We start from the raw sequence: 115343 nt of genomic DNA on the forward strand, positions 1-115343 counted from the left end.
TCGCCGCAGATCCGCACCGCCTTCGGCTCGTCGGCGGCGTGCTCCAGGCAGACGGTCTCCCCGAGCCTGGTGCCGTCGGCCAGCGGCAGCGCGGTGGCGGTGTGGTGCTGGCCGGCCGCCTGGTAGCTGACGGTGCTGTAGGAGCCGCCGCCCTTCGGCAGCTGGGTCACCACGCCGTCCACCCGCACCGGGTGGGCCCCGATCCGGTCGGCCTGCTCGGCCTGACGCCACCCCAGCAGGCACATCCCGACGGCCAGCACGGCGCTGAGCACGGCGGTGAGGTACCAGCCACGGCCCAACCGCGGGGAGCGCTGCGGGGGGACGGTCGCGGATCGCATGGTTCCTGTCCTGGCTTGCGTTCAGGGCCTGGGACGGGGCCCCGCCACCCGTGGGCACGGGCGGGTGTGTGGTGAGGGTACGGACTGAGCTGAGCCGGATGCTATCCGCTGGCGGGCCCTCAGGTCACGGCGAAAGGACAATCAGGCCACGCGGACGAAGGCGCAGTTCAGTGGCGCACGAAGCAAGTCCCGTTCATCACACGGGAGTACGGGCGATGACGGCCGAACCGTCCGACTACCGGCGGGTAGGGTACGACCGGGCAACCCGGGACCGCGCTCAGCGCCGCCGGAACACCAGCCGGCCGGCCAGCACCGTGGCCCGGCAGCCCCCGGCCCGCGGCCCGTCCGGCCCGCCGGCACCGGCAGCACCACTCGCACCGGCCGCACCACCCGCATCCGCCGCTCCGGGCGCGAACACCGCGAAGTCCGCCCGGCCCCCGACCGCCACCCGGCCGTACCCGGCCTCGGCGAGCGGCAGCACCGCCAGCGGGTCCAGCGGCCCGGCCCCCGCGTCCTCCCCGGCCCCCGGCAGCACGACCAGCCCCGACCGGGCCACCGCCGTCCGCACCGAGGCACGCTCGAACGGCCCGGCCACCGCCGTCACACCGGCGCCGAGCATCCGCTGCAGCCCGCGCCGGGCGCTCGCCCCGCAGCGCGTCTCGTCCCGCTCCCCCGTCAGCCCCTCGGGCACCGGCTCGTCCCCGACCCCTTCGCGCGGGTCCGGATGGTACGCCCGCTCCAGCAGCCAGTGCCCGTACGGGTTGCGCAGCCCGGGCGTGAGCAGCGCGTCGCCCCAGTCCCGGACCCGGGCCGCCGGGTGCGCCGCCGCCAGCCCGGCGTACGGGCCGACCGCCCCGACCAGCTCACCGCGCACGAGCACCGCCCCGTCGGCGTGGGACGGGGCGGTGGGATCGGCCGGGTCGGGCAGCACGAGGGCGGCCCGGTGCAGGGTCAGCACGGCGGGGCGGGACCTCAGTCGTTGTCGAGGATCTTCAGCTCGGGGTGCGCGGTGCCGCCCTCGATCGCGGTGGAGGCGATGTGCGAGGCGACCCGCGGGTCGACCGGGTCGTTGGCCGGGTCGTCCAGCACCCGCAGGTGCTCGTACGTGGTCGAGCGCTGCGCGGGGACGCGGTCGGCGGCCCGGATCAGGTGGATCAGCTCGGTGAGGTTGGAGCGGTGCTTGGCGCCGGCCGCCGAGACCACGTTCTCCTCCAGCATGACCGAGCCGAGGTCGTCCGCGCCGTAGTGCAGCGACAGCTGGCCGGCCTCCTTGCCGGTGGTCAGCCAGGAGCCCTGGATGTGGGCGACGTTGTCGAGGAACAGGCGGGCGATGGCGATCATCCGCAGGTACTCGAAGACGGTCGCCTGGGTCGACCCCTTCAGGTGGTTGTTCTGCGGCTGGTAGGTGTACGGGATGAAGGCGCGGAAGCCGCCGGTGCGGTCCTGCACGTCGCGGATCATCCGCAGGTGCTCGATCCGCTCCGCGTTGGTCTCACCGGTGCCCATCAGCATGGTGGAGGTGGACTCCACGCCCAGGCAGTGGGCGGCCTCCATGATCTCCAGCCAGCGCTCGCCGGACTCCTTGAGCGGCGCGATCGCCTTGCGCGGGCGCTCCGGCAGCAGTTCGGCGCCGGCGCCGGCGAAGGAGTCCAGGCCCGCCCGGTGGATCCGGGTGATCGCCTCCTCGATCGGGACGCCGGAGATCCGCGCCATGTGATCGACCTCGGACGCGCCCAGCGAGTGGATCACCAGCTGCGGGAACTCCGCCTTGATCGCCGAGAAGGCGCGCTCGTAGTACTCGACGCCGTAGTCCGGGTGGTGGCCGCCCTGGAACATGATCTGGGTGCCGCCCAGCTCGACGGTCTCGGCGCAGCGGCGCAGGATCTCGTCGAGCTCGCGGGACCAGCCCTTGTCGCTCTTCGGAGGCACGTAGAAGGCGCAGAACTTGCACGCCGTCACACAGACGTTGGTGTAGTTGATGTTGCGCTCGATGATGTACGTCGCGATGTGCTCGGTACCCGCGTAGCGGCGGCGGCGCACCGCGTCGGCCGCCGAGCCGAGCGCGTGCAGCGGGGCGGAGCGGTAGAGCTCCAGCGCCTCCTCCGGGCTGATCCGGCCGCCGCCGGCCGCCCGGTCGAGCACGGCCTGCAGGTCGGTGCTGGGCGCATCGAGGGTGGTCGCTGCGAGCTCGGACACCTGGCGGCCTTCTCTCTCTCGGTACTTCACGTGCTACTTGTGCGACGAGTGCGACGCCGTGCCGGGGCACCGGGGCGCATCCGGTTCAGCCTACGCCAGCGCTTTCCGGCCCCCGCGTCAGCCCGCCCGGCGCAGTGTCCCGGACGGGTTCCCGGCGCTGGGGTCGGCGGAGGTGAAGCGGATCGTGCCGTCCTTCTGCAGCGCGAGCGTCTCGGCGTAGGAGCCGCCGGTGCACGCGCCGGGCAGCGAGGAGCGGACCAGCCGGGAGGTGAAGACCAGCTTCTCCGGCTCGGCCGAGGTGAGTGTCCAGGCGCCCTCGCAGGTGATCGAGAGCAGTCCGGTCAGCTCGTTGCGGCTGGCCGTGGCGGCCTGCCCGATCGCCGCGCGGCCGACGACCAGTGTCGTGGTGCCGGCGGGCACCCCCTTCTGCGTGGTCATCTCCCCGCTCCAGGTGCCGAGGAACGCCTCCGGTACGGCGTTCGGCCCCGTCGCCGCACCCGCCGCCGCACCCGCTGGCGTGGTCGCCGCGGGCACCGGGGACGGCGGCGGCGACACCGTGCCCGACCCCGACGGCAGTGGCGGTGCCGGCGAAGGGCTCCCCGCCGCCGGGGCGGTGGACCCCGGCCCCGGCGCGTCCTCCCCCCACACCCGGTACGCCCCGTACCCGCCGCCCGCGAGCGCCAGCAGCACCGCCCCGGCGGCCAGCCCGGCCGTGCCCCGCCGCCGGGAGCCGCCCGTTCCCGCCACCGCGCCCCCGCCCGGCACGTAGGTCGGCGTCCGCTCCCCCTCCGCCGGATCTCCGGACACCGCCCCGGTCCCGGCCTCCGCCTCCAGGTCCAGCAGTTGCACCGCGCTGCGCCCGACGGCCGCCGCCAGCTCCGGCGGCAGCCAGTCGCCCCGCCCCGGCCGCCCGACGGCCGCGCCGTCCGGGTCCAGCCACTGCCCCAGCTGCCGCGGCGTCGGCCGGGCCGCCGGGTCCTTGGCCAGGCAGTCGAGCACGATCGCGCGCAGCGGCCCGCCGTCCAGCCCGGTGAGGTCCGGCTCCTCGTGCACCACGCGGTACAGCAGGACGGCCGCGCTCACCCCCTCCCCGAAGGGGTGCACCCCGGTGGCCGCGTACGCGAGCACCGCGCCGAGCGAGAAGACGTCACTGGGCGGCCCGGCCGGCCGGCCGTTCGCCTGTTCGGGCGACATGAAGCCGGGCGAGCCCACCACGAACCCCGACCGGGTGAGCCCGGTGGTCGCGTCGAGGGCCCGGGCGATGCCGAAGTCGATCAGCCGGGGCCCGTCCAGGGTGAGCAGCACATTGGACGGCTTGACGTCACGGTGCACCAGCCCGAGCCCGTGCACGTGTTCCAGCGCCTGCGCCAGGCCCGCGCCGAGGGTGCGCACGGCCGGCCCGGGCAGCGGCCCGTACTGCCGGACGGCGCCGCCCAGCGCGGGGCCGGCGACGTAGCCGGTGGCCACCCAGGGGTGCTCGCCCTCGGTGTCGGCGTCCAGGACGGGCGGCGTCCAGGCGCCGCCGACCCGGCGGGCGGCGGCCACCTCCTGCCGGAACCGGGCGCGGAACTCGGCGTCCTCGGCGAGCTCGCCGCGCACCACCTTGACCGCCACCGTGCGGCCGCCGGCCGTCCGGCCGAGGTAGACCCGCCCCATGCCGCCCGCGCCGAGCCGCCGCAGCAGCCGGTAGGCGCCCACCTGGCGCGGGTCGTCCGTTCCCAGTGCCTGCATCCCGCGCACCCTCCCGTCACCCGCCCGGCCCCGCCGCCGGGGCCGTCTCGCGTGCAGACGCTATCGGGCGGCGGGAGCGCGCGGTGTCACCGGCGGGCGGGACCGCTCAGGCCACCGGCTCCGGCGCCGGCTCCAGCAGCCGGACGGCCACGTCGGGGGCGAACCCGCTGTCGTGCGCGACCCGTCGGGCGAACTCGGCGACGCCGGCCAGCTGCCGCTCGCCGAGCGAGAAGTCCAGCGCCTCGCTGAAGTACCGCTCCAGCACGCCCGCGTCGAAGGCCTCCCAGCGGGCCGCCTGCTCGGCCACCTCGCGGGCCTCGACCAGCGAGAGGTCCCGGGACTCCAGGAAGGCCCGGTGGACGGCCGCGGTCAGCTCGGGGCTGCGCTCGGCGAAGTCGCGGCGGGCGGCCCAGACGGCGAAGACGAACGGCAGCCCGGTCCACTCCTTCCACATCGCGCCCAGGTCGTGCACGGCCAGGCCCTGGTCGGCCGCCTGCCCGAGGTAGGCGCGCAGCGCCGGGTCGCCGATCAGCACGGCCGCGTCGGCCTCGGCGAGCATCGCGTCCAGGTCGGGCGGGCAGCTGAAGTACTCCGGCCGCACCCCTTCGCGCTCCTCCAGCAGCAGCCGGGCGAGCCGGACGGAGGTGCGGCTGGTGGAGCCGAGCGCGACCCGTCGGCCGTCCAGCTCGGACAGCGGCAGCTTGCTGACGATCACGCAGGACATCACCGGGCCGTCGCTGCCCACCGCGATGTCCGGGAGCACCAGCAGGTCGTCCGCGTGCCGCAGGTACTCCACACAGGTGATCGGACCGATGTCGAGGGAACCGCCGACCAACTGGTCGCTCAGCTTCTCCGGAGTGTCCTTGGTGAGATCCAGATCGAGCAGGTTGCCGGTCCTGGCCAGCCCCCAGTAGAGGGGGACGCAGTTGAGGAACTGGATATGCCCGACCCGGGGCCGGACCGGGGTGTTCTCCTGGGGCTCCTGCGTTTCCGCATCCGGTACTGCCACTGCGCCGCTCCCTTGCTGTTCGTGCGCCTCCCCGCAGCGTATGCCCGCCGTCCCGCGAGCCCCGCACCGCCCTTCCGGGACACCCCGCCGAGCCTCGCACCGAGCGTCACAACGGCCTTACGACACGCGCCGTCCAGCCCGCAAGTCACCCCTGGTCGTCACAGCAACCGCATGCTAGCGTTGCCCTCAGTTGCAGTTTGATTCCCCTTGCAGTACTTGAAGCCTGCGGAGCATGTAACCGCGGGCTTTTTGTAGTTTTTCAGCAATATCGAAAAACTCCGGGCCCGTCCGGAGGCAGGGCGATCAGCGCAGCGGACCGGGTGCCACACGGTGTGGCCCCGATACGTCCCTCGCAAGGAGAACGGCATGGCTCAGGGAACCGTCAAGTGGTTCAACGCTGAGAAGGGCTTCGGCTTCATCGCCCAGGATGGCGGCGGCCCCGACGTCTTCGTCCACTACTCCGCCATCAACGCGAGCGGTTTCCGCTCGCTGGAGGAGAACCAGGCGGTCAGCTTCGACGTCACCCAGGGCCCGAAGGGCCCGCAGGCGGAGAACGTCACCCTTATCTGACCATCCTCAAAGATGATCTGATCGCTCGGGACCCCGCCGGGTCCGCCGACGGCCTCCGGCCGTCACCGTGAGCACAAGAGCTGCAGTACCCAAGGGGGCCCGCCATTCGGTGGGCCCCCTGCCTTGTGCCCCGCGCCCCGGGGCACCGGCTCCGCACGGCAGAACGAGAACGCCGAAGGGCCCTCCTCCCGTCCCGGGGAGCAGGGCCCTTCGTGGTACCCGTTCGAAGGGGCGTCAGGCCGTCGCGGGGGCCTGGTTCGGGCCCTTGCCCTGGGCCGGGATCACGGCCGGGGCCTCGTCGTAGAGGTCACCGGTGGGGTTGTTGTAGGCGACCAGGTCGAGGGTCTTCTCCCGGGCCGCGACCACGATCGGCACCAGGGCCTGGCCGGCGACGTTGGTCGCGGTGCGCATCATGTCGAGGATCGGGTCGATGGCCAGCAGCAGGCCGACGCCCTCCAGCGGCAGACCCAGGGTGGAGAGGGTCAGCGTCAGCATGACGATCGCACCGGTGAGACCGGCGGTGGCCGCCGAGCCGATCACCGAGACGAAGGCGATCAGCAGGTAGTCCTTGATGCCGAGGTCGATGCCGTACACCTGGGCCACGAAGATCGCGGCCAGCGACGGGTAGATCGCGGCGCAGCCGTCCATTTTGGTGGTGGCGCCGAACGGAACGGCGAACGAGGCATACTCGCCCGGGACGCCGAGGCGCTCGGTGACCCGGCGGGTGACCGGCAGGGTGCCGACCGAGGAGCGCGAGACGAAGGCCAGCTGGATGGCGGGCCAGGCGCCCTTGAAGAAGTTGACCGGGTTGAGGCCGGCGGCGAACTTCAGCAGCAGCGAGTAGACGACGAACATCACCAGCGCGCAACCGACGTAGACGTCGACGGTCAGCGTCGCGAACGGCTCCAGCAGGTCCCAGCCGTACTTGGCGACCGACTTGCCGATGAGGCCGAGGGTGCCGAGCGGCGAGAGCCGGATGACCCACCAGAGGGCGGTCTGGACCAGTTCCAGGACCGACTCGCTGAGCTTGAGGATCGGCTCGGCCTTCGCGCCGAGCTTGATCACGGCGGCGCCGGCCACGATCGCCAGGAAGACGATCTGCAGGACCTCGACCTCGGTGAACGCGGTGACGATGTTGGTCGGGAAGATCCCGGTCAGGAAGTCGATCCAGCTGCCGGTGGACTTCGGCGCCTTGAGGCCCTCGGTCTTGAGGTCGGTGCCCGAGCCCGGGTTGGTCAGCAGGCCGAGGCCGAGGCCGATGGCCACCGCGATCAGCGAGGTGATCGCGAACCAGAGCAGGGTGCGGACGGCCAGCCGGGCCGCGTTGGTGACGTTCCGCAGGTTCGCCACGCTCACCAGGATCGCGGTGAACACCAGCGGCGGGACGGCGAGCTTCAGCAGCTGGACGAAGATCCGGCCGATCGTCTCCAGGGTGGTGGCCAGCCAGGAGATGTCGGCCGCGCGGGCCAGGTAGCCGAGTCCGACGCCGAGCACGAGGCCGGCGACGATCTGGACCCAGAAGGGGGTCTTACGGATTCTGGCGAGCACGGACGGCGACGAAGTCGCCTCGGGCGCTGTGGACATGACGGTGCGGCTCCGGGGGAGGCGTTGCTGGGGGTGAGGCAGGGGGGAGGAGGACGGCGGCACGGCACGCGGGCCGGACGGGAAGGGGACCGGCCCCGGTCAGGGGCGTGCCGCCCGAATACAGCTCATGGCGCGACAACGGCGCGGGCTGTCCACAGCACCGGCCAGACGACACGCGCGGGCGGCGCCGGGCAGCGGGCCCGGGCCGAGCGGCGAACGTGCGTCTGAGGTGGTCACGGCCGACACATTAGCAGTAAAGCTTTGAGATGTTCAAAGTAGTTGTTTGAGTTCCGGACGCGTGCCGATTGACCGACCGACAGTTATACGTATAACTTGAGTCGCATCCCCCGTCCGTCGCCCTGCCCAGACCGGAGACCCCCGCCCATGGGCTACCTCGCCCTGCTCCGCGCCCCGCACGTCGGCCGCCTCCTGTTCGGCACCCTGCTCGGCCGCCTCCCGGCCGGCATGACCGCCCTGGTGATCGCCCTGGCGCTGCGCGAGGTCGACGCCCCGTTCAGCAGGATCGGGCTGGCCACCGCCGCGTACGCGATCGCGGCGGCCGTCGGCGGACCGGTGCTCGGCCGGATCGTGGACCGCACCGGGCAGCCGCGCGTGCTGCTGGTCTCGGCGGTGGTCGCCGGCGGCGGGTACGCCCTGCTGGCCCTGGCCCCCGGCTCGGCGATCGCCGCCCCGCTCGGCGCCGCGATCGCCGGACTGGCGATGCCCCCGCTCGAACCCTGCCTGCGCTCGCTCTGGCCGGACGTCGTCGAGGAGGAGCAGCTCGACACCGCCTACGCCTTCGACTCCGCCTCCCAGCAGATCCTCTACGTGGCCGGCCCGCTCGCGGTGGCCGGCATCGCGGGCGCGGTGAGCGCGGTCGCCGCGCTCTGGGTGGCGGCCGGGCTCGGCCTGGCCGGGGCGCTCGTCGTCGCCACCGCCGCACCGGCCCGGACCTGGCAGGCTCCGCCGCGCGCGCACTCGTCCGGCCTGCTCGGCCCGCTCCGCTCCCCCGGCCTGGTCCTGCTGCTGATCGGTCTGGCCGGGGCCGGCTGGGCGGTCGGCGCGCAGAACGTGCTGTTCATCGCCTACGCCGAGGCCGACGCCGCGAACGGCCTGCCCGGCGGCGCGGGCACCCTGCTGGCGCTGGCGGCGCTCGGCGGACTGCTCGGCGCGCTCGCCTACGGCGCGGTGCCGTGGCGCAGCTCGACCGCCACCCGCACCTGGCTGATGGCACTCGCCATGGCCGTCAGCTATCTGCCGCTGGTGCTGCTCCCCGGTCCGGCCGCGATGGCCGGGCTCGCCTTCCTGTCCGGGATCGCGCTGGCCCCGCTGCTGGCGGCGGCGTTCGTCCTGGTCGCCGAGCTGGCCCCGACCGGCACCGTGACCGAGGCCTTCGCCTGGCTGGTCACCCTGTTCGCGACCGGCAACTCGCTCGGCTACGCCGTCTCGGGCCACCTCGCGGAGGGCTCGCTGCGCCCGGTGGCGCTGTGCGCGGTGGGCGGGATCGGCCTGGGCGGGGTACTGCTGTTCGGCGCCCGCCGCTGGTTCCGGCCGGTCGCCGCACCGGCCGGGGCGCAGCCGCTGCCCGCCGAACCGGTGCCGGTGGGCTGACGCCCGCCGCATCCCCTGGACGTGGCTGCGCCCGTCGGACCGGGTGGTCTGGCCGACGGGCGCAGTCACTTCTTCATCCCTTCACTCAGCTGTGGCGGCCGCGGCCTCCCCAGGCGACCAGGGCGAGCAGCAGGCCGGCTCCGAGCGTCGCGGCGCCGATGACCCCGACCAGCGTGCCCAGCCCGGCACCGGTCCCCGGCAGTTCACCGCCGTGGCTCGGCGAGTGGGTCGGCTCGGGGTGGTGCGTCGGCGGGTGCGAGTGACTCGGCGTCGGGGTCGGGGTCGGGCTCACCGTCGGAGTAGGCGTCGGGGTCACCGTCGGCGACGGGGTGGGGGTCGGCGTCACCGTCGGCGAGGGCGAGGCCGTGGGCGACGGGGACGGCGAGGGGGACGGCGACGGCGACGGGCTCACCGTCGGCAGCACCAGCCCCAGGTCCAGCCCCAGGTCCTCCACCCCGCCGGCGAGCGTGACCGTCTGCGTCACGCCGGTCGCCGGATCGGCGTCCGAGTCCAGCGACCGGTCCGGCCCGGCCGCCCGCACGGTCACGGTGGCGCCCTCGGGCAGCGTGGTGAGGTCGAACCGCACCGCGTACACCCCGTCCGGCAGCCGCTCGAACCGGTAGTGCCCGCTCGCGTCGGTCACCGTCGCGACCGGGTTGCCGTCCTTGTCCCGGACCACCCGGCCCTCGCCGTCCAGCAGTTCGACCCGGACGCCGGGCACCCCGGGCTCACCGGGCTGCTGGATGCCGTCCTTGTTGAGGTCGTTCCAGACGAAGTCGCCGAGCACGTTGGCCGGCGGAACGCTCTGCTCGATGCCCACGCCGACCTTGGCCGGCTCGGCGGGCAGCAGCCGGTTGCCGGCGGCGTCGGTCGCGGTGTAGCTGAAGCTGTTCCAGGCGAACTCGTCCGGGCCCGCGTCGAACGAGGCGACCATCGGCCAGGTGAGCGTGAACGACTCGCCGGGGGCGAGCGTGCCGGGGCGGTGCACCCGGAACCAGGTCGCGGTGCCCGGGCCGGGGAAGGCGGTGCTCCACAGCGCGCCCGCGTCGCACGGGCCGGGCACGGCGAACTCGCCGGGCAGGCAGGGGTCGGGCGAGGTGGTGTACTCGATCACCACGGTCGGGTCGCTGGAGGTCAGCGGCTCAACCAGCGAGGGCGTCCAGGCCGAGTTGCGGGGGACGTCCGGCCGCAGCACGTAGGAGTCGCCCGGGGTGGGCAGCTTGTCGTACGCGAGGAACTCGGTGACCGGGTCGGCGGAGTCGTTGCGCACCGTCATCCGGTAGGAGATCCCGCCGCCGGGGCGGGTGGTGCCGGTGGTGGTGTAGTCGGGGTCGAGGTCGCCCTTGACCTCCTTGTACGACCGCAGCACGGCCGGCACCTGCACCTCCACCAGCGAGGAGGCGTGGCACATGGTCTCGGTGGTGTCGCCGTCCTTGTCGAGGTCCTGGGCGTCCGGCACCCCGCTGTCGCTGCCGAAGAAGAAGCAGGAGACCGGGGGCCCGGCCCCCTCGGCGGTGACGAACACGTCATTGGTGAGCGTGCCGGGCCGGGCGCTGCCGGCCACCTGGACGTCGATCAGGGTGCGGTAGGCCAGGTGGTCGTTCAGGTACATCATGTCCGGGGAGCCGGCCGGCCAGGTCATCCTGAGCAGCTGGCGGCCGTCGGGTCCGGGGAGCACGGTGACCGACTGCGGGGCCATCGCCTCGGCGTAGGCCGGGTCCTTGCGGGCGCTGCCGTCGACGTAGACCATGCCGGGCGGCAGCAGGTCGTAGAGGACGAGCGGCCGGTCGAGGGTGCGGCCGGTGCGGTTGTACGGGGTGACCTGGAAGGTGGCCGTGCCGCCCGGGGAGAGCACGGCGCCGGAGACGGTCTGCTTGGCCGCGCCCAGGTTGGTGGCGGCGGTGACGGTGCTGTCGGCGCAGGCGCTCGCGGCCGCGGTGTCGCCGGCGGCGGCGGTGCCGACCGCGTCGAGGCAGTTGTGCAGCGGTACCGGCGCCGTGCGCCCGTCGTGGCCGGGGGTGACCACCTGGGCGAGCAGCTGAACGGCGTTGCCGGGGCTCCAGCCGCCGGGGATCGGGCCGGTCCAGCTGAACCGCAGGCCGTCCAGGTAGCGGCCGGCCGGGATGCCGAGCACGTCGTTGGCCGGGTCCCCGGCGCCCTCGGCGAAGGTGATCCGGCGGGTGCTCGAACCGTTCAGCGGCTGGCCGGGGGTGAAGGCCCGCCAGGTGGGGTCACCGTCCAGCCGGTACTCCAGCGCGAGGGTGATCGAGGTGGGGTTCCACGCCTCCAGCTGGATGGACTGCGGGACCAGCCAGTTGTACAGGTTGGGGGTGGTGTCGGCGCCCGGGTCGGTCATCACCAGGCTGGTGACCGGGTCGGCGTTGTTGGAGACGCGCAGGCTCAACGTGGTCAGGTCACCGGAGACGGTGTCCTCCTGCCACACCTTGGAGGCGCCGATCTGCACGCCGGTGACCGGCGGCTGGAAGGTCGGGGTCTGGACGGTGTCGGTGGACAGGTCGCGCTGCGGCTCGGGGCCGAGCGGGTCGCCCTGGAGGATCACGGTGTTGGTGGCGCTGGTGCCGCTCGGGAAGGCCGGGTCGGGGTAGTCGACCACCAGGACGCCGGGGATCCGGCAGCCGGCCTGGCCGTTGCCGGCCACGAAGGCGCCGATGTCGTAGACCCAGGTGGTGGAGCCGGCCGGGTCGTTGACCCAGCCGGGCGAGCGGCTGGTGTCGACCACGGCGCCGGGCGGCAGGGTGTCCACCAGCCGGCTGCTGTCCAGGTCGACGTTGGGCACATCGGCGGTGGAACAGGCGCTGAACTGGTAGGTGACCGAGCGGCCGTCCAGGCTGCTGTTCTGCACGCCCTTGGTGGTGGTGTAGCTGGGCTGGACCACGGCGGTGGTGGTGGCACTGCCGGTCTGCGGCGGCTCACCGTCGGAGGTGAGGGTGGCCGCGTTGGTGCTCTGGGTGCCGTTGGGGGTGGAGAAGTTGGGGTACCGCATCACCACGTTGATGGTGGCGGTGGTGCCCGGGGAGAGGGTCAGCAGCTTGGCGGTGAGGGTACCGCCCATGGAACCGGCCGGCGGGACGGTGGAGTTGGGGACGTCGACCGTGGAGGCGTCCGGGGTCCAGCCGATGAACTCCATGTCGGCCGGGAGCACGTCGGTGATCTGCCCGTTGACGCAGTCGGTCACCGAGCAGGTGTACCGCAGGGTGAAGGTGACGTTCTGGCCGGGCCCCACCGTGGGCTTGTCCACCGTCTTGGTGAAGATGACGGCGGCCTCGGCGGGCGGGGCGGCCAGGGTGCCGGTGAGCAGGGTGCCGCCGATCAGGCCGAGCGCGGCCACCAGGCGCGGCAGGCGGGACGGCCGGGAGAGGCGTGGGGGCCGTGGGGGTCTTGGTCTTGACGTCCGCATGGCGGAATCTCATCGTCCGTTAATCCTCCGACGAGCGCGCCGCGAGGCGGTATGACGATCTTTCACCTGTTCGGCGCAGCTCGAACGGCGGAACGGGCTCACCCGGACGTACGATCAGGAGGCCTGCGCCGTGGAGGAGCGCCGCACCAGCGAGGTGGCGAGCGGCGGCACCGGTGCGACCGCCTCTCCCCGGAGCAACCCGGCGAGCGCCGCCACCCCGGCCCGGCCCAGCTCCTCGCCGGGCAGGTCGACGGTGGTCAGCGGCGGAGCGAGCAGCGCGGCCACCGGAACGTTGTCGATGCCGATCACCGAGAGGTCGGCGGGCACCCGCAGACCGCGCTCGGCCGCGGCCTGGTAGACACCGGAGGCGACCACGTCGTCGTCGCAGATCACCGCGTTCGGCCGGTCCGGACGGGCGAGCAGCCGGTGGGCGACCTCGCGCGCGGCCGGCTGGCCCTCGTTCAGGCTGACGCCGAGCTCGACCACGTCCAGGCCGAGCGCCCGGACCGTCTCCTCGAAGGCGGCCTGGCGGACCCGGAAGGTGTACGCGGCGTGGCTGGAGCGCAGCCGGCCGATCCGGCGGTGGCCGAGCGCGGCGAGGTGGTCGACGGCGACCCGCATGCCGCCGGCCACGTCCAGCTCGATGGTCGGCCGGGCCCGGTCGGTGCCCGGGTCGGCGTCCAGGAAGACGACGGGGGTGTCGGCGGGCAGCTCGCCGAGCTGGCTGTCGTCCGGGGAGCAGATCAGCAGGCCGTCGAAGCGGCTGGTGGTGGCGGCCTCGGCGAGCGTGGCGCTCCCCCAGCCCGAGCTGACCACGACGGCCAGGCCGTGCTTGCCAGCCTCCTCGTGGACACCCTCCAGGACCCGGCCGAAGAACGGGCCGAGGATGTTCGGCACGGCGAGCAGGATCATGCCGCTGCGCCCGAGCCGCAACTGCCGGCCGGCCGCCTGCGGGCGGTAGCCGAGACTGCGGGCGGCCTCCCGGACCCGCTCGCGGGTGGCGTCGGAGACCCGGCGGCCGGCCTCGGAGCCGGAGAACACCAGCGAGACGGTGGCCTGCGAGACCCCGGCGAGCCGGGCGACGTCCCGGCCGGTGGGACGGCGGACCGGGGCCGGCCAGGTCCCGGCGGCGGGCCGCTCCTGCGGGGCGGCCGGCTCCGCCCCCTCGGGACCGGCGCTGCCCGGTGCGGCGTTCTCCGGCACGGCGGCGCGGGTCAGTTCTGCGGGGCCGAGGCGGCGGGCCCGGGGGCCGCGGCCTCGGCGGCGCGGGCGGCCTCGTCCGCGGCGTCCTCCTCGGCGTTCTGCGCGGCGATCTTGGAGGCGGTCCTGGTCCGGATGCCGTCCACCCGGCCGGAGATCTCGGCCGACATCTCGTCGCGCTGCCGGCTGAGCAGCACGTAGCTGAGCGGGGCCGAGGCGACCGCGGCCAGCAGGAAGAGGAAGACCACGCCCGCCTCGCCGGAGACCGGGATGACCTGGAAGTGGCCGAGGAGCAGCGCGACCAGCAGGCAGCCGAGGAAGACGGAGACCCGCATCGAGGTGTAGCGGAGCGTCGCGTGCGACTTCTTGCTCACATTGCTGCTCACCGGGGGGACACATCCTTCACTGCGCTGGGGACCGGGCCGGTCTCCCAGTGAAGCATGCCCGACGCGCCCGGCGGGGAACGGGTCCCGCCGGGCACCGCCCCGGCACCCGCCCGATCAGCGCAGGTCGAGCCACATGATGACGTCGTCGCGGTCGTCGCCGGGCGCGACCCGGATGGTGGCGGGCACCCGGCCGACCTCGACGTAGCCGCTGCGGGCGTAGAAGGACTCCAGGCCGAGCCCGCCCCGCACCTGGAGCTTCAGCCCCTCCAGGCCCCACCCGCGGGCGGTCCGCTCGGCCTCGGCCATCAGCGCGGCGCCGTGACCGCGCCCCTGGAGTTCGGGGTGGACCATGACCTTCGCCACCAGCCGCCAGTGGTCCATCGGTCCGAACCGCATCGACTCGAAGACCAGCAGCGCGGCCAGCCGGTCCGTCGCGGCCTCCCGGGCGATCAGCAGCCGGTCCGGCCCCGCCGGCGCCACCCCGGCGAACTGCCGCTCCCCGGCGGCCCGGACCTCCTCCTCGGTCACCCGGTGGACGAAGCCGACGGCCCCGCCGGCGTTGCTGGCGGCCGTCCACAGGCTGGTGATCTCTGCGCGCAGCGCGGGGTCGAGTTCCGGGTCGAGGGTGAACCTGAGCGTCATGGCTCCGGAGCCTAGCCATCCCTTACGACAGGACGGGCCCGGTCCGCTCCGGGGCGCCCGTCCGCAGCGCCAGGCAGAGCAGCACCGCGACCGCGCAGAGCCCGCCGGCCGCGTACCAGGCGAGGTCGTAGTCGCCGAGCGCGTCCCGGGCGAACCCGGCCAGGCCGGCCACCGCGGCGGCGCCGATCTGGTGGCAGGCCAGCACCCAGCCGAAGACGATCGGCGCGTCCTGCCCGAAGTGCCGGCGGCAGAGCGCGACGGTCGGCGGCACGGTGGCCACCCAGTCCAGCCCGTAGAAGACGACGAACGCCAGGATCGGCGGCTCCAGCGACCCCGCGAACAGCTGCGGCAGCACCAGCAGCGACAGCCCGCGCAGCGCGTAGTAGACGATCAGCAGCCACCCGGCGTCGAAGCGGTCGGTGAACCAGCCGCTCGCCACGGTGCCGATCACGTCGAACACACCGATCAGCGCGAGCAGGCCCGCCGCCGTGGTGACCGGCAGGCCGTGGTCGTGGGCGGCCGGGATGAAGTGGGTGCCGACCAGCCCGGCGGTGGTCGCCCCGCAGATCGCGAAGGAGCCGGCCAGCAGCCAGAACGCCCGGGTGCGGGCGGCCTCCCGGAGCACCTTCAGCGAGCGGGCCAGCGCCCGGCCGCCGCCGGCGGGGGCGGGCGGCGGCTCGCTCGCGCCGTACGGGAGCAGCCCCAGGTCGGCGGGCCGTTCGCGCATCAGCAGCAGCACCGGGACGGCCACCGCGGTGGCCGCCAGCGAGACCACCACGACCGCCGAGCGCCAGCCGTGCTCCTCGACCAGCCAGGCGCCGACCGGCAGGAAGACCAGGTTGCCCGCCGCGCCGGCGGCCGTCAGCACGCCGGTGACCAGCCCCTGCCGGGCCCGGAACCAGCGCCCGGTGATGGTGGTGGCGAACGCGCCGGCCATCGAGCCGCTGCCGAGGCCGACCAGGACGCCCCAGCAGAGCACCAGTTGCCAGGGCTCGCGCATCAGCATGGTGAGGCCGGCGCCGACCGAGATCGTCAGCAGCGCGCAGACCACCACCAGCCGCACGCCGAACCGGTCCATCAGGGCGGCGGCGAACGGCGCGGTGAGGCCGTAGAGGGTGAGGTTGACCGAAGTGGCGCCGGATATCGTGCCCATCGACCAGCCGAACTCGGTGTGCAGCGCGTCCATCATCAGACTGGGCGTGGACCGGAACCCGGCCGAGCCGAGCAGCACCAGCAGGGAGACGCCGGCCACCACCCAGGCGTAGTGCACCCCGGGCGCGCGGGCGGGTGCGGGGGGCGCGGCGGCGGGGAGCGCGGCGGCGGGGGCCGGAGGTCCGGTGGGGGCGTCGGTCTCGTTCACCCGCCGAGTCTCCCGACGGCGCGGGCGGGCGACGAGGGGCGGGGCTGCCGACTTCCGCCGGAATCGGGCCAACCGGCGGCGGGAACCGGCCGACCGGAGGTCCGCGGTTCGGCGGGCGGGCCGGGTGGCCGAAAAGGATCGCCCGTGGCGGGCGGATCGGATGGCGGCGGGCCGCACACACCCCGAGCACGGCACGGCCGGCCGCCATCCAACCTCGACACACGGGCCCTGACCCGTGTCGCGCCCTCCGCACTCGCCAAGGAGCCAGCGCACGACCGGTCCACGGCCCCCCTGCTGACGTGGTCCCCCTGGACAGCAGCACCGCAGCGGCGTTCGGGTGTTCCCTCGGCGTCCCCTCGCGACGGAGCGCTGCACCCAAGCGTGATCAGTCGGATACGTCACGTCAATGGGTTGTCTGAAATTCGGAATGGTTGCGTCAGCTTTCGGCCCGCCGGTCACCCGGGCCGTCAGGCCCTCAAGGCTGCGCCAGGGCCGCCCAGTCGACGGCGGCGAGCGGGTCGGCGGGGCGGGCGTCCGGGCTGATCTCGCACCAGACCCGCTTGCCCGTGCCGTCGGGGTACCAGCCCCAGCGGTCGCACAGCAGTTCCACCAGCTCCAGGCCGCGCCCGTTGGTGGCGTCGACGTCCGCGCCGGCGTGCCGGGGGGCGGGGGCGACCTGGCTGGCGTCGGCGACCTCGACCCGCAGCGGGCCGACCGTCGCCGCCTCCCGCACCGCGCCCTGCCCGACGCCGCCCGCGGAGGCGTCCGCCACGGTGCCCGGGAGGTCGCCCAGGGGGAAGCAGAGCCGCAGCACGGCCGGACAGCCGGTGTGCACCACGGCGTTGGTGACCAGTTCGGAGACCACCAGGACCACCGTCTCGGCGATCGGCGCGTCCGGGTCCACCCCGTGGTTGAGCAGCCGCGAGCGGGCCCACCGACGGGCCCGGCCGACCTCGGCGGGGTCCGCCTGCACCGCAAGCTGTACCTGTAGAACCTGCACCGCTCCACCACCCGCACTCGCAGTTCGGCCACCGTCTCGGCCGGGCCCTGGTCGCCCGGCCGGCCCGGGCACGCACCGGGCCCGCCGTCCGTCGGGCCGCCGCCCAGCGGGTGACCGCACGTCGCACCCGCCGCGGCTCACCCGCGCCACCTCGTCCGTCGCGCATCGGCCGCGACACGAATACGCCTCAGGATGGTTCGGCGGCCGGACCGCAGCAAGCGCTTCGGGCATATTCCAGCGATCGGGGGACGGGGCAGGGCATACTGTCCCGTTCACTCTGGCGAGCCTCGGACCGGCGATCGCCCGGCCCGGGCCGACCGGCCCACGACGCAGAGGCGAACCTACCGCCGTCCGTCCCCCGCGCCGCACCCGCCACTCGCGAACCACCCGTGCGACATATGTCCAGCCCACTTCGAACAGCGCAACCGCCGAATGGGCGGCAGATCCCACGATCTGACGATCCGAAGCCCCGGCGTCCGTTCTTCCCCGAATCCGCTCCACCGCCCGAACCGCGCGGGTTACCGTGGAACGCGTCAGCGGTCGGTCCGGCAGAGGGGTGGTGACCGGTGGCCACCACCGACGGCGCCCCGCACCGGGACGAGCAGCTGCAGCGGCGCCTGGCCCGCGGCGAGGAGACCGCGCTCGGCGAGCTGTACGACCAACTCGCCCCGATGGTGCACGGATTGGCGGGCCGGATACTGGCCGACCAGAGCGCCGCGGCACAACTCACCCGGGAGATATTCGCCCACGTCTGGGAGCATCCCGAGGCCTTCGACCCGGCCCGCGGCTCGCTCCGCTCCTGGCTCGGCGCGCTGACCCACCGCCGCGCGGTGGAACGGCTGCGGGCCCGCCGCGCGGCCGAGGCGGGCTTCGCCGACGACGCGGAGGACGAGATCCGCGCGGTGGCCACCGCCGCCCGGGTCCAGTACGTGGTCGCCGCCCTGCCGCAACCGCTGCGTGAGACCATCGCGGAGTCCTACTACGACGGCCGCACCTACCAGGAGACGGCCCGTCGGCTGGGGATCAGCGAACAGGCCGCCAAGCAGCGGATGCGGCGCGGCCTGGAGCTGCTCGCCGGCGAACTGGAGCAGGAGCGCGCCCGGCACCGGGGCCCCGCCCCGGCGGACGCGGAACGGGCGGACGCGAAACGGGCGGACCCGGACCCGTCCGACGGGCAACGGGTGGGCGAGAGCGGGAGCCGGAAGGAGGGCGGAGGGACGTGACGACCACCGACGAGCAGCACGAGGCCCTGCGCTCGCTGCTCGGTGCCTGGGCGCTCGGCGCCGTCCCGCCCCGCGAGGCCGCCGGGCTCGAATCCCATCTGGCCGACTGCCCGGAGTGCGCCGAGGAGGCCGAGCGGCTGCGCGAGGCGGCCGGCTGGCTCTCCGTCGAGGAGCCGCTGGACCAGCCCGCCGCACTGCGCCAGCAGGTGCTCGACTGGTGCCTGACCCGCCGCCCGGCCGACCTGCCGGTCCCCGCCTGGGGCCTGCCGTACACCGCCGAGACCGCCAAGCTCGACGCCCTGCTGCGCGACCTCGGCCCGGAGGAGTGGCAGGAGGTCGCCGAACTGCCCTGGCACGGCGGCACCGAGTACCTGCGCCCGGCCGAGGTGCTCTGCCACCTCGCCGCAGTGGACGGCTACCTGGCCGTCGCCCTCGGCCTGCCCGACCCCGTCCCGGGCGGCACCGGCCCCGGGACGGCCGCGAACGGCACCGGGCCGGCGGCCGGGCGCCGGGTCCCGCCGCAGGAGGCCGTCCTCCCGGCCCTCCCCCGGGTACCGCAGCAGGGCGGCCCGCGCTGGGAGCGGATCACCGAGCGCACCGCCCGGCTCACCGCCGAGCAGGCCGGCCAGCCGCCGCAGCGGATCCGCGCCCGGTGGCGTCGGCACTGCCACCAGCTGGTCCGCTCGGCCGCGCTCGCCCCGCAGGGCAACACCCCGGTGGACTTCGGCTTCGCGACCGTCCCGCTCCGGGACGCCTTCGTCGACCGGGCCTTCGAGTGCTACATGCACGGCGAGGACGTCGCCCGCGCGGTCGCCTACCCGTACGACCCGCCGGCCCCGCAGCACCTGCGGCGGATGATCGACCTGGCGGTCCGGATGCTGCCGCTGGCCCTCGCCGGGCGGCGCGCGGCGTACCCCGAGCTCACCGGGGCGGCGGTCGGCACCCCCGACGGCGCACGCGACGGTGCACCCGGGCGCGCGGACGGGCGCCGGAGCGGCCGCCGGATCCGGCTGGTGATCGACGGCCCGGCGTCCGGCGAGTGGCTGATACCGCTGGACGGCCCGGACGCGGCGGCGCCCGTCGGCGAGCCGGTGGCCGTGATGGTGCTGGACGGGCTGGAGTTCTGCCAGCTGGCCGCCGCGCACCGCGACCCGGACCGGCTGCCGGTCGGCGAGCACGGTGACCGGGCCGCGATCCGCGAGGTGCTGCGCGCGACGCCGCTGCTCTCCCGGCCGTAGGGCGCTTCCGACGCCGGTCGGGCTCAGGCGAAGACGACGGTCCGGGTGCCGTTCAGCAGCACCCGGTGCTCGCTGTGCCACTTCACCGCGCGGGCCAGCGCCTGGCACTCGACGTCCCGGCCGAGCGCGACCAGCTGGTCCGGGGTGATGTCGTGGGTCACCCGGGCCACCTCCTGCTCGATGATCGGGCCCTCGTCGAGGTCGGCGGTGACGTAGTGCGCGGTGGCGCCGATCAGCTTCACGCCCCGGGCGTGCGCCTGGTGGTACGGCTTGGCGCCCTTGAAGCTCGGCAGGAAGGAGTGGTGGATGTTGATCACCTTGCCGGAGAGCGCGCTGCACAGCCGGTCCGACAGCACCTGCATGTAGCGGGCCAGCACGACCAGTTCGACGTTCTCCTTGGCGACCAGGTCCAGCAGCTGCTGCTCGGCCTCGGCCTTGGTCTCCCGGGTCACCGGGATGTGGTGGAACGGGATGCCGTAGCCCTCGGTGAGGTCGCGGAAGTCGGTGTGGTTGGAGACCACCGCGGCGATCTCCACCGGCAGCGCGCCGATCCGGGTGCGGAACAGCAGGTCGTTCAGGCAGTGCCCGAACCCGCTCACCATCAGGACGATCCGCAGCTTCTCCTCGCTCGGGTGGATCTGCCAGTCCATCCCGAAGGAGGCGCCGATCGCGGCGAAGCTCGCCCGCAGCTTGTCGACGGTCACCGGCTCGGCGGCGGAGAAGTGCACCCGCATGAAGAACAGACCGCTGTCCCCGTCACCGAACTGCTGGCTGTCGATGATGTTGCACCCGGTCATGAAGAGATAGCTGGAGACCGCGTGGACGATGCCCTGCTTGTCAGGGCAGGACAGCGTGAGGACGTACTGGGCGCTGGCCGGCTGCTGTTCCACGGTGGAGGTGTCCCGTCCTGAGCTCGTGCTGGTGTGAATGCTCCAGCGTGTCACACTCCGGAAGGACCCCCGCCGGGCTGCCCGCACTGCGGGACGGGCCGCCCCCGACCTGGGCCGCCGTCCCCCCGGACCTCGGCCGCGCCCCCTCAGACCCGGGTCAGGATCCGCAGCACGTCCAGCGAGCGCGGCGGGACGTCCGGGTCCTCGCCGTCGTTGACCGCCAGCCTGACGTGCGCCTCGCGGGCCGCCCGGACCGCCTCCGGCCAGCCGTGGTGCTCCAGGTAGGCGGCGGCCGGGGCGTCCGCGCCGACCTCGTGCAGGATCCGCACCGCGCGCAGCACCGCGACGTCCACCAGCGTGGCCTCGGCGGAGTCCCGGAAGATCGTGCCGACGTACTTCTCCGCCGACCAGCGGTCCAGCCAGGTGTCCTCCACCAGGCGGTAGACGGCATCGGTGACGTCGCCGTACCCCTCGCGGCCGGCCAGCCAGGCCTCCCGCTGGAACCCGGGGTCGGAGAGCATGTGCAGCGCCGAGCGGAGTCGGGCCCGCCAGCGCCACCAGGGAAGGTCGTTGAGCGGCATGCCGCCCATCGTGCTGGAGCGGTGGCCCGGACGAGAAGGGTTTCGGGCAGACCGATACGAAGATTCTGTGCTGGCGGACATGGAAATCGATCGTACGTTCCCCGACCGTTCGTGCTCCACTCCCGATCTACACGCGTCCCCCCTCGGAGTTCCACCCCCGTTTGCCGGCTGTTGGCTGGACGGCCCTCTCGGCTTGCGCCACCAGGGATTGGCTGGAACCAGTGCGCAGCAACAGCGCACCAGGGAGGGAAAGACCGATGACCAGCCGCAGGGGCTCGTCCCAGGCCATGCACCCGATCGCGGGACGGCGCCGCCGGCGCCCGATCGCTGCCGTCGCGACCGCCGCGGCGGTGCTCCCAACCCTCTTCTCGGCCTCCGCGTGCGGCGGACCGGCCGATGCCGCCACCGGCAGCGGCGACCTCACCGTGATGACCTGGGCACCGGCCGGCACCGGAGCGGCCGACCGCCCCGGGATGACCTCCCTGGCCGAGGCCATCGGGCGGGACATCAACGTCAAGGGCGGCCTGCACGGCCGCCGGCTGCGGGTGATCACCTGCAACGAGCACAACACCTCCGACGGCGCCAAGGCCTGCGCGCAGCAGGCGGTGGACGCCAAGGCGGTCGCGGTACTCGGCTCCTACAGCCAGTACGGCGACGACTTCATGCCCGTCCTGGAGCGGGCCGGCATCCCGCTGATCGGCGGCTACGGCCTCTCCCAGCCGGAGTTCGGCAGCCCGCTGTCCTACCCGGTGGGCGGCGGCATGCCCGCCCTGATCGCCGGCAGCGGCCGGCAGCTGGTGGAGGCCGGCTGCAAGTCGGTCGCGGTGATCCGCCCGGACACCCCGTCCGGCGACAACCTGCTCGGCGCCCTGGGCAACGCGCTCAAGCCGGCCGGGATCAAGCCGCTGGACGTCAAGGCGCCGGAGAAGTCCAACGACTACTCCCCGGAGGTCCGCAAGGCGATCGGCGGCGACCAGCCGGGCAACTGCGTCACCAGCGCGCTGGGCGCCGAGCCGACCGGCAACCTGCTCGACGCCTTCCGGCGGACCGGCGCGAAGAACACCCGGATCGCCTCGGTGATCGGCAGCGTGCAGCAGTCGGTGGTCGACTCCACCGGCGGCGACAACGGCCCGCTCGCCGGCGCCTTCGTGACCGGCTGGTACCCGCCGGAGTCGGCCAAGATCTGGGACGGCCTGCGCGCGGTGATCCGCGCCGACACCGCCGGCCGGACCATCGACGCCGCCGACCCCGGGGTGCAGACCACCTGGGTGGCCTTCGAGGTGTTCCGCCAGGTCTCCGACCGGCTGGCCGCGGCCGGGCGCCAGGTCACCAGCAAGACGATCACGGCCCTGCTGGACGGCGGCGAGCAGATCGACGTCGGGCTCACCCCGCCGCTGAACTGGGCGACCACCAACATGCTGCCGAGCACCGAGTCGCCCCGGCTGGTGAACACCTGGGTCACCTACCAGGTGGTCAAGGGCGGACAGCTGACCCTGCAGCGGCCCGGCTTCGTGGACGTGCGCTGGGTGCTCACCGGGGGCAAGCCGCCGGCCTGATCCACCGCTCCGCCCCGGTCCCAGGAGGCCCGGCCGTCCACCGGTCGGGCCTTCGCCGTGTCCGGCACCGCCGCCCCGGGCCGCACAGGCCGACCGGACCGCACCGCCGGACGGACCGGACCGGACCGCCGGACGGTCAGAGGTCGCCGTCGGTACGGGTCGGCAGACCGGTCTGGCCGGCGACGGTGTTCCAGAGCCCGGCCGCCTGCTTCTTGGCGGTGGTGGCGGTGCCACTCGCCGCGACGGCGTTCTTGTAGTGCTGGTTGTCGTTCTTCTTCGGGTCGCAGCCGCCCTGCGCGTCCCCGGCCCAGGCCGCGTACTCGTCGTCGGCGGTCGCCGAGGCCGTCCACGCCGCGTTCAGCTGCTCGACCAACTGCGGCCCGCCGGGCAGCTTGTCGGTCTTCAGCCCGGCCAGCTTGGTCTGCAGCTCCCGGCGCTGCCCGGCCGCGGCGGTCAGCGCCTGCTGCGACTCCGGCAGCTTGTCGCACTTCTGCACCGAGGCGACCGCGCCGATCACCGCCTGCCGGCTGTCGTTGGCGGTGCCGAGCAGATCTGAGAGCGACTGGGCCTGCGCCTTGACCTCCGGGCTGACGGAGGCGGTCGTCGGGCCGGCGCTCTGGGCGGTCGCGGCGGCCGGGCCGCTGGCGCTGACCGGGGGGACGGCCTTCGTCTTCGTGCCGGAGGTGTCGTCGCCGCCGTTCACCAGCACCGCGACCAGGACGGCCGCCGCCAGGCAGCCCGCCACCACGCCGCCGATGAGCAGCTTGGACGACGAGGAACGGCCACCGCGGTCGCCGTCCCGCCCGGCCGGGGCCTCACCCGGATAGCCGGGCGCGGGCCGCTCGGCGTACGCCGGCTGCGCGGGCGGGTAGCCGGCCGCCTGCGGGTCCGCGCCCGGGTACGGCGGCAGGTACTGGGTCGCCTGGGCCGGGTCGGCCGGGTAGCCCGGCTGCGGGGCGCCGGCCCAGCCCGGCTGGGCCGGGATGGCCTGCGTCGGCAGCGCGCTGTCCCCGAGGTACTCCGGCTGCCCGGACGGCTGCCCCGGGTACGGCCCGACCGGCGGCTGACCGACCGGCGGTTGACCGGCGGGCGGCTGACCGACCGGCTGCCCCTGCGGCGGCCCGTACGGCTGTCCCTGCGGCGGCGGACCGGGGTGCTGCCCCGGCTGCTGCGCCTGCGGCGGGCCCGGCTGCTGACCGGGCTCCGGGCGGAACAGGTCGTCCAGGTTGAAATCACCCGAGTTGGGGTACGAGCGGCGCTGACTCAACGCGATTCCTCACCTGTGCACGACCGCGCGCTGACGGCGGACCACATCTCGTCGGTTCTTGGGAGCATCACAGTTCCATGGACGTCGCGCCCACGCTACCGGTTCACCGAACCGGCCGACCACGTGGGCGGACCATCCCTCACCGACCCTGCACGCTCCCCGCCGTCCTCCTCGACGGCCCCCTGCTCAGGCGGCCTCCGCCTCGGCCCGGGCCTGGAACTCGCGGACCACCCGCTGCTCCCGGTAGGGCTCCAGCCGGCGCCGGAACTCGTCCAGGTACTCCACGCCCCGGTTGGACCGCAGCCCGCTCAGCAGCCGGACCGCCTGGGCCCCGGTCTCGCAGGCCCGCTCGACGTCCCGCTGCTGGAGCTGCGCCGTCGCCAGCAGCACGAGGTCCACCGCGCGGCGCCGCACCCGGGTCGGCGGGTGCAGGTCGAGCGCCCGGCGGGCGTAGTGCTCGGCCGGGCCGGCCTGTTCGAGGTCCCGGTGGCAGTGGGCCAGCTCGTCGGCGAGGTAGGCGTCGTCGAAGTGGACGATCCAGTCCGGGTCGTCCTCCGGGCGGCGCTTCTCCATCATCTCCAGTGCCTTGGCGGCCACCGCCTCGCAGGCCTTGGCGTCGCCCAGCAGGGCGTGCCCGCGCGCCTCGGCCGCGTAGAACATCGCCATCGCCGTCGGGGTGGCCACCGTCCGGGCGCCCTCCTGGGCGGCCCGGGCCAGCTGGGCGATCTCCCTCGGGTTGCCCAGGGTCGCCGCCAGGTGGCTCATCGAGGCCGCCAGCACGTACCCGCCGTAGCCCCGGTCGTCGGCCGCCTGGGCGAGGCGCAGCGCCTGGATGTAGTACCGCTGGGCCAGGCCCGGCTGGCCGGTGTCCACCGCCATGTAGCCCGCCAGCTCGGTCAGCCGCGCGACGGCGGCGAAGAGCTGACGGCCGGTCTCGTCCCGGTAGGAGCCGCCGAGCAGTCCGGAGACCACGCTGTTGAGGTAGTGCACCACCACCGGGCGGACGTGCCCGCTGCCGAACCGGTGGTCCAGGTCGACCAGCATCGCGGTGGTCGCCTTGACGGCCGCGACGTCGGTCGGGCCGACCCGGGTGCCGCCGGTACGGGCCACCACCGGGTCGGGCGGGGTGATCAGCCAGTCCCGGCTGGGCTCGACCAGGGCGGAGGCCGCCACCGTCGCCCCGGTCAGGAAGTCCCGGCGCCCGACGTCGCTGCGCCACAGCTCGCAGACCTGTTCCAGCGCGGCGCCCAGCGTCGGCGCGAACTGCAGGCCGATGCCGGAGCTGAGGTTCTTGCCGTCGGCCATGCCGATCTCCTCGACCGACACGCTGCGCCCCAGCTTGCGGCCGAGCGCCTCGGCGATCACCGCCGGGGCCTGCCCGCGCGGCTGCTGGCCACGGAGCCAACGCGCGACGGAGGTCTTGTCGTACCGCAGGTCCAGACCGTGCTCGGCTCCGCAGAGGTTGACTCTCCGGGCCAGACCGGCGTTGGAGCAGCTGGCCTCCTGGATCAGCTGCTGGAGACGTTCGTTGGGCTGTCGTGCGACAAGTGGTCTCGCGGCCATTGGGCTTCGCCTCCCCACACCCTCCGGTCCCGGCCGGTGGGCGACGCTTTCTGCTGATCTCTGTTGCCGAGTTGCCGACTGTCCGACCGTTCAAGGAAACTGACACCAGGTTAGCGATCAGCAACGCCAGCGGGATACCCACGGTGACGATCCCGACCCCCCACGCGCCCGGGAATATGCTCCTGTGCGCCCCCACTGCGCCCACCCTGCCTCCCCCCGGCGCGCTCCCGCACGGTCCGCCTCACCGGTTCGGGTGAATCGGCGCCACGCGGCGCAGCGGCCCGGAAGCGGCCGTAACCCGTCTCACGCACGGTAGTTGAGCACCCCGTGGAAGAGATCCCCGATCCCCCCGGCCAGGGCCCCGGCGCCGGCCTGCCCCCGCTGCTCACCGGGGCCGTCGGCTATGCCGAGACCCGTCACTGGGAGGTCACCCCGGGTACCTGGCTGGTCGACGGCGACGGCCCCGTGCGCTGCTCCTGCGGCGAGCCGCGCTGCGCTCTTCCCGGCGCCCACCCGATCGACACCGACTGGACGCGCCGGGCGAGCGCGGGTCCGGACGCGGTGCGGCGGTGGTGGACGGAGCACCCGGAGGCGTCGATCCTGCTGCCGACCGGCCGGTCCTTCGACGTGCTGGACGTCCCGGAGGTGGCCGGGTGCCTGGCGCTGGCGCGGATGGAGCGGATGGGGCTGCAGCTCGGGCCGGTGGCGGCGGTCCCGACCGCGCCGGGCCGGTCCGGCCGGCGGCTGCACTTCCTGGTGCTGCCCGGCGTGGCGGCCAGGGTGCCGGGGATGCTCCGCAAGCTGGGCTCGCCGCCCGGGCGCCTGGACCTGGTGGCCCGCGGCGAGGGCGACTGGACGGTGGCCCCGCCGTCCCGGGTCGGCCCGAGCGGCTTCGCCCAGTGGGCCCGCTCGCCCACCGCGCTCAACCGCTGGCTGCCGGACGCCGCCGAGCTGATCAGCCCACTGGCCTACGCCTGCGGACGCGACGCGCCGTCCTCCGCCACCCGGTCGGCCCGCCCCGCGGCGGTGCGCTGACCGCTCCCCCCGACTGCCGCCCTGCGCCGATCGGGTGAGGGCGTGCGCCGCGCGACACCCCGCGCACCCGTGACGGGCCTTGTCTCCCACCGGAGACGGGGTCCGTCATACGCATGTGCGGATAAGGCTTCGGTGTACCCGCTGGTCAACGGCGAAAGCCCCTCGTACGAGTGACAGCGCTCAAGGATTGCCTTGATCGTCCGAGTGGGAGAACTCCCAGCGTGAGGGGCCGCCGGACGGGGCGCTCGGTCGGGGAAGCCGGGCGAGGCGGACGGGAGGGACGGAGGGGAGCCGGAGGGGAACGGAGGGGACGGGAGGGACAGGGCGGGGCCGTGGTACCGGCCGGGTTCGGGGAGGCCGGTGCCACGGAAAGCGGGAGGGAACGGGGAGGGCCGGACGGGGCCGGGTGCGCGGGGAGCGCCCGGCCACGTCCGGCGTTGCTCAGGCCTGCGCGACGAAGACGTGCGCGGCGATCTCCTTGCCCAGCTCTGCGGCGTTGTCGCCGGTCCCCACCAGCACCCCGCCGACCCCGGCGCTCACCCGCACCGTCGACCCCGGCCGGACCCCGGCCCGGCGCAGCGTGCGCATGAGGTCGCCGTCGGTCTGGATCGGCTCGCCGATCCGGCGGACCACCACGTCGGAGCCGTCCACGCCCGGCGTCACCGAGTCCAGCGGGACGAGCCCGGCGTCGAAGCCCTCGCCCTCCGCCTTGGCGTCGCCCAGCTCGTCCAGCCCCGGGATCGGGTTGCCGTACGGGGACTGGGTGGGGTGGCCGAGCATGGCGAGCACCTTGCGCTCGACCGTCTCGCTCATCACGTGCTCCCAGCGGCAGGCCTCCTCGTGCACCTGCTCCCACTCCAGGCCGATCACGTCGACCAGCAGGCACTCGGCGATGCGGTGCTTGCGCATCACCCGCACCGCGAGCCGGCGTCCCTCCTCGGTCAGTTCCAGGTGCCGGTCACCCGCGACCCGCAGCAGTCCGTCGCGTTCCATCCGGCCGACCGTCTGGCTGACCGTGGGACCGCTCTGCTCCAGGCGCTCGGCGATCCGGGCGCGCATCGGGGTGATGCCCTCCTCCTCCAGCTCCAGGATGGTGCGAAGGTACATCTCAGTGGTGTCGATCAGCCCAGACATCGCCGCTGGCTCCGTTCCTCGGTGTCCTCATCGCCAATTCTGACCTACCGCACCGACTACCGGGCCCGCCGCAGGGCGCGGGGCGGCATTTCGTGCCTGTTGACAGCGGCGCCGATCAGGCAGCACGGTGCTCGCCATAGCTTTCACCACCAGTGGTCCGGACCACCGCGACCGCTTCCCCCACCCGGCCGGCCCCCACCGGCAGAGAGCGAAGGCAGCAGATGAGCGAGCTGGTCGGCCGGTACTTCGACGCCGCGATCGCCCACCTCCAGCGGGTCCGCACCGAGGAGGCCGAGAACATCGAGGCGGCCGCCGCCCTGCTCGCCGAGGCGATCACCGAGGGGCGCCGGATCTTCACCTTCGGCGCCGGCCACTCCTCGCTGGCCGCCCAGGACGTGGTCTACCGGGCCGGCGGGCTGGTCCCGATCAACCTGCTGGAAGTCCCCGGCATGGCCGGGGTCACGGTGAGGCCGGCGCCGCTGTCCAGCGCCCTGGAGCGGGTCTCCGGCCTGGCCACCGCCACCCTGGACCTCACCCCCGCCACCAGCGGTGACCTGCTGTTCCTCATCTCGCTCTCCGGCCGCCAGGTGATGCCGGTCGAGCTGGCCCAGCACGCCCGCGGCCGGGGCATGAAGGTGGTCGGGCTGACCTCGCTCGCCTACCCCGGCGAGGTCGCCTCCGGCCACCCCTCCGGCACCTACCTCAAGGACCACTGCGACGTCGTCCTGGACAACAAGATCGCGGTCGGTGACGGCGAGCTGACCCACCCCGGCGCCGAGACCACCTTCGGCCCGGTCTCCACCATCGTCACCAGCGCGCTGATGCAGGCCGTGGTCGCCACCGCGGTGGAACGGCTCGCGGACGCCGCACTCGCCGGCACCGGCGCCACCCCGCCGCTGTTCCGCTCCGGCAACGTGCCCGGCGGCACCGAGTGGAACGCCAAGCAGATGGCCGACAACGCGGACCGGGTCTTCTACACCTTCTGATCGCGCCGGGCAGTTCGCCGTACGGGGGCGGGGCCGTCGGCACCAGGCGGCCTACGCCGGCCGGCCGACCGGCGTGGACGCCCGCCCTGTCGGCCGGCCGTCGGCGAGCTGGAGTGCGCCCGGGACGGCGCGCCCCGGCACCGGCCCGCGCGCCTCCGTCGCCCCGCGCCACCGCGGCACCGCCCCGCAGCCCCGTCCCGCAGCCCCGTCCGAACCACCCCACCCGAGCGGCCCGAGGCGTACCGGGCCTCCGGGCCGGGCAAGTACCGCCGGGGCGGTGGAGCTGCGAGTGGGGGGAACGGAATGACGTCGGGTGCGGGCGGGATGGACCGGGTGCGGGAGCGCGAGCTGCTGCCGGAGCTCTTCTGGGCGGCCGACTCGGCCTCCCAGCAGGGGCAGCGGCGGACGGTGCGGCTCTCCGCCACCGAGCTGGTGCTGCTGGTCGCGGCCGCCACGGCCGGCTCCGCCGACGGCACGCCGTGGGCCTGGCTCGCCGCCGTCGCCTACCTCGGCGCGATCGGCCTCTCGGCCGTGACCAGCCGGCAGAACCCGCAGGGCCTCTGGTACGAGGGCCGGGCCGCCGCCGAGTCGGTGAAGACCCTCGCCTGGAAGTTCGCCGTCCGCGCCGACGCCGTCCAGCCGCCCCCGCGTCCGCTGCCGGACGCCGAGGGCCTGTACGGCCTCCAGCTGGGCCGGGTGTTGCACGCCTTCCGGGGCAGCCGCGCGGTCGGCCCCGGCCTGGCCGGCCGGCCCGCGGAGAGCCGGATCACCGCCGCGATGCGCGGCCTGCGCGACCAGCCGTTGGCCGTCCGCCGGGACGTCTACCTGCGCGAACGCATCCAGGTGCAGCACGACTGGTACCGCTCCAAGGCCCGCTCCTGCGCCCGCGCCGGGTTCTGGACCGGGGTGGCGGGCGTCGGGCTGCCGCTGCTCGGCCTGGTGCTCGCGGTGCTGCGGGCGATGGGCGAGTTCACCTTCGACGCGCTCGGCGCCGTCTCCGCGGTGGCCGCCTCGGTCACCGCCTGGGCCCAGCTGCGCCAGTACCGCCCGCTCGCCGCCGCCTACGGCCTGGCCGCCGACGAACTGGCCCAGATACGCGCCCAGCTGGCCCACCTCGACGTCGGCTCCCCCGACGCCGAGGAACTCTGGGCCCGCTTCTCCCGCGACGCCGAGGACGCCGTCTCCCGCGAGCACACCACCTGGCAGGCCCGCCGCGAGGTCAACGGGCCCGCCGACCGCGACTCCTGAACCGGCTCTTCCGTGCGGATGCCTCGTACGGGCCGCCGACGGCAGGTGAGGATGAGCCCGTGGACGACCTTCTGCGCTTCCTCCGCACGCGCAACGCGGAGGACGACCACGCCTATGCCTACGTGGCTCACGTCTTCGGAGGCGAGGCGCTCCTCGACAGCCACCTGCCCATGCTCGACCTGATCGACACGCTGGCGCGGGACCACGCGGCCATGGATCCCTCGGACCCCCGTTCCACCGGGCTCGCCCACGCTCTGCGCGTCCTCGCACAGTCCTACGCCGAACACCCGGACTACCGCGAGGAATGGCGTCCCTGGCCTGCTTTCGCACGGGCGGCAGGTGTCAGCGGCCCACCGGGGTGACCGGGTCCTTGCCCGCGAGGACGGCGAGGACGTTGTCGACGGCGAGGTCGCCCATCGCCTGGCGGGTGCGGACGGTGGCGCTGCCCAGGTGGGGGGCGAGGACGGCGCGGTCCTGCGCGAGCAGGGCGGAGGGGACGGCGGGCTCGTGCTCGAAGTTGTCCACGGCCGCGGCGAACAGCGCGCCGGATTCCAGGGCGGCGGCGAGCGCCTCCTCGTCGACGACCCCGGCGGTCATCGAGACCACCACCGCGCCGGGCGGCAGCAGGGCGAGCCGGCGGGCGTCCAGCAGGTGGCGGGTGGCCGCGCTCAGCGGGCAGGTGACGACCAGCACGGGGGAGGTGGAGAGCAGCTGCTCCAGCGGCAGCCACTCGGCGCCGTCGGCCTGCTCGGGCGGGAGCGGGGTGCGGTTGTGGTAGCGGACCGGCATGTCGAAGCCGCGTGCCCGGCGGGCCACCGCCTGACCGATCCGGCCCATGCCGAGCACGCCGAGCGGGGTGCCGGTCAGTTCCAGGCCGAGCAGGAAGTTGGGCGCCCAGGCCCAGGTCCCGCCGGAGCGGAGCAGCCGCTCGCCCTCGCCGAGGCGTCGGGCGGCGGCCAGCAGCAGGGCCCAGGCCATGTCGGCGGTGGCGGCGGTCAGCACGCCGGGGGTGTTGGTGACCGGGATGCCGCGCTCGGCACAGGCGGCCAGGTCGATGTTGTGGTGGCCCACGGCGTGGTTGGCGACGATGTCGAGGCCGGGGCCGGCCGCGTCGAGGAGTTCCGCGTCCACCCGGTCGTCCAGGGTGGTGATCAGCGCCCGGCGCCCGCGAACGGCGGCCAGCAGGTCGGCGCGCGCCATCGGCAGGTCGGAGTCGTGCACGGTGGCCGGGAGGTTCGCGGTGAGCCGTTCGACGACACCGGGCGCGAGACGGCGGGTGACCAGGACCGGGGGCAGCTCGTTCATGGGCCGAATCTACGCTCCGCCCCCTCGCCGGGGCCGAGCGAGGGGGCGGGTGCCATCAATGGCACCTACGACGGGGACCCGCGCGCCCCGGATCTGTTGGCCCGGGCCTGCGACGGCACGGGCCGTTGTCAGATCACCGGCGGCCGGCCCAGCCGCGTCATCCGCCACACCGTGGACCACCGCATCGGCCGCCGCGGCGGGCATGGCACCCGGACGCCCTCGAAGAACCCGGACCACCACGCCTTGAGCCCGGTGAGCGGCGGCCGGCGGGCCAGCGTGTACAGCGCCCAGGAGGTGAGGTAGACCGGCACCAGGGGAGCGGGCAGGTGGCGCTTCGCCAGCCACACCCGGTTGCGGGCCGTCATCCGGAAGTAGGCGGCGTGACGGGCCGGGTCGGTGCGGGGGTGCTGCAGCACCAGGTCGGCGCGGTAGTCGATCCGCCGGCCCGCATCCAGCGCACGCCAGGCGAAGTCGGTCTCCTCGTGCGCGTAGAAGAACTCGGCGGGGAACAGGCCGACCCGGTCGATCACGCCCATGCGGATCGCGTGCCCGCCGCCCAGGAACGTCGTGACCGGACCGGACCGCAGCGGATCGCTCGCGCCGAAGCGGGGCACGTGGCGGCGCTGGGTGAACCCGGTCTCATCCGCGATCCGGAACGAGACGATGCCCAGCTCGGAGTCCTGCTCGAAGGCCTCCCGGATCAGCCGGAAGGTGTCGGTGCGGGGCAGCAGCCCGTCGTCGTCCAGGACGACCAGCACGTCCGTGCCACCCAGCTCGCGCAGCCGCTCGACGCCGGCGTTGCGGCCGCCGGGGATGCCGAGGTTCTCCGGCAGCTCCACCGCGTCCACCCACTCCGGCAGCTCCGGCAACTTCACGCCCTGCCCGAGCACGACGGTCCGAACACCGCTGTCGCCGCCCTCCTGGGCCCGCACCGATGCCAGCAGCGCCGTCAGCTCCGCGGGCCGGTTCCCCATCGTCAGCACAACCACGCCCAGCGTGACGCCCATCGCACCCGACCTTCCGAGGAACCTTCATGCTCTCGCCGACGCCCGCCACCGGGCCGCCGGTGCGGGTGTCCGGCCAGAGTGGCACACCGGCCGCTTCCGCCGGTGCCGAACGCCTCGTGGTCCGCCCACCCGCAGACGACCACCTCAACACCTGGCCATCGGCTGCCCGCCGTCACCAGGTCCACCACCGCGCCCGGAGTCTCACACCGTGGCCTTGAGCCAGGGGTCGACCGAGTCGCGGGCCCCGGTGGCGAAGCGGTGGCCGAGTGGGGTCAGGGCGCCGCTGGTGGCCAGCAGGTCCACGGCCTCGTCGGTCAGGGCGCGCCAGTGGGTGAAGCGGGCCTGCGCGGACTCGTCCGCAAGGGCGCGGGTGCCCCAGAAGGCGGTCACCGCGAGGTGGGCGTAGACCGCCTGGAAGAGGGAGCCGATCGGGCGCGGGGAGAGGTCGAACGCCTCGAACAGCCGGGTGTCGCCGCGGTCGTACAGCTCCCAGCGGTCGAGCACCGCGCCCAGTTTCACGTGCTGGAACTCGTGTGCCAGCAGCAGCGCGAGGCCCGGCGCGGTGCGGGGCCGGGCGATGCCGACGGCGCCGAAGGCCTGCCGTGCCGCCGAGCTGACGTCCCTCCCGTCGGGCCCCGGCCGCAGCGGGGTGACGGTGGTCAGGCCGGCCCACAGGCCGGCCGCGTACTCGGGCAGGTCGCGGTCGAGCAGGTCGGCGGCCTCCGCCAGGTCCCGTGCCCAGCGGGCGTACTCGGCGGCGCCCAGCCGGTCCGCGACCGGCCAGCGGTGGGCGGCGCGCTGGGGGTCCACGTCCTCCAGCGCGAGCACGCGCCCTCCCGCCAGTCCGATCCGCCGCACCGGCTGCCAGCGCGGGTCACCCGGTCCGGTGAGCGCGCCGTCGTCGGTGCGCGCCGTCCAGCCGGTCCGCCCGCCGGTGACCAGCGCCTCCCGCGCGCCCCCGCCGAGCACCAGCCGGCCGAGGGTCGGCAGGTGCAGCACGCCCTCGCGGACCGGCACCGCCACCGTGTCCCCGCGCCCCGCCAGGACGGCCGCCGCGGCGGCCAGTTCGGCCAGCGTGCCGAGCCCCGCGCCCGGGTCGCCGCTCAGCCGCCGCGCGGCCCAGGACCGGACGTACGGATGGGCCAACACCGCGTCCAAGGCGCCGGGTTCGGCCGCATCGAGGTCGGCGAGCAGATCCCACGCGGCCGAGCCGGTCAGCCCCGAGGAGCCGTGCACGGCGGCCAGCATCGCCCGGGTGAGGGCGAGTTGCGAGCGGGCCAGCGCACGGACCGTCTGCGGCCCGCCCAACCCCATTGCCAGTTCGCCCAGTTGTGAATCGCTGAGCTCCGGCCCGGCGACGTCCACCGGCGGAGCTGGGCGCCGTACGGCCCCGGCGCGGGCGGCCAGGCCGTCGATCAGCGCCCGCAGGTCCGCGCAGTACACCGACGGATGATCGAACGAGCCGTCCCGGTAGCGGTGCGCGTACAGGCCCCCGCCGCAGGAGCGCACCACCGGGCAGGCCCGGCAGGTGGCGTTCAGCCCGGCCAGGCCCGTCTGGCGGGCGGCCGTCCCCGGGTGCCGGGCGACGTCGTCGAGGCTGTGCCGGAAGACGTCCATCCCGGTGGCGGGGGCGCCGTCGTACGCCGTCCGCAGGCTGTCGGCCTGCTCGTACGTCCCGTCCGTCTCCAGCACCACCAGGTCCACCGGTTCCAGCCCGAGCGCCTCGCCCAGGCCGGGCAGCCCCGACAGGGTGCGGTGCACCGAGTCGAAGGTGCGGACGGCGAACGGGCGGCCGTCCGCCTCCCACCGCCGGTGGACGGCCAGCAGCCAGTGGGCGTACGGCGTCGCGCCCGCCCCGGCGGGCCGCTGCGGCGGCCGCTCCCAGGTGGCGTGCGGGAGCAGGAAGTCGACGGCGGGCGGCTCCAGTTCGGCGAGCGCCCGGTACACGGCCACCGGGTCGTTCGCCACGTCGACGGTGCAGAGCAGCCCCGCGTACAGGTGCCGGAACCGGGGCTCGCGCAGCAGTCCGACGGCGCGCAGCACCTGCGGGTGGCTGGAGCGGCCGTCCGCGAAGCGGCGGTGGCGGTCGTTGGCGGCCCGGCCGCCGTCCAGCGAGAGGCCGACCCGGATGCCGAGTTCGTCGAACAGCTCGCAGTACGCCGGGCTCAGTCGGACCCCGTTGGTGTGCACCCGCAGGTCGAGTTCGCAGACCTCGGGCAGCGCGGCCCGCAGCGCCCGCGCCACCCGCCGGATCACCGCCGGCCCGGCCATCAGCGGCTCACCCCCGTGCAGGACGACGCGCACGGCGGTCAGCCCGTGCGCGGCGGCGTGCTCCCCGATCCGCTCGGCGGCCCTGGCCACCGCGGCGTCCCCGATGACCCGCGGCCGGGAGCGCCAGCCGGTGTCGGCGTGCTCGTAGACGTAGCAGTGGTCGCAGGCGAGGTCGCACCGGCTGTGGACCTTCAGGACGACCTGCGTGAGCGGCGGCAAAGGAGGCGTCATAACGGCACATTTCCAGGATGGGCCGTCTGCCAACCGTATTGTCAGATGCCAGAATTGAAAAACGCGACCGGTCTGGCCCCCGCGCCCGGCAAGGCCAGTTCGAGCCGCCTGGCCAGCTCACCCGCGTCGGCCTTCGCCAGGTCCGCCAGAGCGGGCCGCTCGGCGGCGCCGCGCGGCTCGTCCCGATCCACCACGATGTCCGGTTCCATGTCGTCCGTTCCCTCCCGGCCGATGTCCGTCGTACTGCGTCACACCAGGGGCGGCTCCGTCTCGATGTCCAACCACTCCCCCATCCGGATCGCCTCGGTGAGCGGGTGTCCGTCCCCCAGGTGCGGGAGCATCCGTGCCCGCATCAGCGTCCGCACCCGGAGCTCCGCCGCCCGCGCGGGCTCGTCGGCCGCGACGAGCGCCAGGGCGAGGTTCGCGGTCGCCGCCAGGACGTCCGGGTGATCGGCGTCGAACCGCTCGGTGAGCAGCTCGACGGCCGCCTCCGCGAGCGACAGGGCCTCGGCGGACCGGCCGGCGCGCGCCAGGTCGTTGGCCCGGTTGAGCCGAGCGATCCCGACATACGGATGGTGCTCGCCCAGCAGCCCGGTCAGGTCGTCCAGCACCTTGCCGGAGAGTGCCCGCGGTTCCTCGAGCCGACCGGCCCGACGGAGCGCCACGGCGAAGTTGCCCGCCGCGACGCGCTCCATGGGATGACCGGCACCGAGGTGGTCGCGACAGTAGAGGTACGACTCCTCGGCGAGTTCCACCGCCTGGGCGGTGTCCCCGAGCGCGCTGAGCGTGGCGGACAGGCTCCCGGCGGCGGCGGCCGTCCCCGGGTGGTCCGCACCGTAGCGCTCCGTCAGTCGCCGGTGGACGTCCTCGATGTCGCCCAGGGCTTCCGGCAGCCGGCCGAGCCGGCGCAGAACGGCACAGCGGTAGCGACGGGCGCGCAGGGTCTCGTCGTGGTCCTCGCCGAGCGCCTGCCGACTGCGGCGCACAGCCTTGTCCAACCGGGACAGCGCTTCCTCCAGCCGTCCCGTCTCGCACAGCGCCAGGCCGAAGACGACGCCCCCGAGGATCGTGTACGGGCTGCGCTTGCCGAACACCTCCAACTTCCGGTGGTAGAGCGCCTCGTGGATTGCCAGCGACCCGGCGAAGTCTCCCGCCAGCATGATCGAGACGGCCAGGTTGTTCTCCGCCATGAGACTGCGCCGACTGTCCGGTCCCAGCACCCGGCGCGCGACGGCCAGCGTCCCCTCGTCCAGCTCCCGGGCCTCGCGGTAGCGGCCCAGGTGGCGCAGGTCCCCGCCGAGGCTCATCGCGGCCGGGACGGTCTCCTGGTGATCCCGCCCCAGCAGCGCGGTCAGCCGCTCGAACGCGTCCCGGTCGGTCGCGTACGCCTCCCGGACCAGGCCCTGGGTGCGCTGGATGTTGCCGAGCTGGACCCGCAGCAGCTGCACCTTGACGTCGGGCGCGGTGCCCAGCGATCCGGCCTCCCGCCAGCGGGCGAGGACGCGTTCGGCCAGCTCGCGGCCCGCGTCGTGCAGGCTGCGCTGCCACAGGTAGCGGACCGAGTTGACGATCCACTGCCGGACCGCCGGGTCGGTGGACTCGTCCGCGCCGGACGGACGCAGGTGGGGCAGCAGTTCGGCGTACCTGGGCCAATCGTGCGGGGCGTCGGGGTCACCGGGGTCGGCGAGGGCCAGGGCCCGGTGGGCCACGCCGCGGACCCGTTCCCGGTCGGCCTCGCCGACCTGTTCGCGCAGCAGCGCCTGGACGATCCGGTGGACCACCAGGGTCCCGGCGGCCTGGTCGTAGCGGGCGAGGTTGAACTGGTTGACGGTCCGCAGGATGTCGCCGATGGCGAGCCGGTGGTCGGAGGTGCCCGACGGCAGCCCGATCGCGTCGATCACCGGGGGGCTGTACAACAGCCCGATCGGGATGGCGTCCGGACCGAGGAAGCCGCAGATCTCCAGCAACCGGGCGGCCGGGGCGTTGATCCGGCGCAGGTCGGAGCCGGCGATCCGCCAGGTGGCGGCCGTGGCGGTGGCGTTGGGACCCTCCTCGGCGGCCCGACTGCGGCCGGAGCCGTCGCCGGAGCCATCGCCGGAACCGGAACCCGAGCCGGAACCCGAGCCGTCGCCGGAACGGACCGAGCGGTCGAGGATGTCGGTGAGCGTCTCGTCGAGCAGGTCGGCGTAGGTGGCCGCCGGCATCGGCGTCTCCTGCAGCCACGCGGCGGCCTGGCCGACGGCGAGCGGCAGGTCGCCGAGGAGTTCGGCGATCCGTTCCGCGTCGGCCCGCTCGACACCGGTGTTGAAGTGCCGGACGAGTTCGACGCTCTCCGCCCGGTCGAACACCTCGACCTCGGTGCGGCCGGGCCGCCGGGCCCAGCGCCGGTCGCGCGAGGTGACCAGGACGTGGCCCTCCGGCCCGGCGGCGGGCAGCCAGGGATCCAGCAGCTCCGGGTCCTCGGCGTTGTCGAAGAGCAGCAGCCAGCGGCGGTAGGGCCGGCCGCTGCCGAGCGCGTCCAGCACCGCGCGCGCGGTGCGGGTGACGTCGCCGTCGGTCTCCAGGCCGAGGCCGGGGGCGAGTTCGGCGAGCTTCTGCGGGATCACCGCGGGCTGCTGGGCAGGCACCCACCAGAGCACGTCGTAGCCGGCCGCGAAACGGTGCGCGTACTCGATCGCGGCCTGCGACTTGCCGACCCCGCCGATGCCGTAGAGCACCTGGACCGGCGCCCCGTCGGCGCCCGCGGTGAAACCGTCGCGGACGGCCTCCAGCAGCCGCATCCGGCCGGTGAAGGTGGGCAGCCGGGGCGGCAGTTCCTGGACGGTGGGGCGGCCGTCGGGGAAGCGCGGCAGCCGCGCGAGGGTGAACTCGCCGGAGTCCATCCAGCGCCCGGCGCCGGGCGGCGGGCCGATCAGCTCGAACAGCTGCGCCTCGGCCTGCTCGGCGGAGCCGGTCGACAGGTCCAGCGCCCGGTGCCCGGCGAACTGGGACGGCTCCGGCTGCTCCGGCGCGCCGATCCGCACCGCGAGCAGGCCGCCGGAGTCGCCCACCGGGTCCTGGGTGGTCAGCCGGCGCCAGATCTCCCGGGCGCGCGGCAGCGCGGCGTAGTCGGCGGTGAGCAGGGCGAGCAGCCGGCCGTCGCCGTCCAGCGGCCCGGCGGCCTCGGGCAGCGCGCCGGACTGCGGCGGGCCGGGGTCGAGCGGGACGGCGGCGCTGTGCAGGGTGGCGAGGTAGCCGAAGCCGCGCAGGGTCCCGGCGATCCACTCGGCCCAGACCCGGTCCCTGGGCGCGTAGCTGACGTACACCTGGCGGGAGCGGGTGCGGCCCTTGCGCAGGTAGGCCGCGTACAACTGGCGGCGGGCCTGGTCGGGGACGGCGCGCAGCTCGCGGACCCGGCCCTCGGTGAGCCAGTCGGCCAGCCGTTCGAAGGCGGCGAGCAGGGTGCGGCCCTGCTGCGGCCGGTCGACGATGGTGGCCGGCACCTCCTCGTAGGCGTAGAACGGCTTGTACGGCACCTCGACGTCGCGCCAGTACGCCGCGCGGCGCTCGGGGCCGAGCCAGCGGCCCAGGTAGGGGTCGAAGGCGTCGTGGGCGAGGTCCCGGCCGGCCGCCAGACCGGCGCGTTCGGCGTCCTCGACCCGCATCGGGACGGGCAGCACCCGGATCTCGCGCTCGTCGGCGTCGACGATGGCGCGGGCCGCGTCGACGCCGCCGCGGATGCTCTGGGCGCCGAGGGTGAAGCAGTCCACGACGGTGTCGGGCATCAGCACGGTGCAGATGCCGGAGGTGTCACTGACGCCGGTGCGGCTGTCGATCAGCACGTAGTCGTAGCTGCTGGTCCACTGCTCGCGCAGCGCGTAGAGGAACTCCGCGCCGCGGATGTCGGCGCGGGTGTAGAAGCTGCGCCAGTTGAAGCTGGTGACGGCGGCCGAGTAGGCGGCGTTCTGCCGGCCGGCCGGCATCAGGTCGAGCCGGCCGCCCTCCGGGAGGTCGAGCGCCAGGCCGCACAGGTACTGCTCCAGCCGGCCGGGGGCGGCCAGCCAGTCCCGGGGGGCCGGGCCGGGGCCGGGGCGGTCGGGGCCGGGCAGCGCCTCGTCGACGTAGGCCCGGAGCATGTCGATCAGGCCGTCGGTGGCGTGGAGCTCGGGGTCCACCAGCAGCGGGTGGTAGTAGCGGTGCAGGCCCGGGGCCTCCAGGTCCCAGTCCACCACCAGGACGCGCAGGCCCTGGCTGGCCAGGATCCAGCCCAGGTTGGCGAGCGCCATGGTGCGGCCGGTGCCGCCCTTGAACGAGTAGAAGGTGACGACGGTGCCGGTGTCGGGGGGCGCCAGGGCGGCGGACCCGTGGTCCGCGAGGGCGGCGTGCTCGGGGCTCATCGGTCCGCTTCTCCTTCTCTGGGCGCCCGGGTGGCCGGGGGCACGGTCTCCTCGCGCAGGACCGCCCGTGCCCCCGGGGCGGCTCCGTTGCCCGGGGTGTTCCCCGGGCGCGGCAGGGGTGGTCCCGCCTGGGCCGGTGGCTCCGGCGGCTCCGGCGGGCGCGACGCGGCGGGCGGCGGCCAGGCCGGGATGGTGAGCCCGGGCATCGGCCGCGGGTCGGGGCCGAGCCCGAACTGGGCGCGGGCCGTCACCGGGTCGTCGTCGATCTGGTCCAGCAGTCTGTTCTGGGCCACGGTGACCGTCGACATGAGCTCGCGCTCGAAGCGTTCCCGCCGGACGTGGATGCGAAAGAGCGGCTCGGGCCCGGACCGGTGCAACCAGGTGCGCGCGAACACCTCGCGCACCCCCTCCCAGAGCCGGGCGCGCGCCGGACCGGGCGGCGGGTCGTCGGAGCCGTCGGGCAGCAGGACGGCGGTGACCGGGTGGTTCTGCCGGTCGAAGTCGCGCAGCGCCTGCCGGTAGGGCTCCCGGCCGGCCGCCCACGGGTCCACCAGCAGGACGCTGACCTCGTTGTTCTCCCGGGCCCGGTCGAGCGCGTCGGCGAGGTCGGCGCCGACCGTCTCCAGACTGGTGCTGTGCCCGGCCCGGGTGATCACCTGCTGGGCCTGGACCGCCAGCGAGGGCAGCCGCGGCGGGTGGTAGGGCGCCCAGTCCCGGGGGTGCGGCCCGTACCAGCCGCCGCGGTACCGCTCGTCGGAACCACCCGCGCCGTCCGTCCCCGCGGCCGGGGTCCCGGAGCGCTGCGCCGGGACGCGGTCGCCGTTCGCCGCGGCCGCGGCGGCCGCCCGGTCCCCGGCCCAGCGGGCGGCCACGAAGAGCCGGACCAGGCTGCTGCGCCCGGCGGGGACGGCGATCTCCGGTACCGGGAAGCAGCCGTCCACCCGCCCGAGGTCGAGGTCCCGCTGCTCGGCGACCCGCCAGGCGGCGGCCTCCCGCACCCGCTCGGCGATCACCCGCACCACCAGCCGGTAGGCCGTGCCGTGCGGGTCGGTGCGCAGCAGGTGGCGCAGCCCGCCGGTGGCGTACTCCGCGCCGAAGTCGTCCTGGACGTACTGGATCCGCCGCACCTCGACGGGCAGGTCCTCGGGCGGCGGCTCCCACAGGACGGGGATGAGGGCCGGGACGCTCTCGCCGGTCCGCTCCTCGTGGTGCCGCGTCCGGAGGTCGAAGGCGGTCCACTCCTTGCCGCAGTAGTCGCTGGCGAAGTAGGCGGGCGAGTAGAGCGCGACCATGGTGCGGCTGGCCCCGACCATCAGGGACAGCTGCCGCTCCCAGTCGTCGCCGACCCGCAGCCGCTCGGTGTCGCGGTAGGCCAGCTCGCCCGGTCCGGCCTCGGGCTCGATCCGCGCGAGTTCGTCCCGCAGGTCGGTGAAGAACTGGTCGACGAAGGCGCCGCCGTCCAGATGGTCCCGCCGCGCGTAGCTGAAGAAGAAGTACGGCCGCACCCAACAACCCCCCACCGACCCGGTGAACGTCTTCACCTTACTGGCGTGGTGACGGCGGGTCAGCCGACGAGCGGAGGAAGTTGTCGCGACGTCGTCACAAGTGCGGCCCGGCGGCTCGACAGCCCTGGTCGGGGGCGTGCGGGCGGGGAGCGCGGGCAGTGCCCCGGGCGCCCCGGCGGGCGGCCCCGCGTCCTGCCCGGGGCGGCGCCGCGTCCTTCCCGGGGCGGTCCCGGGCAGCACGGCGCCGGCCCCGCGGGCAGAACCCCGCCCGCCTCACGGGCAGCGCCGCCCCCGCCTCACGGGCAGAGCCGCTCCACCCGCCAGCCCGTCGGGGCGGCCGGCTCGGCGACGTACCGCAGCCGGTCGTGCAGCCGGTTCTCCCGCCCCTGCCAGAACTCCACACTCTCCGGCACCACCCGGTACCCGCCCCAGAACGGCGGCACCGGCACCCCCTCGCCCTCCGGGTAGCGCCGCTCCAGCGCCGCGTAGCGCTGCTCCAGCACCTCGCGCGAGGCGACCGGGCTGGACTGCTCGCTGGCCCAGGCGCCCAGCTGGGAGCCGTGCGGGCGGGTGCGGAAGTAGGCGGCGGTCTCGTCCCGGCCGACCTTCTCCACCCGGCCCTGGACGATCACCTGGCGGGCCAGCGCGATCCACGGGAAGAGCAGCGCCGCGTGCGGGTTGGCGGCCAGCTCGGTGCCCTTGCGGGAGCCGTAGTTGGTGAAGAAGACGAGGCCGCGGGCGTCGAACGCCTTGAGCAGCACGGTGCGCGCGCTCGGCCGTCCCCCGGCGTCGGCGGTGGAGAGCACCATCGCGTTGGGCTCCACCACCCCCGCCTCGTCCGCCTCGTGGAACCACCGGGTGAACTGGCCGATCGGATCGGCGGCGAGCTGCCCCTCGGCCAGGCCCTCGTGCGCGTAGTGCTTGCGCATCACGGTGAGGTCCGGTCCGGGGCGGGCCTCGTCGGCCAGGATCCGGGTGGCGGGGGTCAGGGGCGTCGACTGGGCGCGGTCCGGGGTCTGCACGTCAACATCATCCCGTACGACAAGCAACCGGCACCGCTACCTCCGGACAAACCCCGGTGGGAGATAAGGTGACTCGCCACCGTACGGCCGTCCGTCGTACGGTGATTTGTCCGCAACCGCACCCTTGGTTCCGGAGATCCGCCGGGGACGGCCGGTCGTCGAGCGAAAAGTCAAGCGGGCGCCGGGAAAACATCACCACCGTGGTGTATGGCGCAATGCACCCCGTGCCTGTCACCCTGGCACCGAGTGCCAACCACCATTCGGTCAGAGGCGAGCCTCCCCACCACGGCGGCGCGCCGATCGCAGAACTGAAGGAGCCGTGCATGTCCGACTTCGTACCCGGGCTCGAAGGTGTCGTCGCGTTCGAGAGCGAGATCGCCGAACCCGACCGTGAAGGCGGCGCTCTGCGGTACCGGGGCGTCGACATCGACGACCTGGTCGGCAATGTCTCCTTCGGCCACGTCTGGGGCCTGCTGGTCGACGGCAAGTTCAACCCCGGCCTGCCCGCCGCCGAACCCTTCCCGATCCCGGTCCACTCCGGCGACATCCGGGTCGACGTGCAGTCGGCCCTCGCCATGCTCGCCCCGGTCTGGGGCCTCAAGCCGCTGCTGGACATCGACGCCGAGCAGGCCCGCGACGACCTCGCCCGGGCCGCCGTCATGGCACTCTCCTACGTCGCCCAGTCCGCCCGCGGCCAGGGCCTGCCGATGGTCCCGCAGAGCGAGATCGACAAGGCCGAGACCGTCGTCGAGCGGTTCATGATCCGCTGGCGCGGCGAGCCGGACCCCAAGCACGTCAAGGCCATCGACGCCTACTGGACCTCCGCCGCCGAGCACGGCATGAACGCCTCGACGTTCACCGCCCGGGTCATCGCCTCCACCGGCGCCGACGTCGCGGCCGCCCTCTCCGGCGCGGTCGGCGCGATGTCCGGCCCGCTGCACGGCGGCGCGCCGTCCCGCGTGCTCGGCATGATCGAGGAGATCGAGCGCACCGGCGACGCCACCACCTGGGTCAAGAACGCGCTGGACAAGGGCGAGCGCCTGATGGGCTTCGGCCACCGCGTCTACCGCGCCGAGGACCCGCGCGCCCGGGTGCTGCGCCGCACCGCCAAGGAGCTCGGCGCGCCGCGCTTCGAGGTCGCCGAGGCGCTGGAGAAGGCCGCGCTGGAGGAGCTGCACAACCGCCGCCCCGACCGCGTGCTCGCCACCAACGTCGAGTTCTGGGCCGCCATCATGCTGGACTTCGCCGAGGTCCCGGCGCACATGTTCACCTCGATGTTCACCTGCGCCCGGACGGCGGGCTGGTCGGCGCACATCCTGGAGCAGAAGCGCACGGGCCGGCTCGTGCGCCCCGCCGCGCGCTACATCGGCCCCGGCCCGCGCAGCCCGCGCGACATCGAGGGCTACGACGCCATCGCGCGCTGACCCGCCCGACCTCCGCAGGTCACCGCACACTCCGCGGGAGCAGCGGGTCCGACATGTGAACCGGACCCGCTGTTTCCGCAGCTCGCGGGCCGGTCGGCGGCATCTCAGCGGGCGGACCGCCGTCGATGCCGGCCGTCCCGGCGGGTAGGCTGCGCCCCGTGGCTCAGATCCAGATCCCCGCTGACATCAAGCCCGCCGACGGCCGTTTCGGCTGCGGCCCGTCCAAGGTGCGCCCCGAGGCCCTGAGTGCCCTCGCCGCGACCGAGACCTCCCTGCTCGGCACCTCGCACCGCCAGGCCCCGGTGAAGAACCTGGTCAAGCGCGTGCGCGAGGGCGTGAGCAGCCTGTTCTCCCTCCCCGAGGGGTACCAGGTGGTGCTCGGCAACGGCGGGTCCACCGCCTTCTGGGACATCGCGGCCTTCGGCCTGGTACGGGAGAAGTCCCAGCACCTCGACTTCGGCGAGTTCTCCTCCAAGTTCGCCTCCTCCGTCAAGGCCGCGCCCTGGCTGGCCGAGCCGAGCGTGATCAAGACCGCCCCGGGCACCCACCCGCTGCCGGTCGCCGAGGCCGGCGTCGACGTCTACGCGCTCACCCACAACGAGACCTCCACCGGCGTCGCGATGCCGATCGCCCGCCCGGCCGGCGGCGACGAGGGCTCGCTGGTCCTGGTGGACGCCACCTCGGGCGCCGGCGGCCTGCCGGTGGACATCGCCGAGACCGACGTCTACTACTTCGCCCCGCAGAAGTCCTTCGCCTCCGAGGGCGGCCTGTGGCTGGCGTCGTTCTCCCCGGCCGCGCTGGAGCGCGCCGCCGAGATCGCCGGCTCCGGCCGGTACATCCCGCCGTTCTTCGACCTGCCGACGGCCATCGACAACTCGTCGAAGGACCAGACGTACAACACCCCGTCGATCGCCACCCTGTTCCTGCTGGCCGACCAGCTGGAGTGGCTGAACGGCAACGGCGGACTCGACTGGGCCGTCGCCCGTACGGCTGATTCCTCGTCCCGGCTGTACGGCTGGGCCGAGAAGTCCTCGTTCGCCAACCCGTTCGTGGCGAACCCGGCCGAGCGCTCGCAGGTCGTCGGCACGATCGACTTCGACGACGCGGTGGACGCCGCCGCCGTCGCCAAGGCGCTGCGCGCCAACGGCATCGTCGACACCGAGCCGTACCGCAAGCTGGGCCGCAACCAGCTGCGCGTCGCGATGTTCCCGGCGATCGACCCGGCCGACGTCGAGGCCCTCACGGCCTGCGTCGACTACGTGGTCGAGCACCTCTGACCGGACCCCGCGGACACACGGGAAGGGCCACCGCCTCCGGGCGGTGGCCCTTCCTTCCGTCTCCGGCCCTTACCGGTTGACCAGCGAGCTGACCAGCACGACGACCAGCAGCAGCACCAGCGCTCCGGTCACGATTCGCATTCGAGTCTTGGGATCCACGGTCAACGAGCGTACCCCCGGCCGTTCGCGCCCGGACGCCGAGGTTGGCGATCCGGCCGCCCCGCTACTCCGGCCGGGCCTCCCAGCGGGCCAGCGGCCAGGAGCACAGCGAGGTGTGGCGGACGGAGCCGCCGTCCCGCGCGCTGCGCATCAGGTGCAGCTCGGCGGCCTCCCACTGCGGACCCCGGTAGCCCTCCAGCTCCCGCACCAGGGCGTCCAGCGCGGCGGCCGCCGTCCGCTGCTCCGCCCGCCGCCGGCCGCGCGAGGAGCCGGCCCGGGCCAGCGTCAGGTGCGGATGGAAGCTGAAGGCGTCCGTCTCGCCGGCCACCTCCGCGGTGGCCCCGTACACCGCCTCGGCGAGCCGGCGCAGCGCCCAGTCCTGCCCCGCCACCCCGGCCCAGAGCACCCGGTCGCCGAACCGTCCGCCGCCGGCCAGCCGCAGGGTGTGCGCCGGGTGCCCCTCGGCGACCTCCGCCAGCGCGGCCTCCAGCTCCGGCACCCGTGCGGCCGGCACCTCGCCGAGGAAGGCCAGGGTCAGGTGCCAGGCGTCGACCGCCGTCCAGCGCAGCCGGTCCGCCCCCGGCAGCCCGCGCACCGGGGCCACCGCGTCGGCCAAGCCCTGCAACGCCTCCACCGGAGGCAGCACCGCCACGAAGAGCCTCATGAGGCCATCTTCCCGCGCGCGACGGTTTGGACTAGAACGGTTTTCCATGAAGATCCGCAACGGGGGCCCCGAGGACATCCCCGACATCCTGTCCCTGCTCGACGGCGCGGTGGCCTGGCTGGCCGCCCAGGGCCGCACCCGCCAGTGGGGCGCGCACTCGTTCAGCGGCTCCGCCACCCGCGTCGAGCACATCGGCAGGTACGGCGCCGAACCGTTCCTGATCCGGCTCGCGGTCGACGCCGAGGGGCGGACCGTCGGCTCCTGCGTCCTGTCCGAGGAGCGCCCCGAGTACGCCACCCCGGTGGACGAGCCCGAGCTCTACATCCGCAACCTGGTGACCGACCGCAGCCGCAAGGGCTCCGGGATCGGCGCGGCGCTGATCGCCGACGCCCTCGACGAGGCCCGCCGGCGCGGCATCGGCCTGCTGCGGGTGGACTGCTTCGGCGGTGACGACCGCAAGCTGGTCGGCCAGTACCGGGCGCTCGGCTTCGGCGAGACCGAGTCCTTCGAGGTCGAGCAGCCGGCCGGCCCCTGGCCGGGCCAGATCCTGGCGATCCGGCTCTGACCGGCCGGCGGCCCAGGGAGCGCCCCGACGGCGTTCCCTGGGCCGCCCGGACGTCAGCAGGCCGTGGCCAGCTCCGGCTTGGCGCCCGCCGCCGGGCGCGGCACCAGCGCCACCACCCGGCCGCCGCGGCCCGGGTGCAGGTCCAGCCGCAGCCGCAGCTCGGCACTGCGGGCCAGCACCAGGCCGACCACGCCGGCCGCCGCCGCCGAGACCAGGCCGCAGGCCAGCAGCCCCACCCGGGGCCCGTACGAGGCGGTGACCCAGCCCACGATCGGCGCGCCGATCGGCGTTCCGCCGGTGAAGACCAGCATCAGCAGGCCCATCACCCGGCCGCGCATCGCGGGCTCGGTGGCCAGCTGGAGCGAGGCGTTGACCGAGGTGTTGAAGCTCAGCCCGAACACCCCGACGAGGGTGAGCAGCAGCGCGAAGGTCCAGTAGCCGGGCGCGAACGCCGCCACCACCTCCAGCGCGCCGAACCCGAGGGCGGCGCCGACGAGTCCGCGCAGTCGCGGCACGCCCCGGCGGGCCGCGATCAGCGCGCCGGTCAGCGAGCCGACCGCCATCGCGGTGTTCAGCAGGCCGTACTGCCCGGCGCCGACGTGGAAGGTGTCGGAGGCGAAGCCTGCCAGCAGCGTCGGGAAGTTGAAGCCGAAGGTGCCGATGAAGCCGGCCAGCACCAGCGGCCAGAACAGCTCGGGCCGCTCCCTGACGTACCGCAGCCCCTCCCGCAACTGCCCCTTCTCGCGGGCGATCGGCGCGGTCGGGCGCAGTTCGCCCTCCCGCATCGCGAGCAGCCCGCCGATCACGGCGGCGAACGACAGCGCGTTCAGCGCGAACGCCCAGCCGCTGCCGACCGCGGCGATCAGCAGGCCCGCGACGGCGGGGCCGACCAGCCGGGCGGTCTGGAAGTTGGCGGCGTTCAGGCTGACCGCGTTGGCGAGGTCCTTCGGGCCGACCATCTCGGAGACGAAGGCCTGCCGGGTCGGGTTGTCGACCACCGTGACCAGGCCGAGCAGGAACGCGAACACGTACACGTAGGACGGGGTCACCACGCCGCCGACGGTCAGCAGGGCGAGGCCGGCGGCGAGCAGGCCCATCGCCCCCTGGGTGGCGATCAGCAGCCGGCGCTTGGGCATCCGGTCGGCGAGCACCCCGCCGAACAGGCCGAACAGCAGCATCGGCAGGAACTGCATGGCGGTGGTGATGCCGACCGCGAGCGGGCTGCCGGTGAGGCTCAGGACCAGCCAGTCCTGGGCGATGCGCTGCATCCAGGTACCGGTGTTGGACACCACCTGGCCGGCGAAGTAGTAGCGGTAGTTGCGAACGCGCAGTGAGGAGAACATCCCTCCCGGCCGGGTGAAGTCGGCACCGGTGGGAGACGGGTGGGCCGCGCGGGTGCGGCCGGGAGCGGCGGGATCGTCCGCCGCGGTGCGTTCGTCGGGGTCGTCGTCGCCGTTGCCGGGCAGCCCCGTCGGGGCGGGTGCCTGGGCGTCGGCGGCCGCGGCGCTCGCCGCGGCGGGATCGGTGGCCTGCTCGTCGGTCCGGGTACGGGTGGCGGCGGCGCTGGCTGCGGCCGGCGGTGTCACAGTGGTCTCCCCTCGCGGCGCGACGGCCCGTGGCGGGGCCGTCGCGCTCCTGGTGTCTGTCATCGGTCCTGCGGTGATGCGGTCCTCCTTCGTCCTCCGGCGGCTACCGGATTCGCCGTGCCTAGAGGTGTGCGAGCTTGTAGAGCACGGGCGCCGCCTCGCGGAGCTTCGCCCACTCCTCCTCGTCGAGCCCCTCGGCGAGCTCGGCGAGCCAGGCGTTGCGGCGCCGGCGGGACTCCGCCAGGATCGCCTCGGCCTGCTCGGTACTGCTGACGACCACCTGCCGGCGGTCCTCCGGGTGCGGTTCGCGCCGCACCAGGCCCTTCTCCTCCAGCATCGCGACGATCCTGGTCATCGAGGGCGGCTGCACGTGCTCCTTCCGGGCGAGCTCGCCCGGCGTGGCCTTCCCGCACCGTGCGAGGGTGCCCAGCACCCCGATCTCGGTAGGGCTGAGCGACTCCTCGACCCGCTGGTGGCGCAGTCGACGGGAGAGGCGCATGGCGGACGATCGCAGCTGACTGATGGCTGCGAGGTCCTGCTCGGACATCTCGGGCATGTTCTTTAGCCTACGTCATTACTCTGGCTAAAGAAAATTGGATTACGACCGTCCGCGCCCCGGCTCCACCGGGGGTTCAGCGCCGGGTGCGGCCGATCGGCACCGGCGCCCGCCGGCCCCCGCTCACAGGGTGGCCCAGGTGTCGAGGAACATCGCCCAGAACCCGCTCCTGAACGGCAGCGCGTCCCACCGCTCCATGCCCTCGCGGACGATCTCCTCCACCTCGGCCCAGTCCCGGGGATCCGGCCGCTCGTCCGGGCCGGGCCGCTCGACCTCGAACTTGTAGACGAGGTAGCTCAGCGAGGAGACGTCGCCGTGGACCAGCTCGTACTCGATCTCGGAATCCGGGTCGGACACCCAGATCGTCCCGTCGCCGAGGTGCGCGTACACGGTCGCCTGGAAGAGCACGCCCAGCGGCTGCAGGCGCCCGTGCGGGGTGTCGACCGGTGCGGTGTCCGGCCAGGTCTCGAAAGCCGTCCCCGGGCTCGCCGGATCCCGGTCCGCGAACTCCTCCAGGATGCGGAAGAGCCCGTTGGAGTACGGGATCCCGACCTCGGTCACGAAGCGCGCACCGTCGCCCTCCGGCCAGATCCGTGCCGCCGCGTCGGGGCGCAGCCGCAGCAGGTCGCCCGGCGCGGCCCGTTCGACCAGCACGGGCCAGTCAATCCCCACCAGCACCAGTCGTCCGTCCCGTCCGGTCGCCCGGCCCGCCGCTCCGGGCCCCTGTCCTCGGCGCCCATCGTGCCACCTCACCCGTCCGGCTGGCCGTGCCCTCCGTGACTCCCGGTGCGATGCTGGTCGTGGGACCCGGTCCACGCGGGCCCTGGCGCCGCACCACCGCTCAGCAGAAGGGCCGACCAGACATGACCGACGTCGCCGCCGAGCAGGCCACCACGGTCGGCCCGGCCGAGCAGAACGACACCGGCTTCGCCCGGCTCGCCATGGTCACCATCGACTGCGCCGACCCGGTCGCACTGGCCGCCTTCTACGGCGCGCTGCTCGGATGGGAGACCCGGCACGTGGACGAGCGGTTCGCGATCCTGGACAACCCGGAGGGCGGCAGCCCGCTCGGCTTCGGCCGGGTCAGCGGATACCGGCCGGAGCCGTGGACCGAGCCGGACGGCGGCAAGCACTTCCACCTGGACTTCTACGTCGACGACCTGGAGGAGGCGACCGCCCGCGCCCTGGCCCTGGGGGCGACCGAGCCCACCCACCAGCACGGCCGCGCGCTCAAGGTGCTGATCGACCCGGCCGGCCACCCGTTCGGCCTAGCCCCCCTGGACGCCTGAACGGCGGGCCCGCCGGCGCGGGTCGGGGGTCGGGGCGGGGCGGGTCAGCGCGGGAAGGCCCGCCGCGCCCGCCAGGTGGTGTGCTCGCGCGACACCGCGTCCTCCGCCTCGGCGGCCAGCCGGGCCCAGCGCTGCTCGGCGTCCGGCGTCCGCGTCTCGAGGTCCGACAGCTGGTTGCCGACGTTCTCCAACTCCCGCGCCGCCAACTGGTACGCGGCCGCCAGCGGGCGCAGCTGCTTCAGCTGCGTCCAGGCGATCACCGCCGCGGCCGCCGCCGAGGTGGCCCCGAACACGTGCACCTGCAACGCCCCGGTCGCCTGCGCGACGGCCGCCGCCGCGCCCACGATGATCAGCGCCGCCACCGCCAGCCCCCAGGTGACCGCCTGCGACTCGCAGGACTCGGCGCGCGAGCGGTACCACGTCCGCTGCCCCTCCACCCGGGTGCGCAGGTAGAGCGTCCGCCGCGAGGTCAGCGACTCCGCCCGCACCCGGCGCATCTCCGGGGTGATCTCGGCGACCGACCCCGGCGGCACGATCGCCGGGTCCTCGAACGCCCGCAGCACGTCCTCCACCTGCAACAGGTAGCCGCGGTCGACGTCCGCCGACTCCGCGTCCCCCTCGAACGGCCGGGCCCGCACCGAGTACTTCCAGGCCAGCGTCTTCACCGACTCGGCCGCCGCCCGCGCCTCGTACCACCGCGCCTGCGGGTTGCTGCGGCGCAGCCGCGACCAGAAGTACCCGGCCACCAGCAGCGCCACCACCGAGAACAGCGGCGTGATGTCGGCGTCCCCCTTGTCGGCCGGCCCGGGCAGCGAACCGACCGCCGCCGCGACCACCAGCATCGAGATGAGCCCCCGGTACCAGCGCAGCGTCTGCTGCTGCCCCGACAGCGACGCCTCGTCGGCCGTCCGGAACAGCTCCGGCAGCAACTGCGCCTCGACCCCCGCGGGCGGATCCTGTCTCACCATCGAACCGCTCCCCTCCCCCGTCTCAGCCCGGAGTATGCCCCCGGTCAACTCCCCTACACCGGCGCCCCCTTGACATCTCCTCTTGCCCCCGCCCATCCGCAACCCCTATAACCGGTTACATGCCCATGCACTGGAAGCTCGTCATCGACGCCGCCGACCCGCACCGCCAGGCCGCCTTCTGGGCCGCCGCCCTCGACTACACCGTCGAGGACCACAGCACCCTGATCGCCGGCCTGCTCTCGGCCGGCGCGGTCACCCCGGACCTGGTGATCGAGGTCGACGGCCGCCACGCCTGGCAGACCCTCGCCGCCGTCCGCCACCCGGAGGACCCGTACGACCCCGCCTCCGGCACCGGGCTCGGCCGCCGCGTCCTCTTCCAGCGCGTCCCCGAGCCGAAGCAGGGCAAGAACCGCCTCCACCTCGACCTCCACCCCGGCCCCGCCGCCCGCGCCACCACCGTCACCCGCCTCGAAGCCCTCGGCGCCACCCCCCTCCGCGAGGTCGCCGAACCCGGCGGCTCCTGGACGATCATGCAGGACCCCGAGGGCAACGAGTTCTGCGTCCACTGACGGCGCGCCAAACGGCCCCGCGCTCCGGGCGGAGCGCGGGGCCGCAGGTGTGCCGAAGACCGTCAGAGCAGGCCGAGGGCCGGCATCAGGTAGTAGAAGGCGAAGACGCCGGCGACCGCGTACATCGGGATCGGGACCTCGCGGCCGCGGCCGGTGGCGAGGCGGAGGATGCAGAAGGTGATGAAGCCGAAGCCGATGCCGTTGGTGATCGAGTAGGTGAACGGCATCATCACGATGGTCAGGAAGGCCGGGATCGCGATGGTGTAGTCGGCCCAGTCGATGTCCCGCACGGAGTTGGCGAGGATCAGGAAGCCGACGGTGACCAGGGCCGGGGTGGCGGCCTGGGCGGGGACCATGGTGGCGAGGGGGGTGAGGAAGAGGGCCACCACGAAGAGGCCGCCGGTGACGATGGAGGCGAAGCCGGTGCGGGCGCCCTCGCCGACGCCGGCGGTGGACTCGACGAAGCAGGTGTTGGCGGAGGAAGAGGTGGCGCCGCCCGCCGCGGTGGCGATGCCGTCGATCATCAGGACCTTGTTGATCCCGGGCAGGTCGCCCTTCTCGTCGAGCAGGTGGGCCTCGTCGGCGACGCCGAGGATGGTGCCCATCGCGTCGAAGAAGCAGGACATCAGGACGGTGAAGACGAAGAGCACGCCGGTGAGGACGCCGACCTTCTCGAAGCCGCCGAACAGGCTGGCCTTGCCGACCAGGCCGAAGTCGGGGGCGGCGACCGGGTTGCCCGGCCAGGTCGGGACGGTCAGGCCCCAGTTGAGGGCGGGGATGTCGGCGATCTTGTCGATCACCACGGCGAGGGCGGTCATCACGGCGATGGAGACCAGGATCGCGCCGGGGACCTTGCGGACCAGCAGGACGAGGGTCAGCAGCACGCCGAGCACGAAGACCAGCACGGGCCAGCCGAGCAGGTGGCCGCCGGTGCCGAGCTGGAGCGGGACGGTGGTGTGCGCGGCGTCGGGGATGCGGCTGACGAAGCCGGAGTCGACCAGGCCGACCAGGGTGATGAACAGGCCGATGCCGATCGCGATGGCCTTGCGCAGGCCGAGCGGGACGGCGCTCATGACCCGCTCGCGCAGGCCGGTGGCGACCAGGAGCATGATCGCGAAGCCGGCCAGCACGACCATGCCCATGGCGTCCGGCCAGGTCATCTTGGGTGCGAGCTGGAGGGCGACGATGGTGTTGACGCCGAGGCCGGCGGCCAGGCCGATCGGGACGTTGCCGATGACACCCATCAGCAGCGTGGTCAGGCCGGCGGTGAGCGCGGTCGCGGTGACCAGCTGGGCGCTGTCCAGGTGGGCGCCGGTCATGTCCGTGGCGCTGGCCAGGATGATCGGGTTCAGCACCAGGATGTACGCCATGGTGAAGAAGGTGGCGACGCCGCCGCGGATCTCGCGCGGCAGGGTCGAGCCGCGCTCGCTGATCCGGAAGTAGCGGTCCAGCGTGCCGAACGGGGGCTTCGGCGCGTCGGGCTGGGCGGGCTCGGGCGACTCGGTGGTCGGCTGGGCCACGGGCATGCTGCGTCCTCTGTGGGGGGCGGAGGAGAGGGGGACCCGCCCGGGAACGACGGTGGCCGGGCGACCCGGTGGGACGGGCACGAAGCACGATGTCCTGAGCATGCCGCGACCGACCGGAGAGACAAGTATGGGTTCCTCGATCGCTCGTACGCTATCTTCGCGCGTAGAACGAATAACCCCTGTAAAACCTGCGAAAGGCGCGGACAGTCCCCGCACAGAATCGATCGGACGTGCGGCCGCACCGTACCCTAGGGCCCATGCCCAAGACGCCATTGCACCCCTCGCCCCCGCCGCTGGAGGCCAACGACGTCGCGATCGTCGGCGGCGGCACGGTGCTCTGGTTCGTGGCGTTCGTGGCCCTGCTCCCGTTCTGGGGCACCCTCTCCGACCACGGCCACGGCAGCTGGCCGTGGATCTGCCTGGCCGGCGGCGGACTCGGGCTGATCGGACTCTGGTACTGCCGGGCCCGCCAGGACGCCATCGCGCGCAGCCGGGCCGCCGCCGGAACGGACGCGCAGAATCCGGCCACCCGGTCGGACTGAATAGTCCTTTAGTAGCACGCATCGGACATAAGGCGCCCGTAGAGTCGGTGCCATGACGCAGCCCGCGCAGCCAGCCGAGGAACAGCCCACCGGTGACCAGCCGGACGGCGCCCACCCGCTCGGCCTGCTGCCCGGGCGGCGCGGCGGACTGACCGCCGCCGAGGTGGCCGAACGGGTCGCCCGCGGCGAGGTCAACGACGTCCCGGTCCGCTCCAGCCGCTCCACCCGGGAGATCGTCCGGGCCAACGTCTTCACCCGGTTCAACGCGATCATCGGCGTGATGTTCGCGATCATCCTGGTCGTCGGCCCGATCCAGGACGGCCTGTTCGGCCTGGTCATCGTCGCCAACACGGCGATCGGCATCATCCAGGAGCTGCGCGCCAAGAAGACCCTGGACAGCCTCGCGCTGATCGGCGAGGCCCGGCCCCAGGTGCGCCGGGACGGCGCCGCCCGGCAGGTCGGCGTCGGCGAGATCGTGCTGGACGACACCGTGCTGCTCGGCATCGGCGACAAGGTGATCGTCGACGGCGAGGTCACCGAGGCGGACGGCCTGGAGATCGACGAGTCGCTGCTCACCGGCGAGCCGGACCCGGTGCTCAAGCACCCCGGCGACCCGGTGATGTCCGGCAGCTTCGTGGTGGCCGGCGCGGGCGCGTTCACCGCCACCAAGGTCGGCCGGGCGGCGTACGCGGCGCAACTGGCCGAGGAGGCGAGCCGGTTCACCCTGGTGAAGTCGGAGCTGCGCACCGGCATCGACAGCATCCTGCGGTTCATCACCTGGCTGCTGGTGCCGACCGCGATCGGTCTGATCATCAGCCAGCTGGCGGTGGAGGGCCGGAACTGGCGCGAGGCGGTCCGCCGGATGATCGCCGGGATCGTGCCGATGGTGCCCGAGGGCCTGGTGCTGCTGACCTCGGTGGCCTTCGCCATCGGCGTGGTCCGGCTGGGCCGCAAGCAGTGCCTGGTGCAGGAGCTGCCCGCGATCGAGGGGCTGGCCCGGGTGGACACCGTCTGCCTGGACAAGACCGGCACCCTCACCGAGGGCGGCATGGACGTCGTCGACCTGCGGATCATCGGCGCCGACGAGGGCGGCGGGCCGGACGCCGACGACGGCGACGGCGACGGCGACGGCGACCGCAAGGAGACCGTCCGGCAGGCGCTCGGCGTGATGGCCGGCGCCGACGCCCGCCCCAACCCGTCGATGCAGGCCGTCATCGACGCCTACGGCGACGGCAGCGGCGAGCGGCGCGACGGCTGGCGGGTGATCGAGGCGATGCCGTTCTCCTCCGCCCGCAAGTGGAGCGGCGTGCAGCTGCTGGAGCCGCGCGGCGACGAGGCGAGCTGGCTGCTCGGCGCCCCCGACGTGCTGCTGCCGGCCGGCCACCCGGCGCTGGCCGAGGTGGACGAGCTGGGCGGCCAGGGCCTGCGGGTGCTGCTGCTGGGCCGCACGCCCGTCCCGCTGGACGCCCCGGACCCGGCCGCCGGGCTGCGCCCGCTCGCCCTGGTGGTGCTCCAGCAGCGGCTGCGCGAGGACGCCGCCGAGACCCTGCGCTACTTCGAGGGCCAGCGGGTCGAGGCGAAGGTGATCTCGGGCGACGCGGCCGTCTCGGTCGGCGCGGTCGCCGCCCACCTCGGGCTGCCCGGCGCCGACCACCCCGTGGACGCCCGCACCCTGCCCGCCGAGCCGCAGGCCTTCGCCGACACCGCCGAGCAGACCACCGTCTTCGGCCGGGTCACCCCGCAGCAGAAGCGCCAGCTGGTCGGCGCGCTGCAGTCGCGCGGGCGCACCGTGGCGATGACCGGCGACGGCGTCAACGACGTCCTGGCGCTCAAGGACGCGGACATCGGCGTGGCGATGGGCAGCGGCAGCGACGCCACCAAGGCGGTCGCCCAGATCGTGCTGCTGAACAACTCCTTCGCGGTGATGCCCTCGGTGGTCGCCGAGGGCCGCCGGGTGATCGGCAACATCGAGCGGGTGGCCGGGCTGTTCCTGGTCAAGACGGTCTACTCGGTGCTGCTGGCGCTGCTGGTGATCTTCACCCACTCCCCGTACCCGTTCCTGCCCCGGCACTCCACCGTGCTGTCCACCCTGACGATCGGCGTGCCGGCCTTCTTCCTGGCGCTCGCGCCCAACAACGAGCGCGCCCGCACCGGCTTCGTGCGCCGGGTGCTGCGGATGGCGATCCCGGGCGGCGTCATCGCGGGGACGGCCACCTTCACCGCGTACGCGCTGGCCCGGGCCAACCACGCGACCGACCTCACCTCGGACACCAGCGTGGCCACCCTGACGCTCTTCCTGGTCGCGCTCTGGGTGCTGGCGATCGTGGCCCGCCCGTACAACTGGTGGCGGCTGCTGCTGATCGCGACGATGGGCGGGGCGTTCGCCCTGGTGCTGACCGTCCCCTGGCTCTCCGACTTCTTCCAGCTCTCGCTGACCGGCACCCGGGACCCGTGGGTCGGCGTCGGCATCGCGGTGACCGCCGGCGTGCTGCTGGAGGTGGTCTGGCGGATCATGCGCCGCCGGACCGATGATTGACCCCGGGACCGGGCGACGGGGGGTGGCCGCGATGGCGCGCAGGGACGGTGAGGTGGAGGCCTTCACGGCCTTCCTGGGCGGGGTGCTGGCCGCCGGGCTGCTGGCCCTGGCGATGGCGGGGGTCGGCGCGCTGGCCGGGATCCACCCCGGACCGCTGCTGACCAAGGCGGTGGCCGCCGTGCTGACCGCCACCTGGGTGGTGACCACCCTGGCGATCTACCTGCGGCTGCTCGCCCGCGGCCGCCCCGGCTCCCGTTCGTGACGCACGGAAGCCGGGGGCGGAGGTCGGCCGGGGGGCGGACGTCGGCCGCCGGAGTCCCGGCGCTCAGCCCTCGAAGTCCCGGGCGGCGGACAGCTCGTAGGCGCGGTCCGGCTCGCTGAGCGCGGCCAGCACCTCGAACCGGCGGTGCCACTGCCCGACCGACCAGGCCAGCCCGGCGGCCAGCCCCTCCGGCGTGGCCGCGTGCAGCAGCCCGGGCACGGGCGGCACCTCGAACTCGTCGTCCTCGTCCGCCTCCTCGGCCGACTCCGGGTCGTACGGCGCCTCCGGCGTGCCGGCCTCGGCGTCCCAGCGCCAGTCCACGGCGGCCTCCTCGCCGTCCGGGCCGACCACCAGCAGCTCCTCGTGCTCCTCGTACGCGACCGGGCAGCCGGGCAGCAGCTCCCGCACCACGGCCGGCACCCGGTGCAGGGCGCCCTGGGAGAGCACCCGCCCACCGGCCACCTCGCTGGCCAGCGAGACCTGCAGCCGCTCGGCGAGGTCGGCGGCCAGCGCCGGGGCGACCGGCAGCAGCGGGTGGTCGTGCAGCAGCTCCACCAGGTCGGGGGCGTCCGCGACGACCGCCTCGGCGGCGTCCACCACGACGGTGCGGTCGGGGCGGCGGCCGGTGGCGCGGTCCAGCGGCGGCACCGCCCGCACCACGTCCAGCGGCTCGATCCGCTCCGCCCCGACCCGCGCCAGCGCGCTGTGGATGCCGTGCAGCTGGCGGTGCCCGACCTCGGCGGCCGGGTCGGTGAGCCGGTCCAGCACCTCGTCCGGCCCGTGCGGCTCGGCGAGCAGCGCGGCCAGCGTGGTGCGCACCCCCAGCGCGTGCAGGAACTGCTCGTCCAGGGTGGTGCGGGCCTCGTCGTACAGGCCGCGCAGCAGCGGGTCGGCGCCGGCCGCGCGCAGTCCGGCGGGCTCGCGGCCGTCCAGCACCGGGTGGTCGCGCAGCCACCAGGCGGTGTACGGCGGCAGGTCGGCGTACGTGCCGTCGGGCAGCAGCGTGCGGACGGGGGTGACGACCGCGTCCCGGTACGGCGGGCGGGCCAGCGCGGCCAGCGCCTGCGGCCAGGCGTCGTCGTCCACCAGGTCCAGGTCGCGGACCGCGAGCAGCTCGGCGGCGACCGGCGGGACGCCCACGGTGTCCCCGTCGTCGGCGTGCAGCGCCTCCAGGGCGTCCTCGGCCCAGTCCGCCAGGCCGTCCGGCGCCTCGTCGATCAGCCCGGTGGGGTGGCCGCCGGCCGCCCGGTCGGCGGGCGCGGTGGGGTCGAGCCGGTCCAGGTCGTCCGGGTCCAGGACGACGTCCTCGGCGCGGACCAGCACGAACTCGGCCGGGACGCCGGCGGCGGAAAGCACCTCCGGTCCCCAGCGCTCCAGCAGGTCGTCGTCCACCCAGGCGGCGTCGTCCTCGCGCGCCAGCGCGGCGAGCGGGCTGTCCGGGAGCAGCAGTTCACCGGCGCGGGCGGGCTCGCCCTCGTCGTCGAGCAGGGCCAGCCGGGCCAGCCAGGGGTGCTCCCCGGGCGCCGGGGCGGCCGCCTTGACGAGCGCCAGCACCGCCTCGGCGAGGTCGGCGGCGGCGTCCGGGTCGTCCTCGGCCAGCTCGTAGGAGCGGGCGACGGCGGCCCGCACCTCGGGCGTGTCCAGCACCCCGGCCGGGGTGGCCGCGCCGGCGCCGAGCCTGGCCAGCAGCGGGTGGGCGGCCTCCGGGTGGGCGAGCCGCAGGTCGAGCACGGCGAGCGCGCCGGCCAGCGACTCGGGGTAGCCGGGGAAGGCGGCCCAGTCGGCGTCGTCGGAGGGCAGCAGGACGCGGCGCGGGCCGGTCACCGTCCGCCCGTCGGCGAGCGGCACCGGCAGCGCGCCGAGCGCCTCCGGGTCGGCGCCGCCGAGCGCCGCGTACAGGTTGCGCCACCAGGCCGGCTCCCGGTCCAGGCCGCCCAGCTGGTCGACCACCTCGGCGAGCGGGACCCGGCGCACGTTCAGCACCCGCAGCTCGCTGCGGCGTTCCAGGCCGGCCGGCAGCAGGCCGGGGAAGATCGGCGCCAGCGCCTCGACCACCGAGCCGTCCGCGCCCTCCAGCAGCGTGGCGTCCCGGGGCCGCAGCGCGGGCGTGCCCTCCTCGACCGGCGCCGGGTGCGGCAGGAACGGCGTGCCGGGCAGCCGGGAGAGCACGGCGGCGCGCAGCGCGTTGTCCAGCGCGCCCTGGCCGAGCGGGCCGGGCACCAGGCCGAGCGAGCCGAGGTCGCCGCCGCGGGCGCGCAGCAGGTCGGCGTAGGCGTCGGCGGCGCGCTCGGTCAGGAAGTCGGCGAGCGGGCCGGGGGCGACGTGCCGGCGGGTGGAGTCCAGCGGGTAGGAGGCGATCAGCAGCGCGGGCAGGCCGAGCGGCTCGTCGCTGGGGGTGGGCGCGTGCAGCACCGGGGCGATCGCGGGCCGCTGCGGGGCGCCCTCGTCGGAGACCGGCACCGCCCAGGTCACCGTCCAGTGGGGGCGGGCGCGCTCCTCGGTGGGCCGGTCCGCGAGCAGGTCGGCGGCGAGCGCGCCGGCCGCGCTGGCGGTCTGCCAGACGGTGCGCCGCAGCCCTGCGCCCGCGTCGTCGGTGACCGTCACCTCGGTGATCCCGTCGAGCTGCGGCTCGGCGGCCGAGCGGGTCAGCGTGCGGGTGCCGTCGGCGGTCTCCACCACCACCTCGGCGAGGCCGGGCAGGGTGAGCAGCAGCGCGTCGTCGATGCCGGCCAGCAGCCGGCGGGTGAGGTCCTCGGCGGCGGCGTCGCGCAGCGGCAGCACCACCACCGTGTCGTACCCCTCCGGCGCCGGGCCCTCGGCGGCGAACGGCAGGCGCAGCAGCGGGACGTGGCCGTCCCGGCGGCGCAGCTCCTCGGCGAGCCCGGACTGGCCCTCGGCCAGGGCCCGGGCCTCCCCGAGCGACCAGCGCACCCCGCCGGCCGAGCCGAGCACGGCGGGCTCGTCGGTGACCGCGAGGACGGCGGCGAAGCCGACGCCGAACCGGCCGACCGTGGTGTCGCGCTCGCCGCGCTTGGAGGAGGCGCGCAGGGTGGACAGCGACTCCACGGCGGCGGCGTCCAGCGGCGCGCCGGTGTTCGCGGCGGCCAGCACGCCGTCCGCCAGGGTGAGCCGCAGCCGGCCCGGGCCGTGCCCGGCGCGCACGGCGGCGTCGGCGGCGTTCTGCGCCAGCTCGACCACCAGCCGGTCGCGGTAGCCGCCGAGGGCGAGCTCCTCCTCGGCGTTGGCGTCCTCCCGGAACCGGGCCGGGGAGGCGGCCCAGGCGTCCAGCACCCGACGGCGCAGTTCGGCGCTGCCGAAGGGGTCCGCGTGGTGCTCGTCCGTGCCGCTGCCGATGATCCGAGGTTCCACTGGACCTGCCGCCTTCCGCCGCCCTGTTGTGCCCTACGAGGGGCATTCTTCCTTGCCGGAAGGACTGCCCCGGACACGCCCCCGGCGGCGGCACGCCCCGGGCGGGCGGAAACGCGGACGGGGACGCGGGCGGGGACGCGGACGGGGACGACGGCGGCCCGCCCCACCAGGTGGGACGGGCCGCCGGGCGACGCCAGGGCTCAGGAGTGTCCAAGCTCCTCGGTGGGCGCGTCCGGCTCCACCGAGCCGGAGAGCCGGTCCGGGTGCAGCGGCAGCGGCTCGACCACCAGCTCGTCCAGGATCAGCTCGGCGGGCGCCGGCGGCGCCGGGATGACGGCCGCCTCGGAGTGCCCGCCGCAGCCGTACGCGAAGGAGACGATCTGGCCGTCGGCCGGGCCGAACTCGTTGCCGCAGATGCCGAAGGCCTGGCCGAGCGTGCCGCCGATCGGAATCAGGAAGCCGCAGCTGACGCAGGAGGCCGGGGCGGACTGCGCCATCGGCGTCTGCGGGCCGTGCGCCTTCTCCCAGCGGTCGGCGGCCAGGTGCATGCCGAGCCGGGAGAGCACCCGGCTGCGGCCCAGGCCCAGCTCGTCGGCGACGGCGCCGATCTGGGCGCGCACCGGCGCCGGCTGGATGTCCGGGTCCGAGACCAGCACGTCCTCCTGCGCGGCCTGGGCCACCGCGGAGTTCGGCGCGGGCTCGTCCTCGCCGGTCCAGCCCGGCTCCAGACGCGCGTCGTCGGCGTCGGTGGGGAGCAGGTCCCCGGGGCCCATGTCGCCCGGGCGCAGTCGCTCGCTCCACGGCACCCACTGCGGGGCGAGGATCGCGTCGGCGCCGGGCAGCAGCACGACCTCGTCCAGCGTCACGTTCTTCGCGCGCGGGGCGCGGGCCACGGTGACGGCCCAGTGCCAGCCGCGGTAGGCCGCGTCCAGGCACTCGAAGGTGTGCGTCACCACACGGTCGGCCTCGGCCTGGACACCCAGGTGCGCTCCGACTGTCTCGGCGCCGACAGCGTCCTCGGCGGCCTGGCGGGCGAGTTCGACGGCCTCGGCACAGAGCCGATCAGGGGTACGGCTTCGCATCGCAGCACTCACGGCGTCGATTCTCTCCCAGTTCTTCTGTCGCCCACGGCGAGTTGCCTGTTCCGTCGCGGCTCGGGTTCCCTCGTCCATTCTGCGCGACCACGGGCCGCCGCGGATACCGGCCGCGCCGCTCGTCAGGTCCGCCGGCGTCGGGCGGGGCGTCGGGCGGACCCTGGGCAGGCTACCCGTCGGTCGGCCACCCGGCACAGTCCGGGGCGTCCGGAGTGGCTCCGGGACGTCCCGAACGGGAACGCCGGACGTCGGCCGCGCGGCGCGGAGCGGAATCCCGCGTTGTCGTCCCGATTCTGGGGCAGGATGGGCTTGTGGCGGACGAGAACCCGTCGCAGCATGCACTGCACGCCTCGCAGACCGGCAGCCCCGACGAGGCGAACGCCGTGCCGCGACAGCAGCCTCCGGTCCACGCCGCGGACGAACCGCGGTCGCTGGGCCCCTCGTCATTGCCCGTCGGCGAGGCCCCGGAAACGCTCGGAACGATCGACGCGGCCGAAACCGATGAAACCGCCGAGGACCCCGAGGACGCCGCACGGCTCGACGGGGAGGAGGACGAGCCGCGCCGGCACTTCCTGGTCCGCACCGCCTCCGCGGCCGGCTCCCGCACCGGCAAGGTGGTGCACGGCACCGGCCGCCGGATCCGCCGGGCCACCGCCGCCGAGGGCGCCGGCGAATCGGGCCTGGCCAAGCTCATCGAGCTGCACGCGCTGAACGCCTTCGGCGACATGCTGATCACCGTGGCGCTGGCCTCCACGATCTTCTTCTCGGTGCCCACCGGCGAGGCCCGCGGCCGGGTGTCGCTCTACCTGCTGGTCACCATGGCGCCGTTCGCCCTGCTGGCCCCGGTGATCGGCCCGCTGCTGGACCGCCTGCCGCACGGCCGCCGGGCCGCGATGGCGGTCTCGATGCTGGCCCGCGCGGTGCTCGCCTGGACGATGGCCGGCGTGGTGGCCGGCGGCGGGCTCGCGCTCTACCCGGAGGCACTCGGCGTGCTGGTCGCCTCCAAGGCCTACGGGGTGGTCCGCAGCGTCGTGGTGCCCCGGCTGCTGCCCAGCCGGCTCTCCCTGGTGAAGGCGAACTCCCGGGTCACCCTGGCCGGACTGCTGGCCACCATGGTCGCGGCCGGCGTCGGCGGACTGCTCCACCTCATCGGGCCGGGCTGGCCGCTGCGCGGCGCCTTCCTGGTGTTCGTGGCGGGCACCCTGATGGCCTTCCACCTGCCGCACGAGGTGGACTCCGCCAAGGGCGAGCAGCGCGCCGTGCTGCACGCCGAGGAGCACCCGCCGGGCCACCACGGTGTGCTGCACGGCCGCGGCGCCGCCGAGTCCGCCGGGCCGGCGCCCGCCGGGCAGCGGCCCAGGGCCTCGCTGCGCACCGTCGGCCCGTCGGTGATCCTGGCGCTGCGCGCGATGGCGGCGATGCGCTGGCTGGTCGGCTTCCTGGTGCTGTTCCTGGCGTTCCTGCTCCGCGACGAGCCGGTCGGCGGCCTGCGGCCGACCCTCGCGCTCGGCCTGGTGGCGCTGGCCGCCGGGACCGGCAACGCGCTCGGCTCGGTGCTCGGCTCCTGGCTGCGCCCGCGCGGCCCGGAGCTGACGGTCACCGCGATGCTGCTGCTGGCCGGATGCGCGACGGCCGCCGCCGCGCTCTGGTACGGCACGGTGACGGTGGTGGCGGTCGCCGGGACGGCCGGGCTGGCGGCCTCGCTGGGCAAGCTGTCGCTGGACGCGCTGATCCAGCGGGACGTCCCCGAGTCGGTGCGCACCTCCGCCTTCGCCCGCTCGGAGACGGCGCTCCAGCTGTCCTGGGTGGCGGGCGGCGCGGTCGGCATCCTGCTGCCGCTGAACGGCACGCTGGGCCTGTCGGTGGCCGCCGCCGTGCTCGGCGCGGTGCTGCTCTGGACGCTCCACTCCCTGCTGCGGGTGGGGGTGCGCCACCGCGCGGCCGCGCCCCGGGTCGCCTAGGGCGTCCTGCCCGCAACGGGCAACACGTTGCCGACCCCCGCGTAGCGTGATCGCGAAAGCCCGGTAGCCTCTGACGCATGAGCCTCAGCACCCGCGCACTCGCCGGCCTCGGCGCCGTCGTCGTCATCGCCGCCGGCACGGTCGGCGGGTCCATCGCCTACGCGTCGAACCAGCACGAGATCAGCGACCACCGGGCCACCCTGGTGGTGGGCAACTCCTCGCAGGTCCACGACCCGTTCTGCTTCAACGAGGGCAAGCCGCTGACCGAGCAGCAGCAGGAGGAGTGCCAGGACAAGGCCGGCAAGGCCCTGGAGGACGGCACCCTCCCCTCGTCCGACGTGACCGTCGGCGACCGGATCGGCGTCGGCGTCAGCCCGGACGTGGCGGACCGCGGCTGGTGGGCCAACACCAACGGCGGCCAGCAGGGCCAGGGCGGCCGGTTCATCCTGGCCTCGGCGGCGCGCAACGCCACCTTCTCCGGCTCGGTTCCGGCCAGCAAGGCGCTCAACGCCTCCGGCAAGACCCTGGTCACCGTGGTCGAGACCGACCCGAAGGCGCCGGACTCGATCTACGCGGTGTGGTACTTCCAGCTGAACACCCAGGACAGCTGACGGTCGTCCGGTGACGGTACGACTCCCCGACGAGCAGTCGGACCCCGCGCGGGCCCGGCTGCTCGTCGTCGTCGCGGTGCCGGCCGAGGCCGATGCCGTGCTGCGCGGCCTGGGCGCCGGTCCGCGGACGCCCCCGGGGCGGGTGGCGCTGCCGGGGGGCGCGCTGGACCGGGTCGCGCACCCCTCGGGCGTGACGGTGGACGTGCTGGCCGGCGGGGTCGGCCCGGGCGCCGCGGCGGCCGCCGCCGCCACCGCGCTCACCGCCGCCCGGTACGACCTGGCGCTCTCGGCCGGGATCGCCGGCGGCTTCGCCCCCCGGGCGCCGATCGGCGCGACCGTGGTCGCCACCGGGATCGTCGCCGCCGATCTGGGCGCCGAGACCCCCGAGGGCTTCGCCGACGTCACCGAGCTGGGCTTCGGAACCGTCCGGCACACCCCGGCGCCGACCGCCGTGGCCCTGGCCGCCGAGGCCCTGGGCGCGGTCGCCGCAACGGTGCTCACCGTCTCGACGGTGACCGGCAGCGCCGCTCGCGCCGCCGCCCTGACCGCCCGCCACCCCGACGCGGCGGCCGAGGCGATGGAGGGCTTCGGGGTCGCCGAGGCCGCCGCCCGGCACGGCGTGCCGTCGTTCGAACTGCGGACCGTCTCCAACGCCGTGGGCCCGCGCGACCGGTCCGCCTGGCGGATCGGCGAGGCACTGGCCGCGCTGGAGCGCGCCTTCGCCCTCCTGCCCCACCCCGCGCTAGTGAAGGAGGCCGGCCGTGGCTGAACGGCTGAGCATCGCGTACTCGCCCTGCCCGAACGACACCTTCGTCTTCCACGCCTGGTCGCACGGCCTGGTCCCGGGCGCGGACGCCCCCGAGGTCACCTTCGCCGACATCGACGTCACCAACGGCCTGGCGGAGCGCGGCGAGCTGGACGTCCTCAAGGTCAGCTACGCCGCCCTGCCGTGGGTGCTGGACACGTACACCCTGCTGCCCTGCGGCGGCGCGCTCGGCCGCGGCTGCGGACCGCTGGTGCTGACCCGCCCGGAGAACGGCGACGACCTGAGCGGCAGGACCGTGGCCGTCCCCTCCGAGCGGTCCACCGCCTACCTGCTGTTCCGGCTCTGGGCGGCGCGGGCGGTGCCCGGCGGCCTGGGCGAGATCGTGGTGCTGCCGTTCCACGAGATCATGCCCGCCGTCCGGGACGGCCGGGTGGACGCCGGCCTGGTCATCCACGAGGCCCGGTTCACCTACCGGAACTACGGCCTGCGCTGCCTCGCCGACATGGGCGAGGCCTGGGAGCGGGAGACCGGCCTGCCGATCCCGCTGGGCGCGATCATCGCCCGGCGTTCCCTGGGCGCGGAGCGGCTGCGGGAGCTCACCGAGGCGATCCGCGGCTCCGTCCGGCAGGCCTGGGACGACCCAGAGGCCAGTCGCCGGTACGTGCTGGAGCACGCCCAGGAGATGGACCCGGACGTCGCGGACCAGCACATCGCCCTGTACGTGAACGAGTTCACCGCGGACCTCGGCGAGGAGGGGCGCGCGGCCGTGCGCGCGCTGCTCACCCGGGCCGCCGCGGAGGGGCTGGTGCCGCCGCTCGGCCCGGGTGCGCTGGACTTCTGAGCCCCGCCGCGAAGGCCCCTACACGTCGAACTGCTCGGCCACCGCGCGCAGCAGCACGGCGAGCTTCTGCCCGGCCGGCTTGGCCGGGTAGCGGCCGTGCTGCAGCCCCGGAAGCACGGCGTCCATCATGGTGATGAGGTCCTGGACGAGCGCCGCCATGTCGTCCGGGCTCTTGCGCTGGGCGGCGGCCACCGACGGCAGCGCCTCCAGCAGCTGGACCTGCATCGCCTGGTCGCCGCGGTGTCCGGCGACCACGCCGAACTCGACCCGCTGGCCCGGCTTCAGCGACGTGATCCCGGCGGGCAGCGCCTTGGTGTGGACGAAGACGTCGCCGCCGTCGTCGCGCGACAGGAAGCCGAAGCCCTTCGTCTCGTTGAACCACTTGACCTGGCCGGTGGGCATCTCGAACAGTCCTCGATGTGGGTGTGAGGGATCCCGGCCCTGGCCGGGGATCACTGGGTGGTGGGAGAGCGGGCCGGCCCGGGGGGACACGCCCGCAGGGCGCGCACGGTCAGCACGCTGTAAGGAGCAGACTAACGGTCCGTCACTGTCTCATCCGCGTTCCGCACAAGATCCGTACGGAGCTCCGACGGCCGACGGCGACCCGGGACCGGCATGGCCGGGGCGCGGCTCGGCGCTGTCCACAGGCACGCACCCCCGGTCGGAGAGAAACGGGGCGCACTGATCGCACCCCTCGGCACAGCCTGCATACCCCTGCCCAGCAGGGATCAAAACTCCCAGCGCCCGGAAAACTGCGCAACGTGACCGGGCCGCTCGTCCGCGAAGCGCTCGCCGGCACCCCCGCGCGGCACCGCGCGGGCACGGCCGTCGGCGCCCTCTGCGAGACTGGGACGGCGGCCGAACCCGCCGTCCCGGCCACAGAGGAGCAAGCCCCGTGAGCAGCCAGAGCGCCGACCGCGGCGACGTCTACGTCAAGGCCGGAGCGATCGTCTTCGGGCTCGGCGCGCTCGCCACGCTCGTCACCTTCGTCCCGCTGTTCCTGCACCTGACGCCGCTGCCCACGGCGGCGTACTGGCTGAGCATGCTGATGCCGCTGGGCTTCCTGCTCGCCCTCACCGGCCTGCTGCTCTCCGCCCGGGCCCAGCGCCGCCGGACCCGCGCCGGCGCCTAGCCGAACGCCTGGCCGAACGCCTGGGCGCCCGCGGCGAGGTGCCCGGCCAGCCAGGCCGGGAAGGCGGTGAGGTCGGGCAGCACCACGTCCGCGCCCGCCGCCCGCAGTTCCTCGGCGCCGTACGGGCCGGTGGCCACCGCCACCGCGACGGCGTCCGCGCGCCGGGCGCCCCGGATGTCGCCGAGGTGGTCGCCGACGTAGACGGTGGCGCCGTACTCGCGCAGCGCGTCGCCCTTGGTCTCCGCCCAGAGGTCGCCGGCCACCGCGTCCGCCCGCAGGCCCGCGTGCTCCAGGTGGAGCCGGGCGTTCGGCTCGTACTTGCCGGTGACCACCGCGACCCGGCCGCCGTGCGCGCGGACCGCGTCCAGGGCGGCGTGCGCGCCGGGCAGCGGAAGGGTCGGCGCGAAGGCGTGGTCCCGGTACAGGGTGCGGTAGCGGTGCACGACCGCCTCCAGCCGCTCCTCCGGGAACCAGTTGCGCAGCTCGTCGAGGAGCGGCGGCCCGAGGCGGGTCACCACCAGGTCGGCGTCGATGGCGGTCCCGGTCTCGGCCGACAGCGCCAGGTAGGTGGCCCGGATGCCGGGCCGGGTGTCCAGCAGCGTCATGTCGAGGTCGAAGCCGACGGTGAGCGGGGCGTCCGAGGTCGCAGGCATGCCGCCAGGCTATCCAACGGGCCCGGCCGGCCCGAAGAAACGATTCACCGGCCTTCTCGGCCTTCTCGGCCTTCCCGAAGGAACGATTTGCCCCGGCTTCGACGTGGAACTTAGGTTTGCCTGAGCTATCTGCGAGAGAGAGCCATGACCGACACCACCGCGCCCGGCAGAGCCCGCCTGCTGCGCCGCCGCATCCTGTGGCTCGCCGCCGCGCTGGCCGTGCTGGCCGCCGCGGTACTGCTGAGCCTGGCAGTCGGCAGCCGGAACATCCCGTTCGGCGACACCGTCGACGCCCTGCTGCACGGCGGGGACTCCACCAACGCCGTCGTGATCCGCGAGCTGCGGGTGCCCCGCACGGTCGTCGGTCTCGCGGTCGGCGCGGCGCTCGGCCTGGCCGGCACCGTCATGCAGGGCATCACCCGCAACCCGATCGCCGACCCCGGCATCCTCGGCGTCAGCCAGGGCGCGGCGGCCGGCGTGGTGCTGGCGATCTCCGCGTTCGGGATCTCCACCCTCACCGGGTACGTCTGGTTCGGCTTCGCCGGCGCCGTGATCGCCACCGTGGTGGTGTACGGGCTGGCCGGACGCGGCCGGGGCGGGGCGACGCCGGTTAAGCTGGCGCTGGCCGGCTCGGCGGTGTCCGCGTTCATCGCCTCGCTCAACACCCTGGTGCTCACCACCGACGCGGCCGCCATGGACCAGTTCCGGTTCTGGCACGTCGGCTCGCTCTCCGGCCGCACCGCGGACGTCGCCTGGCAGCTGCTGCCGTTCCTGGCCATCGGCACGGTGCTGGTGTTCGCGGTGGCGCGCGGACTGGACGCGCTGGCGCTCGGCGACGACACCGCCAAGGGGCTCGGCGCGAAGACCGGGCTGGTGCGGGCCGTCGGCGCGCTCGGCGCCACCGTGCTGACCGGCTCGGCGGTCGCGGCGGCCGGACCGGTCGCCTTCGTCGGCCTCGCCGTGCCGCACGCCGCCCGCGCGGTGGCCGGCGCCGACCACCGCTGGGTGCTCGCGCTCTCCGCCGTGCTCGGCCCGGCGCTGCTGCTGCTCGCCGACACCCTCGGCCGGGTGCTGTTCCCGCCCTCCGAGGTGCCGGCCGGGGTGATGACCGCACTGGTCGGTGTGCCGGTGCTGGTCGCCCTGGTGCGGCGGCGGAAGGTGGTGGCGGCGTGACGACCCCGACGGCCCCGACGGTCCCGCTGCGCGGCTACACCGTGCTGCGCGCCCGGGGCGCCTCCTTCCTGCTGCACCGGCGCTCGGCCTACGCGGCGCTCGGCCTGCTGGTGGCGCTGGCCGCCACCGTCGTCGCCTCGCTCTGCCTGGGCGAGTCCACCGTGGCGCCCGGCGAGGTGCTGAAGGTGGTGTTCGGGCAGCCGAGCCCGCACGAGCTGGTGGTCGGCGAGTTCCGGCTGCCCCGGGTGGTGGTCGGCCTGCTGGTGGGCACCGCGCTCGGACTGGCCGGGGCACTGATCCAGACCGTCGCCCGCAATCCGCTGGCCAGCCCGGACGTGGTCGGCGTCTCCTGGGGCGCCACCGCCACCGTGGTCGGCCTGCTGGCCTACGGCGTGGTCGGCTCCACCGGCCAGGTGCCGTTCGCGGCCGTCGCGGGAGGGCTGGCGGCGGGCCTGCTGGTCTATCTGCTGGCCTGGCGGCGCGGGCTGCACGCCCAGCGCTTCGTGCTGATCGGCATCGGCATCTCGGTCGCGCTCTCCTCGCTCACCTCGGTGTTCCTCACCAAGGGCGACGGCTTCCAGGCGCAGGCCGCCAAGGTGTGGATGACCGGCAGCCTGAACGGCTCCGGCTACGACCAGGCCGGCTGGCTCGCCTGGGTGCTGCTGGCCGCCGTGCCGTGCGCGCTGTGGGCGGCCCGGGCGCAGCGCTCGATCTCCTTCGACGACGCCACCGCCGTCGGTCTCGGGCTGCGGCTGAACCGGATCCGGCTGGGCATGGCGCTGCTCGGCGTCGTGCTCGCCTCCTGCGCGGCGGGCGCGGCCGGGCCGGTGGACTTCGTCGCGCTGATGGCCCCGCAGATCGCCGTACGGCTGGCCCGCTCGGCGCAGATCCCGCTGCTGGGCTCGGCGCTCACCGGCGCGCTGGTCGTCGTGCTGGCCGACCTGCTGGCCCGCCGGCTGCTGGCGCCCACCGAGCTGCCGGTCGGTGTGGTGACCGGGCTGGTCGGCGCGCCGTACCTGATGTGGCTGCTGATCCGCTCCCGCCGTGGAGGTGCCTGAGTCGTGGAGGTCCCGATGCCCGCCGACGCCGAGTCCGTCGACACCGAGCCCGTCGATGCCGGGTCCCTCGACGCCGGGTCCCTCGACACCGCCGACCGGGTCTCCGCCCACCGGCTGGAGGCTCGGGACCTGACCCTCGCCTACGAGGCCCGCACCGTCGCCGAGAAGCTCTCGCTGCGGATCCCGGACGGCAGGGTCACGGTGATCGTCGGGCCGAACGCCTGCGGCAAGTCCACCCTGCTGCGCGCGCTGGGCCGGCTGCTGAAGCCGGTCCGCGGCGCGGTGCTGCTGGACGGCGAGGAGCTGGCGCGCGTCCCCACCAAGCAGATCGCCCGGCGGATCGGGCTGCTGCCGCAGTCGCCGAGCGCCCCCGAGGGCATCGCGGTGGCCGACCTGGTGGCGCGCGGCCGCCAACCGCACCAGAGCTGGTGGCAGCAGTGGTCGGCGGAGGACGAGACGGCGGTCGCGGAGGCGCTGGAGCGCACCTCGACGGCCGAGCTGGCCGAGCGCGGTGTGGACGAGCTGTCCGGCGGTCAGCGGCAGCGGGTCTGGATCGCGATGGCGCTCGCCCAGGGCACCGACATCCTGCTGCTCGACGAGCCGACCACCTTCCTGGACATCGCGCACCAGGTGGAGGTGCTGGACCTGGTGCGCCGGCTGAACGTGGAGCGCGGGCGGACCGTCGTCGCGGTGCTGCACGACCTCAACCAGGCGGCCCGGTACGCGGACCACCTGGTGGCGATGCGGGAGGGGCGGATCGTCGCGCAGGGCCCGCCGGCCGAGGTGGTGACGGCGGAGCTGGTGCGGGAGGTGTTCGGGCTGGAGTCGGTGGTGGTGCCGGATCCGGTGACCGGGACGCCGCTGGTGGTGCCGGGCGCGCCGTGGGCGGCCACGACGGACGCATAGCGACGTTTTATGCGCCGATTACACACCAATTCGGACATAATCGACGGACTGCGCTCACGTTCCCCCGCCGTCCGAGGTGCCGATGCCCCCGCTCACCCGCCGCTCCCTGCTGACCGCGTTCGGCGGGCTCGGCGGCGCCGCGCTCACCGGCTGCACCACCCGTCGCGCCGCGTCCTCGCCGGCCGGCCCCACGGCCGCGGGGACGCCCTCCCCCACCCCGCTGCCGGAGGTCACCGTGGCCACCGCCACCGGCCCGGTCACCGTGCCCGGCGCGCCGATGCGGGTGGTCGCCCTGGACACCGCCGAACTGGACTCCGCGCTCACCCTCGGCATCACCCCGGTCGGCGCGGCCCGGCCCGCGGCGGACCGCTCCTTCCCCGACTACTGGCCCGCCTCCCGGCTCGACCGGACCGCCTACGTCGGCCCCGTCGGCGACCCGGACCTCGCCGCGGTCCGCGCCCTGCGGCCCGACCTCATCCTGTCCAACCAGAGCCGCGACGGCGACCGCTACGACGAGCTGCGGGCGATCGCCCCGACCGTCCTCACCCAGACCACCGGCGCGCCCTGGAAGGCCAACGTCCAGACCCACGCCCAGGCACTGAGCCGCCAGGACGCGGCGGCGGCGTTCGCGGCCTCCTACCAGCGGCACGTCAGCCAGGTGGTGACCGCGCTGGCGAACGCCAGGGCGGGCGGGCGGAAGGTGAGCCTGCTCCGCTTCGTCGAGGGCGGCGGCATCCGGCAGTACGGCCGGCAGACCTTCCCGGGCTCCGTGCTCACCGACGCCGGCCTCGGCCGGCCGGACGCCCAGAACACCGACCAGGCCGACCAGGAGCTCCCACCCGACCAGCTCGCGAAGGCCGACGGCGACCTGCTCCTCTACGCCGGCTACGGCGACCCGGGCCGCAACGGCCTCACCGCCACCCTGGCGAGCCCCGCCTGGCAGTCCCTGGAGGCCGTCAAGGCGCACCGCGCCTTCCCGGTCGACGACCAGCTGTGGTTCCAGGGCATCGGCTACACCGGCGCCAACTACGTCCTCCAGCAGCTCCAGCGCTTCCTCGGCGCCTGACCCTCCGTACTCCTCCGCACTCCTCCGTACTCCTCAGTCCTCCTCGTCGGCGACGGCGTTGAGGGAGGTGATCAGGGAGGAGAGGCGGGAGTTCCAGTTCTGGTACGTCGGGCCGTCGACGGCGTGCTTCTTGGCGAGGTCGCGCACCGTCCGCTGGGCGCTCTTCAAGGTGGCGGCGGCGTCGTCGGGCCGGCCCTCGTTGAGGCGGGCGGTGGCCTCGTCCAGGGTGCGCAGCAGGTCGATCTGGCGGCCGCGGTCCTTCTCCACCTGGGTCTGCGCGATGCTCTGCCGCAGGGCGTTGATCTGGACCAGCGGGGCCGGGTTGTGCGGGGCCGGGGTGGTGGCGGGGGCCGTCGGTGTCGGGCGGGCGGACTGGGTGGTGGCGCTCGGGGTGGGCGTCGGGGTCGGGGCGGGCGTGGACGCCGGGGCGGCGGGAGCGGTCGCGGTGGGGCGGACGGACGGCGCGGCGGCGGGGGTGGCCGGGTCGTCGAAGGCGGTGAGCGCGAGCACCGCGGCGCCGGCCACACCGGCCAGGCCGAGGGCGCCGAGCACGATCGGCTTGCGACGGCTCTCGCGCTCGGGCTCCGGCATCGGCAGCGGGGCCGCCGGGATCGGCGCCATCACCGACGTGGGGGCGGGGGGCGGCGCCGCCTGGGGCGGCAGGAGGGTGGTGTGCTGCTGGTCCGGCAGGCCGGCGGTGGGGTAGGCGGGCGGCAGCGGGGCGGCGGCGAGCAGTTCACCGGTCGGGTCGGCGGGCACCAGCCCCGGTACGCAGGCCAGCAGTTCGGCCCGCGCCGCGACGGCGTCCGCCGGGCGGTCGGCCGGGTGCTTGGCGAGCAGGCGCAGCACCGCCGCGTCGAGCGCGGGCGGCAGGCCGGGACGCCGGGCGGAGGGCGGCAGCGGCAGCTCGCCGACGTGCTTGTAGGCGATCGCCACCGGTGTCTCGGCGGTGAACGGCGGCGCACCGGTGAGCATTTCGGTCAGCACGCAGCCGACCGCGTACAGGTCGGTACGGCCGTCCAGCGGGCTCGCGGTGGCCTGCTCGGGCGACAGGTACGCGGCGGTGCCGAGCACCGAGGCGGTCTGGGTGAGGTTGTGCGAGGAGCCTGCCCGGGCGATACCGAAGTCGACGACCTTCACCCCGCCGTCGTCGGTGATCATGATGTTGCCGGGTTTGATGTCCCGGTGCACCAGGCCCGCCGCGTGCGCGTGCGCCAGCCCCTCGCAGACCGCGGCCGCGATCCCGACCGCCTGCTCGACCGGCAGGCCCGGCCGCTGGACCAGCAGCGCGGCCAGCGAGCGGCCCTGCACCAGCTCCATCACGATGTACGGCGAGCCCTGGTCCACCCCGGAGTCGAAGACCATGACGATCCTCGGGTGGACCAGCATCGCGGCGTGCTGCGCCTCGCGGCCGAAGCGCTCGGCGAACCGCGGGTCGTCGGCGAGGCCCCCGTTGAGGACCTTCACGGCCACCTGGCGTCCCAGCACGTGGTCCACCCCGCGCCAGACCGTGGCCATGCCGCCGACACCGAGTATCTCGACGAGTTCGTAGCGCCCGTTCAGCGCGCGTCCGATCACCTGGAACCGCTCCCCTCAGAAGCCCTGCCCGGGGTCCCGGACCGCCTCGTGCACCTGTGCACGATAGCCCCCGCCGACGACCGGCGGCCGGGCGCCGGCGGCTTGCCGGAGAGGGTGGGCGGCCGGGGAACCGGGCAGCGGATCCCCGACCGCCGGCTCGTGGGTCGTCCCTGACGACGGTTCACGATCGGTCCGGTTCGGACTGGTCGAGCGGGGTGCCGGCCCGCCCTGACTGCGGGCGGGCGGGCCGGCGGGTTCCGGTCCGTCCGGACCGGCCGGCGCGTTTCCGGGGTGCGCCTGCCGGTCCGGCCGGGGCCGGCCGGGTGGACGGCCGGCACGGGAAGCCGGCCGACCACTCGGGGTCCTGCGGTTACTGCGGTTACTGCGGTGGTGCGGTCACTGCGGTGGTGCGGGTGGAGCGGTCCGGATGGGCGACGGGCCCGGGGGGATTCGCTCGCCGCCCATCCGGAGATCGTGGGTCACCTCGTGGTGTCCGAGGTGTCGTCGGACTTGTCGACGCGGTCGGTCCTCGCCTGCCCGGGGAGGTCCGACGCGGCCGCCGTGGGCGGTGCGGGCAGTGCGGTGGCGGCGGGCTTCGACGTCCGGCCGGCGCTGCCGCCGTTGGCGCCCTGGCCGTTCGATGCCTGGCCGTTGCCGCCCTGACCGTTCGAGCCCCGGTCGTTTCCGCCCTGGCCATTGCCGCCCTGGCCGTTCGAACCCTGGCCGTTCGAACCCTGGCCGTTGCCCCCTTGGCCGTTGCTCCCTTGGCCGTTGCCGCCGGACCGGGACGGTGCCGGACCGCCCTCCTGGCCGTCGCCACCCGCCTCGCGGAGCAACCGGGCGCAGTAGTCCTCCACCTTGTCCGTCCCGCCGGCTGCGGCGACCAGCCCGCCGAACTGCGGATCGGTGACCAGCGTGCGCGGGCGTTCGCCCTTTCCCGCCCGGTCGGAGAACGCCTTGCAGAGCGCCGCGTGGGCCGCCGGGTTCGACGGACCGCGTCCGTCCGCCGGTGTGGCGGCGGTCGTCTGCGGCGCCGTCGGCCGGCTCGCCGAGGCGGACGGACCGGGCGTGGCCGGGCCGCCCGAGGGGGCGCCCGACGGACCGCCGGAGGTTCCACCGGTCGGACCGGCGGTGAACGGCTGGGCCGACGACCCGCCGGCCGACGGTGTTCCGGAGCGGTTCTCCGCGGTGCTCGGCGGAGCGGACGTCACAGGAGCGACCACGCGCCGCTTCGGCTCGTCCGAACTGCCGCCCAGCGCCGAGGGAAGGTTGCCCGTCCCGGCCGCGACCGCGACCCCGCCGAGCGCGGTGGCGCCGAGCACGACGACGGCGGCCTTCGTACTGAAGGCCCTCGTCAGCGCGGCGGTTGCCATCGAACGTCTCCGGACGGGTGCGGGTGCGGCGGGTACGGCAGGAGCAGGTGCGAGACGGGCCTCCCGGAACGCGGCCAGGGCCGCCTCCTCCCCGGCCAGTTCGCCCCGCGCCGCCGGCGCCGCGGCGGCGGCGAGCACCCGGGCGACCCGCCCTTGCGGCCCGCCGTCGGGCGGGAGGGGTCCCGTGTGCCCGGTGCTGCCGTCCGGGCCGGTGAGCGAGGCGTCCCGCCCGGCCGACGGGCCGTCCACGGCACCGGAGAGCAGTTGCTCGGCGGTGTCACGGTCGATCCGACGGGGTCGGTTGGTGCTCATCTCATGTCCTTCAGCGTCGCGGCCCGGCGTTCTGTCACACCCTGCGGAGAATTTTTCTTCCCGGCTCGTCCGAGCCCCTTCCGGACCGCCCCGCCGGCGGTCGGCCCCCCGGCCCGACCGCCGGTCGAACCACCTGTCGAACCACCCGTCGGACCACCGTCCCGGCCCGAGCGCGCGGCCGGGATCCCCGGTCCGCCCGCGCCCGCCGGGAAGGACTGCTCCAGCAGCTTGGCGAGCCGCTTCAGCCCGCGGTGCGCGGCCATCCGGACGGTGCCCGAGCGTTTGCCGAGCACCTGGGCGGCGCTCTCCGCGTCCAGTCCCATCACCACCCGCAGCAGCACCGCCTCGGCCTGGTCCGGGGGCAGCCGGGAGATCAGCGCCAGCGCGTCCGAGGTGCCGACGGAGGCGAGCGCCGCCCCGGCGGTGTCGTCCCCGCCGGCCAGCCCGGCCAGGTACTCGACGGGCAGGTCGGCGACCGGCCGACGGCGGCGGGCCCGCAGGTGGTCCAGCGCCCGGTTGCGCGCGACCGTCGCCGCCCAGCCGCGGAAGCCGTCGCCGTCCCCGGTGAAGGAGCCCAGGTCCCGGGCGATCTGCAGCCACGCCTCGGACGCGATGTCCTCGGCGTCCTGGGTGTCCTCGGGCCGGCCGCCGACCAGCACCCGCAGGTAGCGGAGCAGACCCGGCTGGACGGTTCGGAACAGCAGCCGGAAGGCCTCCTCGTCCCCGCCCTGCGCGGCCCGGACGGCCTCGGTCAGATCGACGGGGGTGGCGGCCGCGGCCGCGGGCGGGCCGGGTGGCGGACCTGACGTCGGGACCGGCCCGGACCGGCCGACGGCGCTGTCGGTGCCCGCTCCGGGGCGTTCTGCACTCTGCACCCGCCACATCATCCGCCATCCGGGCGAACGGCCCGTTCCGGCGGGACCGGACCGCCGCCCCGCCCCCGTCCGCCGTCCGGCCCTCGGAGGTCCGAACACAGGCCCTACGGCAGAACGCCTTCAGGTCGAAGGTCCCGAAGCCTCCTAGCCTTCGTCTGCGGTATTTAAATCGACTTATCGCCTACGTTGTAGGTGAATGACCGATTCTCCGGCCGCCGCCCGCGCGCCCCCGCCCCCTTCCGCGCGCCCCGGGCGCCGCCGACTGCTCCCCCACCCCCAGGAACGCCATGACCCCCGCCGCCCACGAGCTCTTCGAGCGCGGCCTGCGCGACCACCTCGCACCCGCCCTCCGCCTCCTGGGCCTCACCGGCCGGCGGCGGACCTTCAGCCTCCCCGACCCGACCCACTGGGCCCTGCTCGGCCTGGTCGAGCACCGCGCCGACGGCCGGCTCCGCTACACCTTCGACCTCAGCCTGGTCCGTCGCACCGACTGGACCGCCGCGGGCCTGCCCGACCCGCGCCCGGACCCGCGCGCCGTCTACGGCATCGAGTCCTGGCGGGCCCGGATCGGCGAACTGCTGCCGGTCTGCGAGGACGTCTGGTGGGAGGTGCTGCCCGGCCCGCGCTGGCGGGTCGCGCTGGACGACTCGGTGGCCGCCGTGCGCCACTACGGGCTGCCCGAGCTGCGCCGCCGGGCCGAACGGGAGCGCGGCGGGGCGGCCGGCGAGACCTATCTCTCCCGCGCCGAGCTGGAACAGGTCAACGCCGCCCTGCTGGCCGTCCCGGTGGCCCGGATCCAGCGCGCCGAGCTGGTCGACGGCGCGCTCGTCCTCACCGGCGCCTGGACGCGGTCGGACGCGGCCGCCCGTACGGTGCTGCGCAGCGTCGCCCACGGGTTCCTCTCGGCCGAGGACGGGCTCTTCGCCGTCGTGCGCTGCGCGGACACCCTCGGCCGGCCGCTCTGGGACTTCGGCCGCCCCTGACACCTCTCGGCCTTTCCCCAGCCCAGCGACACCCTCACGCGGCCTCCGCCTGACCGCCCTGACAAACCGATCGTCCGAACATCCGAGGAACCATCTCGCCACATCGGAAGTCCACATAACGAGGGGGTAACGGGACCCCCTCGTCGAGGAAACGGGGAACCGATGAGCCGGGCCGACGCGCAAGCCACCACCACCGAGGACCGCACCCTGGTCTGGGACGGCTGCCTCAACGTCCGCGACCTGGGCGGGCTGCGCACCACCACCGGCACCCGCACCATCCGCGGCGCGATCACCCGCGCCGACAACCTGGACCGCCTCACCGCCGAAGGCTGGGACACCCTCCTCGACCACGGCGTGCGCACCGTCGTCGACCTGCGCGACATCGAGGAGTACAAGCCCCTCCTCCCGCTCCCCGAGGGCGTCGACCTGATCCGCGTCCCGCTGGACGAACTCGCCGGCCCCGCCTGGTGGCAGACCTACGGCCACCTCGACGGCACCCCGCTGGCCCTGCGCCCCTACCTCGACCACTGCCCGCACGCCGCCGCCGAGCTGATCACCACCATCGCCGGCGCCCGCCCCGGCGGGCTGGTCGTCCACTGCGGCGCCGGCCGCGACCGCACCGGCCTCGCCGCCCTCCTGCTGCTCGCCCTCGCCGACGTCACCCCCGCCGAGATCGTCGCCGACTACCTCCTGAGCGCCCCCAACGTCCGCCCCCTCTACGGCATGCTCGGCCTCCCCGACCCGTACCGCCGCATCGACGCCGCCCTCGCCGAAGCCAGCACCACCGCCGAAGCCGCCGTCACCACCACCCTCGCCGGCTTCGCCCCCACCCCCTACCTCCTGGCCGCCGGCGTCACCCCCGCCGACCTCGCCGCCGTCCGCGGCCGCCTGCTGCCCTCCTGAACGATCCCGCCGGAGTGGGAAGTCGGCCGATCCGACGTCCCACTCCGACGCCTGACCCGCGCTCTGGCAGACTCCGGGCGTGATCCTCCGCACCGCCACCCGCCAGGACCTGCCGGCCGTCGTCGCACTGCTCACCGACGAGGAGGGGGTGACCGACCCCGGCTCGGTCGAGGTCGGCGAGGCGTACGCCCGGGCCTTCGCCGACCTCGACGCCGATCCGCGCAACGAGATGCTGGTGCTCGACGAGGGGGACGGGACGGTGGTCGGGTACCTCCAGGTGACCTACATCCCGGGGCTCGGGCGGGGCGGGGCGGAGCGGGCGCTGATCGAGGGCGTCCGGGTGCGGGCGGATCGGCGAGGCTCGGGGCTGGGGCGGGAGTTGATGCGGCGGGCGATCGAGCGGGCCCGGGAGCGCGGGTGCACGCTCGTCCAGCTGACCAGCCACAAGCGGCGGACCGGGGCGCACCGGTTCTACGCCTCGCTCGGCTTCGACCGCAGCCACGACGGGTTCAAGCTGGCCCTCCGATAATCGTTCGCGGTCGGCCGGGCCGGCCCCCAATACTGCCGGGCATGGTGGACTTCTCCGACTTCGACACCCGCAACTACCCCACCGTGGACGTCCGGACCGGCTACGCCGGCTGGGTCGACACCTATGAGCAGACCGTCGAGGACGCGATGGACCTCGCCGTCCTCGCACAGCTCGCCCTCCCCGCCTGGCCGGAGGTCCGCCGCGCCGCCGACCTCGGCTGCGGCACCGGCCGGACGGGCGCCTGGCTGCGCGACCGCGCCGCCGGGGGCCTGGTGCTGGACGGCGTGGACCTCACGCCCGAGATGCTGGCGCGCGCAAAGGAGCGCGGCGCCCACGACAGCCTCACCGAGGGGGACGTCGCCGCCACCGGGCTCACCCCCGGCGCGTACGACCTGGTGATCTCCTCGCTGATCGACGAGCACCTGGCCGACCTCGGCCCGTACTACCGCGAGGCCTTCCGGCTGGCCCGCCCGGGTGGGCGCTGCGTCCTGGTCGGCCTGCACCCGTACTTCATCATGGCGGCCGGCATGCCGACCCACTTCACCGGCGCGGACGGCGCGGACGTCGCCATCACCACCCACGTCCACCTGGTCTCCGACCACCTCACGGCCGGCCTGGCGGCGGGCTGGACGCTGGTCGAGATGCGGGAGGCGGTGGTGGACGAGGGATGGATCGCTCGCAAGCCGAAGTGGGAGAAGTACCGCAGCCACCCGGTCTCGGCGGCGTACGTGTGGGAGAAGCGGTAGGACGCCAACTCGCCCCAGCGTCAACCGATGGTTGACGACTCGGGGGTCGACAACCTACGGTTGACGCTATGGCGAATCCGATCGTTCCCAAGACCACTCCGCTGCGCCTCGACGACCTGATCGACGCGATCAAGAAGCTCCACACCGACGCGCTCGACCAGCTCTCCGACGCCGTCATCGCCGCCGACCACCTCGACGAGCTCGCCGACCACCTCATCGGCCACTTCGTCGACCAGGCCCGCCGCTCCGGCGCCTCCTGGACCGACATCGGCCGCAGCATGGGCGTCAGCAAGCAGGCCGCCCAGAAGCGCTTCGTCCCCAAGGACCCGGGCACCCCCAACGACCTCGACCCGAGCCAGGGCTTCGGCCGGTTCACCGACCGGGCCCGGCACGTCGTGATGGCCTCGCAGGAGGAGGCCCGCCAGGCCGGCAACGCCGAGATCGGCGCCGAGCACCTGCTGCTCGGCCTGCTCGTCGAGCCGGACGGCCTGGCCGTGCGGGCGCTCGCCGCCCAGGGCATCACCCCGGAGGCGCTCCGCGCGGCCGCGACGGCGACGCTGCCCGCGCCCGACGCCGAGGTGCCGGCGCTGATCCCGTACGACGCGCAGGGCAAGAAGGCGCTGGAGCTGACCTTCCGGGAGGCGCTGAAGCTCGGCCACAACTACGTCGGCACCGAGCACATCCTGCTCGCCCTGCTGGAGCTGGAGAACGGTGCCGGGGTGCTGAACGACCTCGGGGTGGAGAAGGCCGAGATCGAGCGGTTCGTCAGCGAGATCCTCGCCGCCTTCATCGCGTCGGGCACCGAGAACCGGGAGGACTGACCGGACCGTTCCGGGGCCGCGCGGGACGGGCACGGCCCCGGAACACCGTCGACCGCTCAGAAGCCCGACACCTGGGTGGTGACGATCCGCACCCGCCCGTCCTCCTTCGCCTCCAGGGCCGCCCGCAGCCGCAGCGACCGCGCCGGGCCCAGCAGCTCCAGCGCCTCCTGGTCGCCGACCCAGCGGTGGTCGTCCAGTTCGCCGGCCGGGACGGTCACGGGGGTGCCGTCCGGGACGGTGCCGAAGTCGAAGAGGAAGTGCTCGGCCGGATGGTCGAGTTCGTCCGAGGGATGGGTCCAGGAGATGGCCAGCAGGTCCCCGGCCTCCCGTACGATGCCGGTCTCCTCCAGCAGTTCCCGGGCCGCGCACGCGGCGGGCCCCTCCCCCAGGTCGATCGTCCCGCCGGGGAACTGCCAGTACTCCCGGTAACCCGCCTTGACCAGCAGGATCCGTCCGGAGGCGTCCCGCAGGACGCACCCCGCCGCCGCGTAGATCCGCGGCAGCGAGGCCAGCCACTCTTCACGGGACTTCAACGGCTCGACCGACACGACGGGGCCTCCTGGGGCACGGGGACAAGGTGCGACCCACTCTGCCAGCCGCCCCGCTCCGCCGACCGCCGCGCCCGGCCGGCCGCTCCACCGGCCGGCCGCCGCGGCGGTCAGCTCCGGGCGGCCAGGTGCTCGACCAGGCGGTCGAAGCTGGAGTTGTGGCCGGCCTCCGCCTCCGGGCCCAGGAACATCGCCGGGACGTCCTCCTGCTCCATGAGCACCCGGGTGCGGCCGTCGCCGAGGTCGACCAGGGTGATCCGGCCGGTGAGGCCGACGCCCTCCTCGAAGAACTCCAGCAGCTCGCCCTCGCGGATCGCGGTGAACCGGGCGCGCAGCGGGTAGCGGTCGCCGGTCGCCTCGATCACCATCGTGCTGTCGAAGCGCCCGCCCACCTCCGGCTCGATGGTCACGGTGTCCAGCGGCACGTGGGTGCCGACCGGGCCCCAGAAGCGGACGAACTGCTCGGGCTCGACGTACGCCCGGAAGACGTCGGCCGGCGAGGCCTGCAGCTCGCGGACGAGGGACAGGGTGCCGAGGTTCTCGGTCATGGTGCGGTTCCTTCTGCTCGATGGACGCGCCGCTCGGTGCCGCGCTTTCACAGGGGTAGACCGGGGGCGCCGCGAAAACTCATCGCTCCCCGGTGAAGTTTTTTCGGGATTCCTTCCGCCGGGCCGATGAGGCCCGCCCTCCGCACCGGTCTCCTTCTGCGTGAAGACCGAACCGCAAGCACCCCCCGACCGCCCGCTCAGCTGCGACCTGGGCGCCCTGACCGCCCCCGACCTGGCCGTCGTCGACGCCCTGGCCCGGCTGCGGCTCGCCGCCGCCCGGCACGGCGTACGGCTCGTCCTGCGCAACGCGAGCGGCCCGCTGCGCGAACTGCTCGCGTTCAGCGGACTGGCCGCGGTCCTCCCCACCAGGGAGGCCGCGTCACTCCCCGGCGGCCGGCCGCGGCGGCAGGCCGAAGAGCGGGAACAGCACATCGGTGTCGAGGAAGTTGGTGAGCCCGGTGATCCGGCCCGCTGACACTTCCAGCACGATCAGCGCCCACGGCTCGTACCCGCCCCCCGGACTCGGCCGGTACTGCCCGAACGCCGGGCTGCCGTTGGCCTCCGCCGGCACCAGCCGCGAGCCCCGGCAGCCGTGGCCGGGCCCGAGCATCCACTCCCGGAGGTCCGCGTGCCCGGTCAGCCAGAGCGCGAACGGCGGCATGTTGAGCGTGACGTCCTCGTGCAGCAGCGCCGCCAGGCCGTCCATGTCGTACGCCTCGAAGGCGGTGACGTACCGGGCCAGCAGCGCCCGGTGGTCCTCGTCCAGCGCGGGGGCCGGCCGGGACGCTCCCGGGTCGGCGGCGAGCGCGGCCCGGGCCCGCTGGAGCGCGCTGTTCACCGAGGCGACGGTGACGCCGAGCAGTTCGGCGACCTCATTGGCCCGCCAGCCGAGCACCTCGCGCAGGATCAGTACCGCCCGTTGCCGGGGCGCCAGCCGCTGGAGCGCCGCGACGAAGGCCAGCCGCACCGACTCGCGCTGCGCGGCCACCTCGGCCGGATCGCCGCTCCCGGGCAGCACCCGCCCGTCCGGCGCCGGGCCGATCCAGGTGACCTCGGGCAGCTGGGCGTCGCTCGCGGTGGCCACGGTGGACGGGCCGGCCAGGTCCATCGGCCGGGCCCGGGCGTTGCGGCCGTTCAGCGCGTCCAGGCAGACGTTGGTGGCGATCCGGTAGAGCCAGGAGCGCAGCGCCGCGCGGCCCTCGAAGCCCTTGTACCCGCGCCAGGCGCGGACCATGGTGTCCTGCACCGCGTCCTCGGCCTCGAAGACCGAGCCGAGCATGCGGTAGCAGTACCCGGTCAGCTCCGTCCGGTACCGCTCCAGCTGGAGCTCGACCGGCTCCTGCGTCATCAGATCGGCCATCGCCCGCGCCCCCGCTCACCTGCTGTTGTCGATCGCCGGGAACGGTACCGCAGACCACTGACAACGCCACCGCACGCCCCCGGCCGCCGTCCTGAACACGGGTCAGGACGGCGACCGGGGCGGGAGCGCTCAGTGCGCGCTGTGCTTCTCGGCACCGCGGTGCCGGTGTCCCCGGAGTTCGGCGTGCTGCGCGGGCGCGGAGTGCGGGACGGCGGCCAGCGCGTCCCGGCCGCCGTGCCGGAAGGAGGCGGCGCCCGCCGTCCCGTCACCGGCGGCGGACCACGGGGTTCCGGTGCGCGGCCGGCGCGGGAGCGTGTCCGGCGTCGTCGCCATGCACCGGCGTTCCAGCAGTTCCTGGGCGCCGCGGCGGAGGGTGGGAGAGCTTCCCGCTGTTCGCCTGGTCATCGTCGGCCTCCCTTCGGTGGCCGCCGGCCGGAGAGTCCGACCGGGGGCCGCACGGGCGTTATGTCCCGATTGATCGGGGATTACACCTCAACCCATGACCACCGGAACGTCAACCCGGCCGGGCCGGCCGGCCCGGTCACCCCATGAGCTCGTGGACGAAGCACCACCGCCAGTCCTCCCCCGGCTCGTAGGACCGGATCACCGGATGGGAGGTGTTGTGGAAGTGCGCGGTGGCGTGCCGCTGCGGCGAGAAGTCGCAGCAGCCGATGTGGCCGCAGTCCAGGCACAGCCGCAGGTGCACCCAGTCCCGGCGCCCCTGGGCCAGGCAGTCGGCGCAGCCGTCCTCGGGCGGCAGCGGCGCGATGTCCCGGGGTGCGGCGACGAGGTCTTCGCAGGCGCTCATGGAACGCACAGTAGTGACGCCGGGCCCGCCCCGCTCCCCGGGACACGCCCCGGAGGGCTCGTGGGACCATGCCCCAGTGGCGGATGTGACGGGAAGCGCGGCGATCAGCACGACCGGCGACACGGGGGACCCCGCGCCCCCGGGCATATCCGGCACCGGCCGGATCCGGCAGCCCGCGGCGCTGATCCGGCTGCTCGCCGGCCTCGCCGCGACCGCCCTGGCCCTGCTGTCCGCCGACTACGCCCGCGCCACCACCAACGGCCTCGCCGAGGACGTCGCCGCCGCCGCCGCGCTGGTGCCGCACCCGCTGGGCGGCGTCGCCACCGGCCTCACCACCGCCGCGCTGCTGCTCCTGCCCGGCTTCTCGGCCGCCCACCGCCTGCTTCGCGCCCCGGCCGACCGGCGGCACGTCCTCCAGCAGCTCGCCGACGGCGTGCTGGCCGCCGTCCTGGCCTACGGCGTCTCGCTCGCCGTCGACCTGTGGATCGACGGGCACGCGCCGTTCTCCCTGGTCTCCGCGCTCACCCAGCCGCTGCCCGGTGACCCGCTCGCCCGCACCGAGCCGGTGTACGGCTACCTCGCCCCGGTCCTCGCCTTCCTCACCGCCTCCGCGGCCCGCGAACGGCGGGTGCCGTGGACCGTCCTCACCCTCTCCGCGCTGGCCGGCCTCGCCGCCGGGGCCGCCACCCCGACCGCCCTGCTGCTGGGGGTGCTGATCGGCTGGACGGCCGCCCACGGCACCCGCTGGGCCGTCGGCACCCCGGACCCCCGGCCCCGGCCGACCCTGCTGCTGCACAGCCTGCGCGAGGCCGGCCTGCGCCCGGTCTCCGCCGTCCCGGCCGGCCCGGACCGCTACCTGGTCCGCCAGCAGGACGGCCGCCCCGAGCTGGACGTCCGGCTGCTCGACCGGCAGGCGGTCACCGCCGCCCTGGTGCAGCGGGCCTGGCGGCGGCTGCGGCTGCGCACCGCCCCGCACCCGCGCGCCCTGTGCTCGCTGCGCAACGGGCTGGAGCACGAGGCCCTGGTCTCCTACGCGGCCGTCGCCGCCGGGGTCCGCACCCGCCGCATCGCCGCCACCGCCGAACCCTGCCCGGACACCGCGCTGGTCGCCTACGAGCGGCTGCCCGGCCGCACCCTGGACGAGCTGGCCGACGAGGAGCTCACCGACGCACTGCTCGCCGACGCCTGGGGCCAGCTGGCCCTGCTCCAGCGGCGGGCGATCGCGCACCGCGCACTGGCGCCCTCCGCGCTGCTGGTCGACGGGGCGGGGGCGGTGCACCTCGTGAACCTCGCGGACGGCGACATCGCGGCGGGCGAGCTGGTGCTGCGCAGCGACGTCGCCCAACTGCTCACCACGCTGGCGCTGCGCACCGGGGCGGAGCGGTCGGTGCGCGCCGCCGTGGCGGTGCTCGGCCCGGACGCGGTCGCCGCCGCGCTGCCGCTGCTCCAGCCGATCGCGCTGACCCCCGGCACCCGGCACGCCCTCAAACGGGCCGCACGGGACGCGCAGGCCGCCCAGGCCACGGCCGCCGCACCGCCCGCGCCCGACCTGCTGGAACAGATCCGCGCCGAGGTCCTCCGCAGCCGCCCGCAGGCCCCCGTCCGGCCGGTCCGGCTGGAGCGGCTGCGCCCCCGCACCCTGCTCGCCGTCGGGGGCGGCGCGGTGGCCGGCTGGCTGCTGCTGTCGCAGTTCTTCGCCGCCGACCGCAACCCGATCGCCGCCGTCGCCGACGCCGACCCGTTCTGGCTCTCCCTCGCCCTGCTCACCGCGGCCGCCAGCCACGTCATGGGGGCGATGGGCTTCGTCGGCTTCGTCCCCGAGCGGCTGAACTTCCGCAACGCCGTGCTGGCCCAGGTGGCCGGCTCCTTCGTGAAGCTGGTCTCCCCCGGCGGGGTCGGCGGTGTCGCCCTGAACACCCGCTTCCTCCAGCGGGCCGGCATCCCGACCGCGCAGGCGCTGTCCAGCATCGGGGTCGGCCAGCTGCTCGGACTGGTGCTGCACCTCCTCCAGGTCGGCGCCTTCATCTACCTGACCGGCGCGGAGACCGGCGATTCCGAGCGGGACGCCCTGCCGTTCGTGGTCGGCGGCCTCGCCGTGGCGGGCGCCCTGCTGGCGGCGGTGTCCGCGATCGCGCCGGCCCGGCGCTGGCTGGCGGCCCGGCTGCGCCCGCTGACCGCCGAGGTGCTGCCCCGGCTGGTGGAGCTGCTGCGCAACCCGGGGCGGCTGGCGGTCGGCTTCGCCGGGCAGCTGATGGTGTCGATCGCGCTGATCGCCTGCCTGTACTGCTGCGCCCTGGCGGTCGGACAGCATCCGGCCTTCGCCGCGGTCGGCTTGGTGTTCCTGGTCGGCAACGCGGCCGGGAACGCCGCGCCCACCCCGGGTGGGGCCGGTTTCGTGGACACCGCGCTGGTGACCGGGCTGGCGGCCACCTCGATGGAGTACGGCGGGGCGGTGGCCACGGTCACGCTCTTCCGGCTGCTCACCCTCGTCCTGCCGGTGCTCCCGGGCTGGGCGGCGTTCAGCTGGCTCCAGCGCCGCGGGGCGCTCTGACCCCTGCCGGGGCTACTCCCGGTACTCGTCCTCGTCGAGCTGGACGACCCGGCTCTGCTCGGCGACGTCCGCGACGTCGGTGGCCTGGTCCGCGCCCAGCGCGCGGCGCTCGGCCAGCTCGTCGTACTCGTCCTCCGCCGTCTCCTCGTCCGGCTCCGCGGCCTCGTCGACCTCGTCCAGGTAGTCCTCGTGGTTCTGCGGCATGGCGTCCGTCCTCGTTCCTCGAAGGTTCCTCGGAGGCTTCTTCCGACCCGCTGGCGACTGCCCGGTGGGGTACTGGCAGTATCCGTCGCCCGCCGCCCGGGCGCGAAGTGCCACCGGCCCGTCGGCGTGTTGGCCGCTACCCGGATTGACCCGCCGAAACCGGTCGGAACTGCACCACACCCGGGGTGCACCCGCTCCCTAGGGTCGTCGCCATGACGACGAACGCGAACGCCCCGCGGCACACCGCCCGCCTCGACTACGCCCGCACCGCCCCCAAGGCCTTCCGCGCCATGATCGCGCTGGACGCCGCCGCCCGCGAGGGCCTCGACCCGGACCTCGTCGAGCTGGTGCAGATCCGCTCCTCCCAGCTCAACGGCTGCGCATACTGCCTGGACATGCACGTCAAGGACGCCCGCAAGGCCGGCGAGAGCGACGAGCGGATCTACCTGCTGCCGGCCTGGCGGGAGGCTCCCGAGGGCGTCTACAGCGAGCGCGACCGCGCCGCCCTCGCGCTGGCCGAGCAGATCACCCACATCGGCGGCGGCGTCTGCGACGAGGTGTACGGGCGGGCCGCCGAGCTGTTCCCGGAGCAGGAGCTGGCCCAGCTGATCTCGCTCTGCTACACGATCAACGCCTGGAACCGGATCAACGTCGCCACCCGCAAGACCCCCGGCGCCCACTGACCCCGCCGGGCCGCACGCGCGGGGCAGAACAGGCCTCCCGGCCACCGGGGTACGATCGGAGCCGTACCAGCAGGGCTTACCCACACCTCCCGGTGGCCCCGAGGCCCTTACGAACGACGGGGAAAGCATGTCCGGCTCGCACTACTTCACCGGTGCACCCGAGGTCGCCAGCGAGCGCCGACCGATCACGGTCACCCTGCCGGACCTCACCCTGGAGCTCACCACCGACGCGGGCGTCTTCTCCCGCACCCGGCTGGACCCAGGGACCCGGATCCTGCTGGAGCACGCGCCGCAGCCCCGGGTGCGCGGCCCGATCCTGGACGTCGGCTGCGGCTACGGCCCGATCGCGCTGACCTGGGCGACCCGCCGCAAGCGGCTCCCGGTCTGGGCGGTGGACGTCAACGGCCGCGCCCTGGAACTGGTCCGGCACAACGCCGAGTCCCTGGGGCTCGGCAACGTGCAGGCCGCGCTGCCCGAGGAGGTCCCCGCCGACCTGCGGTTCGCGGCGATCTACTCCAACCCGCCGATCCGGATCGGCAAGACGGCGCTGCGCCGGCTGCTGGAGCAGTGGCTCGGCCGGCTGGCCCCGGACGGCTCCGCCTTCCTGGTGGTGCAGAAGCACCTCGGCTCGGACTCGCTGCAGAAGTGGCTGAACGAGCAGGGCTGGCCGACCACCCGGCTGACCTCGGTCAACGGGTTCCGGATTCTGGAAGCGCGGCCCCGCCCGACGGCGGGCGAGGGCCCCGAGAGTGGACGAGGGACGACGTCGTGAAGCAACTCCGCGGGACCGAACTGAAGCGGCTGCACCGCTCCTGGCGGCGTGGCAACGAGTTCCGGCTCGCGATGATCGTGGAGAACCTCCAGTCGCCGTTCAACGTCGGCTCGGTCGTCCGGACCGGCGCCGCGATGGGCGCGGAGAAGCTCTACCTCACCGGTGACACCCCGTCGGTGCGCTCGTCCGGCGCGCAGAAGGCCGCGATGGGCACCGACAAGTACCTGAAGGTGGAGCACTTCCCGACCGTCGCCGAGGCGATCGCGGCCGCGAAGGCCGACGGCTTCAAGGTGGTCGGCCTGGAGCTCGCGGACGAGGCGGTGCCGTTGTTCGCCGCCGAGCTGACCCCGGCGGTCGCCTTCGTGCTCGGCCACGAGGACCGCGGCGTGACGCCGGAGGCGCTCGGCCTCTGCGACCAGGTGGTCTTCGTGCCGCAGCTGGGCCGGGTCGGCTCGCTGAACGTCTCCGCCGCCGCCACGGTGGCCTGTTACGAGGCGCGCCGCCAGGGGTACGCGCTCACCGGCACCCCGGACGGCTCCGACGCCGGCGGCCCCGACGAGGACTGACGAGGCCTGACGAGGACTGACAACCGCGTCCCGGGCGGGCGGACCCGGCCGTCCGCCCGCCCGGAACCGGCTCACACCTCGACCAGCACCTTGCCCCGGTTGGTCTCCCGGTCCAGGTAGAGGCTCCGGTAGGCCTGCGGGATCGCGTCGAAGCCCTTGTGCACGGTCTGGTGGTAGCGGATCTCCCCGCTGCCGACCAGCCCGCCCAGCTCCCGGTGCATCTGCGCCAACAGCGGCTCGGTGAACCACTCCTGGGCGAAGATCCCGCGGATCGTGGTGCGCGGGAACATGATGTACGGCAGCAGCCGCGGCCCGGTCAGCTCGCCGTTCACGGTGGTCGCCCACTGCCAGCAGACCGCCACCCGGCTGTCCACGTTCAGCATGGTGAACACCGCGTCCGTGACGGTCCCGCCCAGGTTGTCGAAGTACCGGTCGACGCCGTCCGGCGCCGCGAGCAGCAGCGCCTGCCGGGTCTTCTCCGCGTCGTCGCTCTGCGCGTAGAGCACCACCTCGTCGAAGCCCAGCTCGCGCAGGTACTCCGCCTTGCCCGGCGAGCCGGTGGTGCCGACCACCCGGCCGGCACCGGCCCGCTTCGCCAACTGGCCCACCAGGGTGCCGATCGAGCCGGACGCGCCGCTGATCACCACGGTGTCGCCGGGACGGACCTCCAGGAAGCGGGTGAGCGTGCCCCAGGCGGTCATCCCGGGCGCGCCCATGACGCCGAGCGCGGTGGACAGCGGCAGCCGCTCGTCGTACCAGGACGGGTCGAGCCGGCGGTAGGCCGGGAAGACCATCGGAAAGGTGCCGGTGGTCCACAGCTCCTCGGCGCCGTTGTGGACGACGTGGGTGCGCCAGCCGCCGAAGCCCTGCACCAGGTCGCCGACCGCGAACGCCGCCTCCGGTCCGGCCTCGACCACCTCCATGATCGAGTCGGCGCCCATGTGGTGGCCGATCGGCGTCTCCAGCGCCAGGCCGTTCTGGTACGGGTCCACCGAGACGTACCTGGTCCGGAAGAGCATCTCGTCCGGCCGCAGGTCGATCTCGACGTCCTCCACGGCCTTCTCGTAGATCCGGTTGACGTCGGGCACACCGTCCAGGTGCTCCCGGACCACCCACTTCTCGATCCTCATGCCAGGGCTCCCGTCTCCACGTTCTCGCTGTCCTCGGTCCGCGCCGCCGTGCCGACGTCCGCCGGCTCCCCCCGCCGGGCCGGCTCGGCGGCCCGGCCCACCGGGATGACCAGGTGCGTCGGCATCGGCGCGCTCCGGTCGATCTCGGCGGTGAACTCCAGCCCGTCGTCCCGGCAGACGAACTGCATGACGTGCCGTCCGGCGGCGGCCGCCCGGATCAGCCCGCCGATGGTCGCCCAGACCCCGGAGAGGTAGAAGTTCGACAGCCCGGGCAGCACCGGGCCGCTCCGCTTGATCTCTTCCTCCACCGTCTCGGCCCCCTCCACGAAGGGGTTCCAGCCGGGGAAGGTCCCGTCGTAGACGCCGGTGTAGCGGACCTGGGTGAGCGGGGTGCACACGTCGGCGATCGCCACCGCGTCCTTGAAGCCGGGGAAGCGCTCGTCCAGGAAGCCGACGATGCCGTTGCGGACCTTCCGCTTGGCCGCCATGTACTCCCGGCCGTGCTTGACCGGCAGGGTGTGCAGTTCCTCGCCGCGCCGGATCCGGGAGGACTGCTCCGGGCCCTCGTGCAGCGCCCGCCACGGGGCGATGTCGGAGAAGTACGTCGCGAACACCACCGTGGAGTCGGACGGCGCCAGCTCCGGGTAGTGCCGGGTGCGGAACTGGACGTTCATCGACGGGCAGCGGATCCCGGTCAGCTGGGCCGCCTCCCGCTCGCCCAGCAGGTAGGTGGTGCACGGGTCGCCCGCCGGGAAGGGCTTGCGCAGGCCCAGGAAGAGCGCCACGTACCCGGGCGACAGCTGGCCCGGCTCGTCGATCAGCGAGGTGTAGAGCCGGCGGTAGGTGTCGTTGAGGTACTGGCCCTTGAGCAGCTTCATCACCGTGGTGTGGCCGTCTGCGGCGGACACCACGATGTCGGCGCGGTACTCCCGGCCGTCACTCAGCCGCACGCCCACCGCACGGTCCCGCTCGACCAGGATCTCCTCGACCTTGGCGTTGTAGGTGATCTCCCCGCCGAGCCCGCGGTAGCGGTCCTCGATCGAGCGGGCCAGCGCCAGCGAACCGCCCTCCGGCACCCCGGCGGCGTGGTTGGCGTGCGAGGCGAGCTGGAAGTAGAACGGCAGCACCGGGAAGGCCGGGTGCTTCTCGTAGAGGATGAAGTTGAAGGCCTCGCGCAGCAGCGGGTCGCGGAACCGCTGCGAGAAGTCCGTCATCAGCACCGCGATCGACTTGCGGACGGTGTTGAAGTACGGCGTGAAGGAGGCCAGCATCCGCCAGCGCTCCAGCCGGCCCATCAGCCCGACCGGCTTGAGGAACGGGTAGGCCGCGAGCGCCTTGCGGAAGGTCCGGATCCCCGCGCAGAACTCCCGGATCGGCGCCGCGTCGGCCGGCGAGAGGCCGAGCAGGTGCGCCTCCAGCCGGTCCGGGTCGGAGTAGAAGTAGACCGCCCGGCCGTCCCGGCCCCGGACGATGTTGAACACGTCGAAGTGCCGCATCTCCTTGCCCTGGAGCGCGCCCAGTTCGAGCCAGATCTGGTACATCTCGTTGCCCGGCCCGTTGCCGAGCAGCCAGCTGATGCACCAGTCGAAGGTGAAGTCGCTGCGGTCCCAACCGGTGCAGGAGCCGCCGGGGATCTCGTGCATCTCGAAGATCCTGGTGCGGTAGCCGTTCATCCGGGCGTAGCACCCGGTGGACAGGCCGCCGAGACCGCCTCCGACGATGATCATCGACTCCCGCCGGGGTGCGGTGTCCGTCTGCCGTGCCATTCCTGGCCTTCCTCGTCGTCCTTGCCTAGCCGTGCGTCGCCAAGCCGTGCCTAGCCGTGCCTGGCCGTGTCCTGCCGTGGCATCAGTGGGGGTGGCGGTGCGTCACCACGTGACCGGGAGCGCCTGCAGGCCGTTCACCATGGCGTCCTCCTTCCAGCGCAGCTCGCGCTCGGGAACGGCCAGCCGCAGGCCCGGCAGCCGGGTCAGCACCTGCTCGATCGCCACCTGGAGCTCCAGCCGGGCGAGGTGCGCGCCGATGCAGTAGTGCACGCCGTGACCGAAGCCGATGTGCGGGTTGGCCGGCCGGTCCAGCACCAGCCGCTCCGGCTCCTCGAACACCTCCGGATCCCGGTTGGCGGCGGCGGTGGCGATCATCACCGCCTCGCCGGCCCGGATCACCACCCCGCCCAGCTCGACGTCCTCGGTGGCGTACCGGGGCAGGCTGAAGCCGGTGAGCAGCGGCACGTAGCGCATCAGCTCCTCGACGGCCTTCGGGATCAGCTCGGGCTGCTCCCGCAGTTTCGCCAACTCCCCGGGGTTCACCAGCAGTTGGTGGAAGAAGTTGCCGATCTGGTTGGTGGTGGAGACGAAGCCGGCGATCAGCAGGTCGCAGGCGATGGAGAGCAGCTCCTCCTCGCTGATCAGCCGCTGCTCCCGGCAGGCCCGGACCAGCGTGGTCAGCAGGTCGTCGCCGGGCTCACGGCCGCGCAGCTCCAGCACCCCGGCCATGTGATCGATGAACGCCTGCCCGTCGACGGCCAGCACCTCGCCGGGGGTGACGGCGGAGAGCACCGTCTCCGCCCAGCGCCAGAGCATCCGGTGGTCCTCGGCCGGGATGCCGAGCACCTCGCAGATGATGGTGGTCGGCATCGGGATCGCGAAGTCCTCGACCAGCTCGGCGGGCTGCCCCTTGGCGAGGATGCCGTCGAGCAGCTCGTCGGCCAGCTCCCGGGCCCGCACCCGCAGCCGCTCGACCCGGCGGGCGCTGAACTCCTTGGCCACCAGCGAGCGCAGCCGGGTGTGCTCGGGCGGCTCGGTGGAGAACAGGCCGGCGCCGGTGCGGGCCACCGGGCGCATCCGCGGCTGGTCCTCGCCCATCGCGGCGGCCAGGCTGAACCGCGGCTCGCCGAGCACCGTCCGGACGTCCTCGTAGCGGGTGACCAGCCAGGCGCCGTCGCCGTACGGCATCCGGATCCTGACCAGCGGCTGCTCGCGCAACTCGGCGTAGCGGGGGTCGAGTTCGAGGCCGTTCGGCTCGAAGGGGTAGGTCAGCGGCGGGTGCTGGCGGAGCATCGGCGGATCCGTCTCTCGTGCGGGGGCGGGCAGGCTCGGGGCTCGGCCCTGGGCCGTCTCAGGACGCATGGGGGGCGGCTCCGGTCAGGATCGACCGGGCGAGCCCGGCGTTGTGGGCGATGAACTCGCGGTCGAGCATCTCGGCGTGGGTGCCGAAGCCCTTGAAGACCGCCGTCCGGGTGGCCGAGCTGCCGTGCCAGGCGCCGTGCTGCCCGGCCTCGTACAGCGCCACCTTCTCGTCGTCGGAGATCACGCTGAGCGCGGCGGTGACCACCCCGAGGTTGGGCGTGCGGCTGCAGAAGCTCAGGTAGTCCCGGGCCTGTTCGCGGGTCTCCTGGGCGACCGCGGCCGAGCCGGTGTGCCGCTGGAGGTGCTCGGCCAGCTCCCGCTCGAAGGCCTGGAGGTGCTCGTCGGCGAGGTCGAAGGACTCCGGGATGCGGTGCGAGTCCATGATCACCACATTGGGCACCGCCCGGCCGCGCCGCTCCAGCTCCTTGGCCACCTCGAAGGCGAGGTTGCCGCCGAGCGAGTAGCCGAGCAGGGCGCACGGCCCCTCCGGCTGGAGCCCCTCGACGAGATCCGCGTACCGGTCGACCTTGTCGTCCCCGGTCACGTAGTTGAAGGCGACCATCCGGTACTCCGGGAGGTGCGCCGCGAACTGCCGGTACACCAGCCCGTGGCCGCCGGCCGGCGGGAAGCAGAAGAGCGTCTGCTGCTGCTCCTGGTTGAACCAGAGGTACGGCTGGGCGCCCTCGATCCGGCCGGTGATGATGTGCTCGACGGTCTTCGCCATCCCGTGCAGGGTGGTGACCTTGAAGAGCTGGCTGACCGGGATGCTGATGTTGAGCTCGGCCTGCAGCCCGTGGATCAGCTCGATCAGCTTGATCGAGGAGCCGCCCGACTCGAAGAAGTCGTGCTGGAGGCCGGGCTCCTCGATGCCGAGCAGCGCCCGCCAGTGCTCGGCCATCCGGACCTCGTAGAGGGTGACCGGCGGCTCCGCGGCCTCCGCGGCGTCCGAACGGGGCTCGGGCAGCGCGGCCGTGTCCACCTTGCCGTTGGCGGTGAGCGGCAGCGCGGGCAGCTCGACGAAGTGCGTCGGGATCATGAAGGTCGGCAGGTAGCCGGCCAGGTGGCGGCGCAGCTCGCGGTGGTCGAAGCTCCGCCCGGGGGCCGGGACGCAGTAAGCGCAGAGCACGTGCTCGCCGTCGCGGTCCGGCCGGACGGTGACCACCGCCCGCTCCAGCTCGGGCCAGTCGGCGAGCTGGGTCTCGATCTCGCCCAGCTCGATCCGGTGGCCGCGGACCTTGATCTGCGAGTCGGCCCGGCCGAGCAGGTGCACCCCGCCCTCGGTGTCCCAGCGGGCGAGGTCCCCGGTGCGGTAGAGCCGGACGGGCCCGGTGCCGTGGGCGCCGCCGAGCGGCAGGGTGGCGAACCGGTCGGCGGTCTGCTCCTCGTCGCCGAGGTAGCCGAGCGAGACGCCGGAGCCGCCGATCCACAGCTCCCCGGTGACGCCCGGCGGCACGGGGCGGCCCTGCGCGTCGAGCAGGTAGAAGGCGCTGTTGGGGAACGGCCGCCCGATCGGGACCATCCGACTCGGCTCCAGACCGTCCGCCGGGCCCTCGAAGTACGCGCTGTCGATGGTGGTCTCGGTCAGGCCGTAGGAGTTGACCAGCCGCGTGCGGGGCCCGCACAGGGCGCCCAGCCGCTGGTACTCCTCGACCTTCCAGACGTCCGAGCCGACCACCAGCAGCCGCATGAACGCCAGGTCCTGCCCGGTGCGCTCGCAGTGGTCCAGGACGGTGCGGACCACCGCCGGGACGAACTCGGCGGCGTCCACCCGCTCGGTGCGCATCACCTGGTAGAGCCGGGCGGTGTTGAACAGCAGCTCCCGACCGATCAGCACCAGGGCGCCGCCCGAGCAGAGCGCGCGGACCACGTCCCCGGTGAAGACGTCGAAGGACGTGCTGGCCATCTGGAGGTGGACCCGGGCGTCGGTGTCCAGCCGGTACTCGGCCTGCCAGGCCCGGTACGCGGAGGCGAGGTTGCCGTGGGAGACCCGCACCGCCTTGGGCCGGCCGGTGGATCCGGAGGTGTAGATGACGTACGCGGGGTCGTCGTGGGACACCACCGCGTCGGTGAACCCGTCCTCGCCCTCGTCGAGTTCGGCGGTGGTGACCAGCCGGGCGGGCAGCGCGCCGAGCCGCTCGGCGTCGTCGCCGACCAGCAGGGCGGCGCCCGCGTGCCCGACCATGTACGCCAGCCGGTCCACCGGGTGGCCCGGGTCCAGCGGCAGGTAGGCGGCGCCGGTGCGGAGCACCGCGAGCAGGGCGGTGATCAGCTCCGGCGACTTCGGCAGGCAGAGCGCCACCACGGTGCCCGGCCCGGCGCCCAGCGCGCGCAGCCGGGCGGCGGCCCGCCGGGAGCGCTCGGCCAGCTCGCCGTAGGACAGTCGGGCGGTCGGGCCGGACTCGGCCGGCGCGGCCACCGCGGGCGCCGCCGGGTCGGCCGCCGCCGCCCGCAGCACCAGTTCGTGGACCGGCTCCGGGAACGGCACCTGCCGGTCGGCGCCGCTCCACTGCCGCAGGACCACCGCGCGCTCCTCGCCGCCGAGCAGTTCGAGACCGGTGGCGGCCCGCTCCGGGCCGGCCGCGGTCAGCGCGTCGAGCAGGTGGACGTAGTGGCCGGCCATCCGGGCCATCGTGGCGGGCAGGAAGAGGTCGGTGTTGTACTTGAAGACGCAGTGGAAGCGGTGCTCGGCCTCGTCCTCGTAGGCGGACAGCGTGATGTCGAACTGCCCCTCCTCCTCCGGGAGTTCGATGTACTCCAGGTGGTAGCCGTACTTCTCGGTGGCCACCTTGTGGTGGAGCAGGATGAACATCGCCTGGAAGACCGCCGAGCGGCTCGGGTCGTGCTGCAGCCCGAGCTTCTCCACCAGCAGCACGAACGGGTACTCCTGGTGGTCGAGCCCGCCGAGCACCGTGCTCCGCACCCGGTCCAGCAGCTCGGCGACGGTGGGCCCGCCGGCCAGCGAGACGTGCAGCGGCAGCGGGTTGACGAAGTAGCCGTAGACGCCGGCGAACTCCTCGTCGGTGCGGCCGGTCACCGGGCTGCCGACGATGATGTCGTCCTGCCCCGCGTAGGCGTGCAGCAGCAGGTAGTAGGCGCTGAGCAGCACCATGAAGACGGTGACGTTGTGCTCGCGGGCGAGCGCGTGCACCCGGGCACTGAGCTCCTCGTCCAGCACGAAGAACTCGGAGGCGCCGTTGTGGGTCTGCACCGCCGGGCGCGGCTTGTCGGTGGGCAGGCTGAGGATCGGCACCTCGGCGGGCAGGTGGGTGCGCCAGTACTCCAGCATCCTCGGCGCCTCGCGGCCGGCCAGGAAGGCGTTCTGCCGGTTGAGGAAGTCCAGGTAGCGGGCGGCCACCGGGGGCAGCTCGGGCACCCGGCCGCGGCGCAGCCCCTCGTAGACGGCGAGCAGCTCCTCGATGAAGGTGAAGGTGGAGATCGCGTCCGAGATGATGTGGTGGACGGCCTTCATGATCACCCAGCGGGCCGGTCCGCGCCGGAACAGCCGGAACCGCACCAGCGGGTCCCGCTCCAGGTCGTACGGCTTGCGGTACTCGCGGACGATCATCGCGTGGATGTCGTCCCAGGCGAGGCCCTCGACGTCGAAGACCCCGAAGTCCGGCTCCACCGCGGCGGAGATCCGCTGCACGGCACGGCCGCCGTCCAGCACGAAGTTGGCCCGCAGGCTCGGGTGGCGCTCGACCATGGTCCGGAAGGCCAGCGCCATCAGCTCGGGCTCCAGCTCCACCCGGACCTCGACGGCGCCGCCGATGTTGTAGGCGAAGCCGTCCGGGTTGAGCTGCTTGAGGAACCAGAGCGCCTTCTGGTTCTGGGTCAGCGGGTGGGCCGACTCGTCCTCGTACCGCTCGACCTCGGCCGCGCCCGGGCCGTCCGGGTCCTCGTCCAGCAGCTCGGCCAGCGACTCCTGGAGCCGGGCGACCAGCTCGGCCACCGGGGTGTTGCCGAGCAGCGCCACCACCGGGAGGGTGACACCGAGTTCGCTGCTCAGCCGGGCCCGCAGCTCCATCGCGAGCAGCGAGTCCAGGCCGAGGCCGCCGAGGCCGGCGGCGGGGTCGACCTGCTCGGCCGGCACCCGCAGCACGGTGGCGGCCAGCGTCGCGAACCGCTCGGTGAGCAGGACCCGCCGCTCCTCCTCGCCGGCCGACCGCAGGGCGTCCAGCAGGCCGGTCTGCCCGGCCGCCGGGGCGGCCTCCCGGGCGGCCGCGGCGAGTTCGGCGACGAGCGGGGGCGGCGCCGGGTACCAGGAGAGGAACACCGGCCAGTCGACGACGGTGGCGACCAGCAGCTGGGCGCGGTCCTGGCCGAGCACCCGCTCCAGCACGGCCATCCCGGTCTCCGGGGCGAGCGAGCTCATGCCCCGGCTGTGCCGGTAGTGGTCGATGAGGCCGAGTTCCTCGATCATGCCGGTGGCCCACGGGCCCCAGTCCAGGCTGAGCGCGGGCAGGCCGAGGGCCCGGCGGTGGTGGGCCAGGGCGTCCAGGAAGGCGTTGCCGGCGGCGTAGTTGGTCTGTCCGGCGGTGGTCAGCAGCGAGGCGATCGAGGCGAACAGCACGAAGTGGTCGAGCGGTTCGCCGGCCAGCTGCCGGTGCAGGGCGAAGGCACCGAGCACCTTGGGGCCGTAGACGGTCTCGAAGGTCGCCCGGTCCAGTTCGCCGACCAGCGTGTCCCTGACCTGCCCGGCGAGGTGGAAGACGCCCCGGATCGGCGGCCGGTCCAGCCGCCGGTACTCGGCCAGCCAGGCGGCCAGCGCGGCCTCGTCGGTGACGTCCAGCGGCGCCGGGACCGGCTCGGCGCCGAGCGCCTCCAACTCGCGCAGGAAGGCGGCCCGCTGCCCGGCCGCGCTCGCCGGGTCGAGGTCGCGCCACTGTTCGCGCGGCGGCAGCGGGCTGCGGCCGACCAGGATCAGCCGGCGGGCCCCGCGCTTCACCAGGGTGCGGCAGAGCAGCCGCCCGAGCGCCCCGAACGCCCCGGTCACCAGGTAGGCCGCGTCCGCCCGCAGCCGCGGCGCGAGCGGCCGGCTCAGCCCCTCGGCCGTCCGCAGCCGGCTGGTCAGCCGCCGCCCGTCGCGCAGCGCGATCTCGTCCTCGTCGGCGAGCGCGAACTCCCGCAGCAGGGCCTCGGCCTCGGCCTCGGTTCCGCCTCCGGCTCCGGCTCCGGCTCCGGCCTCGGCGGACGGGCCGAGGTCGATCAGCTTCCCCTGGTGGGAGGGGAGCTCCTGGTGGCGCAGCACCCGGGTGATGCCCCAGGCGGGGGCGGCCAGGGGTTCGACGAGCTCGCCGGGGGCGACGGACTGGGCGGAGCGGGTCACCACATGGAGGCGGCAGTCGGGGAGTTCGGCGGCCAGCAGGGCGGCGAGGGCGACCAGGCTGTAGGCGCCCGCGGCCGTGTGGCCGGCGACGGAGGCGTGGTCGGCCCCGGCCAGCCCGGGCCGGTCGAGGTTCCACAGGTGGACCACCGCGGCCGGGTCGGGGGAGCCGGCCGCCCGGCGGTCGGCGAGCAGCCGGGCGAGGTCCTCGGCCGAACCCGGGTCGACGGTGGCCGGGCGGTCGCCGTCGGCGGGCCGGTAGCCGGGGCCGGGACGGACCAGCAGGCAGCTGCCGCCGCGTGCGGTGATCCGCGCGGCCAGGGCGTCGGCGACACCGTCCCGGTCGGCGAACAGCAGCCAGTGGTCGGGGTGTTCGGCCAGCAGGTCGGGGGCATCGGCGGCGGCGGGCAGCTCCGCCCAGGCGGGCTCGGCGAGCCAGCCGTCGATGGTGCCGAGGCCGACGGCGGTGGCGGCCTGCTCGACGTCGGCGGCCCGGAAGCCGGTGATCCCGCCGAGCGGCGCACCGGACTCGTCGTACACCGCGAGGTCGCCGACGAGTTCGCTGCCGGCGTCCCGGGTGACGGTGGCGTGCACCCACAGCGGGCGCTCGCCGACCGCGTCCAGCCGGACCTCCGCGATCGCCACCGGCAGCCGGATGCCCCCGGATACGGGGCGGCCGTCCAGCAGCTGGGGCGTCAGCAGGGTCTGGAAGAACGCGTCCATCACCACCGGGTGCACCTGGTGGTGCTCCCCCTGCCCGGCGACCGGCGCCGTCGGGCGGATCCGGGCCAGCGCCTCGCCGGGCCCGATCCAGACCTCCTCGATGCCCTGGAAGGCGGGTCCGTAGTGGTAGCCCAGCGCCGCGAGTCCGGCGTAGCAGTCCGGCCCGTCGAGCCGGCGCAGGGCCCGTCCGCGCACCGCCTCGACGTCCAGCGGCCGGCCGGGCCGGCGGCGCTGGGCGGGGCGGACGGTGCCGACCGTGTGCACGGTGCGCTCGGCGCCCTCGCCGGTGGCGACGGTGAACGAGCCGTGCTCGGCGCAGAGGGTGAGCCGCACGGCGCGGCTCTCCTCGTCCGGCAGGAACAGCGCCTTGCGCAGCTCGATGTCGGCCAGCGCGGCGTCCGTGCCGCCGGTGAGCGCGCGGACCGCCTGGACGGCCATCTCCAGGTACCCGGCGGCCGGGAAGAGCACGTCGCCCTGGATCCGGTGGTCCTCCAGGTAGGGCAGGGCCTCGGCGTCCAGCCGGGCCTCCCAGGCCGGTTCGGCCCCGGGCAGCCGGCGGCCGAGCAGCGGGTGGTCGAGCCGCCCGCGGCGGACCTGCTCGACCGGGCGCGGCTCCACCCAGTGCCGGTCGCGCCGGAACGGGTAGCGCGGCAGCGGGACGATCCGCCCAGTGGGCTGGAGCGCCGACCAGTCGACCGCGACACCGAGGTTGTGCAGGGCGGCCAGCGAGGCGGTGAGGACGGCCCGTTCGTCCTCCTGGCGGCGGATCGAGGGCAGGGTCCGCACCTCGGGCCGGTCCGCCGTGCCCGGGTGGGCCTCGACGGTCTCCTGGATCGAGCGGCCGAGCACCGGGTGCGGGCCGATCTCCAGGAACAGCCCGTAGCCGTCGTCGGCCAGCCGCTCCACGGCCTGCCGGAAGCGCACGCTGTCCCGCACGTTGTGCCACCAGTACCCGGCGTCGAGCTCGGTGCCGTGCGCGGTGCCCTCGCGGCCGGTGAGGTAGAGCGGGACCTGCGCCGGGCGGGCCTTGAGGTCGGCCAGGGACTCCAGCAGCTCGTCCTTGATCAGCTCCATCCGGGCGCTGTGGTACGGGACTTCGACGGTCAGCGGCCGGGCGAAGACCTGCTCGGCGGTGAGCGCGGCGGCGAGCTCGGCCAGCACCTTCTCGTCCCCCGCGAGGGTGAGCGAGCCGGGGCTGTTGACGGCGGCGACCGAGACGGCGTCCCCGTAGGGGCGGATCCTGCGCAGCGCCTCGGCCTCGGTGAGCGCGACGGCGAGCATGCCGCCGGTTCCGGCGAGCCTCTGCTGGAGGCGGCTGCGGTGGACCACCACCTTGACCGCGTCGGCCAGGTCGTAGACGCCGGCCTCGTGGAAGGCGGCGACCTCGCCGGTGGAGTGCCCGACGATCGCGTCCGGCCGCACGCCCCGGCTGCGCCAGAGCGCGGCCAGGCCGATCTGGACGGCGAAGTTGGCCGGCTGGGCGAGCCAGGTCTCGGCCATCCGGGACGCCGCCTCCTCGGCGGCGAGTTCGTCGATCAGCGACCAGCCGGTGAGTTCGGCGAGGTGCTCGGCGCACTGCTCGACGGCCTCCCGGTAGACGGGCTCGGTGGCGAACAGCTGACGGCCCATCGCCCACCACTGCGGGCCCATCCCGGTGAAGACCCAGGCCAGCCGGCGGTGCCGGGCCTCCCGACGCTGGTCGGCCAGGACCCGGGGGTGCGGCTCGCCGCGCAGGTGGGCGGTGAGCGCCTCGTCGAGGGAGCCGCGGGCGGCGTGTTCACGGGCGTCGTAGACGACCGAGAGCCGGGCGTCGTGGTGCTGGCGGCGGTGGGCGAGGGTGTGGCCGAGGTCGGCCGGACGGGCCGGGCTGCCGCCGCGGACGCCGGCCAGTTCGGCCCGGACGCCGGCGGCCAGTTCGGGCAGCGCGGCGGCGTCCCGGGCGGTGAGCGGCAGCACCGTCCAGGCGGGCAGGTCGGCGGCGGGAGCGGCATCGGGAGCGGCGTCAGGGTCGGGGTCGGGGTCGGCAGGGGCCTCGGGCTCCGGCGCGGCCTCCAGCAGGACGTGCGCGTTGGTGCCGCCGAAGCCGAAGGAGTTGACCCCGGCGCGGGCCGGTCCCTCGTGGGCCGGCCAGGGGGTCGCCTCGGTGGGGATCTCGTACGGCAGGGCGGCCGCGTCGATCGCCGGGTTGAGCCGTTCCAGGTTGATGTGCGGCGGGATGGTCCGGTGCTTCAGGGCAAGTGCGGACTTGATCAGTCCGGCCAGGCCGGAGGCGGACTCGGTGTGCCCGATGTTGGTCTTGACCGAGCCGACGTAGCAGGTGTCGCCGGGGCGGCGGCCGACGGCGAGCGCCCGGGCCAGCGCGTTCGCCTCGATCGGGTCGCCGACCGGGGTGGAGGTGCCGTGCGCCTCGACGTACTGGAGGCTGCCGGGGGTGATCCCTGCCTCGGCGCAGACCCGCTGGATCAGCGCGACCTGGGCGTCCGGGTTGGGCACGGTGATGCCGTTGGTCCGGCCGTCCTGGTTGACGCCGCTGCCGATGACCACGGCGTGCACCGGGTCGCCGTCGCGCAGGGCGTCGGAGAGCCGCTTGAGCGCGACCACGGCGACGCCCTCGGCCCGGACGTAGCCGTCGGCGGCGGCGTCGAAGGTGCGCGAGCGGCCCTGCGGGGAGAGGAAGCCGCCCTTGGTCTCGGCGATGGTGTACTGCGGGGCGATGTGCAGCAGGGTTCCGCCGGCCAGTGCCAGGTCGGTCTCGCCGCGTTGCAGGCTCTGCGCGGCGAGGTGGACGGCGACCAGCGAGGAGGAGCAGGCGGTGTCGAGCGAGACGCTGGGGCCGCGGAAGTCGAAGCAGTGCGAGATGCGGTTCGACACCATCGTCATCATCGTGCCGGTGGCGGTGTGCGCGGCGATCGTCTCGAAGGAGAGGTCGGAGAACTGGACGATCTTGTAGTCCAGGGTGAACGCGCCGACGTAGACGCCGACCTCACGGCCGGCCAGCTCGGCCGGCTTCTGCCCGCCGTCCTCCAGCGCCTCCCAGGCCACCTCCAGCAGCTTCCGCTGCTGCGGGTCCATGTGGTCGGCCTCGCGACCGCTGATGCCGAAGAACGCCGGGTCGAACTCGTCGAAGCCGTCGATGTAGCCGCCGCGGCCGCCGACCAGCCGGCCGGGCTTGGCCTTGTCGCGGCTGCCGAGGGTGGCGACGTCGTAGCGGCTGCGCGGGGTGGCGGTGATGCAGTCCTTGCCGTCGAGCAGGTTCTGCCAGAACGACCGGTGGTCGCAGGCCCCGCCGGGCAGGCGGAGGCCGATCCCGATGATCGCGATCTTCTCCGGCCCGGCGGCGGACGGGCCGGCGGGTGCGGGGCGTTCGGAGAGTTCCGGTGGGGTGACGAAGCGGGAATCCGTCATGCGAGTCGAGTCCTTGAGTCGCTGCGATCGCGCGTGCGGACGGTGCGGGAGCGCCGCGCGCGCCGGGGGACGGCGGCCGTGCGCCGGTTCCGGGCAGGCCGGACGCCGGGTCGGCCGAAGGGACGAGCCGGTCGGGAGGGGGCGATCGGGAGGGGTCGGTCGGCGTGGGAGCGTCGGGCGTGGGAGCGTCGAGTGCGGGCGGGTCGGGTGCGGGCGGGTCAGGTCGAGCCGGTCGGCGAGCCGGCGGCCCGGGCGGGGCGGCGCCAGGCCTGGAGGTGGCTGGCGACCACCCGGTCGGTGGCGGGGAAGCCGCCCGGATCGGCCAGCCCCACCGCGACCGGGCGGCGTCCCGGCCGCCAGGTGAAGCTGCCGAAGGCGTGGTCCCACACCGAGAGGTCGGAGCCGTAGTGGCCGGCCTCCGCCAGGTCGGTGCTGTGGTGCAGCCGGTGCTGCTCGGGCCCGGCGAGCACGTGGTTGAGCGGGCCGAGCCGGACGTCGATGTTGGCGTGCACGAAGTAGCCCTGGGCGACGACGAACAGGCCCACCACGAACACCGCCGGTTCCGAGAACCCGGCCAGCGCCAGCGAGAACTGGACGCAGCCCTGGGTGAGCAGGACGTCCAGCAGGTGGTTGACCCCGTTGTTGCCGACGTTCACCTTGTCGGGCACGTGGTGCACCCCGTGCAGCCGCCAGAGTCTCGGATGGGTGTGGCACCAGCGGTGGACCAGGTAGTTGGCCAGCGAGCCGAGCAGCAGCGCGGCCGGGATCTCCGCCCAGAGCGGCAGCGCCCCGTGGGGCGGGGCCGCCCAGCCGACGAGTGCGGACACCGGCACCTGGGACAGGGCCCCGCCGATCATCGTCAGCATGAAGTAAACGCCGTACCAGCCCCACTCCCGCGCGTTCGGCACCCATTCCGGTTCGTACGGAATCAACCGTTCGAGCAGCGCCATGTATCCGATCGTCCCGAGCAGGAAGAGCTGGTTCGCCCGGCCGAGGTCCCAGCGCATCCGCAGGGTCGCGGCCGATATCACGACCAGGGCCACCAGCAGGGACGGGTAGGCGACATGGCGCAGTGCGGCGCGAAACTGCTCACCCATGACGACCCCCTTCACGGTCCACCGTCGAACGATCACCGAAAGTGTTCGTTCAGATACTAAGGGCGCCCGGAACGCATGGCGAGGCATTTTCGAGGGGAATCATGGAATTCTCGATTTGTCTGATGATCTACAGACCAGCAATTCACTAGAATACGTGAAAATTCAGCCATCGACGCACTTTCATGGCCGATTGAGCAAGGTAATTCGGCACATCATCATTCCGGTGCGTGCCACACTTTCGCGCGGGCCACGGCCACCGCACCACCCTGCGGGCGCCGCCTCCGGACTCCACGGTCCCCCGGCCTCTGATAGCACTGCCGCCCGACCCGTCGGCGCCGCCGACCCGGCGTCAGCCCAGGGTGTGCCGCAGGCGGTACGGGACCGTCGTCGACGCGCCCGGGAGGGCCACGGCGGCGGCGTGCCGGTGACCGGCCGGGAGGTCGGCGACGGCCCAGCCGGGCGGCCGGCGGCCGGGCTCGGCGGTGCCCAGGTAGTCGGCGGCGGGCGGACGGCCGAGACCGATGCCGAGGCCCTTGAGGTAGGCCTCCTTGCGGGTCCACAGCCGGGCGAACGCCCGGGGCCGGTCCGCCGGGCCGACGTCCGCCAGCTCGGCCCGCTCGGCGGGGTGGAGCGCCGGGGACAGCACCTCGACGCTCTCCGCCCCCGGCAGCGGCTCGACGTCGACGCCCACCGGAACCGCGGCGACGCCGATGAGCACCCGGCCGCCGCCGTGCGAGAGCGAGAAGTGCGGGGCACCGGGGCCCCCGTCGGCCAGCCGGGGCCGGCCGTGCGGCCCGGAGCAGTCGGGGCACGGCTCCCGGACGAAGACCAGCGACTCCGGCGCGGCCCCCAGGCGCCGGCCGAGGACGCCGCGCAGGGCCACGTGCGCGGCCAGGTAGGTGGTCCGGTCCGCCTCCCGGACGAACCGGGCGGCCCGCCGGTGCTCCTCCTCGTCGAGCCGGCCCAGCGCGGCCCGGTCCACCGGCACGGCGGCGGCGTCGAGCAGCCACAGCTCGACCGTCGGGTCCATCGCGCCCTCCCGCCCGCCGCCCGGAAGTCCGTGCGGGCGGTCCGGGGCGCCGCCGGACCGCCCGCCTTCGCGCACCCGAGCGCCCGTCACCTGCCGACGCGGGCCTCGCGGAACGGGCCGGGGTCGCCCACCGGCTCGGCGACGGCCTCGCCGACGCCCTGCCCGCCGAGCTTCTCCAGGACCGACTCCAGCAGCTCGGTGTCGCAGTAGATGTGCAGCTCGGTGATCTTTCCCCACGCGATCCGGACCACGTGCACGCCCTGGTTGGAGTAGTGGTTGCCCTCGCGGTCGGTGAGGTGGTCGACCCATTCGACGAAGGCCACGGTGTCCCAGGGCCAGCCCTTGGCGACGACCTTCTTCAGCTCGAAGCGCAGGTCGGGCATGACCTCCGCCAGCCGGTCGTACCACCGTTGGATCTGCTCGGGGCTGTGGCGCCCGCCGGACAGCGCGTGCCCGCCGGAGAACCAGTGCTCCGCTTCGGGGGTGAACTGCCGCACGATGGCGGCGTAGTTGCCGCGGTTGACCTCGGCGAAGGAGGCGCGGAGGTTGCGCCGGACGATGGCGTGGTACACGTTTCCACCTCTGGTCGTGGTGATGACGGTCGTGAGTGGTGACGGTGCGTCAGAACCTTACGACGACTTCTCGACGGCCAGCGGCGGCGCCCCGCCCTCGCGCAGTCCGAAGCGCGCGTACAGCCACCGCAGCGGGGACGGCGCCCACCAGTTCCAGCGGCCGAGCAGACGCATCAGCGAAGGCACCAGCAGCGCCCGCACGATGGTGGCGTCCAGCAGCACGCCCAGCGCGGTGCCGAGGCCCAGCTCCTTGATGAACACGATCTCGGAGGTGGCCAGCGCGCCGAGCGCCACGCAGAACAGCACCGCGGCGGCCGTGACCACCCGCCCGGTGCGGCCGAGTCCCTGGGCGACCGACTCGACCTCGCCGGCCCCGGCGTCGCGCGCCTCCTTGATCCGGGCCAGCAGGAAGACGCCGTAGTCGGTGGAGAGCCCGAAGACCATCGCGAACAGCAGCACCGGCTGGGTGGCGTCCAGCGCGCCCTGCGCGTCGGCGCCGAACAGCCCGGCGCCGTGGCCCCATTGGAAGACGAAGACCAGGATGCCGAAGGTCGCGGCGAGGGTGAGCAGGTTCATCAGCACGGCCTTGAGCGGCAGCACCAGCGAGCCGGTCATCAGCAGCAGCACCAGCATGCTGGTGAGGAAGACGATCAGCGCGGCGGCCGGGAGCCGCCCGGCGAGGCTGTCCTCGAGGTCGACGAAGGTGGCGCTCTGCCCGCCGACCAGCACCTCGTCCGGCCCGGAGAGCGCCCGCACGTCCCTGACCAGGCGCCGGCTCGCCTCGCTGAGGCCGGGCTCCTTCGGGGTGACCCGGACCAGCCAGGTGTCGCCGTCCAGTTGCGCCTCCGGGCCGACCGAGGCGGCGCCCGGCAGGGCGGCGATGTCGGCGCGCAGCCCGTCCACCCGCTCCCGGGCACCGGCCCGGACCCCGTCGCCGGAGGTGACCACCACGACCTGCAACGACTCCAGCGGGTCGGCGGGGAAGTCGGCGCGCAGGGTGTCGTCCACCGCCCGGCTGCCGGCGCCGGTGGGCAGCGAGGCGGGGCCGACGGTGGTGAAGGCGACCTTCAGGAACGGCAGGCCGAGCACCACCAGCAGCGCGCTCGCGCCGATCGCGACCAGCGGGGCGCGCCGCATCACCCCGCGGGCCAGCGCGAACCAGCCGCCGTCGGTGCTCTCCGGCGCCTCCAGCGAGCGGCGCCGGCGGGCCGGGGCGAGGAAGTCGATGTGCCGGCCGAGCAGCCGCAGCACCGCGGGCAGCACCAGCAGCGCGACCAGCAGCGCCGACGCGGACACCAGCAGGCCGCCGACCGCCATCGAGTAGAGGAAGCGCTGGCGGAAGACGAACAGCGAGGCCATCGCGGCGCTCACGGTCAGCGAGCTGAACAGGATGGTGCGGCCCGCGGTGTGCAGGGTGGCGCCGATCGCCCGGCCGACGTCCGGGTCGACCGCCAGCTCGTCGCGGAACCGGGAGACGATCAGCAGGCTGTAGTCGATGGCGAGGCCGAGGCCGAGCGCGGTGACCAGGTTGAGCGAGAAGATCGACATCGGGGTGATCAGCCGGTCGACCAGCCGCAGGCCCAGCAGCGTGAGGACGACGTTCAGCCCGCCGATGACCAGCGGCAGCGCGGAGGCCACCAAGCTGCGGAAGATCCACAGCGAGAGCACGAACAGCACCGGGAAGGCGAGGAGTTCGGCCCGCTCCAGGTCGTGCTGGACGGTGCTGACGACCTGGTTGCCGACCACCTCGCTGCCGCCGAGCCGCACGCTCCGGTCGCCGTCGAGGGCTTCGGACAGCCGGTCGACGGCGTCCTGGTAGTGGTCCCCGGCACCGTCCTTGAGCCGGCCGACCACGATCGTCCGGGTGCCGTCACGGGAGACCAGGCCCGGGTCCTGGGCCTGGTAGTACGTCAGGACGTCCGCGAAGACGGGGTCGCCGGACATCAGCCCGGCGACCTTGCCGACCTCGTCGCGGGTGCGCCGGTCGTCCACCGGGGCGCCGGTGTCGACGAGGGCGATGATGCCGCCGTCGCTCTGGATGCCGGTGGCCGCGCCGATCCGGTCGTCGGCCCGTACGCTGCCCGATCCCGGGGTGACGAAGTCCGGGTTGCCGCCGGTCAGCGAGGTGATGACGGGGGCGCCGAGAAAGGCCGCCACCGCGGCCACCGCGACGGCGCACAGCACCATCACCCGGGCGTGCCGGTCCGCCGACCGTGCGATCAGGTCCATCATGCGTGGCTCCTCGGCCGGGTCGCCGCCGTTGCGTCGGCCTCCTCCGCAAGAACCCCGCCGCGCGCGGCGGCCGGCGGTTCGACGTTCATCCGGCGGACGAGCTTGCGCAGCAGCGCCCGGTAGGAGAAGTGCTCAACCTGGAGCCAGTGCCGCTCGGAGTCGTAGTACCGGATGCCGCCGTTCAGTTGGGCCGCCGCCATCGGCGTGGCCTTGGCCCGCTTGAACCAGACGGCGCGCTGCGGGTCGGTCCGCAGCAGGTGCAGATAGCGGGCCATGAGCTGCGACTGGTAGTCCATGATCGGCCAATTGCCGGTGGAAGTCTGGAAATATCCGATGACGAAAAGATTGTCGTATTCCGGGTGAAAGGCATTGAGGTGCAACTGCGGAGTGCGCCCGCCCCAGTTCAGGTACGTGCGGTCGATGAAGGGGAATTCGGTCATCCGGTATCCGGTGGCGTAGACGATGACGTCGTACGCCTCCTCGCTGCCGTCGGTGAACTTCACCCGGTCGCCGCAGAGTTCGGCGATGTCGGGCTTGGCGCCGATGTCACCGTGGCCCAGGTGGTAGAGCAGCGTCGAGTTGATGACGAAATGCTCCTCGAGCAATTTGTGTGACGGCTTGGGCAGCCCGTACTGCTCCGGCCGTCCGGCACTGTTGAGCCGCAGGAAGAGACTACCGAAGAAGCGCACCACGGGCCGCGGCATACGCCACTTCAGGACGGTCTCGTACAGCACGTCCGTCGGCATACCGAACAGGTATTTCGGCCAGTAGTAGCAGCCGCGGCGGATGCTCAGCGAGGTCGACGCGGCGTTCTGCGAGGACTCCACGGCGATGTCGCAGCCCGACGTCCCGCCGCCGACCACCAGCACCCGCTTGCCGCGCAACGGCTCCGGGTCGCGGTACTCGCAGGAGTGCAGGGTCTCGCCGTCGAACTTCCCCGGGTACTCCGGGTACCGGGGGCTCCAGTTGTGGCCGTTGGCGATCACCACCCCGGCGTACCGGCGCAGTTCACCGCCGTCGAGGGTGACGAACCAGTCGGGCGAGCCGTCCCGGCGCTCGATCCGCTCCACCGTCCGGCCGAACTGGACGTGCTCGTGGACGCCGAAGTGCTCGGCGTAGGACCGCAGATAGGCGTGCGCGTGCTCGCGGCCGAGGTAGGTCGGGTAGTGCGCCGGGATCGGGAAGTCGTCGTACTGGATGTAGGGCTTGGACGTGATGAGGTGGACCGAGTCGTAGGCGGCGCTGTGGGTGTTGCCGCCGTACCAGTTTCCGCCGACGTCGTCCGCGCGCTCGATCACGTCGCACTCGAACCCGAACTCCCGCAGGTTCTTGCCGGCGGCCAGTCCGCCCGCCCCGGCGCCCACGACGCAGTAGGCGCTCGACCGGTCGACGATCGTGGTCAACGGTTCCCCCTGGTGATGTCTGCCGTGCCCCGGGGCACGGTGGATGGTCGGCAGCGTGCGGGCGTACGGGCGTACGGGCGTACGGACGGGCGGCGTCAGCGGTAGCGCAGGCCCCTCACCCGGAGCACGGGCGGGCGGGCCCCGAGGCCCTCGGCAAGGGCCCGTCCGGTCCAGTCGCGGCCGTCCGGGCTGCCGACCAGCAGCGCGGCGCCGCCCGCCGCCGGCGGCTCGGCGCACAGCCGCTCCACCGTGAGCCGCCGCGCGTCCGCGGCGCCCGCAGCGGTCCCGCCCTGCACGAGCCAGCCGGCCCGCAGCAGGTTCTCCAGCTGGTTGAGCGGGAGCGCCGGCCGCGGGACCGGCGAGGCGAGCAGCAGGTCGGCCGTCCGGCCCGGGTCCGCCCGGCCGTACAGCCGGCCGGTGGCGCCGTCCCGCCGCCAGGCGGCCAGCCGGAAGGCGTGCCCGGTCCAGCCGAGCGCACCGCCGGGCGGAAACGGGAGCACCTCGTCGGCGCCCGTCGCGGCGGGCGCCGACGGCACCTGCGGGTCGGCCGCCGGCCCGCCGGCCCGGTAGACGAGTTCGGCGGACGCGAGCCGCCGCCCGTCCCGCTCCAGCGTCACCGCGACCCGCCAACCGCCGTCCTCGGCCCGGCGGCCCTCGGCGTGCCGGACCAGCTCGGCCGTCCGCCGGCCCGGGCCGACCCGGAGCAGCGGCAACTCCACGTCGAGGTCGCGCAGTTCGGCGAAGCGCAGCCGCTCGCCGTGCTCCGGCGGCACCCAGTCGCCGGCCGCCCGCAGGTACTCCAGGCAGAGCGAGACCGGCAGTGCGGGCTCACCGGCCACCCGGAAGTCGTCGCAGCAGGGCAGCTCCCCGGCCCGCAGCACGTGCGCCGTGGTGATCGCCCCGTACGGCCGGAAGCGCAGCGGCTCGCCCAGGAAGTGGCGGGCGGAGGCGAGCCGTTCGATGCCCGGCAGCCCGGTGTCCTGCTGATAGCCGCGCAGCACCGACGGCAGCATCGCCGGGCCGACGTCGCCGATGAACGTCGACTCGCCGCTGCCGCCGGAGAACAGCTCGCGCTTCCAGTGGTACAGGCCCTCGCGCACGTCCACCGCCGACATGTAGCGCAGCGTGGCCTCGTAGTTGGTGATCATGCCGAGGCGTTCCCAGGTCGGCCAGCAGACCGTGGACACCGGTGTGCGGCGCGACCGGCCGGGCTGTTCGCCGGGCTGCGAGGCCCACAGCCCGAGCCGGCTGAGCGCCTCGTTGGCGGCGCCGTAGTCGAGCTGGCCGACCATGCCGCCCCAGCGGCCGGTCAGCGAGCCGACGCTGCAGAAGAACACCGGCCGCGGCCGGTCGGCGACCGCCCGCAGCAGGTTGAGGAAGCCCCCGACCTTGACCCGGACGACCAGCGAGACGATCTGCTCGGTCTTGCCCGGCAGCCGCACCGGGACGTCCACGCCCGCGTTGTGCACGACCCCCGCCAGCCGGTCGCCGGCCTCGTCGACCAGCCGGGCGACCTGCTCCGGGTCGGTGATGTCGCACTGCACGTAGTCGATCCGCAGGCCGTCCGCACGGGCCGAGGCGAGGTTCGCCCACAGCTCGCGCTCCTGGGCCAGCTTCTCCAGCCCGGCGCGGACCTGCGGCACCCGCCGCCCGGCCACCGCCTCGCGCAGCCGCTCGTCCCGGTACCGCCGGAACTCCCGCTCGTCCAGCGCCAGCGCCGGGACGGCCCCGGCGTCGGGCGCCGCCCCGCGGCCGCTCACCACGACCCGGGCGCCGAAGTCCTCGGCGAGCGAGCGGGCCAGGGCGTAGCCGATGCCGCGCCCGCCGCCGGACATCACCACGGTGTCGCCGGGGCGCAGCGTGCGGACCGGCGGGCCGGGCTGCGCGTGGCGGGCCCGCAGGCTGTAGCGGCGCCCGGCCCGGTGGCCGATCTCGAAGGCGCCCCAGCGGTAGAGCTCCCGGCTCACCAGGTCGGCGGTCTGCTCCGCCGTGTGCTCGGCGGTGAGGTCGAGGATCCGGATGTTGCAGTTGGGCACCTCCCGGGGCAGGCCCTTGGCCAGCCCCGCCCACAGCCCGCCGAGCGGCTGCTCGACCCGGTCCGGGCCGAAACCCATCCGGCCGCCCAGCCGGGTGACCGGCAGGTAGAACAGCCGCCCCGCGTCGGTCTCGGCCGCCCAGTGGGCGAAGCAGGCCCGGAGCATCGCGACGGTCTGCCGCAACGGGCCCTCCCAGGCGTCCGGCGCGCCGTGGTCGAAGGGCTCCTCCAGGGCCAGGTCGACGATGCCGTCGATCCGCCCGGCCGCGGCGTGCAGGGCCGCGGCGGCCTCGGCGAAGCCGCCGCGCTGCCCCGCGGCGGGCGGGGCGAGCCGGTGTGCGCCCGCCCCGGCGGCGGTCAGCGCCGCGCCGACCGCGGCGGCGGTGGCCTCCCGGCCGCCGACCACCGCGATCGAGCGTCCGCGCAGCCCGGGGGCGGCGCCCGGCGGGAGCGCGGCGGTCTCCACCGGCTCCCACACGTGGCGCCGCACGGGGCGCACCGATCCGTCCTGCGGGTACGCCACCACCGGCGGGGCCAGGGCCCGCGCGGGGGTGGCCGGTTCCATGAGTGTCATCAGCGTGTCATCGCTTCCTGGGCTCCACGACGAGGCGGATGCCGTCGACCGGGCGGAAGGAGACCAGCGTGCCCAGCGTGAGCGGGTGGTCGGGGACCAGCCGCAGCCGGAAGCGCTGGGCCACCATCGCGAGCGTCAGGTGCGTCTGCACCAGCGCCATCTGGTTGCCGACGCACTTGCGCCGCCCGCCGCCGAACGGGAAGTAGGCGTACCGCGGCTGCTGGGCGCGGTTCCTCTCGGTGAAGCGCTCCGGGTCGAAGCGCTCCGGGTCGACCCAGTAGTCCGGGTGCCGGTGGGTGACGTACGGGACCATGAAGACGCTGCCGCCGGCCGGGACGTGCCAGCCGTTGACGTCGTCCTCCCCGACGGCGTCGCGCGGGTACACCCAGATCGGCGGGTGCAGCCGCAGCGTCTCGTCGGCGACCATCCGGGTGTACGGGAGCCTCGCGAGGTCCTCGATGCCGGGCGTGCGCCCGCCGAGCACCCGCTCGACCTCCTCGTGCAGCCCCTCCTGCACCTGCGGGTCCTTGGCCAGCTCGTACAGCGCCCAGGCCAGGCCGGTGCCGGTGGTCTCGTGGCCCGCCATGAAGACGGTCATGATCTCGTCCCGGACCTGCTGCCCGGTCCACTCGCCGCCGCTCTCGTCACGCGCCTGCAGGAGCAGGCTGACCAGGTCGGTCAGCCCCTCGTGCCGTCCCGCCCGGTGGGCCTCGACGATGCCGTCCACGACCTCGTACATCACCCGGCGGGCCCGGCGGATCCGCCGGTTGTACGGGATCGGCACGAACTCCGGGGTCAGCTGGTTGAGGGTGCCGCGGAAGACCATGGCCTCGATGGAGGTGACCATCGCCGGCCCCACCCGGTCGCTGAGCGGGTGGAGGTCGGTGTCGAACATGACCTTGCCGAGCGCGCCGAGGGTGAGGTCCATCATCTCGGGCACCACGTCGATGCCGGCGGCGTCCGGCGCCTCCTTCTCCCACCGGTCGAGGACCAGGGCGGTGGAGTCGGTCATGGTGGTCGCCATGGCGTCGATGGCGGTCCGGTGGAACAGCGGGTTCACCACACGGCGGTGCTGCTTCCACTCCTCGCCGTCGAGGGTGAGCAGGCCCATGCCCATGAAGATCTTGAAGGCGTCGTAGCCCTTGCCGCGGACGTAGTTCTGGTTGTTGTCCTGGAGGACGTACCGGATGTTGTCCGGGTGGTAGTTGAGATGGACGGTGAAGTAGCCCAGCGGCAGCTTGACCATGTCGCCGTAGGCCCGGTTCAGCTCGGTGAACAGGGCGGGCGCGTTGCGCTGGAACTTCCGCAGGTTGCCCGGGACGGTCCGCAGGCCGCGCGGGCCCGGGGCGGGGCGGGCGAGCCGCGGCGCGGCGGGCGCGGGGCCCGCCGGGTGCCGGGGGCCCGTGGTCACCGGCGTCGGCCCACCAGCCGCGCCGGTCTCAGCTTTTCCCATCGAAGCCACCACCTCACTGCGCTCGGTCGCGGAGGTCACCGGGTCCGTCGGGGCCGCGGAGGCCGCCCCGGCCCGCTCGGCCGCCTCCGCCGGGGTCAGGAACGTCCCGCTCCCCCGGTCCAGATAGCCCATCAACGTCCAGTCCAGGTCCTTCATCTGGAGCAGGATCCGCCCGTCCGGCCGGACCGCGACGAAGCGGTTGCCGCTCCCCGCGTCCCGTCCGTCGGCCCGCGCGTCGGGCAGCACCGCGTACAGGTCGAGCCGCCCGTAGCGCTGCGCGACCCGGCCGTCGCCGCCGTGCTCGTAGACGTCGATCCGGCCGATGCCCAGCGGGGCGGCCAGCGGGATCAGGTCGCCGTCGACCAGGGCGAGCACCCCGGTGCGGGCGAGCCCGTCGAGGAGCACGACCGGGATCCCGAAGCTCCCGAACACCCGGTGGTCGGCGGGCAGTTCGAGGTTGTACGTGGCCCGCTTGCCGGAAGGGTGCAGCCGGGTGTCGGTGGTCGACACGAACAGGTCGGTCAGCAGCACCGGCGAGCCCGGGAGGTGGTACGGATCGGGGACCGGCGTCTCCGCGGCCGGGTGCCACGCCTGCCAGTGCGGCGCGTCCGGCAGGTCTCCGGCCAGCAGCACCCGCACCTCGAAGTGCAGCCGGTCCTTCACCAGCACGGTGCCGTTGGGCGCCACCACGTCGTGGGTGATCCGCACCGCCACCACGGCCTGGCCGAGGTCGGCCCGGCGCTCCACGACCTCGGCGCGGATCTTCTTGCGCAGCCCGGCCCGGTCCGTCTCGCGGACCTTGAGGAAGTGGTGGAAGCGCAGGTCCTCGAAGGCGTACACCTTGAGGTCCGGCACCAGCCAGGAGGCCGCCTCGAAGGCGATCTCGGTGACGAACGTGCCCGGCAGGGTGGGCGTGTCGCCGACCCGGTGATGGCGCAGGTAGTCGTCCTGCTCCAGGTCGAAGACCCGCTCGAAGAGGACCGAGTCCGCCGTCCGCTCCACGACCTCGCCGAGGTAGAACGGCGGCGCCGGCGCCCCCACGGGCGCCGGTTCCGGCGCGACCGCCAGCGAACCACCACGCGGCGCCCCCGGGTCGAGGAAGCCCGGCAGCAGCCGCTCGACCGCCCCGCGCTCCGCGTCGCCGAGGTGCACGGTGTACGGCGAGGGCTTGACCAGGTTCAGCTCGCGGATGAAGTGGTGCACGCCCTCCGCGGTGCTCATCGCGGAGTACAGCCCGCTCTTCTCGAAGTAGGCCTTGGTCAACGCGTCGGCACCGAGCCCGACTTCGCCCCAGAGCGTCCAGCCGACGGTGAACTCGTGGGCGCCCAGCACCTGGTGGTGGTAGGTCGCCGCGGCGCCGAGGAAGTCGTTGCCCGAGGCGTAGTCGGCCTCGCCCACCTGGCCGGTCATGCCCAGCAGCGAGCCGAAGTTGCACCAGGCGCGCGGCGGCCGGCCGCGCAGGGCGTGCTTCAGGTTGACGTAGCCCCGCACCTTCAGGTCGCGCACCTGCCGGAACTCCGCCGGGCTCTTGGTCGCGATCGGCGCCGAACGGTTCAGCCCCGCCGCGTTGACGAGCAGGTCGATCCGCCCGGACTCGGCGTGGATCCGGTCCATCGCGGCCGTCACCTGGGCGCTGTCGGTCACGTCGCAGGGCACGTAGTGCACCGCGTCCGCGCCGCTGTGCTCGGCGATCCGGCGCAGGTTGGCCCGGATCACCCGCGCCTGGCCGATCCGCTCGTACGCGCGGCTGAGCTGCGCGGGGTTGCGGCCGGTCCCCAGCGCGAGCTGCCGCCGGATGTAGTCGGCGCGGCCCTTGGCGAAGGCCTCGTCGTCGAGCTCCAGGTACTCGGCCGGGTGGGAGTCCACCGGGTTGCTGCCGAGCACGTACACCGTGGGGCGGAAGTGCCGGGCGACCTCGGCCAGCAGCTCGGCGGTGATGCCGCGCCCGCCGCCCACCGCGACCACGACGCTCTCCGGCCCGAGCACCGCCTCCCCCGGCGGCACCAGCTCGCCGGGCTCCTCGGCGAGGGTGACGGTCAGCCTCCGCCCGCCGTCGTAGAAGGCCGAGGGCGCGCCGCGCCGGAACGCGGACTCCCGGCCCGCCTCCGCGACCCCGACGGCCGCCTCCCGCGCGCCGGTGACCAGCGCGAACGTCAGGCAGCGCGGCGCGTACTCCAGGTGGATCACCTTGAACAGACCCGTGAACATGCCCGTGAACGGGTGCGGGGTCCGGTCGGTCATCGCCCCGAGGAACAGCCCGACGCAGCTCGCGCCGCCGGCCTCGGCGGCCAGCGCCTCGTGCCGCTGCCGCACCGTCAGGAACACCAGCTCGTGCAGGGCGCCGAGCGCCTGCGCCTCCGCCGGGCCGGCCGCCTGCGCGCCGGACAGCTCGGTGATCACCCGGATGTGCCGGATCCGCCGCTGCGGGTCCGCCTCGTCCAGCAGCCCCGGGAGGGCCTCGGCGTCCGACACGTATCGGACCCCGGGACCGCCGGGCACCGTGGACAGCACCAGGGTGCCGGCCGGAGCCCCGGCCGCCGTCACGGCCCGCGGCCGGTCGGTCAGCACCACGGTCGGCTCGGCGGGCCAGAACGGCAGCTCGGCGCGGACCGGCTCGCCCGGCGTCCCGGTCAGCTCGGGCACGTGCCGGGTGACCAGCAGCGGGTGCCGGTCGTCGTAGTGCCGCTCGTCGTAGCAGGCGGACGGCACCTGGGTGCCCGCCTCGGCCGGCCGGGCGCCGGCCGCCACGGGGGCGGAGACCCGGACGGTGAGGTCGGGCGCGCCGTCCTCGCCCCGGCAGACCACCAGCGCGTCCCGCTCGGCCGGTTCCTTCGCCAGCGCCTGCAGGATGCCGATGGCCCCCTCGGCGCCCAGGTAGCAGGCTGCGCGCTCGCTTCGCACCGCACCGCACTCGATGGTCGGCACGGACGGCGCCGCGGGCTCCTGCGCCACCGGGGTGTCCAGGTAGCCGAGCACCTCCAGCCCGGCCGCCGCGGCGGTCTCCTCGGTCACCAGGGCGAACAGGAAGGCGCCCTCGGCCAGCACGCTGCGCCCGTCGAGGGCCTCGTCCAGCAGCCGGCGCACCTCGTCGGTGCTGTTGCCGTTGATGCCGCCGACCAGCGCCATCGTCAGCTCGCCCTGCCGCAGGTAGCGGATGGCCACGTCGATCGCGCTCAGGGTCGAGGTGAACCCCGTGTCGACCGTCATGTTGAGGCCCTTGAGGTCGAAGTAGTTGGCGACCCGGGCCGGGATCACGTTCGGCATCATGCCGGGGAACGAGTCCTCGTTGGACGGCGGGACCAGCCGCCGCACCTCGGACCTGAGCTCCTCCAGCGCCTGCGGCAGCCACGGCGCCGGGGCCAGCGAGGGATCGGCCTTCAGCGCGAGGGTGAGGTCGTCCAGGTAGCAGCGCATCGCGTAGAGCGTCGCGTTGCGGGTCGCCCCGAGGTGGCCGAGCACCACGCCCGTGGTCTCGCTGTTGTCCTCCCAGAACGCGCCCAGGCTGTCGCGCAGCCGGTGGGCGCACTTGAGGATCATCAGCTGGCAGCGGTCGATGCCCCGCATCATGCCGGGGGGCATCCGGACCTGCTGGAAGGACGGCAGCGGGTAGGTGTCGCCGAAGGAGACGTCCTGCGGCCCCGCCTTGCCCAGCCAGCCGGCCGGCTCGTCGGCGGTCCCGGTGCCCGGCACGTGCGCCGTCCGCGCCACGATCGCGATCCGCTGCGGCGGCTGCTGCGGCTCCGGTCGCCGGGCCCGCGCCGCCGCTCCCGCGGCCGGCGGCTCCTGCACCACCAGGTGCGCGTTGGTGCCGCCGAAGCCGAAGCCGGAGACGGCGGCGGTCCGGCGCCGCCCGCCGCGCGGCCACGGCACCGGCTCGGTCGGCACCACCAGGTTGGAGCCGCCGATCGCGAAGTCCGCCGGGGTCTCGGTGAACCGGTGCTGCGGCGGGATCACGTCGTGCCGGAAGCCCAGCACGACCTCGATCAGCGACGCCACGCCGGCGGCCCAACCGGTGTGCCCGATCACCGACTTGTTCGAGGTGACGACCACCGGCGCGCGCCCCGGCCGGTGACCGCCCAGCGCCTCGCGCAGCGTGGTGAACTCCGCCAGGTCCCCGGCCGGGGTGCCGGTGGCGTGCGCGACGATCCAGTCCGGCCGCACGTCGTCCATGCCCGGCCGGTCCAGCGCGCGCCGGATCGCCAGCTTCTGGCCGGCCGCGCTCGGGGCGTAGACGGCCTTGCCCTTGCCGTCCGAGGACGAGCCGAAGCTGCGCAGGGTGGCCAGCACCCGGTCGCCGTCCCGGCGTGCCCGGCTCAGCCGCTTGAGCACGACGGTCGCGGCGCCGTCGGAGAACAGCACGCCGTCGCTGTCCCGGTCGAGCGAGCGGACCTCGCCGCTCACCGACAGGCCGTTGAGCTTGGCGAACAGGATCGAGCCGCGCGGTCCCACGGCGAACGAGCCGCTGCAGACCGCGATGTCGTGCCGGCCCTCCAGCAGGCCCTTGAGGCCGAGGTCCACCGCGTAGAGCGAGGACGAGCAGGCGGTGTCCACGAGCAGCAGCTCGGCGGACGGCGGCAGCACGTCCCGCATCGCGTTGAGCCCGACCCGGTGCGGGAAGAACTGCAGCGGCTCGGGGCCGCTGCGCGGGTAGTGCCCGGCCAGCCGGCGCTCGACGGCGGCGAGCGCGGCGGCACGGTCCGCCTCCGACAGGCCCAGCCCGTCCAGGATCGGCGCGATCCGGCCGAGCACGCCGGCCCGGACGGTCGCCTCCTCCAGGTGCTGGCTGCCGTCGGCGGTGTAGCCGACCAGGAACGAGCAGCGGTCCTCGGGGCGGTGCCGGACGCCCTCCATCGCCTGCAGCAGCGAGTGCCGCAGCCACAGCGTGGTCGACTCGACCGCGGCCGGGTCGGTCCCCGCCTCGGCCAGCTCGCGGGCCAGCTGCGGGTGGGGCGCGAAGTCGGTGATGAAGGCGGAGCGCTTGGAGTAGGTCTTGTCCTCGTCACGCTTGTCGGCCGAGTGGAACTTGTCGTTGTCCCACCGGT

The 115343-nt window shown here is 74.5% G+C and carries 91 protein-coding genes (2 of these 91 only partly in view); 37 read left to right on the forward strand and 54 right to left on the reverse strand.

Annotated features, from left to right (window positions below):
• The 5 genes from ACFCLZ_RS17185 to ACFCLZ_RS17205 form a co-directional block, all read right to left on the reverse strand.
• Window positions 1-338, reverse strand: the 5' portion of a protein-coding gene (locus ACFCLZ_RS17185) for a hypothetical protein (RefSeq protein WP_380285777.1). The gene continues 250 nt to the left of window position 1, outside the view; the window shows 338 of its 588 coding nt (coding positions 1-338); it begins with the start codon at window positions 336-338; the stop codon falls past the left edge of the window.
• A 277-nt stretch (window positions 339-615) separates the two neighbouring features.
• Window positions 616-1296 (reverse strand): hypothetical protein, encoded by a 681-nt coding sequence (locus tag ACFCLZ_RS17190; RefSeq protein ID WP_380285778.1) that lies wholly within the window; start codon window positions 1294-1296, stop codon window positions 616-618.
• 14 nt (window positions 1297-1310) lie between these two features.
• Window positions 1311-2534: a cyclic dehypoxanthinyl futalosine synthase gene (gene mqnC / locus ACFCLZ_RS17195; protein WP_380285779.1), complete on the reverse strand. Its 1224-nt coding sequence runs from the start codon at window positions 2532-2534 to the stop codon at window positions 1311-1313.
• 117 nt (window positions 2535-2651) lie between these two features.
• The gene (locus ACFCLZ_RS17200) at window positions 2652-4265 is read right to left on the reverse strand and encodes a serine/threonine-protein kinase (RefSeq protein WP_380285780.1); all 1614 of its coding nucleotides are present in this window, start codon (window positions 4263-4265) and stop codon (window positions 2652-2654) included.
• A gap of 106 nt (window positions 4266-4371) precedes the next feature.
• Window positions 4372-5274: a menaquinone biosynthetic enzyme MqnA/MqnD family protein gene (locus ACFCLZ_RS17205; RefSeq protein ID WP_380285781.1), complete on the reverse strand. Its 903-nt coding sequence runs from the start codon at window positions 5272-5274 to the stop codon at window positions 4372-4374.
• A 366-nt stretch (window positions 5275-5640) separates the two neighbouring features.
• Between ACFCLZ_RS17205 and ACFCLZ_RS17210 the strand changes: the two genes are divergently transcribed.
• A complete protein-coding gene (locus tag ACFCLZ_RS17210) occupies window positions 5641-5844 on the forward strand; it encodes a cold-shock protein (RefSeq protein ID WP_344337792.1) in 204 nt (67 codons plus the stop codon).
• 234 nt (window positions 5845-6078) lie between these two features.
• Here ACFCLZ_RS17210 and ACFCLZ_RS17215 read toward each other — a convergent pair whose 3' ends face one another.
• A complete protein-coding gene (locus tag ACFCLZ_RS17215) occupies window positions 6079-7428 on the reverse strand; it encodes a dicarboxylate/amino acid:cation symporter (RefSeq protein ID WP_380285782.1) in 1350 nt (449 codons plus the stop codon).
• A 384-nt stretch (window positions 7429-7812) separates the two neighbouring features.
• Here ACFCLZ_RS17215 and ACFCLZ_RS17220 point away from each other — a divergent pair, with 384 nt between their 5' ends.
• Window positions 7813-9039 carry an MFS transporter gene (locus tag ACFCLZ_RS17220; protein ID WP_380285783.1) on the forward strand — a complete coding sequence of 409 codons (1227 nt, stop codon included), beginning with the start codon at window positions 7813-7815 and terminating at the stop codon, window positions 9037-9039.
• A gap of 85 nt (window positions 9040-9124) precedes the next feature.
• On the opposite strand, the gene ACFCLZ_RS17225 is transcribed toward ACFCLZ_RS17220, so the two are convergent.
• The 6 genes from ACFCLZ_RS17225 to ACFCLZ_RS17250 all read right to left on the reverse strand — a co-directional run bounded on the left by ACFCLZ_RS17225 (window position 9125) and on the right by ACFCLZ_RS17250 (window position 17045).
• Window positions 9125-12388 carry an SdrD B-like domain-containing protein gene (locus ACFCLZ_RS17225; RefSeq protein ID WP_380285784.1) on the reverse strand — a complete coding sequence of 1088 codons (3264 nt, stop codon included), beginning with the start codon at window positions 12386-12388 and terminating at the stop codon, window positions 9125-9127.
• Window positions 12389-12571: 183 nt separating this feature from the next.
• Window positions 12572-13660, reverse strand: a complete 1089-nt coding sequence (locus ACFCLZ_RS17230; protein ID WP_380285785.1) for a LacI family DNA-binding transcriptional regulator — start codon at window positions 13658-13660, stop codon at window positions 12572-12574.
• Window positions 13661-13671: 11 nt separating this feature from the next.
• Window positions 13672-14043 (reverse strand): DUF4229 domain-containing protein, encoded by a 372-nt coding sequence (locus ACFCLZ_RS17235; protein WP_380285786.1) that lies wholly within the window; start codon window positions 14041-14043, stop codon window positions 13672-13674.
• Window positions 14044-14157: 114 nt separating this feature from the next.
• Window positions 14158-14685: a GNAT family N-acetyltransferase gene (locus tag ACFCLZ_RS17240; RefSeq protein WP_380285787.1), complete on the reverse strand. Its 528-nt coding sequence runs from the start codon at window positions 14683-14685 to the stop codon at window positions 14158-14160.
• A 22-nt stretch (window positions 14686-14707) separates the two neighbouring features.
• Window positions 14708-16045 carry an MFS transporter gene (locus ACFCLZ_RS17245; protein ID WP_380285788.1) on the reverse strand — a complete coding sequence of 446 codons (1338 nt, stop codon included), beginning with the start codon at window positions 16043-16045 and terminating at the stop codon, window positions 14708-14710.
• A gap of 475 nt (window positions 16046-16520) precedes the next feature.
• Window positions 16521-17045: an ATP-binding protein gene (locus tag ACFCLZ_RS17250; RefSeq protein WP_380285789.1), complete on the reverse strand. Its 525-nt coding sequence runs from the start codon at window positions 17043-17045 to the stop codon at window positions 16521-16523.
• A 566-nt stretch (window positions 17046-17611) separates the two neighbouring features.
• On the opposite strand from ACFCLZ_RS17250, the gene ACFCLZ_RS17255 reads away from it, so the two are divergent.
• Together ACFCLZ_RS17255 and ACFCLZ_RS17260 are read left to right on the forward strand one after the other, a co-directional pair.
• Window positions 17612-18268 carry an RNA polymerase sigma factor gene (locus ACFCLZ_RS17255; protein WP_380285790.1) on the forward strand — a complete coding sequence of 219 codons (657 nt, stop codon included), beginning with the start codon at window positions 17612-17614 and terminating at the stop codon, window positions 18266-18268.
• Complete coding sequence (locus ACFCLZ_RS17260; protein WP_380285791.1) at window positions 18265-19506, forward strand: zf-HC2 domain-containing protein; 1242 nt, start codon at window positions 18265-18267, stop codon at window positions 19504-19506. Before ACFCLZ_RS17255 ends, ACFCLZ_RS17260 begins: the two co-directional genes overlap by 4 nt.
• Window positions 19507-19529: 23 nt before the next feature.
• Here the strand turns inward: ACFCLZ_RS17260 and purU are convergent, their stop codons facing one another.
• Both purU and ACFCLZ_RS17270 read right to left on the reverse strand, forming a co-directional pair.
• Window positions 19530-20396: a formyltetrahydrofolate deformylase gene (gene purU, locus ACFCLZ_RS17265; protein WP_380285792.1), complete on the reverse strand. Its 867-nt coding sequence runs from the start codon at window positions 20394-20396 to the stop codon at window positions 19530-19532.
• A 146-nt stretch (window positions 20397-20542) separates the two neighbouring features.
• Window positions 20543-21058, reverse strand: a complete 516-nt coding sequence (locus tag ACFCLZ_RS17270; protein ID WP_380285793.1) for a hypothetical protein — start codon at window positions 21056-21058, stop codon at window positions 20543-20545.
• A 176-nt stretch (window positions 21059-21234) separates the two neighbouring features.
• Between ACFCLZ_RS17270 and ACFCLZ_RS17275 the strand changes: the two genes are divergently transcribed.
• The gene (locus tag ACFCLZ_RS17275; RefSeq protein ID WP_380285794.1) at window positions 21235-22533 is read left to right on the forward strand and encodes an ABC transporter substrate-binding protein; all 1299 of its coding nucleotides are present in this window, start codon (window positions 21235-21237) and stop codon (window positions 22531-22533) included.
• 136 nt (window positions 22534-22669) lie between these two features.
• Here the strand turns inward: ACFCLZ_RS17275 and ACFCLZ_RS17280 are convergent, their stop codons facing one another.
• Together ACFCLZ_RS17280 and ACFCLZ_RS17285 are read right to left on the reverse strand one after the other, a co-directional pair.
• Window positions 22670-23800 (reverse strand): hypothetical protein, encoded by a 1131-nt coding sequence (locus ACFCLZ_RS17280; RefSeq protein ID WP_380285795.1) that lies wholly within the window; start codon window positions 23798-23800, stop codon window positions 22670-22672.
• A 186-nt stretch (window positions 23801-23986) separates the two neighbouring features.
• Window positions 23987-25363: a transcriptional regulator gene (locus ACFCLZ_RS17285; RefSeq protein ID WP_350553764.1), complete on the reverse strand. Its 1377-nt coding sequence runs from the start codon at window positions 25361-25363 to the stop codon at window positions 23987-23989.
• A gap of 327 nt (window positions 25364-25690) precedes the next feature.
• Here ACFCLZ_RS17285 and ACFCLZ_RS17290 point away from each other — a divergent pair, with 327 nt between their 5' ends.
• Window positions 25691-26398 carry a bifunctional DNA primase/polymerase gene (locus ACFCLZ_RS17290; RefSeq protein WP_380285796.1) on the forward strand — a complete coding sequence of 236 codons (708 nt, stop codon included), beginning with the start codon at window positions 25691-25693 and terminating at the stop codon, window positions 26396-26398.
• A gap of 441 nt (window positions 26399-26839) precedes the next feature.
• Here ACFCLZ_RS17290 and ACFCLZ_RS17295 read toward each other — a convergent pair whose 3' ends face one another.
• Window positions 26840-27532 (reverse strand): metal-dependent transcriptional regulator, encoded by a 693-nt coding sequence (locus ACFCLZ_RS17295; protein WP_380285797.1) that lies wholly within the window; start codon window positions 27530-27532, stop codon window positions 26840-26842.
• Between the two features lie 221 nt (window positions 27533-27753).
• Between ACFCLZ_RS17295 and ACFCLZ_RS17300 the strand changes: the two genes are divergently transcribed.
• The 3 genes from ACFCLZ_RS17300 (at window position 27754) to ACFCLZ_RS17310 (ending at window position 30128) form a co-directional block, all read left to right on the forward strand.
• Window positions 27754-28518, forward strand: a complete 765-nt coding sequence (locus ACFCLZ_RS17300) for an SIS domain-containing protein (RefSeq protein ID WP_380285798.1) — start codon at window positions 27754-27756, stop codon at window positions 28516-28518.
• A gap of 303 nt (window positions 28519-28821) precedes the next feature.
• The gene (locus tag ACFCLZ_RS17305) at window positions 28822-29766 is read left to right on the forward strand and encodes a DUF4231 domain-containing protein (RefSeq protein ID WP_380285799.1); all 945 of its coding nucleotides are present in this window, start codon (window positions 28822-28824) and stop codon (window positions 29764-29766) included.
• Between the two features lie 59 nt (window positions 29767-29825).
• Window positions 29826-30128, forward strand: a complete 303-nt coding sequence (locus ACFCLZ_RS17310) for a DUF6221 family protein (RefSeq protein ID WP_380285800.1) — start codon at window positions 29826-29828, stop codon at window positions 30126-30128.
• Here the strand turns inward: ACFCLZ_RS17310 and ACFCLZ_RS17315 are convergent.
• From ACFCLZ_RS17315 to pdxH, 7 genes are all read right to left on the reverse strand, one after another.
• Window positions 30109-31071, reverse strand: a complete 963-nt coding sequence (locus tag ACFCLZ_RS17315) for a 2-hydroxyacid dehydrogenase (RefSeq protein ID WP_380285801.1) — start codon at window positions 31069-31071, stop codon at window positions 30109-30111. The genes ACFCLZ_RS17310 and ACFCLZ_RS17315 overlap by 20 nt on opposite strands.
• Window positions 31072-31199: 128 nt before the next feature.
• A complete protein-coding gene (locus tag ACFCLZ_RS17320) occupies window positions 31200-32078 on the reverse strand; it encodes a glycosyltransferase family 2 protein (protein ID WP_380285802.1) in 879 nt (292 codons plus the stop codon).
• A 201-nt stretch (window positions 32079-32279) separates the two neighbouring features.
• Window positions 32280-34580: an FxsB family cyclophane-forming radical SAM/SPASM peptide maturase gene (locus ACFCLZ_RS17325; protein ID WP_380285803.1), complete on the reverse strand. Its 2301-nt coding sequence runs from the start codon at window positions 34578-34580 to the stop codon at window positions 32280-32282.
• A 41-nt stretch (window positions 34581-34621) separates the two neighbouring features.
• The gene (locus tag ACFCLZ_RS17330) at window positions 34622-34789 is read right to left on the reverse strand and encodes a hypothetical protein (RefSeq protein WP_380285804.1); all 168 of its coding nucleotides are present in this window, start codon (window positions 34787-34789) and stop codon (window positions 34622-34624) included.
• Window positions 34790-34828: 39 nt separating this feature from the next.
• Window positions 34829-38956, reverse strand: a complete 4128-nt coding sequence (gene fxsT / locus ACFCLZ_RS17335) for an FxSxx-COOH system tetratricopeptide repeat protein (RefSeq protein ID WP_380285805.1) — start codon at window positions 38954-38956, stop codon at window positions 34829-34831.
• Window positions 38953-40461 carry a TIR-like protein FxsC gene (locus ACFCLZ_RS17340; protein ID WP_380285806.1) on the reverse strand — a complete coding sequence of 503 codons (1509 nt, stop codon included), beginning with the start codon at window positions 40459-40461 and terminating at the stop codon, window positions 38953-38955. Before ACFCLZ_RS17340 ends, fxsT begins: the two co-directional genes overlap by 4 nt.
• 296 nt (window positions 40462-40757) lie before the next feature.
• The gene (gene pdxH, locus ACFCLZ_RS17345) at window positions 40758-41390 is read right to left on the reverse strand and encodes a pyridoxamine 5'-phosphate oxidase (RefSeq protein WP_380286198.1); all 633 of its coding nucleotides are present in this window, start codon (window positions 41388-41390) and stop codon (window positions 40758-40760) included.
• A gap of 416 nt (window positions 41391-41806) precedes the next feature.
• On the opposite strand from pdxH, the gene ACFCLZ_RS17350 reads away from it, so the two are divergent.
• Together ACFCLZ_RS17350 and serC are read left to right on the forward strand one after the other, a co-directional pair.
• Entirely contained in the window at window positions 41807-42907 is a 1101-nt protein-coding gene (locus ACFCLZ_RS17350; RefSeq protein ID WP_350541341.1) for a citrate synthase 2, read from the forward strand.
• Between the two features lie 158 nt (window positions 42908-43065).
• A complete protein-coding gene (serC, locus tag ACFCLZ_RS17355) occupies window positions 43066-44184 on the forward strand; it encodes a phosphoserine transaminase (RefSeq protein WP_380285807.1) in 1119 nt (372 codons plus the stop codon).
• Window positions 44185-44407: 223 nt separating this feature from the next.
• Here serC and thpR read toward each other — a convergent pair whose 3' ends face one another.
• Window positions 44408-45007 carry an RNA 2',3'-cyclic phosphodiesterase gene (gene thpR, locus ACFCLZ_RS17360; RefSeq protein WP_380285808.1) on the reverse strand — a complete coding sequence of 200 codons (600 nt, stop codon included), beginning with the start codon at window positions 45005-45007 and terminating at the stop codon, window positions 44408-44410.
• Window positions 45008-45053: 46 nt separating this feature from the next.
• On the opposite strand from thpR, the gene ACFCLZ_RS17365 reads away from it, so the two are divergent.
• On the forward strand, window positions 45054-45572 hold the full coding sequence (locus ACFCLZ_RS17365; RefSeq protein WP_380285809.1) for a GNAT family N-acetyltransferase: 519 nt from the start codon (window positions 45054-45056) through the stop codon (window positions 45570-45572).
• Between the two features lie 53 nt (window positions 45573-45625).
• Here ACFCLZ_RS17365 and ACFCLZ_RS17370 read toward each other — a convergent pair whose 3' ends face one another.
• From ACFCLZ_RS17370 to ACFCLZ_RS17380, 3 genes are all read right to left on the reverse strand, one after another.
• Window positions 45626-47158: an MFS transporter gene (locus ACFCLZ_RS17370; RefSeq protein WP_380285810.1), complete on the reverse strand. Its 1533-nt coding sequence runs from the start codon at window positions 47156-47158 to the stop codon at window positions 45626-45628.
• 121 nt (window positions 47159-47279) lie between these two features.
• Window positions 47280-47714 carry a MarR family transcriptional regulator gene (locus ACFCLZ_RS17375; protein WP_355359938.1) on the reverse strand — a complete coding sequence of 145 codons (435 nt, stop codon included), beginning with the start codon at window positions 47712-47714 and terminating at the stop codon, window positions 47280-47282.
• Between the two features lie 123 nt (window positions 47715-47837).
• Window positions 47838-48392 (reverse strand): SUKH-4 family immunity protein, encoded by a 555-nt coding sequence (locus ACFCLZ_RS17380; protein ID WP_380285811.1) that lies wholly within the window; start codon window positions 48390-48392, stop codon window positions 47838-47840.
• Window positions 48393-48577: 185 nt separating this feature from the next.
• On the opposite strand from ACFCLZ_RS17380, the gene ACFCLZ_RS17385 reads away from it, so the two are divergent.
• A complete protein-coding gene (locus ACFCLZ_RS17385) occupies window positions 48578-49003 on the forward strand; it encodes a VOC family protein (RefSeq protein ID WP_380285812.1) in 426 nt (141 codons plus the stop codon).
• 44 nt (window positions 49004-49047) lie between these two features.
• On the opposite strand, the gene ACFCLZ_RS17390 is transcribed toward ACFCLZ_RS17385, so the two are convergent.
• A complete protein-coding gene (locus ACFCLZ_RS17390; RefSeq protein WP_380285813.1) occupies window positions 49048-49971 on the reverse strand; it encodes a DUF4231 domain-containing protein in 924 nt (307 codons plus the stop codon).
• A 125-nt stretch (window positions 49972-50096) separates the two neighbouring features.
• Here ACFCLZ_RS17390 and ACFCLZ_RS17395 point away from each other — a divergent pair, with 125 nt between their 5' ends.
• Complete coding sequence (locus tag ACFCLZ_RS17395; RefSeq protein ID WP_380286199.1) at window positions 50097-50540, forward strand: VOC family protein; 444 nt, start codon at window positions 50097-50099, stop codon at window positions 50538-50540.
• 62 nt (window positions 50541-50602) lie between these two features.
• On the opposite strand, the gene ACFCLZ_RS17400 is transcribed toward ACFCLZ_RS17395, so the two are convergent.
• Complete coding sequence (locus ACFCLZ_RS17400) at window positions 50603-52066, reverse strand: NCS2 family permease (RefSeq protein WP_380285814.1); 1464 nt, start codon at window positions 52064-52066, stop codon at window positions 50603-50605.
• Window positions 52067-52323: 257 nt separating this feature from the next.
• Between ACFCLZ_RS17400 and ACFCLZ_RS17405 the strand changes: the two genes are divergently transcribed.
• Genes ACFCLZ_RS17405 through ACFCLZ_RS17415 form a run of 3 tightly spaced genes read left to right on the forward strand, consistent with a single transcriptional unit; the run spans window position 52324 to window position 55406 of the window.
• Window positions 52324-52608, forward strand: coding sequence for a DUF2530 domain-containing protein (locus ACFCLZ_RS17405; RefSeq protein WP_380285815.1), 285 nt, complete (start codon window positions 52324-52326; stop codon window positions 52606-52608).
• A gap of 52 nt (window positions 52609-52660) precedes the next feature.
• Window positions 52661-55144, forward strand: a complete 2484-nt coding sequence (locus ACFCLZ_RS17410) for an HAD-IC family P-type ATPase (RefSeq protein WP_380285816.1) — start codon at window positions 52661-52663, stop codon at window positions 55142-55144.
• Window positions 55145-55175: 31 nt separating this feature from the next.
• Window positions 55176-55406 carry a hypothetical protein gene (locus tag ACFCLZ_RS17415; protein WP_380285817.1) on the forward strand — a complete coding sequence of 77 codons (231 nt, stop codon included), beginning with the start codon at window positions 55176-55178 and terminating at the stop codon, window positions 55404-55406.
• A gap of 63 nt (window positions 55407-55469) precedes the next feature.
• On the opposite strand, the gene ACFCLZ_RS17420 is transcribed toward ACFCLZ_RS17415, so the two are convergent.
• Together ACFCLZ_RS17420 and ACFCLZ_RS17425 are read right to left on the reverse strand one after the other, a co-directional pair.
• The gene (locus ACFCLZ_RS17420) at window positions 55470-58775 is read right to left on the reverse strand and encodes a sacsin N-terminal ATP-binding-like domain-containing protein (RefSeq protein ID WP_380285818.1); all 3306 of its coding nucleotides are present in this window, start codon (window positions 58773-58775) and stop codon (window positions 55470-55472) included.
• A gap of 200 nt (window positions 58776-58975) precedes the next feature.
• Complete coding sequence (locus tag ACFCLZ_RS17425) at window positions 58976-59857, reverse strand: DUF3027 domain-containing protein (RefSeq protein ID WP_380285819.1); 882 nt, start codon at window positions 59855-59857, stop codon at window positions 58976-58978.
• A gap of 650 nt (window positions 59858-60507) precedes the next feature.
• Between ACFCLZ_RS17425 and ACFCLZ_RS17430 the strand changes: the two genes are divergently transcribed.
• The 4 genes from ACFCLZ_RS17430 (at window position 60508) to ACFCLZ_RS17445 (ending at window position 64048) form a co-directional block, all read left to right on the forward strand.
• On the forward strand, window positions 60508-61830 hold the full coding sequence (locus tag ACFCLZ_RS17430; RefSeq protein ID WP_380286200.1) for an MFS transporter: 1323 nt from the start codon (window positions 60508-60510) through the stop codon (window positions 61828-61830).
• Between the two features lie 77 nt (window positions 61831-61907).
• Window positions 61908-62441 carry a hypothetical protein gene (locus ACFCLZ_RS17435; RefSeq protein WP_380285820.1) on the forward strand — a complete coding sequence of 178 codons (534 nt, stop codon included), beginning with the start codon at window positions 61908-61910 and terminating at the stop codon, window positions 62439-62441.
• Between the two features lie 10 nt (window positions 62442-62451).
• Entirely contained in the window at window positions 62452-63210 is a 759-nt protein-coding gene (locus tag ACFCLZ_RS17440) for a futalosine hydrolase (RefSeq protein WP_380285821.1), read from the forward strand.
• Complete coding sequence (locus tag ACFCLZ_RS17445) at window positions 63203-64048, forward strand: 1,4-dihydroxy-6-naphthoate synthase (protein ID WP_380285822.1); 846 nt, start codon at window positions 63203-63205, stop codon at window positions 64046-64048. Before ACFCLZ_RS17440 ends, ACFCLZ_RS17445 begins: the two co-directional genes overlap by 8 nt.
• An 18-nt stretch (window positions 64049-64066) precedes the next feature.
• Here ACFCLZ_RS17445 and ACFCLZ_RS17450 read toward each other — a convergent pair whose 3' ends face one another.
• Window positions 64067-64450, reverse strand: coding sequence for a cold-shock protein (locus tag ACFCLZ_RS17450; RefSeq protein ID WP_030393600.1), 384 nt, complete (start codon window positions 64448-64450; stop codon window positions 64067-64069).
• Between the two features lie 359 nt (window positions 64451-64809).
• Here ACFCLZ_RS17450 and ACFCLZ_RS17455 point away from each other — a divergent pair, with 359 nt between their 5' ends.
• Window positions 64810-64947 carry a hypothetical protein gene (locus ACFCLZ_RS17455; RefSeq protein WP_380285823.1) on the forward strand — a complete coding sequence of 46 codons (138 nt, stop codon included), beginning with the start codon at window positions 64810-64812 and terminating at the stop codon, window positions 64945-64947.
• Window positions 64944-65180 (forward strand): hypothetical protein, encoded by a 237-nt coding sequence (locus tag ACFCLZ_RS17460; protein WP_380285824.1) that lies wholly within the window; start codon window positions 64944-64946, stop codon window positions 65178-65180. The genes ACFCLZ_RS17455 and ACFCLZ_RS17460 overlap by 4 nt, the downstream gene beginning before the upstream one ends.
• On the opposite strand, the gene ACFCLZ_RS17465 is transcribed toward ACFCLZ_RS17460, so the two are convergent.
• Window positions 65177-65833 (reverse strand): HAD family hydrolase, encoded by a 657-nt coding sequence (locus ACFCLZ_RS17465; RefSeq protein ID WP_380285825.1) that lies wholly within the window; start codon window positions 65831-65833, stop codon window positions 65177-65179. The genes ACFCLZ_RS17460 and ACFCLZ_RS17465 overlap by 4 nt on opposite strands.
• Window positions 65834-65977: 144 nt before the next feature.
• Here ACFCLZ_RS17465 and ACFCLZ_RS17470 point away from each other — a divergent pair, with 144 nt between their 5' ends.
• The 4 genes from ACFCLZ_RS17470 to ACFCLZ_RS17485 all read left to right on the forward strand — a co-directional run bounded on the left by ACFCLZ_RS17470 (window position 65978) and on the right by ACFCLZ_RS17485 (window position 70036).
• Window positions 65978-67006 carry a FecCD family ABC transporter permease gene (locus tag ACFCLZ_RS17470; RefSeq protein ID WP_380285826.1) on the forward strand — a complete coding sequence of 343 codons (1029 nt, stop codon included), beginning with the start codon at window positions 65978-65980 and terminating at the stop codon, window positions 67004-67006.
• Complete coding sequence (locus ACFCLZ_RS17475) at window positions 67003-68064, forward strand: FecCD family ABC transporter permease (RefSeq protein ID WP_380285827.1); 1062 nt, start codon at window positions 67003-67005, stop codon at window positions 68062-68064. Before ACFCLZ_RS17470 ends, ACFCLZ_RS17475 begins: the two co-directional genes overlap by 4 nt.
• Before the next feature lie 3 nt (window positions 68065-68067).
• Window positions 68068-68970 (forward strand): ABC transporter ATP-binding protein, encoded by a 903-nt coding sequence (locus tag ACFCLZ_RS17480; RefSeq protein WP_380285828.1) that lies wholly within the window; start codon window positions 68068-68070, stop codon window positions 68968-68970.
• Window positions 68971-69052: 82 nt separating this feature from the next.
• Window positions 69053-70036, forward strand: a complete 984-nt coding sequence (locus tag ACFCLZ_RS17485) for an ABC transporter substrate-binding protein (protein WP_380285829.1) — start codon at window positions 69053-69055, stop codon at window positions 70034-70036.
• Between the two features lie 33 nt (window positions 70037-70069).
• Here the strand turns inward: ACFCLZ_RS17485 and ACFCLZ_RS17490 are convergent, their stop codons facing one another.
• The 3 genes from ACFCLZ_RS17490 to ACFCLZ_RS17500 form a co-directional block, all read right to left on the reverse strand.
• The gene (locus ACFCLZ_RS17490; protein WP_380285830.1) at window positions 70070-71614 is read right to left on the reverse strand and encodes a protein kinase; all 1545 of its coding nucleotides are present in this window, start codon (window positions 71612-71614) and stop codon (window positions 70070-70072) included.
• A gap of 479 nt (window positions 71615-72093) precedes the next feature.
• The gene (locus ACFCLZ_RS17495; protein WP_380285831.1) at window positions 72094-73299 is read right to left on the reverse strand and encodes a hypothetical protein; all 1206 of its coding nucleotides are present in this window, start codon (window positions 73297-73299) and stop codon (window positions 72094-72096) included.
• Window positions 73296-74174 (reverse strand): RNA polymerase sigma factor, encoded by an 879-nt coding sequence (locus ACFCLZ_RS17500; RefSeq protein WP_380285832.1) that lies wholly within the window; start codon window positions 74172-74174, stop codon window positions 73296-73298. The genes ACFCLZ_RS17495 and ACFCLZ_RS17500 overlap by 4 nt, the downstream gene beginning before the upstream one ends.
• A 287-nt stretch (window positions 74175-74461) precedes the next feature.
• Between ACFCLZ_RS17500 and ACFCLZ_RS17505 the strand changes: the two genes are divergently transcribed.
• The 5 genes from ACFCLZ_RS17505 to ACFCLZ_RS17525 all read left to right on the forward strand — a co-directional run bounded on the left by ACFCLZ_RS17505 (window position 74462) and on the right by ACFCLZ_RS17525 (window position 78156).
• Window positions 74462-75157, forward strand: a complete 696-nt coding sequence (locus ACFCLZ_RS17505; protein WP_380285833.1) for a hypothetical protein — start codon at window positions 74462-74464, stop codon at window positions 75155-75157.
• Between the two features lie 162 nt (window positions 75158-75319).
• Window positions 75320-76060, forward strand: a complete 741-nt coding sequence (locus ACFCLZ_RS17510) for a tyrosine-protein phosphatase (RefSeq protein ID WP_380285834.1) — start codon at window positions 75320-75322, stop codon at window positions 76058-76060.
• Between the two features lie 79 nt (window positions 76061-76139).
• Entirely contained in the window at window positions 76140-76589 is a 450-nt protein-coding gene (locus tag ACFCLZ_RS17515; RefSeq protein WP_380285835.1) for a GNAT family N-acetyltransferase, read from the forward strand.
• Window positions 76590-76630: 41 nt separating this feature from the next.
• Window positions 76631-77335, forward strand: a complete 705-nt coding sequence (locus ACFCLZ_RS17520) for a class I SAM-dependent DNA methyltransferase (RefSeq protein WP_380285836.1) — start codon at window positions 76631-76633, stop codon at window positions 77333-77335.
• Window positions 77336-77403: 68 nt separating this feature from the next.
• Complete coding sequence (locus ACFCLZ_RS17525; RefSeq protein ID WP_380285837.1) at window positions 77404-78156, forward strand: Clp protease N-terminal domain-containing protein; 753 nt, start codon at window positions 77404-77406, stop codon at window positions 78154-78156.
• Between the two features lie 56 nt (window positions 78157-78212).
• Here ACFCLZ_RS17525 and ACFCLZ_RS17530 read toward each other — a convergent pair whose 3' ends face one another.
• Together ACFCLZ_RS17530 and ACFCLZ_RS17535 are read right to left on the reverse strand one after the other, a co-directional pair.
• Window positions 78213-78704, reverse strand: a complete 492-nt coding sequence (locus ACFCLZ_RS17530; RefSeq protein WP_380285838.1) for an NUDIX domain-containing protein — start codon at window positions 78702-78704, stop codon at window positions 78213-78215.
• A gap of 110 nt (window positions 78705-78814) precedes the next feature.
• The gene (locus ACFCLZ_RS17535; protein WP_380285840.1) at window positions 78815-79252 is read right to left on the reverse strand and encodes an SRPBCC domain-containing protein; all 438 of its coding nucleotides are present in this window, start codon (window positions 79250-79252) and stop codon (window positions 78815-78817) included.
• 160 nt (window positions 79253-79412) lie between these two features.
• Here ACFCLZ_RS17535 and ACFCLZ_RS17540 point away from each other — a divergent pair, with 160 nt between their 5' ends.
• A complete protein-coding gene (locus ACFCLZ_RS17540; protein ID WP_380285841.1) occupies window positions 79413-79727 on the forward strand; it encodes an STAS domain-containing protein in 315 nt (104 codons plus the stop codon).
• On the opposite strand, the gene ACFCLZ_RS17545 is transcribed toward ACFCLZ_RS17540, so the two are convergent.
• The 3 genes from ACFCLZ_RS17545 to ACFCLZ_RS17555 form a co-directional block, all read right to left on the reverse strand.
• Window positions 79632-80612, reverse strand: coding sequence for a sigma-70 family RNA polymerase sigma factor (locus tag ACFCLZ_RS17545; RefSeq protein WP_380285842.1), 981 nt, complete (start codon window positions 80610-80612; stop codon window positions 79632-79634). The two genes, ACFCLZ_RS17540 and ACFCLZ_RS17545, sit on opposite strands and share 96 nt — an antisense overlap.
• A gap of 129 nt (window positions 80613-80741) precedes the next feature.
• Entirely contained in the window at window positions 80742-81017 is a 276-nt protein-coding gene (locus tag ACFCLZ_RS17550; RefSeq protein ID WP_380285843.1) for a hypothetical protein, read from the reverse strand.
• 136 nt (window positions 81018-81153) lie between these two features.
• Window positions 81154-81420 carry a UBP-type zinc finger domain-containing protein gene (locus ACFCLZ_RS17555; protein ID WP_380285844.1) on the reverse strand — a complete coding sequence of 89 codons (267 nt, stop codon included), beginning with the start codon at window positions 81418-81420 and terminating at the stop codon, window positions 81154-81156.
• Window positions 81421-81496: 76 nt separating this feature from the next.
• Here ACFCLZ_RS17555 and ACFCLZ_RS17560 point away from each other — a divergent pair, with 76 nt between their 5' ends.
• Window positions 81497-83971, forward strand: coding sequence for a lysylphosphatidylglycerol synthase domain-containing protein (locus tag ACFCLZ_RS17560; protein ID WP_380285845.1), 2475 nt, complete (start codon window positions 81497-81499; stop codon window positions 83969-83971).
• Window positions 83972-83983: 12 nt separating this feature from the next.
• Here the strand turns inward: ACFCLZ_RS17560 and ACFCLZ_RS17565 are convergent, their stop codons facing one another.
• Window positions 83984-84175, reverse strand: a complete 192-nt coding sequence (locus ACFCLZ_RS17565; protein WP_380285846.1) for a hypothetical protein — start codon at window positions 84173-84175, stop codon at window positions 83984-83986.
• Between the two features lie 212 nt (window positions 84176-84387).
• Here ACFCLZ_RS17565 and ACFCLZ_RS17570 point away from each other — a divergent pair, with 212 nt between their 5' ends.
• The 3 genes from ACFCLZ_RS17570 to ACFCLZ_RS17580 all read left to right on the forward strand — a co-directional run bounded on the left by ACFCLZ_RS17570 (window position 84388) and on the right by ACFCLZ_RS17580 (window position 86196).
• Window positions 84388-84858, forward strand: a complete 471-nt coding sequence (locus tag ACFCLZ_RS17570; RefSeq protein WP_380285847.1) for a carboxymuconolactone decarboxylase family protein — start codon at window positions 84388-84390, stop codon at window positions 84856-84858.
• A gap of 127 nt (window positions 84859-84985) precedes the next feature.
• Entirely contained in the window at window positions 84986-85630 is a 645-nt protein-coding gene (locus ACFCLZ_RS17575; protein ID WP_380285848.1) for a class I SAM-dependent methyltransferase, read from the forward strand.
• Complete coding sequence (locus ACFCLZ_RS17580; RefSeq protein WP_380285849.1) at window positions 85627-86196, forward strand: TrmH family RNA methyltransferase; 570 nt, start codon at window positions 85627-85629, stop codon at window positions 86194-86196. Before ACFCLZ_RS17575 ends, ACFCLZ_RS17580 begins: the two co-directional genes overlap by 4 nt.
• A 71-nt stretch (window positions 86197-86267) precedes the next feature.
• Here the strand turns inward: ACFCLZ_RS17580 and ACFCLZ_RS17585 are convergent, their stop codons facing one another.
• The 11 genes from ACFCLZ_RS17585 to ACFCLZ_RS17635 all read right to left on the reverse strand — a co-directional run.
• Window positions 86268-87326, reverse strand: a complete 1059-nt coding sequence (locus ACFCLZ_RS17585; protein ID WP_380285850.1) for an MDR family NADP-dependent oxidoreductase — start codon at window positions 87324-87326, stop codon at window positions 86268-86270.
• Window positions 87323-89092, reverse strand: coding sequence for a phytoene desaturase family protein (locus tag ACFCLZ_RS17590; RefSeq protein ID WP_380285851.1), 1770 nt, complete (start codon window positions 89090-89092; stop codon window positions 87323-87325). Before ACFCLZ_RS17590 ends, ACFCLZ_RS17585 begins: the two co-directional genes overlap by 4 nt.
• Window positions 89093-89194: 102 nt before the next feature.
• Window positions 89195-90385 carry a cytochrome P450 gene (locus ACFCLZ_RS17595; protein WP_380285852.1) on the reverse strand — a complete coding sequence of 397 codons (1191 nt, stop codon included), beginning with the start codon at window positions 90383-90385 and terminating at the stop codon, window positions 89195-89197.
• Between the two features lie 58 nt (window positions 90386-90443).
• A complete protein-coding gene (locus tag ACFCLZ_RS17600; RefSeq protein WP_380285853.1) occupies window positions 90444-99905 on the reverse strand; it encodes an amino acid adenylation domain-containing protein in 9462 nt (3153 codons plus the stop codon).
• Window positions 99906-100123: 218 nt separating this feature from the next.
• Window positions 100124-101002 (reverse strand): sterol desaturase family protein, encoded by an 879-nt coding sequence (locus ACFCLZ_RS17605; protein ID WP_380285854.1) that lies wholly within the window; start codon window positions 101000-101002, stop codon window positions 100124-100126.
• Between the two features lie 349 nt (window positions 101003-101351).
• Complete coding sequence (locus tag ACFCLZ_RS17610) at window positions 101352-102032, reverse strand: 4'-phosphopantetheinyl transferase family protein (RefSeq protein ID WP_380285855.1); 681 nt, start codon at window positions 102030-102032, stop codon at window positions 101352-101354.
• Window positions 102033-102118: 86 nt separating this feature from the next.
• Window positions 102119-102604: a nuclear transport factor 2 family protein gene (locus ACFCLZ_RS17615; protein ID WP_380285856.1), complete on the reverse strand. Its 486-nt coding sequence runs from the start codon at window positions 102602-102604 to the stop codon at window positions 102119-102121.
• A 57-nt stretch (window positions 102605-102661) separates the two neighbouring features.
• Entirely contained in the window at window positions 102662-104836 is a 2175-nt protein-coding gene (locus ACFCLZ_RS17620) for an MMPL family transporter (RefSeq protein ID WP_380285857.1), read from the reverse strand.
• Window positions 104833-106239, reverse strand: a complete 1407-nt coding sequence (locus tag ACFCLZ_RS17625) for a flavin-containing monooxygenase (protein WP_380285858.1) — start codon at window positions 106237-106239, stop codon at window positions 104833-104835. Before ACFCLZ_RS17625 ends, ACFCLZ_RS17620 begins: the two co-directional genes overlap by 4 nt.
• 95 nt (window positions 106240-106334) lie before the next feature.
• Window positions 106335-108848, reverse strand: a complete 2514-nt coding sequence (locus tag ACFCLZ_RS17630; RefSeq protein ID WP_380285859.1) for a KR domain-containing protein — start codon at window positions 108846-108848, stop codon at window positions 106335-106337.
• Window positions 108849-108855: 7 nt separating this feature from the next.
• On the reverse strand, window positions 108856-115343 hold the 3' portion of the coding sequence (locus ACFCLZ_RS17635) for a cytochrome P450 (RefSeq protein ID WP_380285861.1). It continues 1051 nt past the right edge of the window; the window shows 6488 of its 7539 coding nt (coding positions 1052-7539); its start codon lies off the right edge, out of view; the stop codon is at window positions 108856-108858.

The sequence above is a fragment of the Kitasatospora purpeofusca genome, from assembly GCF_042691725.1.
In the GTDB taxonomy this organism is placed as follows: domain Bacteria; phylum Actinomycetota; class Actinomycetes; order Streptomycetales; family Streptomycetaceae; genus Kitasatospora; species Kitasatospora purpeofusca_B.

Bases quoted from the DNA above. Each gene is read 5' to 3' on its own strand.
- ACFCLZ_RS17605 (WP_380285854.1), bottom strand. From the start codon at position 101,002: ATGGGTGAGCAGTTTCGCGCCGCACTGCGCCATGTCGCCTACCCGTCC.
- ACFCLZ_RS17410 (WP_380285816.1), top strand. From the start codon at position 52,661: ATGACGCAGCCCGCGCAGCCAGCCGAGGAACAGCCCACCGGTGACCAG.
- ACFCLZ_RS17505 (WP_380285833.1), top strand. From the start codon at position 74,462: ATGACCCCCGCCGCCCACGAGCTCTTCGAGCGCGGCCTGCGCGACCAC.
- ACFCLZ_RS17325 (WP_380285803.1), bottom strand. From the start codon at position 34,580: ATGACGCCTCCTTTGCCGCCGCTCACGCAGGTCGTCCTGAAGGTCCAC.
- ACFCLZ_RS17630 (WP_380285859.1), bottom strand. From the start codon at position 108,848: ATGACACTCATGGAACCGGCCACCCCCGCGCGGGCCCTGGCCCCGCCG.
- ACFCLZ_RS17470 (WP_380285826.1), top strand. From the start codon at position 65,978: ATGACCGACACCACCGCGCCCGGCAGAGCCCGCCTGCTGCGCCGCCGC.
- ACFCLZ_RS17240 (WP_380285787.1), bottom strand. From the start codon at position 14,685: ATGACGCTCAGGTTCACCCTCGACCCGGAACTCGACCCCGCGCTGCGC.
- ACFCLZ_RS17285 (WP_350553764.1), bottom strand. From the start codon at position 25,363: ATGGCCGCGAGACCACTTGTCGCACGACAGCCCAACGAACGTCTCCAG.
- ACFCLZ_RS17570 (WP_380285847.1), top strand. From the start codon at position 84,388: ATGACGACGAACGCGAACGCCCCGCGGCACACCGCCCGCCTCGACTAC.
- ACFCLZ_RS17405 (WP_380285815.1), top strand. From the start codon at position 52,324: ATGCCCAAGACGCCATTGCACCCCTCGCCCCCGCCGCTGGAGGCCAAC.
- thpR (WP_380285808.1), bottom strand. From the start codon at position 45,007: ATGAGGCTCTTCGTGGCGGTGCTGCCTCCGGTGGAGGCGTTGCAGGGC.
- ACFCLZ_RS17200 (WP_380285780.1), bottom strand. From the start codon at position 4,265: ATGCAGGCACTGGGAACGGACGACCCGCGCCAGGTGGGCGCCTACCGG.
- ACFCLZ_RS17585 (WP_380285850.1), bottom strand. From the start codon at position 87,326: ATGAGGATCGAGAAGTGGGTGGTCCGGGAGCACCTGGACGGTGTGCCC.
- pdxH (WP_380286198.1), bottom strand. From the start codon at position 41,390: ATGCGCAAGCACTACGCGCACGAGGGCCTGGCCGAGGGGCAGCTCGCC.
- ACFCLZ_RS17485 (WP_380285829.1), top strand. From the start codon at position 69,053: ATGCCCCCGCTCACCCGCCGCTCCCTGCTGACCGCGTTCGGCGGGCTC.
- ACFCLZ_RS17545 (WP_380285842.1), bottom strand. From the start codon at position 80,612: ATGGCCGATCTGATGACGCAGGAGCCGGTCGAGCTCCAGCTGGAGCGG.
- ACFCLZ_RS17620 (WP_380285857.1), bottom strand. From the start codon at position 104,836: ATGATGGACCTGATCGCACGGTCGGCGGACCGGCACGCCCGGGTGATG.
- ACFCLZ_RS17365 (WP_380285809.1), top strand. From the start codon at position 45,054: ATGAAGATCCGCAACGGGGGCCCCGAGGACATCCCCGACATCCTGTCC.
- ACFCLZ_RS17320 (WP_380285802.1), bottom strand. From the start codon at position 32,078: ATGGGCGTCACGCTGGGCGTGGTTGTGCTGACGATGGGGAACCGGCCC.
- ACFCLZ_RS17305 (WP_380285799.1), top strand. From the start codon at position 28,822: ATGACGTCGGGTGCGGGCGGGATGGACCGGGTGCGGGAGCGCGAGCTG.
- ACFCLZ_RS17210 (WP_344337792.1), top strand. From the start codon at position 5,641: ATGGCTCAGGGAACCGTCAAGTGGTTCAACGCTGAGAAGGGCTTCGGC.
- ACFCLZ_RS17465 (WP_380285825.1), bottom strand. From the start codon at position 65,833: ATGCCTGCGACCTCGGACGCCCCGCTCACCGTCGGCTTCGACCTCGAC.
- ACFCLZ_RS17595 (WP_380285852.1), bottom strand. From the start codon at position 90,385: ATGCTCCGCCAGCACCCGCCGCTGACCTACCCCTTCGAGCCGAACGGC.
- ACFCLZ_RS17220 (WP_380285783.1), top strand. From the start codon at position 7,813: ATGGGCTACCTCGCCCTGCTCCGCGCCCCGCACGTCGGCCGCCTCCTG.
- ACFCLZ_RS17415 (WP_380285817.1), top strand. From the start codon at position 55,176: ATGGCGCGCAGGGACGGTGAGGTGGAGGCCTTCACGGCCTTCCTGGGC.
- ACFCLZ_RS17295 (WP_380285797.1), bottom strand. From the start codon at position 27,532: ATGTCTGGGCTGATCGACACCACTGAGATGTACCTTCGCACCATCCTG.
- ACFCLZ_RS17350 (WP_350541341.1), top strand. From the start codon at position 41,807: ATGTCCGACTTCGTACCCGGGCTCGAAGGTGTCGTCGCGTTCGAGAGC.
- ACFCLZ_RS17425 (WP_380285819.1), bottom strand. From the start codon at position 59,857: ATGCGAAGCCGTACCCCTGATCGGCTCTGTGCCGAGGCCGTCGAACTC.
- ACFCLZ_RS17375 (WP_355359938.1), bottom strand. From the start codon at position 47,714: ATGCCCGAGATGTCCGAGCAGGACCTCGCAGCCATCAGTCAGCTGCGA.
- ACFCLZ_RS17395 (WP_380286199.1), top strand. From the start codon at position 50,097: ATGCACTGGAAGCTCGTCATCGACGCCGCCGACCCGCACCGCCAGGCC.
- fxsT (WP_380285805.1), bottom strand. From the start codon at position 38,956: ATGAGCCCCGAGCACGCCGCCCTCGCGGACCACGGGTCCGCCGCCCTG.
- ACFCLZ_RS17270 (WP_380285793.1), bottom strand. From the start codon at position 21,058: ATGTCCGCCAGCACAGAATCTTCGTATCGGTCTGCCCGAAACCCTTCT.
- ACFCLZ_RS17275 (WP_380285794.1), top strand. From the start codon at position 21,235: ATGACCAGCCGCAGGGGCTCGTCCCAGGCCATGCACCCGATCGCGGGA.
- ACFCLZ_RS17450 (WP_030393600.1), bottom strand. From the start codon at position 64,450: ATGCCCACCGGCCAGGTCAAGTGGTTCAACGAGACGAAGGGCTTCGGC.
- ACFCLZ_RS17535 (WP_380285840.1), bottom strand. From the start codon at position 79,252: ATGACCGAGAACCTCGGCACCCTGTCCCTCGTCCGCGAGCTGCAGGCC.
- ACFCLZ_RS17610 (WP_380285855.1), bottom strand. From the start codon at position 102,032: ATGGACCCGACGGTCGAGCTGTGGCTGCTCGACGCCGCCGCCGTGCCG.
- ACFCLZ_RS17400 (WP_380285814.1), bottom strand. From the start codon at position 52,066: ATGCCCGTGGCCCAGCCGACCACCGAGTCGCCCGAGCCCGCCCAGCCC.
- ACFCLZ_RS17590 (WP_380285851.1), bottom strand. From the start codon at position 89,092: ATGGCACGGCAGACGGACACCGCACCCCGGCGGGAGTCGATGATCATC.
- ACFCLZ_RS17550 (WP_380285843.1), bottom strand. From the start codon at position 81,017: ATGACCAGGCGAACAGCGGGAAGCTCTCCCACCCTCCGCCGCGGCGCC.
- ACFCLZ_RS17600 (WP_380285853.1), bottom strand. From the start codon at position 99,905: ATGACGGATTCCCGCTTCGTCACCCCACCGGAACTCTCCGAACGCCCC.
- ACFCLZ_RS17330 (WP_380285804.1), bottom strand. From the start codon at position 34,789: ATGGAACCGGACATCGTGGTGGATCGGGACGAGCCGCGCGGCGCCGCC.
- ACFCLZ_RS17385 (WP_380285812.1), top strand. From the start codon at position 48,578: ATGACCGACGTCGCCGCCGAGCAGGCCACCACGGTCGGCCCGGCCGAG.
- ACFCLZ_RS17575 (WP_380285848.1), top strand. From the start codon at position 84,986: ATGTCCGGCTCGCACTACTTCACCGGTGCACCCGAGGTCGCCAGCGAG.
- ACFCLZ_RS17215 (WP_380285782.1), bottom strand. From the start codon at position 7,428: ATGTCCACAGCGCCCGAGGCGACTTCGTCGCCGTCCGTGCTCGCCAGA.
- ACFCLZ_RS17555 (WP_380285844.1), bottom strand. From the start codon at position 81,420: ATGAGCGCCTGCGAAGACCTCGTCGCCGCACCCCGGGACATCGCGCCG.
- ACFCLZ_RS17520 (WP_380285836.1), top strand. From the start codon at position 76,631: ATGGTGGACTTCTCCGACTTCGACACCCGCAACTACCCCACCGTGGAC.
- ACFCLZ_RS17300 (WP_380285798.1), top strand. From the start codon at position 27,754: ATGAGCGAGCTGGTCGGCCGGTACTTCGACGCCGCGATCGCCCACCTC.
- ACFCLZ_RS17390 (WP_380285813.1), bottom strand. From the start codon at position 49,971: ATGGTGAGACAGGATCCGCCCGCGGGGGTCGAGGCGCAGTTGCTGCCG.
- ACFCLZ_RS17525 (WP_380285837.1), top strand. From the start codon at position 77,404: ATGGCGAATCCGATCGTTCCCAAGACCACTCCGCTGCGCCTCGACGAC.
- ACFCLZ_RS17510 (WP_380285834.1), top strand. From the start codon at position 75,320: ATGAGCCGGGCCGACGCGCAAGCCACCACCACCGAGGACCGCACCCTG.
- ACFCLZ_RS17565 (WP_380285846.1), bottom strand. From the start codon at position 84,175: ATGCCGCAGAACCACGAGGACTACCTGGACGAGGTCGACGAGGCCGCG.
- ACFCLZ_RS17495 (WP_380285831.1), bottom strand. From the start codon at position 73,299: ATGAGCACCAACCGACCCCGTCGGATCGACCGTGACACCGCCGAGCAA.
- ACFCLZ_RS17315 (WP_380285801.1), bottom strand. From the start codon at position 31,071: ATGAACGAGCTGCCCCCGGTCCTGGTCACCCGCCGTCTCGCGCCCGGT.
- ACFCLZ_RS17435 (WP_380285820.1), top strand. From the start codon at position 61,908: ATGAGCCTCAGCACCCGCGCACTCGCCGGCCTCGGCGCCGTCGTCGTC.